The following is a 114495-nucleotide window of genomic DNA, read 5'->3' as shown; positions in this document are numbered from 1 at the left end:
TGGCCGTCAGCGCGCTGGCCACCCCGTGCCCCATCGCGTCGGTGACGCTGAAGTGCAGCACGTCGCGGGCCACGCTGTAGTCGAAGGTGTCCCCGCCGATGCTGGCGGCCGGTTCCAACCAACCGGAGAGGGTGAACGAGCTCCCCTCGCAGGTGAACGCGCTGGGCAGCAGGCGACGCTGGATCTCCCCGGAGAGGGTGAACGGGGTGGTGCGCTGCCCCCACTCGAACAGGTCGGTGTGCCGCCGGTTGGCGATCACCACGAACGCCAACAGGTGCGCCGTGCGGGCGATCTCCTCCAGCGCCCGCTCGGCGGGCTCGGCCGGCAGGATCATCTCGAGCAGGCCGATCACCTCACCGCGGTCGGTCACCGGCGCCAACACCGTCCACCCGTCGGGCTGCGCGACGACCCGCACCGTCTGGGTGCGCAGCGCCTGCTCGACGGGGCCGCCGTCGAACGGCAGCACCCTGGCGACCTCGTCGCCGTCGCGGCGGCCCGCCCCGGGGTCGCCGGGTGGCGCGTGGGCCAACCGGACCAGCGCCCGGCCGCTGAGGTCCGCGATCAGGAACGCGACGCTACGGGCCCCCAGCGCCGCACCGAGTTCCCGGGTGACCGCCTCGACCGCATCGACCGGCGAGGCGTTCTCCGCCGCATCCAACATCTCGGCCATGAGCCACCCCCGACTGCTCTCCACCGCCGAAGCCTACGAGATCGACCGGACCGTCGCTGAGCGCGGCGACCGTCGCACGAAGCGCACCACCCGGTACGCCTACCAGCGCCGACCGACATGGCCGCACCCGCCCGCACAACTCCACCTCCGTCACCGACCTACCGGAGCTCCACCGGGGTCGACCGTCGTCGTCGGTAAGTCGTGCGTCGCCCGGCCCGGACGACCGCCCTGCCCGGGGCCACCTGAGCAGGCCGCCAACCCGCAGCACCCGCCCCGCAGCACCCGACCCGCAGGCCCTGTCCCCTTACGATCGCGGGATGTTCCGGCCGACGTACCCGATCCGCACCGCGCGACTCACCCTGCGCCCGGTCACCCTGGACGACCTCGACGACGTGCACGCCTACCAGCGCCGCCCCGACGTGGTGCGCTGGATGCTCGGCGCCGAGCCGCGTACCCGGGAGCAGTCGCGCTCCTCGGTGGTGGCCATGGCCGGCGAGGACGCGCTGCGGGCGGAGGGTGACTGCCTGACCCTGGCCGTGGCCACCGGCGCGAGCGTGATCGGGGCCGTGGAGTTGGTCTGGCGCAGCCAGGCGGACCGCACGGCCGAACTCGGGTACGTCCTGCACCCGGACCACGGCGGACGCGGGCTGGCCACGGAGGCTGCGGCGGCGCTACTGGACTGGGGTTTCGGCGAGTTCGGGCTGCACCGGGTCTACGCCCGGTGTCACGGCCGCAACGAGGCGTCCGCCCGGCTGATGACCCGGCTCGGCATGCGCCAGGAGGCACGCCACGTCGAGAGCTACCTGTTCCGGGGCCAATGGGCCGACCGGCTCGTCTTCGCCGTCCTGGCCCACGAGTGGCGGGCCCGCGCCGACTGAACCCCCGGGCCGGTCGACGCAGGACAGACCCGAACGATGAGGAGGACGCGTGCGATTGGCGCTGGACGCGCTCCTGGCCGAGGTGCCCACCGAGCAGGTGCAGGAGGCGCGGGCCTTCTACCGGTCGAGGATGGCCGGTCGCGGCCCCCGCACGCTGGAGGAGTTGAGGCAGGCGCGAACGAGCAGGTCGGCTCCTCGTCCCGCCGACCCGCCTGCCGTCGAGGAGACGATCGAGGCCGCGCGGGCGCGCGTACCGGTCCGGGTCTTCACGCCGGCTGACGGCGCGAGTACTTCATCCAGGCGTACGTCGGCCAGGTGCCCGACCGGACCGTCGCCGACATCTCCCCCGTCTACGGCGACCTGCGCGGGCTGCCCCCGACGCTGCTGGTCGTCGGCGCCGATGACGTGCTGCTGGAGGACAACCTGGCGATGGCGGGTCGGCTGTCGGCGGCCGGCAACGACGTGGAGCTGCGGGTCTACCCGGAGTCACCGCACGGCTTCACGGGCCACCCCACGGCCCTGGCCCGCACGGCACTCGCCGGCGTCGACGCATGGCTACGCGACCGGCTCAACGGCGGGTGACCGGCTCCGCAGCGGCTGACCTGTCGACGCACGGCGCTACGCCGCTTCGGGGAACCATCCCGTCCGGGTGAAGTAGTCCACGCAGGCGCCGAACCGCGCCTCGTCCACCTCGGGCCGGGACACCCCGGTGCCGGCCAGCGCGGCGTCGGTGGCAAGGGAGTCGAAGAGCAGGCCGCCCTCCGAGCCCGCCCCGGTCAGCTCCGCCCCCAGCGTCCCGAGCAGCGGGAACGCCGCGTTGGCCGGGTCCGCGCCGACCCGGTCCAGCCACTGCCCCGGCTCGACCTCGGGCAGCGGGTACCCCCGGGAGCGCAGCCAGCCCAGCGCGGTGTCCAGCCGCAGCAGCCGCCCGGCGGCCAGGTGGAAGGTGCGCCCGGCCGCCGAGGGCAGCCGGGACAGGGTGACGACGGCGGCGCTGACGTAGTCCACGGGCACCAGGTCGAACGCGGCGTCCACCCCGGCGGGGGCGGCCTGGGCCTGGACGCAGCCCTTGAGCAGCAGCCACAGGTAGTCGCCGCGCTGGCAGGCCCCGGTGCGGCTGTGCCCGGCGATGCGGGTGGGCCGGTAGACGGTGGCGGGCAGTGACCGGGCGCGGGCGGCGTCGATCAGCCCCTCGGCGACCCACTTGCTCCGGGTGTAGCCGTGCTGCAGGGCGTGCGCCGGGCCGGTGGGGTGCTCCGGGCCGATCGGGTGGTCGGCGGGCGCGGCGTACACGCCGACGGTGGAGACGTGGTGCACCGGCACGCTGCGGTGCCGGGCGGCCAGCCGCAGGATCTCCGTGGTGCCGCCCACCGTGGCGGCCCTGAGCTGCTCGTACGGGGCGATGAGGTGGACGGCCGCGCCCACGTGGTACACGGCGTCCACCCGGCGGGCCAGCTCGTCGAAGACCTCCTCGGGCAGCCCCAGGCGGGGCTGCGACAGGTCACCGAGGACGGTGACGATGCGCCGCTCGTCGCGGTCGTCCCAGTTGCCGTAGTCCACCATGACCCGGCGCAGTCGGGTCGCGGCCTGCTCGCGGTCCGCGCCGCGCACCAGGCAGTGCACCACGGCGTCGGTACGGTCCAGCAGGGCGCGCAGGATGAACGCGCCGAGGAACCCGGTGGCCCCGGTGAGCAGCACGTGCCCGGGGTTTCGCGCCACCCGGACGATTTCCCCGGCGGCGACGACGTCGGCCGGCAACCGCACCTCGGCGGCCAGGTCGACCCCGCGCTCGGGTACGCGGGCGTGGTCGGCCAGCGCGGCGAGGCCGGCGACGGTGGGCGTCGCCGCCAGGGCGCCGAGCGGGATCGCCACCCCCAGCTCCTGCCGCAGCCGCAGCACCAGGCGGGTGGCCAGCAGTGAGTGGCCGCCCAGCGCGAAGAAGTCGTCGTGCACGCCGACGCGGGCCGTACCCAGGATGTCCCGCCAGATGCCGGCGACGGTGCGCTCGGTGGGGGTGTGCGGTGGCACGAACGAGGCCGCCGGCTCCGCCTCGTCGGGGGCGTGCGGCGGTAGCGCGCCCAGGTCCAGCTTGCCGCTGGCGGTGCGGGGGAACGCCTGCACCGGCACGCAGGCCGCCGGCACCAGGTACTCGGGCAGCCGCCCGGCGAGCGTACGGCGCAGCGCCTCCGGCGGCAGGACGGTCCCGGCGGCCGGCTGGTAGTACGCGACCAGGCGGGTGCCCTGCGGGCCGGCGTGCCGGGCCAGCACGGCGGCGTGGGTGACCCCGGGCACGGCCTGGACGGCGGCGGCGACCTCCTCGGGCTCCACCCGGTGTCCACGGATCTTGACCTGGTTGTCCCGCCGGCCCAGCCACTGGATCCGCCCGTCGGGCAGGTGCCGGGCCAGGTCACCGGTGCGGTAGAGCAGCTCCCCCGATCGGTTGGGGTCGGCGACGAACCGTTGCGCGGTCAGCTCCGGCCGTCCCAGGTAGCCGGCGGCCAGCGGCGGGCCGCCGACGTGGATCTCCCCCACCGCGCCGATCGGGCAGAGCTGTCGCCGCCGGTCCAGCAGCAGCACGCGGGCGCCGGCCACCGGGCGACCGATGGGCGGCAGGTCGGGCCAGGTGTCGGGGTCGGCGTCGAGACGTTCCGCGGTGACCACGTGCGTCTCGGAGGGGCCGTACTGGTTCTCCAGCGTCGCCTCAGGTGCCCACCGGCGGAAGAACTCCCGCAGGGCGGGCGTGGCGTGCAACTGCTCCCCCGCCGTGACGACCTCCCGCAGGGTGTCCGCCGGGCGGCGGGTGGCGCAGGCGTACTCGGCGAGTTGTTGCAGCGCGACGAACGGCAGGAACAACCGCTGTACGCGTGCGGCGGCGAGCAGGTCGAGCAGGCGGCCCGGGTCGCGCCGGGTCTCGTCGTCGACCAGGACCAGGGTCCCCCCGGTGGCCCAGGTGGCGAAGAGTTCCTGGAACGCCACGTCGAAGCTGAGCGCGGCGAACTGCAGCGTCCGGGTGCCGGGCCCGGCCACCGACCGGGTGCCCTGCCAGGCCAGCAGGGTGGCCAGCGCCCGGTGCGGCACGGCCACGCACTTGGGGCGGCCGGTCGAACCGGACGTGAAGATCAGGTACGCGAGGTCGGCGGGCCCCACCACCGGCAGCTCCACCACCGGCGCGGCCGGCAGGTCGTCCAGGGCGACCGCCTCGACGCTGGCGGGGAGCAGCCCGGCCAGTTCCCCGGTGACCAGGGCGACCCGGATGCCGCTGTCGGCGGCCATGGCGGCGATCCGCTCGACCGGGTACCCCGGGTCCAGGGGCAGGCACGCCCCGCCGGCCTTGAGCACCCCCAGCACCGCCACGGCCAGCTCCGGTGAGCGCCGCAGGCAGACCCCCACCGGACGCCCGGCCGCGCCCCGCGCGACCAGGTGCGCGGCCACCACGCCCGCCGCCCGGTCCAGCTCCGCGTAGGTCAGCACCCGGTCGCCGTGCACGACCGCCGGCGCGTCCGGCGTACGCGACGCCTGGGCGGCGACGGCCTGGTGCGCCAGGGGCGGCCCGGCCGGGGCGGCGGGCCCCGACGCCCAGGTGTCGAGGAGCAGCCGACGCTCGGCGGCGGGCAGGACGTCCAGGTCGTGCAGGGGCCGGTCGGGGTGGGCGACGCCCTCGGTCAGCAGGGCCCGCAGCCGCTGCGCCAGCCGCTCGGCGGTGGCCCGGTCGAAGAGCTCGGTGGAGAACTCCAGGTAGCCGTCGAAGCCGCCGCGCGCGGGCACCAGGTGCAGGAAGACGTCGTACTTGGCGGTGCCGGAGTGCAGGTAGAGCCGCTCGGCGTGCACGCCCGGCAGGTCCAGGGCCGGTGCCGGGGCGTCGTCGACCCCGATGACCACCTGGAACAGCGGGAAGCGGCTCGGCGAGCGCGGCACCGCCAGCTCCCGCAGCAGGTGCGCGTACGGCACGTCCCGGTGCGCCACGGCACCCCACACCTGCGCCTTCGTCCCGGCGACCAGCTCGGCGAAGGTGCCGTCGGCCGGCACCCGCTGGCGCAGCGGCATGACGTCGGTCAGGCAGGCGATCATCGGTTCGAGGATCTCGTCGTCGCGGCGGGACACGGGGGTGCCGAGCACCACGTCGTCGGTGCCGCCCAGCCGGGCGATCAGCGCGGTCAGCGCCGCCGCCAGCACGGCGAACGGGGTGGTCCTGGCCCGGCGGGCGAGCGCGCGGACACCGTCGCCGAGCGCGGCGTCCAGGGCGAACTCGACCCGGTCGCCGGCCGCGCCGAGGATCGCCGGCCGGGGCCGGTCGGTGGGGAAGGACGACTCGGGCGGCGCGTCGCGCAGCGCCTCCCGCCAGTACTTCACCGACTCGGTGCGCTCGGCGGCATCCGCTTGGCGCTGCCGTCGCGCGTACGGGCCGAACTGCAGCGGCAGGGCGGGCAGCTCGGGTTCCGTGCCGGCCAGGGCGGCCCGGTAGTGGGCGCTGAACTCGGTGTCGAGCAGGCTGAAGCACCAGCCGTCGAGCACCGCGTGGTGGATCGCCACCACCAGCACCGCGTCGTCGTCGGCCACTTCGAGCAGCGTCGCCCGCAGCAGGGGCGGCCGGTCCAGGGCCACCGGCCGGGTCGCCGCCGCGACCTGCGCGGCGGGCAGCTCGTCCGGACCCACCCGGCGCACGTCCAGCGCGACCGGGGCGGGCGGCAGCACCGTCTGCCACGCCCGCCCGTCGACCAGGGACAGCCGGCTGCGCAGCGCCTCGTGCCGGGCCACGATGGCGGTCAGCGCCCGCCGGACGGCCACCGGGTCGATCCGCGCGCCGCGCAGCCGGTACGCCCACGACTCCACGTACCGGGAGGTGCCCTGCTGGAACTGGTCGTTGAGCCAGATCGACTCCTGCTCGAACGACATCGGGTGACCGTGCGCGGGCGGCGGGTCGGGCATCATCATGGGGACGCTCTCCGGTTCGGGGCGGGGCCGGGTCACAGTGGCGGGTCGGGACGGCCCGACGGTCCGGGGTGGGCCGGGTGGGTCACAGACCGGCGAGCAGCGCGGCGCGGTCGAGCTTGCCGGTGGTGGTGGTCGGCAGGTCGGCGCGGCGGTGCACGCGCTGCGGCACCAGGTGCGCGGGGAGCGTGGCGGCCAGCGCGCGGCGCACCTCGGCGGGGGTCCGCGCTGCGGCGCCGGTGTCGGCAGCGTCGCTGGCGGCGTCGGCGGCGTCGGCGGCGTCGGCGGCGTCGGCGGCGTCGGCGGTGAAGAAGAGGGCCAGCCGGTCGTACCCGCCGCCCGGGGCGGGGACGGGCACCACGGCGGCCTCCCGGACGCCGGGCAACCGGCGAGCGGCGCTCTCGATCTCGCCCGGCTCGATCCGGTGCCCGGCGATCTTGACCTGGCGGTCGGCGCGGCCCCGGAAGTGCAGCAGCCCGTCGGGGTCCAGGTAGCCCAGGTCACCCGTGCGGTACCCGCGCACCGGCTCCCCGTCGCCGAGCGGCAGCACGGTGAAGGCCGCCGCCGTGGCGGCGGCGTCGCCGACGTACCCCAGGGCCAGCCCCGCGCCGGCGAGGCAGATCTCCCCCACCGCCTGAGGTGCCGCCACCCGGTCGCCGTCCAGGACATACACGGTGGTCTCGGGCACCGCGACGCCGAGCGGGATGCCGTCCGGGCGGTCACAGTCGGCGGCGTTGACCCGGTGGGTGGTGGCGAAGACGCAGCTCTCCACCGGCCCGTACCCGTTGAGCAGCACGACCTCCGGGTACCGGGCCAGGAAGCGGGCGACGTGGGTGGGTGAGAGCCGCTCGCCGCCGGTGACGACCTGACGGACCCCGGCGAAGCAGGGACGACGCGGGTCGTCCTCGTCGACGAGGAGGTTGAACAGCGACGAGGTCAGCCAGGCGGTGTCCACCCCGGCCGAGGCGACCAGGTCGGCGAGATCGTCGGGGAGCAGGTAGTCGGCGTCCGCGATGGCGCAGGTGCCGCCGCTGGTCAGCGGGCCCCACAGCTCCAGGCCGGCGGCGTCCCAGGAGACCGGGGCGGCCTGCAACACCACCCGGCCGGGCCCGAAGTCGGCGAAGCCGCGCGCCGGGAAGAGCCGGGTCGTCGCGCGGTGCGGGGAGAGCACCCCCTTGGGTACGCCGCTGCTGCCCGAGGTGAAGAAGACCGCTGCGGCGGCGGCGCCGTCGACGTACACCGGCGGGGGTTCGTCGCCGCGCGACGCCGCGTGCGCCAGCGGCTCGTCCGGCACGACCCACCGGGGTACGTCCCCGCGCGTCCCGCCGTCGGCGACCAGGACCGGCGCCCCGACCAGGCCGGTGATCTGGTCGATGCGCTGCGCCGGCCAGCGGCGGTCCAGGGCCGCGTACGCCGCGCCGCACTTCAGGACGGCCAGCAGCACCGCCACCAGCCGGGGCGACCGGGGCAGCAGCACCGGCACGATCGTCCCCGGTCGCACGCCCGCCGCCCAGAGGCCGGCGGCGTAGGTGCTGGCGGCGGCGTCGAGGGTCGCGTAGTCGACGCGCTCGCCCCGGTGCACGAGCGCGACGGCTGCCGGGCGACGGCGGGCCTGGCGGGCCACCGCCTCGTGGATGAGCCGAGGGACGGCGGGGGCGGCGGGCTGGGGCACGGGGCGGGCTCCTGGACGTCCGGCGGGACTGGGATCGCCAGCAACCGTAGTCACCGCTGCGTCAGCCACGCCATTGAGCCGCCGAGGCATTCGGCGGCGAAGCAGTCCCCGGCATCGGCCCGGCGACGCAGCTCATCCACATCGCCCCGCTCCCGCAGCAAGTCCACCAACGTCCAGCCGAAGAAGTCGTTTCCTGCATCAGCGGCTGGACGCAGCACCGCCTCCGCCCCGTCAAGGTCGCCCTGTTCCCGCAACAACTCCGCCAATTCCCGGACAGCCGAGTAGTCCCCGGCGTCGGCGCGGCGACGCAGCTCGGCAACGTCGCCCTGGTCCCGCAGGAACACCGCGATCCCGTAGAGCGCTGCCTGGTCACCGGCGTCAGCGCGGCGGTGCAGTTCCTCCACCTCGCCCTGCTCCCGCAACAGCACCGCGAATTCCTTGGCGGCCGAGGCGTCTCCGGCGTCCGCGCGTCGACGCAGCTCATCGACATCGCCCCGCTCCCGCAACAACACCGCTAGGTCCTCGGCGGCTGAAAAGTTCCCGGAGTCAGCGGGTAGACGCAGCATGGCCACCGCTGCGTCCAGGTCACCGTGATCCCGCAGGAACTTCGCCAACTCCAAAACGGCCGAGTAATCTCCGATGTCGGCGCGTCGACGCAGCTCATCGACATCGCCCCGCTCGCGCAACAACATCGCCAGAAACGCGGCGGCCGAATAGTCTCCGGAGTCAGTACGGCCACGTAATTCATCCACGTCGCCCCGCTCATGCAACCACTCGGCCAGCTCTGCGGCGGCCCAGTCGTCACCGGCGTTTGCACGACGGCGCAGCTCGTCGGCGTCGTCCCGCCTGCGTAACAACCTCGCGAGAGCTCCGGCGGCAGGAAATCCCCCTCCGGAGTCGGTGGCCTGACGTAGTACCGTCACCGCCCCGTCAGAGTCACCCCGTTCCTGCAGCAGCTGCGCCAGATCCACAGCGGCCCCGTGGCCTCCGCTGTCCACAAGTCGGCGCAGCAGCGTTGCCGCCTCCTCAAGGTCACCGCGCGTTCGTAATAATTCCGCCAGCCGCCGCCAGGCGGAATGGTCGCCGGCGGCAGCAGGGCGACGTAACACCGTCACCGCCCCGTCGAGGTCGTCCCGAACCCACAGCCACTCCGCCAGCTCCCGGGCCGCCGCGTGATCTCCGCCGTCAGCGCGACGACGTAGTTCGGCGACGTCACCCCGCTCCCGCAACAATTTCGCGAGCGCTTCGGCGGCGAAGTCGTCTGAGGCGGCGGCGCGACGGCGCAGCTCATCGACATCGCCGCGCTCCCGCAGCCGCTCCGCCATCTCACTGGCGGCCCAGGGGTCTCCGGCCTCCGCACATCGGCGCAGCAGCGCCAGCTCCTCGTCACGGTCGCCCCGCTTTCTCAGCAGCCACATCAGATGATGAGTAGCCGAGTCCTCACCGAGTTGGACAAGGCGGCGCAGCTCATCGACGTCACCCCGTTCCCGAAGCCACCTGGCCAGCTCTTCGGCGGCTCGAAAGTCTCCGGCATCGGCGCGACGGCGCAGCTCGTCGACATCGCCCCATTCCCGCAGCAGCTTCACCAGTTCATCGGCGGCCCAACGGTCACCGGCCTCCGCGCATCGATGCAGCACTGCCACCAGGCCGTCCCGGTCGGAACGCATGCGCAACAATCTCGTCAGAGGACGTGCCACCGAGAGGTCTCCGGCATCCAGGCGTCGACGTAGGATCTGTGGTTGAGCGATCTCGAGTAGGTGATCCTGGATAGCGGCGTGACGAAACTGCCAGGCGGTGCCGCTGGCACGAAGGGTGACGCGTTCCGGGCGAGTGCCGTCCTCGAGGAAGGCGATCAGCCGTCGAGGCAGGATCGATCCGGGGCCGGATTTCGCGGAGAGCGCGACGTGGTTGATACGGAACCTCAGCCAGGAGCCTTCCGCGCCCACGAACGCGCCAGCGGCGAACAAGACAGCGCCAGCGGCGGCCCAGCGAATCGGGGATGCACCCACGAGGGCGCCGGCAGCAGCGAACACCACAGCGGCAATCAGCCCGTGCCGAGCGATGACAGCCAGCGCAAATAAATGGTTTGCGCGCAGAGTCGATGCCGGCCCCGAGGTTATGGGTCGCGTGTCTTTCACAGGCACCACGGATGCCATCCCGCCGCACACCACTCCGGCGAGCAAGGCGACCAGACTATCCACCACCATTGCTGACCCCGTACTGCACAACAGACCGAACAACAGGTGCCACAGGACCCGACGCCCCCGGTCGGAAGCCCTCCGACTCACCAGCCAGCGGAGAAACTTCCACCTGATCGGCCACCGGCGGGCCACTGCAAAGCGGGGAATCGCTCGTTGGAACCTGTGGGGGAAGACCTGATTGAACATCCCGATATAGCCGGCGGCCAGCAGTTCCGCGAGGACCGTTGCCGTGCCGAGGGCACGTGCCCAGCCCAGCCAACCGACCAAGGCCGTCGACACAACGAGCACGACCGCCGCAGCAAGTCCGCTCAACTGCCGCCGAAGCGTCCGGTGCGGCCGGGGAGTCAATTCATCCCAGGGCAGCTGCCACCATCGAAGATCACGGCTTCCGTTCAGGTAACCCAGATAGGCGAGGTTACTCAGCCAGCGGGCCGCATCCGCGGATGAGATGGACCGATCCAGGTGCGAGGATTCGCCGGCCGTGTGGTAAACGGCGCTGACGTAGCCGTCGATCAGCCGGGCGGCGATCTGGCCCCCTGCGCTGAGCCGGGTCAGCTCAGCAGGATCATTATCTCCACCAGCGTTCTCCTCGCCAGGACGCAGACCGTAGGTGTCCTTCGCCAGCCCCGCCATCAGTGGCGTCGACAACGCCTTGGCCAGATTCCCGGAAGGCTGCTTTCGCAGCACGTCGAACACCGGATCCCATCGTGACTGACGTGACGCCGGCTCGGAGAGGAAGGCGATGACGTTCTCCGACGACAGCGGCTCCAGTCGCACGATCGCCGCACGCGTCAGCAACCCGCCTGCGGCAACCACCCGCTTGAACTCCTGAACACGGCACGTCACCACCACACCACGATCGGCCGATGCGAACCGCTCGATCTCCCGCACGGCCGCCGGCTGCAAGGTCTCTTCGATCTCGTCCAACCCGTCCAGGACGGGCAACACCCACCACCCGGCGCGGTCGCCGTCGACAATCCTTGGCTGCGATGCCAGACGCCGGGTCGCGTCCAACGGCAATCCGAAGTCCTCTTCCAACCGCCGCGCAACAAATTCAGCCACCGAGTCCTGGGCCGGATTCCATGACGACAGTGCCAGCAAGACCGGCACCGGCTCTCCCGGCAGTGACTGCGACAGCAACTGGTCCACCAACATCGACGCCAGGACGGTTTTTCCCGCACCCGGCTCGCCGATCACCACCAACTGCCGCCACGGCAACTCCCGCAACCGCTCCGCGACCACCATCACATCGCCGTCGAAGGGCGCGACCTCCCAGCCCGGGCAGTCCGGACCGGCCACGTCGAACACCGCTGACCGGCTGGCGCTGACCTCCGCAGACATACGAAAAGACACCCGCAACGGAGCAGGACGATACAACCGGTGCCGCAAAGGACTGCAGCGCAGGCGCCCCAGCACCGCCACGGCCAGCTTGGACGCGACGTCCGGCAGGTTGACGTCGTCGCCAGAGACGTGGCGGCGCAGCATCGGGCCCACTGACGGCACAAACGCCGTGAGTAGGGCAGCCATCACCGCCAACACCACCACCGTCGGCGGCTTCCCATCGGCTGCCTGGGACCAACCCACGACGACGGCCGTTACCGCAAGAGCCACGGCAACCGATACGACAACACCCCAGCTCTTTCGCCAGAACATGCGGAAACCGTACGACCCGCACTCAACGACCGGCAGCGGCGGACTGTTGAAGTCGATAGCCGCTATATTTGCGCGCGTGACCACGTCTGTCTTCTATGCGCCACCCGAGGCCGTAGGCAGCATGCTCGACACCCCGGCAGCCCTTGCCAGCTGGGACCGAGCCGGCTCACCGAGCCAGAATCGGTCCGCGGCGTTCATCGCCGAGGTTCACTCGATCGTCGCCGAGCAACTGCGCTGCGCACTCCATCCGCTCGCGCTGCGGCTGGACGTGGCGTTGCCGGGCACCGTACCCCTGCTCGCACGCAACGACCTCGACAACTACCTGTACCCCCTTGTCCCGAAGCTTGCCGCGGCCTCTGGTCGGCAGTTCGCCTCGGTCTGGGCCAGGAAGCGGCATGCCCCGACATCCTCGGTCGCGGTCGGCGCGGCTGAACGAATCCCCGACCCCGGTGGAACGTACTCCTTTCAGGTACGCACGACGGCGTCGTCGGCCTCCACTGCCTACAAGCAACAAATTCGCAGTCAGATCAGCATGGAACGGCCATTGCCCGAAGGCGGTGTCGCCCTCCAGCTTGCGTTCGTGGTGGGGCCCCGCCGCGCTTGGTCGAATCTGTGGAAAGCCACAATCGACGCGCTCGGTCCGATACTCGGCCGCGATCCGGGTGCCCACGAGTGGAACATCCGCGACGGCCGCATCACCGACCTCGGGTTGCACTGCAGCGTCGACCCGGCCATGGGCGACCACGTCGACATTGCGATCCGCGCCAACGCGGCCGGCCAGTAGGGCTGGAATCGCGGTCGGCGCTCAGGGCTCGGTCGCCGCGATCACGCCGGCGAGGGTGTCGCTGTCGAAGAGGACCTCCGGGCTGACGCGCACACCCAGCTCCTTGCCGATGCGGGCGCAGATCCGCATGGCCTGCAGGGAGGTGCCGCCGAAGTCGTAGAAGCTGTCGGTCGCCGCGACGTGCGGCACCTTCAGCACGTCGGCGACGATCCGCAGGACGGCGTCGTGGTGGCCGGTCGCTGGTACGGCGATGTGCTGCTCGGTCAACGCGTTGTTCCCACTCTCGCCTCGGACGGGGTGGTGCTCGGGCGACGCCCGGCAGCAACCGTAGTCACCCGGCGGGAATACGCCAACGAGTCCTCCCACGTCGGAGGCCGGATCGGAGGCGACGTCACGCTCAGCGCAGGGCGGCGTGGGCGTCGGCGAGAAAGCGGTCGCGATCGCCGCCGTGCGCGTTGGCCGCGTGGTAGACGGCGTCGATCGCCGCGACCAGCGGATCGTCGGCCGCCAGGGCCCGCACCGCGAGGTACCCGGCCAGCTCGACGTCACCCGCACCCCGCGACACGTCGTCCGGCTGAAGCGAGACGGTGGCGTGCGGCGGCGCGGGGTCGGCGACGAGCCAGACGTACTGGGTGTGGCCGAGGTGCTCGATGGGCAGTGGGGCCAGTGGGCGCCCGGCCTCGGCGTCGGCGAGCGCCCCGGCGACCCATTCGACCTGCTCCAGCCCGGCCGCCCGCGCCGCGCGGCGGGCCGCCCAGCAGGCCGTCTCGCGTTGGCGGTCGGCGGGCAGCGCCTCGATGCGGTCGAGCAGCGGGCGATCGATCCGGGCGAGGAAACCCGCCTGGCTGAGGAGGTCACGGACCCGATCCGACGGCGCGGCGCCGCCCCACTGTTCGGCCTCGCGCTCGGCCCGCCGCCGGCGCTCCTGCTCCGCCCACGCGGCGGACCGTGCCGCCTTTTCGGTCGCCTTGGCGGCCTGCGCCCGCAACGCCGGCAGCCACGGGTACGCCCCGGCGGTGTCGAGCAGGTGGTCCCAGATCAGGCCGAGGGCGAAGGCGTGCCGGCCCAGCACCCCCTCGTGCCGCAGCGTGACGCCGTCGGGGCCGGACGTCAGCCGCACGGTGCTCGGCTCGTCGTCGGGCAGCGTGGTCAGCGGGTCGGGGAAGATCGGCTCGGCGGCGGTGGCCCACGACCAGGTGAACGTCTCGTCGTCGACCCGATCCAGCCGGACCTCCAGGTCACCGACGGGGAGCACCCCCACCGGCACCTCGACCGGCGCGCGCCGGTGGCGAACCACCGTCACCCGGTCCAGGCCGGAGTCGTTCGTGTACGGGTCGACCGGCCGCGACCGCAGGGCTGGGTGCGGGCGGTAGGCCGGGCGCGGCACCAGCGACAGCATCGCCCACTCGGCGGCCCGCTGCGGTTTCTGCTCCCAGCCGCGCCCGTTCGGGTCGGCCAGCACGGTTCGCCAGGGGGTCTCCTCGGCCACCGCCCAGACGTGCAGCTCGTGCTGCTCGGGCGGGTCGTCGTCGGTGCGACGGGTCTCGTGCAGGCGGTCGCGGGCGTGCACCCGCACCCGGATCAGCCCGCGCGGGACGGCGACGTCCAGGAGGGAATTATCCGCGCCGCCGCCCATGATGCTGACGACCGACAACAGGCCGGTGGGGCTCCAGATGGTCGCCTCACTGATCGCGTCCCAGCCGCCGGTCTGCCCGCCGTCCCGCGTCGGCTCACCGTCTGGTGGCGGCGGGGCCGGCAGGACCCGGACCCGGGCCTCGACCTGACCGGTATGGGTGCCGCTGAAGCCGGTGAACCCGTTCGGCCCGCCGACGTGCAGCAGGTCGTCGCCGAGACAGTAGATCTCCAGGTCGGACACGCCCGGCACGGTGTACACCCGGTACTGGCAGTAGTCGACACCCAGCGGTCCCCAGTCGTTCACGAAGCGATCCTAGCCACAGTGGACCTTCGTGCGAGGGCCCGCGTCAGGGGCGCTGCGCGGCCTCGACGAACCGCGCCAGGTTCGCCAGGGCCATCCGGGTGCCGGCGGCGTTGTCGGCGGCACTGACTCCGGCGGGCAGCCCCTCGTGCACGACGACGACCTCCGTGCCGCCGTCGGCGTCGGCGAGCGTCGTGGTCATCGTCATCACGCCGCCGTACGCGGGGTCGGCGGTCTCGAACTCGATCACCTCGACCACCCGGGTGTCCGGCACCAGCGTGCCGAAAATGCCGTGGTACGTGTCGGTGTGCGTCCCCGACTTCCCGACGCGCTCCGGCGCGGCGTACGTCAGCGAGACCCGGAACGCGCCGCCCTCGCGGGCATCGAACTCGTGCACGTGGCCGGTCATGCCGGCCGGCACCCGCCACGTGGCGATCGCGTCGGCGTCCAGCAGGGCACGGTAGACGGCCGAACGGGGCGCGCGGACGTGCTGGGTGACCCGGGTCGACTTCATGAGGCGATCATCCTGCTCCACCCCCTATCCCTGACCGACGGCCTGGGCGATGGCGAGGGTGTGTTGGTATTCACGCCAGTGGGCCAACTTGCCGTCCCGGGTTCGCAGCACTGCGATGAACGGCGCCGAGGCGGTCGCCCCGGTCGTGGTGTGGGTGCCGACCAGTGCGTATTCCACCACGATGGTGTCGGCGTCGGCGGTGACATGGAGGGCCACGGTGCGGCAGTCGTCGAACCGGACCGGGAACGCCGACCGACCTTCCCGCGTGTATTGCAGCACCCGTTGCTTGCCCTCGACACGCGTGGGGTGCCCGGCGGCGGCGAACGGCATTTCGAGCACCACGTCGTCGGCGAGCAGGTCGGCCTGGTAGGTCGGCTGGTTCGCCAGCCACCGGGCCCGCATGTTGTCGAAGATTTCGGTTGGCGTCATCTCGCCCTCCCCGGATAATGAGCCCTGACTCAACTTAGCCCAGGATAATGAGTGGAGACTCATTTTGATAGAGGGATCGCCACTGCGCGCAGACGCGCGCCGGAACCGGGCGCGCATCCTGGACGCCGCCGAGGCAGTCTTCGCCGAGCACGGCCCCCGCTCCTCCACCGAGGAGGTGGCCCGCCGGGCGGGCGTTGCCATCGGCACGGTCTTCCGCCACTTCCCCACCAAGGACGACCTGCTCGCCGCGATCATGAAGCGACTGCTGACGCAGCTCATGGCGGCGGCCGAGAATCTTGATCTCTTCGCCTTCCTCACCCACCTGGTGGCGCAGGCGGCGGCGAAGAAAACCGTCGTCGACCTGCTCACCCGATCCGGGGTGGAGATCCGGTTACCCGACGCGGTGAGCCCCCTGGAGCAGGCGGTCGGCAGGCTACTGCACCAGGCCCAGGCATCCGGGGTCGTCGCCGCCACGGTGGCGCTGCCCGAAGTGATGGCGCTCCTCACCAGCCTCTGCCAAGGAGCCGTGCAGGGCGGCTGGGACGAGCAGTTGCAGGCCCATACCCTCGCGGTCGTCTTCGCCGGCCTGAAGCACGCCTGAGGCACATCCGAGGCACCGATTGCCCTGCTCATAGGACAGCCGGCCGCCCCGTCGGTACGGTTTCGGCGTGCCCATGATCCCCACGTCAGCGTCCACCCTGTCGCCCGCGCGCCGCTGGGCGGCGCTCGGCGTGCTCTCCGGCGCCGTACTCCTGCTCGCCATCGACGGCACGGTGCTGGCCCTGGCGGTGCCGTCGCTGACCGCGAGCCTGGCGCCGACCGCCGAGCAGATCCTCTGGATCGGCGACGTCTACTCCCTGGCCCTGGCCGGCCTGCTCGCCCTGATGGGGTACCTCGCCGACCGGATCGGCCGCAAACGCATCCTGCTGGCCGGCTCCACCCTTTTCGGGCTGGTGTCGCTCTACGCCGCGTTCGCCACCAGCGCGGAGTCGCTGATCGTGGCCCGGCTGCTGCTCGGCGTCGCCGGCGCGACGCTGATGCCGTCGACGCTCTCGCTGATCCGCAACATCTTCCCCGACGACGCGGAGCGCACCCGCGCCGTCGCCATCTGGTCAGCCGCCTTCGGCGCGGGCTCCGCCGCCGGGCCGATGATCGGCGGCTTCCTGCTCGAACACTTCTGGTGGGGCTCGGTCTTCCTGATCAACCTGCCGGTGATGCTCGTCCTGGTGATCTCCGGCCTGTTCCTGCTGCCCGAGTCCAAGGACCCGAACCCGGGCCGCTTCGACATGCTCTCCGCCGGGCTGTCGATGCTCACCGTCGCGCCGATCATCTACGCCATCACCCACCTGGCGTCCGCCGGCCTCAGCCCGATCATCGTCGCGACCGTCGTGGTCGGCCTGACCGCCGGCATCCTCTTCGTACGCCGGCAGCGCCGCCTGCCCAACCCGATGCTCGACGTGGAGCTGTTCCGCAACCCCGCCTTCTCCGGCGCGGTCGCCGCCAACCTCGTCTCCGTGCTGGGGCTGGTCGGCCTGCTCTTCTTCTTCTCCCAGTACCTCCAGTTCGCCCGCGGCTTCTCCCCGATACAGGCCGGCCTCGCCGAACTCCCCGCCACCCTCGCGTCCATCGCCGTGATCGCCCTGGTCAGCGTCGCCGTCACCCGCCTCGGCCACGGCCGCGCGATCGCCATCTCCCTCGCCGTCGCCGCCGCCGGCCTGGCGCTCGTCGCGCCTGCGGCGGGGCAGGCATCGTACGTCTGGCTCGCGCTCTGCCTCGTCCCCGTCGGCCTCGGCGTCGGCCTGTCGATGACCCTGGCCGGCGACGCGGTCCTGTCGGCCGCACCGCCGCACAAGGCGGGCTCGGTGTCGGCGGTGACCGAGACCGCCTACGAACTCGGCGTCGTGCTCGGCATCGCCGTGCTCGGCTCGCTGCTCACGGTCGTCTACCGCGCGCAACTCGTCCTGCCCGGGACGCTGCCGCAGGAGGTGCGGGACCGCGCCGAGGACTCCCTCGGCTCCGCCCTCGCCGTGCTCGAACCGGGCAGCGCGCCCGCCCAGGCGGCCCGGGACGCGTTCCTCGTCGCCATGCAGACCACGTCGCTGGTCGCCGCCGCCCTGATCCTCGCCGCCGGCGCCCTGGCCTGGTGGCTGATCCCCTCCCCCCGCGATAATCGATAACCTGCCCCGCCATCTGCGAAAGGCATCGCACGGGACGGAGCGCCGGGCGGGCGCAGCGACGATCCTAGAAGCCCAGTTGGCCGGGCTGGCGAGGTTGCGGCCCTTGCCCAGCACCAAGATTGAGCACGGTGTCACCTCGCCCGGGTGCGAGCGCAACGGGTGTGGTTGCAATCCTCGTCCGGCACGATGTCCGGACGCAGCATGTCAACGGCTGGCGGTCCAGCGCCCAGGAGGGCATGTTGCGATCCTCGCCCGGCGTAACGGCCGTGCGCAGCGTCGGTGCCGTCCTGGTCCAGGCGGATCGCCCGGATGTTGCGATCCTCGCCCGATCCGAAGGCAGGCGCAGCCAGCGCCGGCAGCGCGTTGTCCGTCGGCCGCGACTCGTTGCGATCCTCACCCGACCCGAAGGCCGGGCGCAGCGAGGACCGGGCCGCCCGCATCCAGGGCATGACGGTCCGTTGCGATCCTCGCCCGACCCGAAGGCCGGACGCAGCTGCGGGGTGGCGTCGAGGCCGGCGCAGAGCACCACCGGGCTGCGATCCTCGCCCGACCCGAAGGCCGGGCGCAGCGTGCCGGCGATCGACGTCACCTGCACCACCTCACCGCCGTTGCGATCCTCGCCCGACCCGAAGGCCGGGCGCAGCCACCGCCGCCGAAGAAGGCTGCGCCCGCACCGCCGAAGTTGCGATCCTCGCCCGACCCGAAGGCCGGGCGCAGCCAGAGCAGCCCAGCGAGGGAAACACGGGGAAGCCTGCCGGGTTGCGATCCTCGCCCGACCCGAAGGCCGGGCGCAGCGCGGCGGAGGTGTTGGCGGCCGAGGTCGGGTTGACGTTGCGATCCTCGCCCGACCCGAAGGCCGGGCGCAGCTTCCAGGTGCGGGCGAGCGCGACCGCCTCGCCGGTGTTGCGATCCTCGCCCGACCCGAAGGCCGGGCGCAGCCGGGTGGGTCACCGAGGACGGCCTGCGGCGGGCGGTGGTTGCGATCCTCGCCCGACCCGAAGGCCGGGCGCAGCACGATGCAGTCCAGCAGCGGATGCCACCGCGCCGGGTTGCGATCCTCGCCCGACCCGAAGGCCGGGCGCAGCGTTGACCGGGGTCACGGTCACCACCAACGACACCACGTTGCGATCCTCGCCCGACCCGAAGGCCGGGCGCAGCCGGCGGCGACCAGCGAGGCGGCCTGCATGGCGGTGAGGTTGCGATCCTCGCCCGACCCGAAGGCCGGGCGCAGCATGACGACTATGGCCCTCCGGCCAACCCAAACATCGGTTGCGATCCTCGCCCGACCCGAAGGCCGGGCGCAGCCTGCCAGTCGACGACCAGGACGGGGCGCCCGCGACGTTGCGATCCTCGCCCGACCCGAAGGCCGGGCGCAGCGCGGATGGGCCGGTGCACTGATCTCGACCGGCAACGTTGCGATCCTCGCCCGACCCGAAGGCCGGGCGCAGCCCGACCAGCTCCAGCGGGATGCGGAGCAGGAAGGAGTTGCGATCCTCGCCCGACCCGAAGGCCGGGCGCAGCAAGCGGCGCACGTTCGGCCTCGCCCCGGACGCCGACGTTGCGATCCTCGCCCGACCCGAAGGCCGGGCGCAGCCTCGTGTATGTCGAGCGCGTCGAGGCGCTGACCGTGGTTGCGATCCTCGCCCGACCCGAAGGCCGGGCGCAGCGTCGTGTCTCCCTTCACGACGAGGTACGCGCCCGACAGGTTGCGATCCTCGCCCGACCCGAAGGCCGGGCGCAGCACCGTCAAGGCGTAGCCGGCCTGAATAGGCCACCGATGTTGCGATCCTCGCCCGACCCGAAGGCCGGGCGCAGCCAGGCGGTGATGGTGCGCGACGGCTCAGGATCATCGGGGTTGCGATCCTCGCCCGACCCGAAGGCCGGGCGCAGCGCCGTGATCCCGGCCGTCGGCCGTGCCACCGTCGCGGGTTGCGATCCTCGCCCGACCCGAAGGCCGGGCGCAGCCCCCCCGCAGTACCTCGCGCTCGCCATTGTGGGCGACCGTTGCGATCCTCGCCCGACCCGAAGGCCGGGCGCAGCCCGACAAGCCGCTGAACATCACCGTGCCCGCAGAGCTGTTGCGATCCTCGCCCGACCCGAAGGCCGGGCGCAGCCTTCCTTGATGGAGCAGCCCGTGAGCATGATGGGCATGTTGCGATCCTCGCCCGACCCGAAGGCCGGGCGCAGCCCGATGCACTCCGTCAAGGCGTTACGGCCGTTCAGGTTGCGATCCTCGCCCGACCCGAAGGCCGGGCGCAGCCATCCTCCACACGATCGCTCTTGCCATCGAGGATCACGTTGCGATCCTCGCCCGACCCGAAGGCCGGGCGCAGCCGTCGCGCGCGTCTGGCAGTCGACGCCCTGGCGCTGGTTGCGATCCTCGCCCGACCCGAAGGCCGGGCGCAGCAACCCGACGATGGGGCCGGCGACCTTCAGGGTGTCGAAGTTGCGATCCTCGCCCGACCCGAAGGCCGGGCGCAGCGGCTTTCCCTTGTCGGTCAGGGCGTTCTTGCGCAGGTAGTTGCGATCCTCGCCCGACCCGAAGGCCGGGCGCAGCTGCTGATCTGCTGCGGTACGCCATGCGACCTGAACACGTTGCGATCCTCGCCCGACCCGAAGGCCGGGCGCAGCTTGCTCGATCTTGGACAACCGGATCGAGTGGTCAGCGTTGCGATCCTCGCCCGACCCGAAGGCCGGGCGCAGCATCGGGGTCGACGGCGAGATCGGCCGTCAGACCTGGTCGTTGCGATCCTCGCCCGACCCGAAGGCCGGGCGCAGCTCTTCCCGAACAGCAGATATAGCCATTTGCTGATGGCAGCCGACCGTATCCGCAGCCCGTTTTGTCCATCTAAGCCAAGTTTCTCACTTCGGAACCTCCGACTTTATCCGCGTTCACTTGGGGTTCCTAGATCACCAACGCTCCCCGTGGGTCGACCGGGCGCGGCTTGCCGAGATGCTCGACGTCGTCAAGCGCGTAGGCCGGCAGGCGGTAGATCCGGATGCTGTCCTGATTCGGATCGATCACCTCCCGGAGCGCAGCAACAAAGCGCACCTTGTCCGTCTCGCGGCACACCACCTCGAATACTGACTTTTGCACGCGGTGCCCGTACGCCTCACAGATCTTGGCGACCTTGCGCAGCCGGCGCTGCCCCTGGGTCGTAACCGTCTCGACGTCGTACGTCACGAGTAGGTCCATGGCTCAGTTCACCTGCCACGGCTGGTAGACGGCCAGGTCGCCGCGTAGGTGACGGGCGAGCAGCCGGGCCTGCACCAGCGGCAGCAGCGCGGCGGGCACCTCGCGGCCGAGTTGCGCGTGCGGCCAGTCTCGCTGTCTGCTCTGCTGCCACGCCGCCAGCACGGTCTTCCGTCCGCCGTCGGTGAGCCGGTACGCCCCGTTGGGCAGCCCTTCGAAGTCGGTCGGTGTCAGCTCGCGCCGGTTGAGCATGGTGAGCGCGAGCCGGTCGGCCAGCAGCGGCCGGAACTCTTCCATCAGGTCCAGGGCGAGAGCGGGCTTGCCCGGCCGGACGGCATGCAGGAAGCCGATGTACGGGTCGAGTCCGACCTGTTCCAGCGCGCCTTGGACAGCGACGCGCAGCATGCCGTACAGGAAGGAGAGCAGGCAGTTCAGCGGGTCGGTGGGCGGTCGCTTGTTGCGCCCGGACGCCTTCCAATCCTTGCTCTCCCCGAGCAGGTACGGCATGGCGGCGAAGTAGTCGCGGGCGGCGATGCCTTCGGCACCGAGCACTTCGTTGGTGCTGGCTGCGGTGGCGAGTAGTTCAAGTCGCCCGGCGAGCAGTTCGGCGCTCGCCCGCAGCGCGGTCTGCCGGTGTCCCTTGGCGTCCCGGGCGGTGCGCAGCAGCACTTGCCGCGCGTTGTGGATCTTCCCGGCGACGATGGCGACCGCGATCGGCAACTGCCGGCCCGGCGCGTCGGCAGCCCGGTGCTGGGCTTGGCGGAGCAGCGGATTGCCCCGAGTGGGGCCGACCAGGCCGGCTCGAAAACGCCCGCTGCCGGTCAGCCAGCTGACCGAGCGGCCGTCGTCGGCGCAGCGCAGCAGCAGCTCGTCGGTGGGTGTCACCCCGCTGAACAGGACCAGGTGGTCGAGCCGTACGAGCGGTAGCAGCCGGCGTCCGGGCTGGTCGGGGTGGTAGATCCGGACGGTGTCGCCGTCGAGGCGCAGGCTGGTGCCGGGGGTCTGCACGTAGAGGGTGTTGAGCAGTTCAGTCACGCCACTGTCCCAATGGTCGTGGGGTCAACAGGTCGGGTCGGGCCTGCTGTCGGCCGTCGGTCAGCTCGGGCAGGCAGTCCTCGCGCAGGGAGCATCGCCGGCAGCGGGCGTCGTTGCGCGCCGCCGGCAACGCCGGGGTTTCCAGCAGCCGGCGTACGGCGACGGTCGCGGCCACGACCCGGTCGAGCAGTTCGACGTCGATGGGTACGGGGTGCCGTCGCCGTTCGGCAACGGAATAGATGTAGCCGGTGGGCACGTCGAAGCCGGCTTCGAGCAGGCAGAGCGCCTGCCCACCGAGTTGCAGCTCGGCGGGCCCGCCGGCCTTGTACCGCCCGACCTTGTACTCGACCGGTGTCGCCGTGCCCTTCTCGAACTCGACGACGTCACAGATCCCGCGTAGCCCGTGGGTGTGGCTCCACACCGGCAGTGACCGGATCACGGTGAGGCCCCGCCGTCGTTGAAGGCCGGGCAGGTCGACGTTGGCATGGCTGAGGTCGCCACGTACGGTCTCGACGCTTTCCGACCAGACGCCCTCGACGTGGATCAGCGCGGTCTGCCGGTGGCAGTAGGCGAAGTGTTCCAGCGCGGACAGCGGCACCTCCCGAAGGTCGGTGCCGCTGGACGTGGGGCCGTCGGTCACAGCCAGAGGTCGACCAGCTTGGTCAGCTCCACGCCGTCCGGAAGCCCGGACTCGTTGATGGTGCGGGTGTAGTCGGTGTGAGCGCGCGCGGGCTTGTCGTCGTTGCGCTTCACCGTGATGCGTTGGGTCAGGGCGGCGGACGGGGCGACGCCGAGGGCGTCGGGGTGGCTGAAGACGTAGAGACCGCAGAGCTTCATCTCGCCCCGGGTAGCGGCCCGATCGTGATCGAGCATGACCGTGACCGCCTGCCACAGTGCGGCCAGGTCATCGCTGGTCACGCCGGTCTTCGCGGCACGGGGCGCAGAGTAGAACAGGTGCGCCCGGTAGAGGCCGTACGGGACGGTCCACTTGGAGCCGATTTCCGTACGCTCTCCCTTGTCGATGTCATCCTGGCGGGTCTGGGTGACCCGGGTGATGGTGTGGTCGGCGGGCAGGATCGGGTCGATGCTGCGGGCGAAGGTGAGCTGCAACGGGCCGCGGACCTGCCCGGCACCGCCGCTCTTGCCGGTGCTGAGCACCGCGCCGAACATCCGGATGTCGAAGTAGCGCTGGCAGAGCCATTGCTGGGCCGCGGCGATCTCGGCCGGGGTCGGCTTGTTGCTGACCTTGGGCGGCGTGGCGACGTAGGCACCGTCGATGCGCGTGTTCAGGGCGTGGCCGGCCTCGACGAAGATGCCGTACCGGGGGTCGTCGCCCCGCAGCAGCGACACGGTGTCGCGGATCTTGCGCTTGACCGCCACGTCGGTGACCAGGCCCTGCCCGGTCTCGTCGTCGGTGCGCGGCTGGTTGCCGGCGTCCGGGTCGCCGTTGGGGTTGCCGTCGCTGACGTCGAACAGCAGGACCGCGTCGTGGCGGCGGGTCGGGTCGAGGTGGGCGGCGGTCATGCGTCGTCTCCTTGGTCGGCGGTGCTCGGCGCCGCGTCGGCGGGCTCTGGGGGTAGGTCGGTCTTCTTCTTGTTCGCGGCCGCCGCAAGTCGTTCGACCCGCATCTCGGCCCGCTGCTGGTGGTAGCCGAGGATGAACTGCGCCTTGTCGGTCAGCACCGCACCGGCGGGGATCGCGTCGATCTGGACGAACAGGTCGTCGAGTCGGCGTTCGTAGGCGTCGGACCACTGCGGCCGACGCAGGGGCCCGCGCAGTCGCTTGAGCCATGCCACCACGTTGCGGCGACCGGCGACGATGACGACCTGCGGGTTGTCGATGGCCCGGGCAAAGTAGCGCTCGGCAAAAGTAGTATTCAGGTTCTGGTCGGCAACCCGGAACACGGTCCGTTGCAGGTCGTCCATGACGGCGACGATGCGGCCGGACACGTAGGCCGGTGTCTTGTTCTCTACGTTCAAGTCGGGTGTCAGCCTCTCTCGTTCAGGCAGTGGCAGGTTCGGGTGGCGGCGAAGTGCGAGTCGAATCAGCGCGGCGCGGGCCGCGTCGAGCCGGCCGTCGATCCGGATCCGGTTGATGACGTGGTTCAGCAGCTTCGGCGGCAGCGGCCGCCTGAGCAGCGCGGAGCTGAGCAGCCGGTGGAACATGTCGGGCGGACGCTGCTCCCCGGTGGCGCCGAACTTGGCCCAGGTTCCGGGGCCCCCGTTCCGTCCGGCCTCGAACCGACCCGCCGCCCGCGCCAACTGCGAGGCCTTGACCCTCACCACCTCGCCGGTCCAGGCATCGACGATCTCGTGGTCGCCGAACCAGACCCGGATGTTCTCCTTGACCTGGCTGACCGGCAGCTCCACCCAGTCGCGGACGACCACGCGGGCGACGTTGCCGCCCACGGTCACCGAGCAGTACCGCGACTGGCCGTCAACCATCGCTTCCGTGCCGCGAGCGGGGCTGGCGACCAGGTCCCGGATGTGGGCAGGGTCCGGCTGTTCGACGGTCGCCCACGGGTCGAAGGTCGAGCCGCCCAGCACCCACCAGGCGAGCCGGGCGTTCTGCCCGGACAGGGCGGTGCTATGCAGCGGGTTGGAGAGCAGATCGGTCAGCGCGGTCATGAACTTGAGGCCGCAGCCGGCGCAGATCGGCGTGTTGGTCAGGAACTTTTGCAGCTCGTAGCCGTGCGTGGCCTCGTTCATGCTGACCAGCGACGCGTTGTTGGTAGCGCCGGGCACCCACCGCCGAGGAATCTGCTGCGGCACGGTCTGGAGCAGCGGCTGCATCTGCCCGCAGACCAGGCACAGGCCGGACCGCCCCGAGCCTTTCCGGTCACCGGCCACCCCGGCCCAGAACCGCCGCGCCGCTGGGGAGTCCGCTGCGTAGGCCCCGTCGACCCAGAAGCTGATCAGGTCTCCCCTGCCCCAGTCGGCCGGCGGTTCCAGCTTGGCGGCGTGCCCGTCGCGGTAATAGGCGGCGATGGCCGGGCCTGGGCCATCGGGCTCGGCGGCGGCCCACTCATTGATCAGGGCGCGGAAGGCGTCGTGCTGCTTCACGACCCGCTCCGGCTTGGCACCCTCGGAGAGCCAACCGAAGACATATTCCCCGTTGTCGACCGCGAGCACAGGCGAGATCCCGACGGTCCGGGTCACCGCTGGCACCAGCGAGGTCGCGCCGAACTTACGGCTCGGGTCGGTCCTGTCCGCCGTGTCGACAAGGTCACCCCGAGGTACGCCGTTGCCGTCGATTTCCACGTTCCAGCGGACGGGCTTGCGGGCGTAGAACGGCGGGACGACGTCCTTGCTGGTGTCGGCATACTCCACCAGCCTTTGCAGCAGCACTAGGCCACCTGGCCTTCCACCGGGAGGGCCAGCTCGATCCCGCGTTCGGGCACATAGAGCACGCCGGCGACGACCCGGGCGGCGAACCATTCCATCCGGGGTTGGGCGGAGGTGCCGTCGCGGTGGATGGAGTGCAGCATGATGCCGATTTCCTCGTTGACGTCCGCGCGGGGGGTGTCATCCGGCCAGCCGAAGTCGGCGCTGAACTCCCGGGTGCCGAGGTACGGCTGCTGAAAGCAAGCTCCCTTGCGGACCCGGCGGCGAAGCTGATCCCGATACGCCGCGACCGGCTTGGTCGCGTGCGCGGCCACCTCGATGTGGGCGTGAATTCGGTACGCCACGTCGCGCAGGCAGACGGCGTTGCGCTGGTCGCGGTGCGCGGCCGTGTCGACCCGGCGGGTGCCCTTGATCGCCTCGGCGAACGGCGCGACGTCCGAGGTCTCGTTGCGCCGGACCGAGAACTGCTTAACCGGCTTGAGCACCTCGATCGCGACGATCTGGTACCGCATCTCCGGCTTCCAGAAGATCGATTCGAGGACGCCCACCGCAGCGGACGGGGTCATCACCGGATAGCTGACCCGTTCCACCTTCAACTCGGGCCGGGAGAACAACGCCGCATCGCCACTGACCTGCACCACAACCGGGAGTTCACCCTCCGCGCTCCGTCGCAGAGTCACCCCGTTGACCACATCGGTCGTCACAACAGAAATCCTCCACCTAAGAACCAGCGCAGTCGAACATACGATCGAGAAGGAACCAAACCACAAAATCAGCGGGCCCGTCGCACAGCAGGTGCGATCATGCACGACCCGTACGACAAGTTCGGTCATCGGTCCGCTAGACGACAGTTGCCACTCACCGAGACGCCGGTGAGCCTCACCCTGCGGCTTTACGATCTTCTATCTATTCACGACTCCGCAGTCCGCCGTCAGAAGACGAACTGCTCCAGGTTCGGGTCGAGGTTGATGCCGGTGGCATCGTCATACTCGCCGATCCATTCGACCAGTGCGCCCCGCCGCACCTCGCTGCCGAGAATCGGCCGCAGCAGTGCGACCACGCCGGGTCGGCGCAGCACGCTGGGGTGAAGGCTCGTGGTGTACGCCTGTAAACGGCGCAGCTTCGTCAGCTCCGGAACCGGCGCCCGACGCAGTTCCACCACCAACTGTTCCAGTTCACGCCGCAGTTCCGGCGTCTCGGCCCCCTGCGGGGTCACCACGCTGATTCCGTCATCTTCGATCATCCGGAACGCCAGCTTCCGATCCCGCCGCCTGGTGCTGGCATCCATCGGCCCCTCCGCGACGGTCTCGAACTCCCACCGCTGCCGAGCCTGCTGGATGCGCTGCCCAACGTGATGGTTGTCGGCGAGATTGAGCATGTCGTACACGTTGCGGTAGTAGCGCCCGAGCGCTTCCAGGTCGTCCGGGTCGACCTTGTCCGGTCCGAACTGACGCCCGGTGCAGCCGACCAGCATCTTGTACGGCGGTGGCTGTCCGCCGTCGGCCGGCGCGAACACGACCACCCGGCCGCCGTCCGGCGTCCGCCCCTCGCGGTTGGCTCGCCCGGCCGCCTGCAAGAGCGAGTCGGCCGGTGCCATCGCACGGAACACCACCGGAAAGTCGACGTCCACCCCGGCCTCGATGAGTTGGGTGGCCACGAGCAGGACGCGCTCGCCCCGGCCGAGGCGTGCCCGTACCCGCTCGAGGACCCTGCGCCGGTGGTCGGGGCACATCCGGGTGGACAGGTGCCAGGCCACCCCGTCAGCCTCGGCGTCGTGCCAGCGGTCGTACACGGTCTGCGCGTCCGCTGTCGTGTTGACCACGACCAGCGCCGAGCTTTCCGAGACGGCCTGGTCGGCGATGTCGTCCAGCGTGGGCCTCGGGTCGAGCTGCCATTCGTAGCGGACCCTGCGCAGGTCGCTGACCAGCTTTGGAGTGTCGTGGATCAGGTCGACGCAGGGCACGTCCCTGAACTCGTCCAGCGCCCAGAAGCTCGGCTGCGTCGCCGAGGAGAGCAGCACGGTTGCGCCGAAGTGCCGCACGAGCAGCCGGAGTCCGTCGAGGATCGGCGCGAGCATGGCGTGCGGCAGGGCCTGCACCTCGTCCAACACGATCACCGAGTTGGCGAGCCGGTGCAACCGGCGCATCGCCGACGGCTTGCGGGCGTACAACGACTCGAAGAGCCGCACGAAGGTGGTGACGACGAAGGGCGCGTCCCAATTCTCGGCCGCCAACCGCGCCCACCGGCCGGCTTGCGGGTCGTCGAAGTCGACCTGGCTGTGGTGTTCCAGGACGACCGGCTCGCCGCACTTCTCGTCGAGCAACCGGCGGTAGACGTCCGCGTTCTGCTCGGTGATGGTCAAAAACGGGACCGCGACGATTACCCGGCGTAGGCCGTGCTTCTCCGCGTGCCGCAGCGCAAACCCGCCGCTCGCGAGGGTCTTCCCGGCCCCGGTCGGCGCACCCAGGCGGAACACGCCCTGATCCCGCTCGGCCGCCGTGAGACAGTCGGCGTAGACCTGCTCTCGCAATGTGCCTATCGAAGTGTTGCCGCGACCGACGAGTTCATCGTGCCGCCGCTGCTCGAACAGCTTGTAAAGATGACCAAAGTCGGCCTCCGGGCGGACCCGAGGGCCATCCAGCCTCTGAAAGTGCGCGCTAGTGTCCAGGCTGTCGGCGTCGACCAGAGCGCTGTAGCACAGCCGCAGCGCCATCTCCCCCACCAAGGGATCAGCCCGCCATTCCGCTGGTATGAGATGGCCGAGCCGCTGCGGCAGCTCCGGCAACAATCCGGCCAGTTCCCGTTCGGCGGACGCCATGTTGTCCGGCTCGGCTGTCAACCGTCCCTGGAACGCCCTCCGAAGGTTTGGCGTGTCGATCAGTCCACCATGATGGCCGAAGACCGCACCGGCAAAACCGCCGAGGCCGCGCTCATACGCAATCCGGGTGCCGAGTGACTTGTGGTCGATGCCGACAGGACGATCGGTTGATGCGACGGCAGCAAGCTTGTCCTGCCAGGCGCAGGCCGCCTTTCCCACATCGTGCAGCGCACCGAGCCAGTAGGCCACATCACCCCCACCGAACGGGGCGGCAAACCGATGCGCCAACTTGGCAGTGCTACGAAGATGATCGGCCAGCGAATGCCACTGGTTGCTGCCAGCAGCAGGACTATGCGCCCACAGACGACCAGGCACGGAAACTCCTAGCAACTGAGTGGGATTTTCGGGTTTAGAGACCGATGCTTGGATGCTATCGGCGGCTGCCGAAGTCAGGCGGCAGAACACACCGGGCGAGTTGGAAGGTTCTTTACCTTCTGAGGTAGGAGTTGCGCCCGAAGCGTAGAAGTGCTCTGGTGAGCTGCGGGACTGGACCGTGAGCTGCGCGTATAAGGGCACCATGTGCAGAAGCTCGACCCGAAGGCCGGCGCAGCGGTGCTGGGGCTGCGACGCGAGGCGGGGACGTCTGGCGTTGCGATCCTCGCCCGACCCAAAGGCCGGGCGCAGCCGGTAGCCGGTGACCTATAACGCCTGCGGCGGGTAGTTGCGATCCTCGCCTGACCCGAAGGCCCGGCGCAGCACCTTGACCGCTTCCGCTTTGTACTTGTTGTCGTGCAAGTTGCGATCCTCGCCCGACCCGAAGGCCGGGCGCAGCTGGCAAGCTCCGCGTGGACTGGGTGCCCGCCATCGCGTTGCGATCCTCGCCCGACCCGAAGGCCGGGCGCAGCCTCCAGTCCGTGGGCATCGCAGTCGACCGGGCCATGTTGCGATCCTCGCTCGACCCGAAGGCCGGGCGCAGCCCCCGCCCGAGATCGAAAACATGGAACGGGCGTTGTTGCGATCCTCGCCCGACCCCAAGGCCGGGCGCAGCTGGACCACCGCCTACGACCGGGTGGCCGCCCTGATGTTGCGATCCTCGCCCGACCCGAAGGCCGGGCGCAGCGCGGGAGATCGTCAGCGGCGTCATCCTCGGGTCACTGTTGCGATCCTCGCCCGACCCGAAGGCCGGGCGCAGCCGGAAAAGCGGCGACACCGCCGCCGCAGACGTCATCGTTGCGATCCTCGCCCGACCCGAAGGCCGGGCGCAGCACGGGGCCTGGGATCCCCGCATGAAGCAGCTGGAGACGTTGCGATCCTCGCCCGACCCGAAGGCCGGGCGCAGCCTCGACCTCGCCGGTCTTGACCGCACCGGACGTGGTGTTGCGAGCCTCGCCCGACCCGAAGGCCGGGCGCAGCATGGACGAACTTCGAGGAAATCCAAGAGATCAACGAGGTTGCGATCCTCGCCCGACCCGAAGGCCGGGCGCAGCGACGAACCCGGTGTTCGGGTTGCTCGATGCTCAGTCGTTGCGATCCTCGCCCGACCCGAAGGCCGGGCGCAGCCGGAACGCGCTCGCCGCTCAGTGCGCGCTCATGGTCGTTGCGATCCTCGCCCGACCCGAAGGCCGGGCGCAGCTTGCCCCATCCATCCTGGATCGTGTTCCACAACGGGGGTTGCGATCCTCGCCCGACCCGAAGGCCGGGCGCAGCGCGGGTGTCGGTAGCCGGGTTGAGTAGGCGGGTCAGGTTGCGATCCTCGCCCGACCCGAAGGCCGGGCGCAGCGCCCCGTCGCCCGCTGTGCAGTTCGTGATCCTGGACGGGTTGCGATCCTCGCCCGACCCGAAGGCCGGGCGCAGCGTGCCCCCACCATGCCCCCAGACGCAGCTCAGGGCCGGTGTTGCGATCCTCGCCCGACCCGAAGGCCGGGCGCAGCTAGCCGACCTTCACGAGTAGGGCGCCGACGTTCAGGCCGTTGCGATCCTCGCCCGACCCGAAGGCCGGGCGCAGCTTGCTACGGCTGGTCGAAGACATCGACATTCAGATCGAGTTGCGATCCTCGCCCGACCCGAAGGCCGGGCGCAGCCACCTCAACGGCCAGGCCGCCGAGGACTACGTCGAGGTTGCGATCCTCGCCCGACCCGAAGGCCGGGCGCAGCCGGTTGATCGGCGTCGACGTCTCGTAGAGCAGGGTGTTGCGATCCTCGCCCGACCCGAAGGCCGGGCGCAGCACCGCCGGGCGTGGGATGAGCCACCGGTCGCCCTCTGGTTGCGATCCTCGCCCGACCCGAAGGCCGGGCGCAGCAAGTCAAACGGCCCGCACTGCTCCCACGCCTTCCGCAGGTTGCGATCCTCGCCCGACCCGAAGGCCGGGCGCAGCACCACGCCCGGGGCCCCGGACGCCGCCCGCCGGTCAACGTTGCGATCCTCGCCCGACCCGAAGGCCGGGCGCAGCCTTCCCGCCTTCGACCAGTCCACCCGGTCACCAGACGTTGCGATCCTCGCCCGACCCGAAGGCCGGGCGCAGCAGGCTATTCATTACTCAATCCATTGACCGGCACCCTTGTTGCGATCCTCGCCCGACCCGAAGGCCGGGCGCAGCGAGTCGGTCAAGCCCGACCCGGACCCGGCCCCGGAGTTGCGATCCTCGCCCGACCCGAAGGCCGGGCGCAGCTCGGCGGGGGTCAGGTCGACCATGGCCGCGATCGCCGCGTTGCGATCCTCGCCCGACCCGAAGGCCGGGCGCAGTTCCCACCCCGGGCGGTGCAGCCGGTTGGCCTTGGTGTTGCGATCCTCGCCCGACCCGAAGGCCGGGCGCAGCATTCCTGATCAGCCAAGATAGCAACCAGTCGACGCCTTCTCGACTCAACCGAAGCCCAATTTGCCCGCATCATCCGCATTCGGCAGTTCGGAACCCCCTCAGACATCCGCGTTCACTAAGGGTTCCTAGATCAACATCCCAAGGAGGCGGCTTCTACGCTGGCGGCTCGTCCACCACATACACCCCGCTACCGGCACGACCGACCGTGAGCCCTCGCTCGCGGGTCAGTTCCAACGCACGCTGGATCGTCGAGACGCTGACCGAGTACAGGTCAGACAGCTCCCGCAGCGACGGCAGCTTGGTGCCGGGCTGGTACTCCCGAGCATTGATACGGGCGGTCAGGTCGTCTGCGATCTGCCGCGACGACATTGGTATGGGCATGCGGTCTCTCCCTGGCTGGCCCGGCGATTAGATCACGACTCGCGGGCAGACTCCGCGCAGTGATTGACCTAGGTCATACAGTGACCTAGATTGAGCCAAGCGGTCCCGCCCTGGCTGGCGTCTGACGCGGGATCGTCACAGCACATCCGCAAGCAACCGGCATGAACGCCAAGGCGTCGACAGCGCAGGACGGAGGCACATGGAACAAGGGGCAGAACTGCCCAACCGGGTCCTGAACGAGCGACGTTTCGCCGGCATCCACCAGGACCGCAGCGCAACCACCAAGGGCGGCGCGGTCCACCAGTCCAGGCAGACCTTGCTGACGCCGGCCGAGATCCGCTGGCAGGACTTTCCCCTGACCCGCTTCGGGCGGCGTGGCCTTGACCCGGCGGCGGTCCGCACCTTCCTGCGACGGGTCGAGGCCGCCATGGACGCCCTCTACCGGGAGGTCGTCGCCGCCCGCGACGAGGCCCGCCACCACCGGAACGCGCTGACGGAACTACGCGCGCAACACCGCCAACCACCCGACCCATGGGCGCAACGCCCCCGCGCCGAACACCGACGCCCGCCCATGTGGCCCCTCTACGCCGGCCAACGACAAGGCAACCACCACCGCCAGCCCGGAGACGGGCCGGGCGATGACTGACTACCCGGCGCTGCACGGCCCCTCACGGCCGGGTTGGCGCTGCATTGCCTGCGACGCCCCCTGGCCCTGCCCGACCCGAAAGCACCAGCTCAGGGAGCTGTGCCAGGGCAACCTCCCGGCACTCGTCCGCTACCTGAGCGCGTACCTAAGTGACGCCCAGCAGGAGATCAGCGATGCGACCACCGCCGACCTGACCGATCGCTTCCTCGGCTGGTGCGCCCGCCCGCCGGACCCGACAGCGGTCCAGGAGCACCCGCCGACCCAACAGCTCAAGACCGTCGCCCCAGCGGCGACGCAGACCCCACCAGAAGGCAGGACCACATGAAGGACACCGACAAGCCCTCAGCCCGAAGTCGGCAAGCCGAGGATGCCGAGCGGGCGCAGGAGGCCGAGCGGGAAGCGGCCCGCCGACGTCTGCTCGCCCAGGCCGAGGCCGACCGGCTGCCGCTGGACGACACCACCCGAGCCCTACCCGACCGGAGGTGGCGGCGTGACCAACCCTGACCTGCCCATTGGCCGCCGTGTCGCCCGACTGCGCGCCCGACGCGGCATGACCCAACAGATGCTCGCCGACCAGCTCGGCAAGTCCAAGAGCTGGGTCGACAAGGTCGAACGCGGCATCCGTACCCTCGACAGGTTCTCCGTCATCGCCGAAGTCGCCGCCGTGCTGCGCGTCGACCCCCCGCTACTGCTCGGCCGCCCCACCCCACCGGCCACCACCACCGCCACGACCGTCGCGGCCGGGGTAGACGGGGTACGGGCCGCCCTCGCCCGCTACCACCCCACCCCCGCCGAGCCCGGCAGTCAGGTGCCCTCCGCGCGCGAGCTGGACGGCCGGATCGGGCACGCCTGGTCGGCCTACGAACACGCCGACTACCCCCGGCTGCTGCGGTCGCTGCCGGACCTGCTCGGCGACGCCCAGCGCATCCACGCCGCCGACGCCGACGACCGGGCGGCGCGGCTGCCGCTGGTGCAGGCGTACCGGATCACCGCATCCGTGCTGGTGAAGCTCGGCGAGGCCGACCTCGGTTGGCTGGTGGCTGACCGGGCGATGACCGTCGCGGCCGGCGACGCGCCGTTGGCCGCGCTCGCCGCGCTGCCGCTCGGGCAGGCGTTGCGCGCCCTCGGCCGCCCACCGCTCGCCCTGGCCGTCACCGTCCCGGCCGCGCACCGGCTTGCCGACCACCGTCCGGCCGACCAGGCAACACAGGCGCTGCGCGGGGCGCTGCTGGTCGAGGCCGCCCATGCCGCCGCCGGTTGCGCCGACCTCGGCGGGGTACGCGAGCTGCTGGATCAGGCCGCCGGGGCCGCCGATCGGGTGAGCGCCGACGACGCGTACCGGACGGGGTTCGGGGCCACCGCCGTGGCGCTGGCCCGGGTCGCCACCGCAGTCGAGTTGGGCGAGGGGCAGGAGGCGGTCACCCGGCACGCCGCGGTGCTCGCCTCGGCGCAGTGGCGGCGGCTGCCCGCCGAGCACCGCGCCGCATACCTGCTCGACGCCGCACGCGCGTACCTGCTGGTGGGTGACCCGCTGCGGGCGGGACGGGCGCTGGTGCAGGCGGACCGGATCGCGCCGGCCGAGGTCCGGTTGCGGCCGGCGGCGCGTACGGTGATCGTCGCCCTGGCGCGGAGCGGGCCGGTGCCGGCCGACGTGGCGGCGCTGGCCACGGCCGTCGGGATCGGGTGCTGAGCGCGCCGCCAGGGTGAGGGATCGGGTGCCGAGAACGGCGGGCGTCCGGCGGGCGTGGGCCGGCCGGACGCCCGGTCGGTCACTTCGGCAGGCTCACGCTGGACTTGGCGAGCTGGTACGCCGGGAGCATCTCCTCGAACTCCTCGTCGTCCAGGCCGCCGAGGGTGAGCATCATCGTGCCGCCCTCGGCGGGGATGACGATCGCCCGCTTGCGGGCCTCCTCCTCGACCCAGGTCGCCTCGGTCGAGTCCACCTGGCCGGCCTTGGTCGGGCGGTACTGCTGGTCGGTGGCCTTCTTGCTGTACTCGGCGAGGAAGGCGTCCACCGTGGCCTGGGGGTTCGCCGGGGCGGCGCCCTCGATGCGCCAGACCCGCAGGAAGCCGATGTTCCCGGCGGGCTTGGCGTCGATCTCGCAGAGCAGCAGGGCGGGGCCGGCCTTGAAGCCGGTGGCCTTGGCCGACTTGACCTTCCAGTCGGCCGGCATCGAGAAGGTCATCGGCAGCGGGCAGGCGCTGCCCTTCGGGCCGACGGTGATGTCGGCCGCCGCCGGGGCGACGTCGTCGTGCCAGGGTGCGCCGGCCGCGACCGGCGACCCGCCCGTGCCGGCCGAAGGCGCGGCTGCGGGCGTGGTGGCCTGCTCGGCGCAGCCGGTGATCGTGGTGAGGGTGAGTGCTGCGGCCAGCACGGCCGCCCGTCGGAACATCTGTCGTGGCCCCCGTCGTGGTACGCGCGGCCGGTGCCGCGGCCGACGGATGCTAACGCACCGGAGGGAGGGCCGGGGGCCGTGGTCGTCAGGCGGCCTGGCGAGTGGCGCGGCGCTCGGTGCCGGTGTCCTGTCCGGGCTGGGCCGGCGCGGCGGTCGACCGCTGCATGGGCTGCTGCTGGCTGTGCGGCTGCCGCGCGGCGGCGTCGGTGCCACCGGAGGCCAGTGCCATGGCGCGCTCGGCGTTGGTCAGTGCCTCGCAGGGGGCCGGCTGGTGATTGCAGAGCAGGTTGGGGCAGCGGCCGGACTCGTCGGGCTGGTGGGCGGCGGCGACGTCGTACGCCAGTCGCCAGAGCAGCAGGTCGGTCACGTCGCTCGGAACCGCCGCGTCATGACTGGACCGGTGCTGCGGTGTGCTGGACACGCGGGTCCCCTCTCGTCGTCTGCTTCCCCTGGGACTTGACCGCAGACGGGCGGGCTAAAACCTCTTCCCAGGTTTCGGGTTGATCACACCGGCCGCCAGGCATCAGATGATGAAATGGGTCCAGTAGGTCAACCAGACCACGAACAAAGTGCCCTGGAGCAGGGCCAGGGCGGCGGTGAGCCAGGTGTCGACCGTAGCGCGCCCGGCCCATCGGGCCAGCACCAGTGCGACCGGGAACACGGCGAGCAGGTAGCGCAGCAGGCTCTTGTAGACCGGCGGTCCCATCGACAGCGGCACCAGCACCATGATCAGGGTGTAGACCAGGTAGGGCAGCTCGGCGCGGCGGAACCCGGCGACGGTCACCGCCACGACCGCCACCGCCAGCCAGACCCGCGCGGCGTCGGCGTCGGTGCCGCCGGTCAGACCGTGGTACGCCACGGCGAAGGGGTTCTGCACGCTGATCGCCCAGCCCTGCTCCTGGGCGTGCTTGTAGGCGAACCAGCCCCCGCCCTTCCACCGGCAGAACGCCATGAACGTCAGCCACCCGGCCGGCAGCAGCGCCAGCGGCCAGCCGAGGCGCGCGTACCGCAGCAGTGCCCGGGGCGCGAGCCGGTACCCGTGCTGGCGCAGCAGCACCAGGGCCAGCGGCACGGCCACCAGGAAGCCGACGGAGCGGCTGAGCCCGAGGAAGTAGCCGATCACGCCGACGAGCAGCCACTGCCGCCGTTCGGCGTAGTAGAAGGCGGCCAGGGTGAGGCAGAGGAAGAGCGACTCGGTCAGCGCCGCCTGGAACAGGAACGCGGCGGGCAGCAGCAGCAGGTACCGCACGAACCGCCGGGCCGCCGCGTCGTCGCCGCCCAACCGCTCCCCCAGCCGGTACGCGAAGTAGAGCTGGAGCAGGAACGCCACGTTGGCGACCAGCAGCAGCGCCAGGGCGGTGTTCCCGCCCAGGATGGCCCCGACGGGCCGGGCGAGGAACGGGTAGAGCAGCGGGAACCCGAAGTCGTGCCACTCCCCGGTGAGCGGCCTCCGGGCCAGGTGGTCGTAGAGGAAGGAGTCCCAGGCGAACCAGAGGGAGAGCCAGCGCTGCCCCGAGATCTCGTCCTGCTGGGTGCGCATCCCCGTCTCGTCGGCCGGCGGCGCACCGGGGACGCCCTCCCAGGCGGTCAGGGCGATCACCCCGACCAGCGACAGCACGATCTTGGAGCCGACGAAGACGGCGAGCACGTACCGCCAGTGCGCCGGCACCCGCCCCACCGCCCGCCCGACGGGCCCCGCCCGCCCTATGGGCCCCGCCCGCACTGCCGCCACCGCCCGCCCGAAGCGCCCAGCCCCGCCCTCGCCCTCGCCCGCCTCGCCCTGGTCCGCCCGCCTCTCCCCCGCCTCGCCCCGGCCCGCCCGGCCCGGTTCCGCCTCGCCCTCGCCCCGGTCCGCCCGGCCCGGTCCCGCGGCGCCCCGTAGTGCGGGCAGCGGCTCGTCGCCCACCCTCCGCCCCTCACCCATCCGCCGATCCCCCGACTCGTCTCCCCGCCCCCGCGCCCCGGCAAGATCCGAACATCTTCACCGAAGATGCTGTCTCGCGGCGCGCCCAGGCAGCATGTTCCCTGAAGATGCGCGGATCTTGGGGCAAGACGGGGTGAAATGGGGGGTGTGGGGCGGGACGGGCGCAATGGCGCGACGGGCGACCAGCGGGGGGCGGGGCGGGAATGGGTGCAGCACCGGGGGCAGGATCAGGGGCAGAAACGGGCGCGGGGACGGTGGTCGTCGGGGCGGGGCCGGCCGGCTTGACGGCGGCGTACGAGCTGCTGCGGCACGGCGAGGCGGTGCGGGTCTACGAGGCCGACCAGGTCGTCGGCGGGATCAGCCGCACCGTGGAGCGCGACGGGTGGCGCTTCGACATCGGCGGGCACCGGTTCTTCACGAAGGTCTCCCGGGTGGAGGCGTTCTGGCACGAGATCCTGCCCGACGAGGACTTCCTGCTCCGGCCGAGGATGAGCCGGATCTTCTACCGGGGTGCGCTCTACGACTACCCGTTGAGCGCGATGAACGCGCTGCGCAACCTGGGCATCCGGGAGGCGGTGCGCTGCGTCGGGTCGTACGGGCGGGCCCGGTTGCGCCCGCCGAAGGACCAGTCGCACTTCGAGGGCTGGGTGTCGGCGCGCTTCGGCTGGCGGCTGTATTCGATCTTCTTCAAGACGTACACGGAGAAGGTCTGGGGGATGCCGGCCGACCAGTTGCAGGCGGACTGGGCGGCGCAGCGGATCAAGAACCTGTCGCTGTCGCGGGCGATCGTCGACGCGCTGCTGCCCCGGCGCAACCGCAAGGACGTGACCAGCCTGATCGAGGAGTTCCAGTACCCGAAGTTCGGGCCGGGCATGATGTGGGAGCGCTGCGCCGAACGGGTGGTCGACCGGGGCGGCGAGGTGCACCTGCGCACGGGGGTGACCGCCGTGCACCGCGACCCGCGTACCCGCAAGGTCGTCGGGGTGACCGTCGACGGGCCCGGCGGCCGGCGGCGGGAGGCGGCGGCGCACGTGGTCTCCTCGATGCCGATCTCGGAGCTGGTGGCGGTGCTGGACCCGCCGCCCCCGCCGGATGTGCTGGCCTGCGCGGCGGACCTGCGCTACCGGGACTTCCTCACCGTGGCGCTGGTGGTGCCGGCGGAGTTCTCCTTCCCGGACAACTGGATCTACGTGCACGACCCGGCGGTGCGGGTGGGGCGGATCCAGAACTTCGGCTCCTGGTCGCCGTACCTGGTCAAGGACGGTCGCACCTGCCTGGGGCTGGAATACTTCGTCTTCGAGGACGACGAGATGTGGTGCCGCTCCGATGATGAGCTGGTCCGGTTGGCCACCGCCGAGTTGGAGCAGCTCGGTCTGGTCGCGGCGGGCGTGGTCGAGGCCGGGCACGTGGTGCGGATGCCGAAGGCGTACCCGGTCTACGACGAGCGCTACCAGCACAACGTCGACGTGATCCGGGGCTGGTTGGCGCGGGAGACGCCCAACCTGCACCCCGTCGGGCGCAACGGGATGCACCGCTACAACAACCAGGACCATTCCATGCTGACGGCGATGCTCACCGCGGAGAACATCGCCCACGGCAGCGGCCACGACGTCTGGTCGGTCAACGTCGAGCAGGACTACCACGAGCAGCGCGCCACCCCGGGCGACGGCCGGCGCGGCACGGGCCGCGACGCCCCCGTCGTCCCGGCCCGCCCGCTGGCCGCCGCCCGCCCGACCAGGGCCACGGCAGGGGTACGCCCCGGCGGGTCGGCGGCGGATTCGGCGACTGGTCCAACCAGTTGACGGGTTGATGTGGCCGGGACCACACTGCACCGCATGGTGTTCGTGCCGGTCCCCCGCAACTCCGTCGCCGACCACGTCTTCGGGCAGCTGCGCGACGCGGTCGTCAGCGGCGCGTACCGGCCCGGGGCCACCCTGCCCGGCGAGCGGGAGCTGGCCACCGCCTGCTCGGTGAACCGGCATGCCGTCCGGGAGGCGCTGCGCCGGTTGCAGCAGCTCGGCCTGGTGCAGGTGAGTCAGGGCGGCGCGACCCGGGTGTTGGACTGGCGGGTGCACGCCGGGCTCGACCTGGCGCTGTCGCTGGTCCGCTCCGGTGACGTGCTGCCGGTCGACACGCTCGTGCGGGACATGCTGGAGATGCGGGCCTGCGTCGGCGTCGACGCGGCGCGGCTCTGCGCCGAGCGGGCCGACGCGGCGACCCGGGAGACCGTCCTGCGGGCCACCGAGGAGTACGCCGCTCTCGCGCCCGACCTGCCCCGGATGGCCGAGGCGAGCATCGTGCTGTGGCGGCACGTGGTGCGCGGCTCGGCCAACACGGCGTACCTGCTGGGTTTCAACAGCCTGGTGGCGGGCGCGTTCGCCGTCGGCGAGGTGCCCCCCGAGCGGTACGCCGCCGAGCTGCTCGACGTGGCCGGGCACCGCCGGCTCGCCGAGGCGGTGGCCGCCGGGCGGGGCGACGCCGCAGCCGAGCAGGCCCGCGCCCTGCTCACCGCCACCCTCACCCCTGCCCCTTCCATATCCACCGTCCCCGCCCTGTCCTCCACGGCCGCCCCGGCCGGAAGGGAATGTCGAGCATGATCCCCGCCGTGCTCTACGCCGTACCCGCGTTTCTGCTGCTCATCGTCGTGGAGGCGCTGTCGTACCGGTTCGCCCCCGACGACGACGAACGCGGCTACGAGCTGCGCGACGCCACCACCAGCCTCACCATGGGCGCCGGCAGCCAGGTGATCGGCGTGCCCTGGAAGCTGCTCACCATCGGCCTCTACGCGGCGGCGTGGACGGTCGCCCCGGTCCAGCTCTCCCCCAGCAGCGTCTGGACGTGGGTGCTGCTCTTCTTCGCCGACGACCTGGTCTACTACTGGTTCCACCGCACCCACCACGAGGTACGGGTGCTCTGGGCCGGGCACGTGGTGCACCACTCCAGCACGTTCTACAACCTCTCGACCGCGCTGCGGCAGAGCTGGACGCCGATGACCACGCTGCCGTACTGGCTGGTCCTGGCCCTGCTCGGCATCCCCCCGTGGATGATCTTCCTCCAGCAGTCGGTGAGCCTGTTCTACCAGTTCTTCCTGCACACCGAGCGGATCCGGACGCTGCCCCGGCCGATCGAGTGGATCTTCAACACCCCGTCCCATCACCGGGTCCACCACGGCGTGAACGCCGAGTACCTGGACCGCAACTACGGAGGCATCTTGATCGTCTGGGACCGGCTCTTCGGCACCTTCGCGCCGGAGCGCGCCCCCGCCCGGTACGGGCTGACCACGAACATCGCCACCTACCACCCGCTGCGGGTGGCGACCCACGAGTACGGGGCGATCTGGGCCGACGTGCGTTCGGCGGCGTCCTGGCGGCATCGGCTCGGCCACGTCTTCGGCCGCCCCGGCTGGCAGCCCGCCCGATGAGACGCCTGCTCCCCGCCCGCCTGACCCCCGCCGGCCTGGTCCCCGCCGGCCTGACCCCGCTCGGCCTGGTGCCCTTCGGCGTGGCCGCCGTCGTCGAGCTCGTCGGCGTCGCCACGGACAACATCGTCCTGCAGTGGCTGGCCAAGCCGCTGCTCGCCCCGCTGCTGCTGCTCTGGCTGCTGCGCTCGGGCCGCCCGCGCCCCGACCGACTGGGCTCCGGCCGACCGTCCTCGAGCCGATCGCGTTCCGGCCGGCGCTTCGACGGGTTCGCGTTGGGGCTGGTCTTCGCCACCGGCGGCGACGTGGCGCTGCTGCTCTCCGGCGAGCCGGCGTTCCTGGTCGGGATGGGGCTCTTCCTCGGTGCCCAGATCAGCTTCATCGTGGCGTTCACCCGGCATCGTCGACCGCCGCTGCCGGTGCTGGGCGGCTACCTCGTGCTCTGGGCGTTGGCCAACGTCGTGCTCTGGGGCCCGCTCGGCGACCTGCGGCTGCCCGTGCTCGGCTACAGCCTCGCCCTCTGCCTGATGGCCGCCGCCGCAGCCGGCGTCTCGGCCCGCGCGGCGGTCGGCGGGGCGCTCTTCCTCGTCTCCGACCTGCTGATCGGCGTGGACGCGGCCGGCACCCGGTTGCCCGGCCACGGCCTGCTGGTGATGAGCACCTACATCGCGGCGCTGCTGCTGCTCACCACCGCCTGGGCGACGGCCGACGCCCCGGGCCGGGACGAAGACCGGGGCCGCAGCAGGGGTGCGGGCGCGGGCAAGGTGCGGGTCGCATCGGCGGGCGATCGCGCCGAGTCGTGAACAGCGCGATGGCCCGCCCCGTGAATCGGAGGCGGGCCATCGGGTTGGGCGAGGTCAGTGCCGGCGGCGGCCGTACATCCCCGCGACGATCGACACGCCGATCGCGGCGAAGACGACCTGGATAAGCAGCTCAATCCAGTCGATACCGCTGGTGTCGTCCACCCCGAAGAGGCTGGCCACCAGGGTGCCGAGGAGTGCGGCCACCACACCGATCACGAGTGTCAGCCAGATCGGGATGGTCTGCTTGCCCGGCACCACCAGCCGGCCCAGCGCGCCGATGATCAGACCGATGACGATGGCGGTGATAATTCCGGTAACTTCCACGTTGGGCCGTTCCTTCCAAGAGTTCGTCGTCTGCGACTCCGGTCTACCCGGACTGCCTGGTCGATCAAACCTGCAACGGCCTCCACCAGGAGTTTCGTCACCGAACCGTCATGTCGTCCAGCAACGCGGCGGCCAGTTCGCACGCGGCTGGCCCGGCGCTGGCACGGCGAGGCCCGACGACCGGGCGCGGCGAGAACCTTCCGCCCACCTCAGCCGCCCTCGCCGTCCAGCCACCCTCGGCCCTGCGAGGCACTTGGGTGACGGCTGGGCACCGTCCCGGACCGCCGAGGTTCATGGGCAGGACCTCGTTGTCGCGGACCCTTTGGAGCTGATGTCGGCAACGAATCACGCGCGGCGATGTCGCAAACGACTCAGCTCCAAAGGGCCCGCGACAGGACATGCCGCGCCAGAAGAACACGCCGTCTCTGCTGGTCACGCGCCCTCCCGAAGGACAGGCCGCCCCGCAGGCACGCCACCCCGGCGGAGGCGCCGCCCCAGCCAGGAGCGCGCCCCGGCGGAGCGCCACCCCAACCGGGGAGGCCCGGGAGCGTCACCCCAGCCCCAGGAATGCGGTCGAGCTGTCAGGCGGTGGTTGCGTAGGCGTGGCGGGCGGAGCGTTCGGCCAGCCAGAGCCAGCGGCGCTGCACCTCGCCGCTGCTGGCCGCGACCATGGCCAGGGCGTCGCCGCGCACGGCGGTCAGGGCCGCGCCGTCGGCCGTCGGGTCGTCGAGCAGGGCCGCGCCGTCGCGGAACGCCTCGGCCTCGGCCGAGCCGCCGAAGCGGGGGGCCACCTCGTCGCGCCAGAAGTCCGCCCAGGGCAGCTGCGGGTCCCAGGAGAACCGGGCGTACGCCAGGTAGCTGATCTCGTTGGTCGGGTGGTACGCGGAGGGCTCGGCGAAGATGGTGAGCCCGTTCATGCCGGCGGCCCCGGAGCGGGTGGCCATGTCGGCGTACATCTCGGGGACCCAGGAGTGGCGCTGCCGGTTCCATTGTGACCCGGCGTGGGTGCGCAGCACGTTGGTGCTGTGCGGCAGCCGGGCGACGTGTTCGGCGGTCAGGCCGTCGCGCTGGTCGTACCAGAAGCCGCGGTTGACGCAGTACTGGTAGGCGACGTCGTCGGGCAGGTCGGCGAGGGGCTTCTGGGCGTCCAGGTCGAAGATGTTGTCCCAGTAGACCTCGACGAGGTGGCGCAGCGGCACCCCGGCCGGGCCGGTGCGGCGGGCGGTGTCCAGCAGCGTCGGGTAGACCGAGCGCATCGCCTCGTACGACCAGGAGGTGCGTTCGCCCCCGGTGCGGTTGGTGCAGCGGGCGCAGGCGCAGCTGCCGTAGTCGCCGGTCTCGAAGTTGATCCCCCCGACGGGGAGGGTGTCGAGCAGCCAGTCGATGGCGTCGCGGTGCCAGGCCAGGTTGTCGGGCTGGGAGGGGCAGGCGGCCATCATGTACTCGCTGGCCGGGAAGTGCAGGTCGCCGAACTCGTCGATGTCGAAGCCGACCTTCTTCGGCAGCTCGGCGGCGAGGTCGGGGCGTTGGCGCAGCCAGGTGGCCAGGTTGTAGCGGTGCCGGCCGTCGAAGTAGATGCCGCCGTAGGCGTTGATGCCGACCCCGGCGATGATCCGCACGCCCCGGGCGTTGGCGTACTCGCACAGGTCGCGGGCGGCGTCGACGCCGCCGTGGGCGTCGCGGAGCAGCCCGTAGACGACGATGCCGCCGATGCGTTCGCGGCTGCAGAAGTCGACCAGCCGCCGGTAGTCCGCGCCGAACGCGTCGGCGGACTTCGCGTACGGGTTGAGCGCGCCGATCTCCTGCTGGCCGAGCTGGCGGGTGTCCCAGTTGGTCGAGTGGTCCCAGGTCCAGAGGGTGCGCAGGGTCAGGCCGGGGGCGGTGGCGTACGCGCCGACGGGCAGGCCGGCGGGGGTGGCGGAGGCGATCAGCCGGCGGGCGGCGTGGATCAGGCCGGCGAAGGGGTCGCCGGTGAGCCGCAGCTCTCCCCGTTCGGGCACGTCGACGCGGTGGCCGCCCTCGGGTAGCGCCGGGTCGACGGCGAGGCGGATCGGCAGGGCGTCTGCCCCGCCGTCGCCCCACGCCGCGCGGAGCAGGTCGGCGGCGAACGGGGCGTGTTCGGCCCCGAGCACCCGCACGCCGGGAACCTGGCGGTACGACGACATCATGTCCTCCCGATGGTCTGGTCGGTGGCGGCGAGGTAGGCGACCACGTCGAGCGTGGTCCACACCCCGTGCCGCCAGTAGGGGTCTCGTTGGGCGTGGGCGCGGGCGGCGTCGGCGTCGGCGGCCCGCAGCACCAGCACGGAGGCGCTGAGGTCGGCGTGCGCCCCGGCGATCAGGGCGGTGCCGTCGGCCAGCAGGGCGCGCACGTGCGCCAGGTGCGCGGCCCGGTGGGGTTCGCGGCGGGCGGCGGCGTCGGCGGCGAAGGCGGCGGTGACCAGGTACGTGGGCTCGAACGTCAGCGACCCGGTCACGCCTCGGCTCCGATGGCGCCGAGGAGGCGCTGCATGGCCACCCGGTAGACGGCCTGCGGGCGGCCGGCGCCGGTGCTGACGTGCACGCCGACCTCCTCGGCGAAGCCGGCGGCACGCAGCGCCTTGAGCAGGCGGCGGGCGCTTCGCGCCTCCACCCCGTACGCGTCGGCCAGGCCCCGGGCGGTGACCTGGTCGGGGTCCAGCTGGTGCAGGGCCTCCAGCAGCCGCCGGGTCGACAGCGGCCCGATGCCCAGCTGCTCGGAGACCCGCAGCACGCCGGGGCCGGTCTCGCGCAGGCGGGGCCGCACGGCGGTCTCCCGGCTGGAGTAGACCTCCCCGTCGGGGAAGACCACGTGGGTGTCGCCGCTGTGCCGGCCGAGGGCGAGGGCCTTGCGGGCGTTGTCCTCGGCGGCGGCGATGGTGGGGCCGGCGCCGAAGCCGACGGCGTGCTCCCCGTCGACGCCGCGCAGGGTGAGCAGGGAGGCGTGCCCGTCGCGGTGGCGGGCGATGGCGTTCTCCACGGTGCCCCGGGTGGTGGTGATCAGCAGGGTGCGGTCGTCCACGGTGGCGAGTCGGCCGCGCATTCGTTCGGCGTGTTCGAGCAGGGCCTCGCGGACCCGCAGCCGTTGCCGTTCGGCCTGGTAGGGGTCCTGGGTGCGGGGGGCCGACGTGCTCAGGTCGATCATCATGACGGCGATCTGGGTGCCCCGGGACTGGCGTACCTCGGCGGCGAGCCAGGCCCGGCGCAGCGCGTCGCGCACGGAGGCGCGGGTGTGCTCGACGCGCCACACCGGCACCCCTGCCTCGGCGAGGTCGCGGTGCACCGCGCCGAGGCAGGTCAGGCACGCCTCGACCGCGCCGGAGGCGTACCGTTCGCGGTGGTAGGCGGTGATCTCGTCGAGGCCGGAGAAGAGCAGCCCGTCGGCGTCGGCGATGGGGAGGATCTCGGTGGGCGGGGGCACCTCGATGTCGTGGTACGTCTCCCGGACGGTGTCGCCGTCGATGGTGTCCACGCTGACCCGGGGCAGCTTCCCGCCGGTGGCCAGCAGCATCCGCGACAGCGTCCGGTACAGGTCGAGGCCGGCGTGCGGCACGTAGTCGATCTCGGCGCGCAGCTCGTCGGCGGCGGTGGCGAAGGCGTACGGGATGCGGCCGGTGAAGAGCAGCACCTGGCAGACCTCGTCGAGCTCGCGGGCGAGCGCGGGGGCCTGCTCGGGCCGGGTGTACGCGCGGGTGGTGACCGACTCCGCGCGGCCGTCGGCGGCGGCCACCTCCCGGACGAGTTGGATCGAGTCCTCCGGGCCGATGATCCCGATCACGATGCTGCCTCCACGTTGTGCGCCGCTGGCCTGGTGGGTGGGGTGCTCAGCCGGTGCAGACGGTGCCGGCGATGCCGGCGCTGACCGGGGACGCCAGCAGCACCAGCGCCGAGGCCACGTCCTCGGGGCGGCCGAGCGCGGCCTCGATGGCGGCGACCCGCCCGCCGTCGGTGCCGTTGGCCCGCGCCTCGTCCAGCGACCGTCGCATCAGCGGCGTGTCGATGTCGCCGGGGCAGAGCGCGTGCACACGGATCCCCTGTGGACCGAGCTGTCGGGCCAGTGTGAGCGCCAGACCGTGCAACCCTCCCTTACTAGCGCCGTAGGGTACCGAGCCGGAGCCGCTCTGCACGCCCGCCTTGGAGCCGACCAGCAGCAGCACCCCGTCGCCGCCGGTGAGGTGCCGGGCGGCGTGCTTGGCGACCAGGAACGGGCCGGTGAGGTTGACGGCGATGACCCGCGTCCAGAGTTCCAGCGGCACGTCGCGTACGTCGAGGCCCTGGCCGCGCATGATCCCCGCGACGTGCAGGACCGCGTCGACGCCGCCGAGTTCGGCGGCGGCGGCGTCGAGGGCGTCGGCGACCTCGGCCTCGACGGTGACGTCCACGCCTCGGGCGCAGGCCCGCGCCCCGGTGGCGCGCAGCTCGGCGGCGGCGGCGTGCGCGCCGGGGGCGTCGGCGTCGAGGACGGCGACGGCCGCGCCGGCCTGGGCGGCGGCCCGCGCGGTGGCCCGGCCGATGCCGGACGCGCCGCCGACGACGACCACCCGCCGGCCGGCCAGCAGGCCGGCCGGCGGGGTGCCACCGACCGGCGGCCCGGCGAGCGGGGTGCCACCGCTCGGTGCCGGGCCGGCGGCCGGGGATTCGGGGGGCGGCGGGTTGGTGTCGCTCACGCGCGGACCGTTCGGCGGACCGCGTCGGCGACGGTCGCCGCCTCGGGGACCACGACGGCCTGCAGGGCGGGCGCGGCGGGCATCGGTACGTCCGGGGCGGCGACCCGGGCGACCGGGGCGCGCAGGTCGGCGAAGCATTCGCCGGCGGCGCGGGCGGCGATCTCCGCGCCGAAGCCGCCGGTGAGGTTGGCCTCGTGGGCGACGACGAGGCGGCCGGTGCGGGCCACCGAGGCGGCGACGGTGTCGAAGTCGAGGGGGTTGAGCCAGCGCAGGTCGATGACCTCGACGTCGATGCCCTCCTCGGCGAGGGTGGCGGCGGCGTCCAGTGACGCGGAGACCATCCGGGACCAGGCCACGACGGTGACGTCGCCGCCGGGGCGCAGCACCCGGGCACCGCCGATGTCCTCCACCGGGGCGTCGGTGCGCACCGGGCCCCGGTTGGGGTAGAGCATCCGGGCCTCGGCGACGACCACCGGGTCGTCGCTGACGACGGCGGTGCGCAGCATCTGGTACGCGTCGTCGGGGGTGGCCGGCAGCGCCACCCGCAGCCCGGCGGTGTGGGCGAAGTACGCCTCCGGGGAGTGGGAGTGCTGGGCGCAGGCGCCGGGCGAGTAGCCCTGCTGCATCCGGATCACCAGCGGGGCCTTCCAGCGGCCGGCGCTGGAGTAGTGGATGGTGGCGATCTGGTTGACGATCTGGTCCATCGCCACGAACGAGAAGTCGGCGTACATGATCTCGGCGATGGGGCGCAGGCCGGTCATGGCCGCGCCGAGGGCCATGCCGAGGAAGCCGGTCTCGGAGATCGGGGTGTCGAAGATGCGGTCGGAGCCGAACCGCTTGTGCAGCCCCTTGGTGGCGCCGAACGGCCCGCCGGGCAGGGCGACGTCCTCGCCGAAGTAGACGGTGTCGGGGCGGGTGTCCAGGGCCCAGGTCAGCGCCGCGTTGACGGCCTGGATGTAGCGCAGCGACTCAGACATAGACGTGCTCCTTGGCGGTCGCCGGGTCCGGGGTGGGCACGGCGCGGGCGGCGGTGACGGCGGCCTCGATCTCGGCGGTCACCTCGGCGTCGATGGCGTCGAGCCGGGCGGTCAGCTCGGCGTCGGCGGCGGCGGCGGCGCGGACGCGGGCCAGCGGCTCGCGCAGCCGGGCGGCGGCGATCTCGCCGGCCGGGCGGTAGTGCTGGGCGTCGCCGCTGTAGTGGCCGACGAGGCGCTCGGTCATGGCCTCCACGATGGACGGGCCGGAGCCCTCGCGGGCCCGGTCGACGGCCTCGGCGACGGCCTCGTAGACGGCGTCGGGGTCGTTGCCGTCGACGGTGTGGCCGGGCACCCCGTAGGCGGGGGCACGCTCGGCGAGCTGCCGCACCCGGACCATGTCGGAGATGCGGGACATCTCGGAGTAGACGTTGTTCTCCACCACCAGCACCAGCGGCAGGTCGAGCACGGCGGCCATGTTGAGCGCCTCGTGCACGTTGCCCTGGTTCATCGCGCCGTCGCCGATGCTGACGACCGAGACGGCCCCGCTGCCGGTGCGCTGGGCGCTGAGCGCCGCGCCGCAGGCGATGGGCACCCCGGCACCCACGATGGAGTTCTCGCCGACGAACCAGCGCGCCGGGTCCGACAGGTACGGCGAGGCGGCCCGGCCGCCGCAGAGCGCCGAGTCGCGTCCCATCATCTCGGCGTAGAGGGCGGCGAGGTCGACGCCGCGGGCGATGGCCCAGCCGTGGCCCCGGTAGGTCGCGGTGACGTGGTCGCCGTCGCGCAGCGCGCGGCTCGCGCCGACCGGGATGGCCTCCTGGCCGTTGCACAGGTGGATCGAGCCCGGGATCTCGCCGGCGTCCTTGAGGGCGGCCAGCCGCTCCTCGAACCGGCGGATCCGGGCCATGGCGCGGTAGTCGTCCGGCAGACCCATCACACCCCCTAGAGATAATTGAGCCCTATTCAGACTCGTTGGTTGAGGAGCCTAGACCAGCAGTACAGGGCTATGGAAGAGTGCGGAAGCAAGTTTGTGGCCGTTATTGGTCTCTAATTTTGGGGGCAGGTATGGAGATCGCCGAGGTGCAGTCGGTGGTGCGCGGCGACGCCCACTTCGTCGCGCTGCGCGCGTCCGACGGGCTGACCGGGGTCGGCCAGTCCGCCTGCTGGGGCTACCCCGGCGCGGTGCACGCGGTGGTGGAGACGTTCCGGCCCTACCTGCTCGGCGCGGACCCGGGCCGCATCGAGCACCACTGGCACCACCTCTACCGGATGGGCCCGTTCCGGGGCTCCGTGCTCACCGCCGCCGTCTCCGCCGTCGACCTGGCCCTGTGGGACCTGCTGGGCAAACGGCTCGGCGTGCCCGTGTGGCAGCTGCTCGGCGGGCGGGTGCGCGACCGCATCCGGCTGCACCTGCTGCTCGGCGGCACCGGCGCGGAGGCCCTCGCCGCAGAGGCCGCCGCCGCCGTCGCCGACGGCTTCACCGCCGTGAAGTTCGACCCGCTGCCGGGCAACCACGGCGACCTCTCCCAGGCCCGCCTGGTCGCCGAGACCGAGGCCACCACGGCGGCCGTACGCGACACCGTCGGCCCGGACGTCGACCTGCTCATCGAGCTGCACCGCAAGCTCACTCCGTTGCAGGCCGCGGCGGTGGTGCCCGCGCTGGCCCGGCACCTTCCGCTGCTGGTGGAGGATCCGATCCAGATCGACAGCGTCAGCAGCCAGGCCGAGGTGGCCCGCCGCGCGCCCGAGGTGCCGATGGCCAACGGGGAGCGGCTGCACACCATCTGGGAGTTCAAGGAGCTGCTGGCCCAGGGCGGCGCGCAGTACGTGCGCCCCGACATCGGCCTGGCCGGCGGGCTCAGCCACGCCCGCAAGATCGCCGCGCTGGCCGAGGCGCACCACGCGGCCGTGGTCACCCACAACTGCCTCGGCCCGCTGCTGACCATGGCCTCGGTGCAGCTCGACACGGTCATCCCGAACTTCGTCACCCAGGAGTACTCCCCCGTGGACGACCGGCTCGCCGACGGGCCGGTGCGCGCCTGCGTGCGCCGCGAGGGCGGGTTCCTGCCGGTGCCGCAGGACCCCGGGCTGGGCGTCACCCTCGACCTGACCGACCCCACCCCGCTGGACCTGACCGGCCGCCCGCTGACCCGCATCCCGCTGCGCGCCGACGGCTCCGTGGCGTACGCGGTCTGACGACACCGACCGCGACGCACCCGGCAGGGAGGTTCCCGCCGGGTGCGTCGCGGTTAGCGCGACCTTGGATGCCTGCCGTCGCCGGGGGACAGGAGGAGTCCAAGGTCTGGCGGGCAACTCCGTCATGGTTCGTCGGAGGCGCCGGGGTGGTGGAAGACGCGGTGCGCCCAGAGCGGCTCGCCGTCGGCGTCGGCGATCTCGGCGAAGAGGTGCGCCAGCGACGCCGTCCAGCGGGCCTGCACGTCCGCGCCGCTGGTGACCGCGCCCGCGCGGGCGAAACCCCAGCGGGTACGCAGCACGCAGATCAGCAGCGTGTCGCGCCGGTAGATGGCGTAGTCGTAGATCCCCGCCTCGTCGAGCATTTTGGTCAGCTCCGGCCAGACCTCGGCGTGGCGGCGCTCGTACTCGGCCTGCGCGCCGGGGCGCAGCCGGTACAGGTGGCAGACCTGCTCCCCCGGCCCGGCGGACGCACTCACCGCGCGCCCGCCGGGGACGGTCCGGGCGGCCCGCCGACCGCCGACCCCGTCGGACGGCCGGCGGTGCTCACTTGCCGGAGCCGGCGAGCGCGCCGGAGACGAGTTGCCGCTGGAAGACCAGGTAGATGATCAGCACCGGCAGCAGCGCCACGATCAGGCCGGCGCTGACCAGCGGCACCGACACGTCGTACTGGCCACTGAGCAGGGAGACGCCGACCATCAGCGTCTTGCTGTCCGAGCCGCCCATGATGACCAGGGGCAGCAGCAGGTCGTTCCACATCCAGACGAAGTTGAAGATGGCCAGCGCCGCCAGGGCGGGGGTGGCGATCGGGGCGAGCAGCCGGAACAGGATGGTCAGGTGCCCCGCCCCGTCGACCCGGGCCGCCTCGATCAGCTCGTCGGGGATCTGCTGGAAGTACCCGGCGAGCTGGTAGGTGCCCAGCGGCAGCCCGAACGCGGCGTACGCCAGGATCAGGCCCTGGTATTCCCCGGACATGCCCAGGTCGAGCACGGTCTGGTAGAGCGGGTAGATGATCGCCTGGCTGGGGATGGTCAGCGTGATGATGATCAGCAGGAAGACCATCTTGCCGCCCCGGAACCGCAGCTTGGTCACCGCGTACGCGACCAGCAGCGCGGCCAGCACCGACAGGATCAGCCCGCCGAGGGTGGTGATCAGCGAGTTGAGCAGCAGCCGGGGCATGTTCATCCGGCGGAACGCCTCGAGGTAGTTGTCCAGGGTGATCCCGCCGGGCAGGCCCAGCGGGTCGGCGGCGAAGCCGGACTGCGTCTTCAGCGAGCTGACGATGGTGAACAGCAGCGGGTAGAGCGCCGCGACGGCGACCACGACCAGCGCGAAGGTCAGCAGGTAGCGCCCGGGGCGGGCGGAGTGGCGCGACTTCATCGTGGCTTACGCGTCCCCTCGGTGAACATGTGCCGCACGCTGAAGATCGACAGCACGGCGACGAAGCAGAACAGGGCGATGCCGATGGCCGAGCCGTAGCCGCGGTCCAGGAACTGGAAGGTGGTGAGGAAGACCAGGTACTCGGGGAGCATGGTGGCGTCGCCCGGCCCACCCTGGGTCAGCGCGTAGATCAGCGGGAAGAGCCAGATCAGCACGCCGGAGGCGCAGAGCACGCTCCAGTACGCCACGGTCGGGCGCAGGCTCGGCACGACCACCGACCAGAGCTGCCGGAAGAACCCGGCGCCGTCGAGGCGGGCCGCCTCCAGCGTCTCCTCGGGGATGGTGGAGAGCCCCGCCAGGTAGGTCATCACGCCGAGGCCGAACATGCTCCACAGGGCGACCGCCACCAGCGAGAAGAGCGCGGTGTAGCGGCCGTTGAGCCACTCCAGCGCCAGCGGCTCCAGGCCGACGCCGCGCAGCATGGCGTTCAGCGGTCCGTCGGGGGCGAGGATCTGCCGGAACATGATGCCGACGACGATCGGCGCGATGGTGTACGGGACGAAGTAGACGGCCCGGAAAAACTTCCACCCCGGCGAGCGCTGGTGGATCAGCAGCGCCAGGATCAGCGGGACCACGATCCACACGGGCAGGGTGGCCACCACCAGCAGGGCGTTGCGGAAGCTGGTGAGCACCATCGGGTCGTCGAGCATCCGGGTGTAGTTGTCGGCCCCGGCGAACTCGCCGCCGCCGAACCCGCTGGACGACTCGAGGCTGGTGATCACCCCGCGTACCAGGGGCACCAGCTTGAACAGCACGGCCAGCACCAGGGCGGGCAGCACCAGCGCGGCGCCGAGCCACCACTCCCGGACCCGCCCGGGTCGCCTCGGGCGGCGGGCCGGCGCGGGGCGCGCGGGCGGGGTGTCGCCGGCCACCGGCTCCGACACCGGCGCGGTGGAGATCGTCATCAGGGTTCCTCTCCCCGGGGCTGGCCGGGCGGGGCGACACAGGGCGTCGCCCCGCCCGGGAAGTGCTACTTGGTCTGCTTCTTCGTGGGGCTGCGCTCCAGCGCCTGCTGCATCTGCTCGGCCCACTTGTCGACGGTGAGCTGGCCGAGGGTGACCTGCTGCCAGCCACGGGCCAGGGCGTCGGCCTCGGGGCCGGAGAGCATCACCCCGGCGTGCAGGGTCGGCTGGGCGACCATTTCCTGGATCTTCTGGAAGGCCGGGGAGGTCGGCAGCAGCGCCTTGTCGACGTTCTTGTTCAGCGGCTGGCCCTTGCCGTGGCGCACCCAGAGCTCGCCGTTCTCCTTGCCGGCCAGCCAGCTGATGAACTCGAGGCCGGCCTGCTTCTTCTCGCTCCACTGGGTGACGCCGTAGACGGCACCCTCGATGCCGGAGAACTTCTGCGCCAGCGGCGCGGCCGGGTCGATGGCCGGCCACCGGGTGACGCCGAGCTTGTCGTCGCCGAGGGCCTTGCCGAACGCCTCCCAGTTCACCGCGTCGGAGATGATGGTGCCGGCGAACGCGGCGTCGCCGCGCTGGAAGATGTCGGCGCCGTCGGGGAGCATGGTGATCGACGGGGCGTTCTTGTTCGTCCAGCCCTTGGTGGTGATCTCGGCGAGCTTGCCCAGGACCGCGACGAGCTTCGGGTCCTTCCAGGACAGCTTGCCGGCCAGCAGGGCCCGGATGTCGTCCTCGGTGAGATAGTTTCGGGCGATCTCGGGGAAGTCCCAGTACGCCGGGAAGGTGCCGGACAGCCCCAGCGCCAGGCAGGTCTTGCCGGACTTCTTCACCGCCGCGCAGGCGGCGTCGAAGTCGGCCCAGGTCGCCGGGGGCTGCTCCGGGTCCAGCCCGGCGGCCTTCAGGACGTCCTTGTTGTAGTACATGACGTTGCCCTGGTAGGAGAAGGGCACGCCGTAGCAGTCCTTGGCGGTGTCGAAGCCCTCGCACGCGCCGCTGTAGGTGACCAGGTCTTTGTTGATCTCGGCGGCCTTGGCCCCCAACGGCACGTACGCCCCGCGCCGGTCGAACAGCTCCAGCCCGGCGTTGTTGGCCATCACGTCCGGCCCCGACTGCGAGGTGATGTAGGGGCCCTGCACCTCGGGGTACTTGTCGAACGGGACCGACTGCATCTCGAGCTTGATGTTCGGGTGCCCGGCCTCGAAGGTGCTCTTGACCTGCTTCCAGTACTCGGTGCCGCCCGGTTCCCAGGTCAGCACCTTCAGGGTGACCGGGCCGTCGGCGGCGTCGTCGCCGCCACCGCAGCCGGTCAGCAGCGCGGCGGCGGCCATGCCGGCGGCGAGGACGCCGGCCAATCTCCGTCTGAACATCAGGGGGTGACTCCTGTCAGAAGTGGGGGTTCGGGGGGATGCGGCGGGGGGTGCCGCCGGCGGTGGCGCTGTCGACGACGGCCTCGGCGACCCGCACCACGTGCAGGCCGTCGGCGAGCGGGACGACCGGCGTCGGTTCGGTGCCGTCGAGCTGGCCGAGGAAGTGCCGCAGTTCGGCGGCGAGCGCGCCGCCGCCGTCGACCGGGGAGAGCAACCAGTCGGGGGCCTCGGTCTGCTCGCCCTGCACCAGCAGGGTGGGGTGGCCGAGGTCGACGTGGGCGACCCCGTCGGTGCCGTAGACCTCGACCAGGTCGCAGGCGTGGTTGGGGGTGTGCTCGGGCAGCAGGTAGCTGTTGCGGATCGACGACACGACGTCGTTGGCGTGCCGCAGCTCCGCCCAGACCAGGACCGGGGTCGCCGATCCGGGCCGGGTCCGGGCCGTCGCGCGGACCTCGACGACGGGCGCTGCGGCGTACCAGAGGGCCAGGTCGATGTCGTGCACGGCGGTGAGCAGCGCGGGGTGCTCGCGGGGGAAGAGCCGGCTCAGCGTGCGGGGCCGGTCGCGGCGGGAGGAGACGGCGAGCACGTCGCCGAGGCGGCCGGCGCGGACCGCGGTGTGCAGGGCCCGGTGCGGGGCGCTGTGGCGCAGGATGTGCCCCGGCTGGCAGAGCACGCCGGTGCGCTGCGCGGCGGCGACGATGGCGGCGGCGTCGGCGACGGTGGCGGCCAGCGGCTTCTCCACCAGCACCGGCACCCCGGCGGTGAGCAGGTCCACGGCGACCGGGCGGTGCACCGGGCCGGGCACGCAGACGCTCGCGGCGTCCGGCGCTCCGGCGGCCAGCAGTTCGGCCACGTCGGCGTACGTCTCGGGCACGTCGTGCGCGGCGGCGACGCGCCGCCGGGTCGCGGCGTCCGGCTCGACCAGGGCCCGCACCGGCACCCCGAGCGACCGGTACGCGGCCAGGTGCCGCACGCCGAACGCCCCGGCGCCGATCACCGCGACCGACGGGCGGCTCATGCCCCGACCGCCCGTACGTCGGCGACGGACCCGGCGGTGGGGGCGGACCCTGCGGTGTCGGCGGTCCCGGCGATGGTGGCGGCGGCCTCAGCCGGGGCGGTGAGGTGGCCGGCGAGGACCGCCCGGGTGAGGCGTTCCAGGGCGGCCACGCCCACGCCGACGCAGCGTTCGTCGACGTCGAAGGCGCCGGAGTGCAGCGGTGCGCCGCCCCGCTCGCCGGTGACGCCGAGCTTCACGTACAGGCTGGGGCCGAGCGCGCCGAGCAGGGCGAAATCGTCGGTGGTCAGCGGCGGCTCGGTCAGGTCGGCGACCTGCACCACGGCGGGCAGCTCGGCGTGCGCCAGGGCCACCAGCGGCGCGGCGTTGCGCACCGGTGGCATCTCGTTGGCCCAGGTGAAGCGCACGCTCAGCTCGAGCGCGTCGGCCTGGGCGTGGGCGATGCGCTCGATGACCGCCTTGAGCCGGGCACGGGTGGTCTCGTCGTGGGTACGCAGGGTGCCGGTGGCCTCCGCCCGCTCGGCGACCTGGCTCTGGCTGGCCCCACCGGCGATCGTGCCGATGTTGAAGGCGACCAGCTCGTGCGGGTTGCGGGCGCGGGCCACCCCGGCGTGCAGCAGGTTGACGATGCCGGCCAGGCCGAGGATGGCGTCGCGGCCCAGGGCGGGGGTCGCGGCGTGCGCGGCCCGGCCGAGCACCTCGATGCGGAAGGCGTCCTTCGCCGCCATCGCGGTGGCCCGGTCCACCCCGACGGTGCCCACCGGCAGGTCTGGCCAGCAGTGCAGGCCGAGGACGGCGTCGAAGCGCCGGTCGCGCAGCGCCGCGTCGGCCAGCATCGCGGCGGCCCCGGACGTCTCGCCGAACGGGATCTCCTCGGCGGGCTGGTACAGCAGGGTCACCGAGCCGTGGGCGGGTGGGTCGGCCGCGAGCCGGGCGGCGACGCCGTACACGACGGTCATGTGCACGTCGTGGCCGCAGGCGTGGCAGACGCCCGGGTTGCCCGACGCCCAGGGCACCTCCTTGGCGTCCTGGACCGGATAGGCGTCCATATCGGCCCGAAGCAAAACTGAGCGGCCGGGGGCACGCCCTTCGATCTCGACCATGAGGCCGGTGCCGGCGATTCCGGAGTGGACGCGGGCGATCGGAGCGAGCCTCCCGGCGAGCGTCGCCGCCGTCCGGCTCTCGCCGAAGCGCAGCTCCGGGTGTTGATGGAGCTGCCGGCGCAGTCGCACCAGATCGCCGTCGACATCCTCGTGCGCCTGCGCCACCCGTCCACCCCTCGCCTGCGACCGCTAATCCGGACCTAATTGAGACAAGAACCTAGGCGAGGGCTCCTCCGGCGTCAATGGGCCGGCCGGAATCGGTTATCGTCCGCCCATGCCACGCGCCGACGCCCACCTGCACCTCTTCGCCGACGGCTACCCCGGTCGCTACGGCCGGTCACCGGCCGGGGGCGACGAACTCGCCATCTACCAGACGTTGCGCCGCGAACACGACATCGACCTGGCGCTGGTGGTCGGCTACGAGGGCGGGCCGGAATTCGCCGGGAACAACCGCCACCTGGCCCGGCTCGCGGCCGACCACGACTGGATCGCCCCGCTGGCGTACCTGCCGGCCACCGGCGCGGCGCGGGCCTGGCTGGACCGGCTCCGGCCGGCCGGCTTCGTCGGCGTCGCCGCGTACCTGCCCGACGCGGCCTCGGCCGACGCCTTCGCCGCCTGGGTCGACACCGCCGCCGGGGCGCTGACCGAGGCGGCGGGGGTGCTCAGCCTCAACGCCACCCCGGAGGCGGCCGGCCGGCTCGGCCGGGCGCTGGCCGCGCTCGACGGGTGCCCGGTGCTGCTGAGCCACCTCGGGCTGCCCGGCCCGCACCCGAGCGCCCCCACCGCGCGGGCCGCCGCCGACCGGCTCGCCCCGCTGACCGACCTGGCCCGGTTGCCGCACGTCGGGGTCAAGCTCTCCGCCCTGTACGCCGTCAGCGACCCCGCCGAGGCGTACCCGCACGACGCCGCCCGGCCCTTCGTCGAGCTGCTGCTGGAGCGCTTCGGCCCCCGGCGGCTCTACTGGGGCTCGGACTACTCCCCCAGCCTGGACCACGTCTCGTTCGCCCAGACCCTGCACCCGGTCGGGCTCGACCGGCTGCGCCCCGACGAGGCGGCCGACGTCTTCGGCGGCAACCTGCGCCGCGCCCTGGACCGGCGCTGACGGGCCCCCCGACGGCGGCGCAGACCGGGCCGCCCCCGACGGCGGCGCAGACCGGGCCGCCCCCGACGGCGGCGCAGACCGGGCCGCCCTCGACGGCGGCGATAGGGTCGACAGCCATGCGGACGAAGCAGGAGCTGGGCGCGGCCATCCGGCGGCGACGACGGGCCGCGCTGGTGGTCAACGCCCGCTCCCGCCGGGGCCGGCGGCACTACGAGCAGGCCCGCGCGCTGCTGGCGCAGGCCGGCTTCGACCTGCTGGCGGCGCTGCCGGTGGACCGCCCCGGCGAGCTGGAACGCAGCCTGGAGGCCGCCCTGGCGCTGCGCCCGGACCTGCTGGTCGCCGGCGGCGGCGACGGCACGCAGAGCACCGCCGCGCGGCTGCTCGCCCACCGGGACGTCGCGCTGGGGCTGCTGCCGCTGGGCACCACCAACAACTTCGCCCGCACCCTGGGCCTCCCGCTCGACCTCGCCGCCGCCGTGGCGGTCCTCGCCGACGGCAAGGTCATCGACGTCGACCTGGGGCTGGCCGGCGACGTGCCGTTCGCCAACCACGTCGGGATCGGGCTCTCCGCCGACATCATGCGCCACACGCCACCGGCGCTGAAGCGGGTCACCGGCCGGCTGGCGTACCCGGCCACCGCGTTGGCGCTGCTGGCCCGGCATCGGGCGCTGCGGGCCACCGTCCGGGCCGGGGCGGCCACCCACGAGTTCCACACCCACCAGCTCTACGTGGCCAACGGCGGCTTCCACGCCGGCCGGCCGATCACCGCCGACGCCGACGCCGACGATCGGCTGCTGGTCGCGTACCCGGTCGGCGGGCCGACCCGACGCGGGCTGCTGCGGGACACCGCCCGCAACGCGGCGACCGGCCACCGCCGCACGCTGACCGAGGCCCCGTTCCTGGCCGTCGGGGAGCTGTGGCTGGAGACCGACCGGCCGGCGCGGGTGGAGGTCGACGGGGAGCTCTGCGGCCGTACCCCGATCCGGATCGGCCTGGCCGCCAACGCGCTGCGGGTGATGGCCCCGGTCGACAGCCCGGACCGCTGACCGGCCACCCACCCGACGGCGCGGCGCGGCCGGACGCTCCGGGGCCGGAGCCGGACGCGCCCCGGCCGGGACCGGCGGGTTCGCCGGCCCCGGCCGGGGCACTGCGGTGGCTCGCTCAGCGCTGGGCGCCGGCGGTCGCCGGGGCCGGCCAGCTGCCGGTGAAGACCCCGGCGCCGGTCGTGGCGAACGGCGCGAAGCCGAAGAGCGAGTCGACCCGGGCGGCCTCGGCGCTGCTCGGGTTCGAGTTGGTGCAGGAGGTGCCGGCGCTGCCGCCGGACATCAGGATGGCGCAGTTGCCGTTGTAGTTGTCCGGCAGGCCGAGGATGTGCCCGATCTCGTGGGTCATGATCCGCAGCGGGCTGTACTGCTGGGCCTGCTGGGTGTCGATGACGACCCGGCCGTTGCCGAGGCTCGTGCGCTGGGCGTACGAGCCGCCGCCGGTGGTGTACAAGATCCTCAGGTTGGAGCCGCACTTGGCCATGTTGATGTTGGCGGTGCGGGCGTTCCAGATCGCGGCGGCCTGGTCGGCGTAGGTGGCGTAGGGGCCCGCCTGGGCGGTGGTGTAGCAGACGTTGCGCACGGCGGCGGAGGCCGGCGCGGCCTGCACGGCGGTGAGGCCGAGGGCCGCCGTGGTCACGGCGGCCAGGGTGGCGAGGGTCCGGAGCAGCTTGGACGGTCGCATCAGGGTCACGCTCCACTGGGGGAAGGGTCGAGCGGGGACCAGCCCAGAGTATTCATCGATGCATCTCGATAGCAACAGTCGCGGGCCACCAAGTTGCCGGCCCCCGTCGGCGGGGCCGCCTTCCGCCGGTGGTCGCCGCGCCCCCGATCCCCCTCAGCGCCGGTTGATGCACGAACAGCACCAGCGCCAGCGGCAGCACCGTCGCAACGGCGATCATGAAGGGCAGCCGCGCCCAGTCCTCGACCGTGCGCAGTGGAGCGCGGTCGACGACGATCGCGACCACGATCACGGCGGATGCCGCCCGGAGCGTCCACCCAATCGGCCCACCGAACCGGCTGAGAATCGACGTGCGCGGTGCGGCGGCTGGCGGCATAAAGGCAGGCTGGAAGCCGACTGTCCAGCAGAAATCCGATAAGCCAAACACCCGACAGAAAGGTTGCCCCACCGACGGCGGAAACTCTCTCCGCGCCCATGATTCATTCGTCGTCGGAGCCGGCCCCACGTGCGGCCGCGCGACGGCACCATCGGAGGACCGGCCTGACTGGACGGTCCTCATGTTCGGCCGATCACACCCACATCATTTTCGGAAACAGTTGTTAGTCTGGCGGCCTCGCGTGGGGTGAGAGCGAGCGAAGTCCGAGCCGTCCCCGCTGGCCTGACCTTCTTCGCCACGACCGCTCACCACGGCGAGCACAGCCTGAATTGCTCAATGAACGCTGGGATGACCTCATGGCAATCGTGACCAGCAACGCCGCCGATACCCACGGATCAGATTCCGGCCAGGCCGAGCCCAGCTCGCCCGATTCGACAATTGGTGAATCCGAATCCGGCAGCGATCTCGACCAGCTCGCCGCGCGGGTGAGCCAGCTCCGCTCCGAGGGCGGCGACGTGGCGCGGGCGCTGCGGGCGGCGGCCGACACCATCGATTCGACGCCACCGACGGCGCACTCGCTCTCCACCGCGACGGATTGGTTCCGGCGCGCGGACGCGGTGAGCCGGGCCGTCGGCGCGCTGCTCGGGGCGGCACCGGCGGCGTTGGCGGACGCGGCAGCGGCGCTGGAGCAGCGGCGCGAGGCGGTCCGGGCAGCGCAGGAGCGCGCCCGGCGCGCGGAGCAGGAGCGGCGCAACCGGGACACGGGCCGGCGGCTGCTGGCGGAGACCGCTGCCAAGCTGCGCGAGCTCGGCCTCCACGACAAGGCCGACGAGATCCTTACGGGGCTGGGCGACGCGGAGGCCCCGCAGGCCGACCCGACCGGCCCGGCCGGCCCGACCGACGCGGAGGCCCCGCAGGCCGACCCGGCCGCGCCGGTCGGCCGGGCCACGGTCCCTGGGCAGGTGACGGCCGGCCCAGCGGCCGAGCGGATCGACGAGGCCACCACTGAACGGCCGCCGCCTCCGGCGCATGCCGAGGACCGGGGCCGTCCGGCGCTGCCCGCGCAGCCCACCGACGAAAACCCGGAGCAGCCGGCCGGCGACCGCCCCGCGCAGCCGGTCGGCCTCGACGCCGCGCCGGTCGGGGCTGAGGACCGGGCCGAGAGCGGGGGCGAGGAGGCGTCCGGATGGGGCGGGGCCCACGCCGCAGCGCCGCCGCAGGCCGCCGTCGTGGTCGAGGCGAGCCAGGCCGGCGAGGCCAGCCAGGCCGGCGAGGCCAGCCAGGCCGGCGAGTCCGTGGCGGCGGCGTCCCCGTGGGACGAGGGCGCGCCGCCGCGCATCGTCTCGCTGCTGCTGGCCGGGGAGTACGGCCTGGCCTGGCTGCTCGCCCGGGCGGCCGGCGAGTCGCCGGTACGGCGGCAGGCCCTGCACTTCTTCGCCGCCGCGATGAGCTGCGACCCGGCGGACCTCGCAGCGCGGCAGGCGGGTTTCGCGCCGGACGAGGACGACCTCGGCACCGCGAGCGCCGACGAGGCGAGGGTCCTGCTGGCGGCGTCCCTGCGCTTCGGGCTGACCACCGGCTACTCCCCGCTGGGGCTACAGCAACTGGTGGATCGGGCCAGCATCGAGGCCGCCCCGTCGCACGACCTGATCAGCACGGCGGTGCAGACGGTGCAGCGCGGCCAGATCCGGGCCACCGGCGAGAACGCCAGTTATCCGCAGCTGCTCAAGCAGTGGGACGGGCTCGCCGCCGCCGCGGCGGAGCTGCGGCAGACGCTGCTGCTGCGCAACATCAAGCTGCCCCGGGCCTCGCGCATCCTGCACGACCTGGTCAAGGACGGCCGGGAGCTGGGTTCGGCCCTCATCCAGATCGGGCAGCTCTCCAGCGCCGGCCCGCCGGCGAACGGCAGTCCCGACGAACGGGTCAGGCAGTTGCAGCGGCTGGCCGCGCAGCTCCAGGACCGCTCGAAGCTGCGCACGCTGATCGACACGGCGGACTCCCGGGTCAGCACCAACTCGCAGCTGCGCAGCGAGATCGTGGCGAACGCCCGGACCCGGCTGGAGGAGTCCATCGACGAGGTCCGCGAGTTCATCCACCACGCCCTCGGGCTGCACGCGGCGATCCGGCAGGCCGGGCAGACGAAGGAACTGACCCACATCGACGCGCTGCGGCGCGTGGCCGGCCTGTACCAGCAGCCGGCTAAGATCCGCACCGTCGGTGCCGCCGCGCTGCACCAGTTGGCGCTCTGGCTCGCCGAGGAGCCGGCGCCGGTCGGCGCGTACTCGGTGGCGGCCTTCGAGCAGCACGCCGCGCGGCTGGTCTTCGAGGTGGACCGCGACGAGCAGGGTCGCCCGGACGAGCGGTTGACGCTGCGCCAGTTGCAGGGCGTGCTCGACGGCCGGACGCTCGTCGAGGCGGTGCGCGGGCACCTCGACCGGGGAAACGTCGCGATGGCGCTGCGGCTGCTCGACGACGCCCCGGACGACGAGCAGGCCCGCCTGCTGCGCGACGAGTGCCAGCAGGCCAGGCGCGATCTGCGCCAGCAGCACGACAGGAAGCTCGCCACGGCGGAGACGGCGATCGCCAAGCTCCGCGCGGTGGGCCGGGACGAGCCGGCGCACGAGATCGAGGAGAAGCTGGAGCGCCTGCGCGACACGTACGTCGACCGGTTCGACCTGACCAGGGCGCAGCTCGATCGGGTGCTCGACGAGGCCGAGTCGCAGCTGCGCCAGCACCGGGAGCAGTTGCGCCAACGCATCGACCGGCACTCCCCCTCGGGGGTCAACAAGGCGCGGATCAGCGCGCTGCTGGACAGCGGCGACGAGGTCACCGCGGAGGAGTTCCTCACCCTGCTGGACTCCGACCAACCGCTGCCCGTCGACGATGCCGAACGCACCGACGACGACTTCACGGCGTTCTTCCCCCGGGTCGTCGAGTTGGCCGCCGCCGCGGCCGCCGGGGCCGGCGATCCGAAGGACGACGTGATCGCGCACCTGCGGCGCAATCTCGGCACCGGTGACTCGATGTCGGCGATCATCACCGACGGCATCGCCTCGTGGCGCACCCTGCGCCAGCACCGCAACACCCAGACTCCGCTGCTGCGCCGCTCGATCGCCGACGTGCTGCGCATGTTGGGCCTCGTCCCGGCCGAGGGCAACTACCTCAACACCCTCTCCGACGCGCCGCGTACCCGGTCGGCGATCTTCCAGGTGCGGGCGAAGCCGGCGGGGCGCTCCTACGTCCCGCAGTTCGGCACCCAGGCCAACGGCCGCTACAACGTGGCGGTCATGTGGGAGCGGGCGACGCCCGGTCGCCTGCTGGGCCTGCTGCCGGACCGGCTGCGCACCGGCCCCAACATCATCCTGTACTTCGGCACCCTGCCGGTGCAGCAGCGCCTGCAACTGCGCAGCCTGAGCAGCCCTGGCCGGGACACCAACGGCATGGTGCTGCTGGTCGACGAGGCGGTCATCGGCTGGCTGGCCTGCCGGGAGGAGCCGGACTTCCGCCTCACCCAGCGCATCACGCTGCCGTTCAGCTCGATCAACCCCTACACGCCGTTCGCCGGTGGCGACGTGCCGGACGAGGTCTTCGTCGGCCGGGACCGGGAGCGGGCCGAGCTGGAGTCCCCCACCGGCTCGATGTTCGTCTACGGCGGTCGGCAGTTGGGCAAGTCGGCGCTGCTGCGCCGCGTCGAGAAGCTCTTCACCGAGAGCACGCGCCAGGCGCCCACCGGCCGCCGGGTGGCGCTCTACCTGGACCTCAAGTCCGAGGGCATCGGCGAGTCGCACGAGCCCAAGGAGCTCTGGGCCCTGCTCAACCGCCACCTCAGGGCGCTGCACGTGCTCCCGTCGACGACGTCGGCCAACGCCGGTCCGCAGCTCGTCGCCGACGGCATCAAGCGGTGGCTGGGCGAGGACGAGGCCAACCGGCTGCTGTTGCTGTTGGACGAGGCGGACCTCTTCCTCACCGCCGACTTCGCCCCCGCGGAGTCCGGGGCCCGCTTCCAGACCCTGCAGGGGCTGAAGAACCTGATGGAGTCCTCGGGCCGCCGGTTCAAGCCGGTCTTCGCCGGCCTGCACCAGGTGCAGCGCTTCCACGACTCGGCGAACACCCCGGTGGCGCACGGCGGCACCGACATCCTCATCGGGCCACTGCGGGCCGCGGAGGTGCGCAAGCTGGTCGCGGAGCCGCTGCGGGCCATCGGGTACGAGTTCGAGCGCAGCGAGCTGGTCTGGCGGGTGGCGGCGTTCACCAACTACCAGGCCAGCCTGGTGCAGATCTTCTGCGAGGCGCTGGTCAACCACCTGCGCGAGCGCTCGCTGCCGCCCGCCGGCGGGCGCATCGTCATCACCAGCGACAACATCAACCAGGTGTACGCCAACCGCGACGTGCGCAACCTCATCGGGCAGCGGTTCCGCTGGACCATCAACCTGGACAACCGCTACCGGGTCATCGCCATCGTGGTCGCCCTGCTCAGCAACGACTCCACGGCGGGCTCGCAGTTCAATCCGGAGGACCTGCGCGAGTACTGCGAGGCGTACTGGCCCGAGGCGTTCGCCAGCGAGGTGCTCACCCGCAAGGAGTTCATCCGCTACCTCGACGAGATGGTCGGGCTGGGGGTCCTGCGCCGCACCGGCGAGTCCTACGGTATGCGCTCGCCGAACGTGGTGGCCATGCTCGGCACGTCCAGCGCGCTCGACCACGAGCTGCGCGAGGCGTCCGTGCACTTCGAGCTCCCCTACGAGTACAACCCGACGATGAGCCGCGCGGCGATGCCCGCCGCCAGCCGCCGCTCGGCGCCACGCCGCTCTCCGCTGACCGACGCGGACATCGCCGAGCTGATCGGCGAGCGCGGCCACGACGGCGGGAACGGCTCACGCGTCCTCCGTGCCGGCAGCCGGTACTCCACCGCCCTCGTGACCGGCTCGCCCGCGCTCGGTGTCGACCGGGTGGTGCAGGCCCTCACCACCAGCGCCGACTCCCGGGAACGGCTCCGGTTCGAGGGCACGACGCTGCCGGAGGTGCCCCGGCTCCTGGCCGGCACCGGCGCGGGTCATCGGCACCGGTTCCTGCTGGTGGAGTGCCCACCGGGGCGGCAGCAGCAGTTCGAGGCCGAGTACACGCGGGCGCTGAGCACGGTCGCCGCGTTGCGCACCGTCCGCGCCATCGTCGTGGTCGACTCGGCCGAGTACGCGGTGCCGAAGCTGGCCGCCGAGGACTCGGGCGAGTTGCTGACGCTGAGCCTGGGCCGCTGGTCGGTCGACGGCCTGCGGGCCTGGCACGACTTCCCGTTCGACAACCCGCAGGAACGCCGCCGGCTGCACGAGTTGACCTCCGGCTGGCCGGCCCTGGTCGAGAACGCCGTCCTGCTGGTGGCGGAGGGGCGGTCGACCGAGGACGTGCTGGACAGCCTGGCGGTCCCCTTCCCCGAGCCGCATTCGGCCGAGGCATTCCTGGCCGATGCCGGCCTCGGCCGGCACCGCGCCGAGGCGGCCCTGTGGGCGCAGTACTGCGCCACCATCGACCCGGTCACCCATCGGATCGTCGTCGAGGCGGTGACCCGCGAGGACCTGGACGCCATCTGGAACCGCGACGCGTCGCAGCCGCTGGACCGCATGATCGGCCTGGACCTCGTCGAGAAGGACCCGGCGGGCCGGGGCTGGGTCCTGGACCGCATCGTGGCGGCCGCGCTGCTGCGCGTCGTCGGGTGAGCCATGGACGACGACATCTGGCGGCTCCCCGGGCCGGCGCGCCTGATCGCCGAGACCGTTCGGGAGGTCAATCGCGGCCGCCACGCCGCCGTGGTCCTCCCCGTGGTCCTCGGCGGCGACCAGGACTTCGTGGCCGGCCTGGTCGGTGCCCTGAGCTCCGCGCTCTGGGAGGCCAACGAGCATCCCCAGCAGGTCGCCACGGAGTGCGACGACGGCGGGCCGCTGGTCTGGCTCGCCCAGGCGCTCAACGTCGCCGACGGGCCGCTGAGCACGGCCCGCATCCTCGACGAGCCGGAGGCGGCGGGACGGACGGCCGTCTTCGACTGCACCGGGCTGCACCCGGGGCACCGCCGGGAGGTTTCCGCCACCGTCACCCGCCTGGTCACCGAGTCCCGGCCCCGCCGGGCGCAGGACCGGCCCCGGGTGCTGCTGGTCTGCACCCGGGACGCCCTGCCGCAGCTCGGCGACGACCACACCGATGTGACGTTCGAGCCGCTCTGGTGGTGGGGCCGGTTGAGCAGGTGGGACGTGGCGGCGCGGATCCATCCGGCGGTCGAGGCGCGGTGCGCGCCCGGGGTGCTGCGTGAGGTGCGCCTGGAGACCCTGATCGAGGTGTGCCGGTGGGACCTCGGCCTGGCCGTGCACCTGGCCGAGTGCTGGGACGGGGACCCCGGCTCGCTGTCGGCGCTGATCGCCGAGGCCACGCCCTCGTCCGCCGTGCGGCCGCCGCCGGCGCCGCTGCCGCGCAACTCCGGCCGCCGGCCCACCGGCGAGGTGGTGCGGCACTGGGACGCCGGCACGGTCGACCTGTGGCACGACGAGTGCGTCGCGGCGGTCCGCGCGCTCGCCAGCGGGGCCGAGGCGGTCTCGCATGCCGTCTGGGCGGCCCAGGCCCGGGTGCTGCTGCCCTGGATCGAGACGCGCCGCCAGTCGGTCGCGGCCCACCTGCTGCAGTCCCGTGGCAGGGCGGCGGTGCAGGCCGTCCTCGGCGACCTCTCGGAGGTGCTCGAGGTGGGGCCGCTGCACGTGGCGGTGACCCAGTTGGTCGGCCGGAGCCGGCCGCCGCTGCGCGACGCGGTGCACCTGCTGCGCCAGGCCCGCAACAAGCTCGCCCACCTGCAGGCCCTCACCACCGGCGAGCAGCGCGAGCTCGTTGCGGCGTTCGCCAGGCTCACCCTGTGATCGGGCCGGGGTCAGCGCCGCCGGCCAGCAGCGCCGCAGCCCCGGCCGCCGCCGCCCGCCGACGGGTGCGCCGGCCGGCGGGCGCGGCGGTCAGGCCAGCAGCGGAGCGACCTGCCGGGCGACGAAGCGTACGAAGCCCTCCGGGTCGGGGTCGTCCGGGGTCGGTTGCAGCACGACCGTGTCCGCCCCCGCCTCGGCCCACCGCCGCACCCCGGCCGCCACCGCTTCGGCGTCGCCGGAAACCGCCCGCTGCGCCATCGTCTCGTAGCCCCAGCGTTGCCGCTCCCGCTCCAACCGGGCGTCGGCGTCCGCGCCGGTGGCCGCGTGCAGGTAGACCACGACCGGGTACGGGCCGCTGCGCTCGGACTCCGCCCGGCCCGCGTCGACGAGGGCGAGCGCGTCGCGTACGCCCTGCGGGGTGGTGCCGCCGGTGAGCACCACGCCGTCGGCGGCGGCCCCGCAGAGCCGCAGGGACTTCGGCCCGATCGCCCCGGCCAGCACGGGGACCGGGGCCGGCGGGGGCCAGTCCAGCGCCACCTCGGCCAGCCGCACGTACCGGCCCTCGGCGGTTACCCGCTCGCCCGCCAGCAGCCCGCGCAGCGCCGTGAGGTATTCGCGCAGCAGGGTCAGCGGCGACTCGGCCCGCGCGCCGACCTGCCCCATCCAGTCCTGCACGCCGTGGCCGACGCCGAGCCGGAACCGGCCCGGGAAGAGCCGGTCGAGGGTGGCGACCTCCATGGCGGTCAGCGCCACGTTGCGCAGCGCGACCGGCAGCAGGCCCACGCCGACGCGCAGGCGTTGGGTCCAGGCCAGGGCGGCGGCGGCCGTGGCGATGCCACTCTCCAGGAAGCAGTCCTCCCAGAGCCACAGCTCCGCCAGCCCCGCCTCGTCGGCGGCCACGATGATGTCGCGCAGCCGCTCCGGCGGCAACTGCGGCAGGAGCACCACACCGAGATTCGTCATGCCCGTCATGCTCCCCCAACGCGGCGGCGCGGTCCACGCATCAGCCGTCGACCCCGGCCTCCAGCGACGCCGCGTGCTGCCGGAACGTGCGGTCCAGCAGCGCGAAGAGCGCGGCCCAGTGCCGCTCGGCGGCCCGCTCGTCGTAGGCGGCGGTGTCGGCCATGGTGAACCCGTGGGGGGCGCCGACATAGAGCTCGGAGCGGTACCGGACCCCGGCCGCGTCGAGGGCCGCCTCCAGCGTGGCGATCTGCTCGACCGTCATGGACTTGTCCTGGTCGGCGTGGGCGAAGTAGAGCTCGCCGGTCACCGAGCCGACGCCCAGGTGCGGGCTGTCCGCCGCGTCGGTGACGAGCCGGCCGGCGTGGAAGCTGGCCACCGCGGCGATCCGGTCGGGAAGCGCCTCGATGGCGCGCAGGGCGGTCGTGCCGCCCATGCAGTAGCCGGTGGCGGCCACCGGGCCGGGGGCGACGTCGTCCCGGCCGGCCAGGAAGTCCAGGAAGGCCGCGGTGTCGGCGGCCACCACCTGCGTGGTCAGCCCGGCGACGAGCCGCATGACCTTCTCGTAGGAGCGGGCGCGTTCCTCCGGGGTGTCCAGCAGGGCGGCGTCGACCATGATGGCCGGGCCGGCCCGGTGGAACAGGTTGGGCACCAGGACCACGTGCCCCCGGTCGGCGATCCGCTCGGCCATCTCGGCCAGCCGGGGCCGCAGCCCGAAGGCGTCCATGAACAGCAGCACGGCCGGGAACGGGCCGTCGCCGTCCGGCCGGGCGAGGTACGCCTCGGCGCTCCCGTCGCCCACCGGCACCTGCACCGTCGTCGTACGCGCCACAGCAATCTCCGTCCGGTCGTCGTCCGACCCGCACCCTATCCGCCCGCCGGCGGTCCCGTTCGCCCCGACAGACCCGGCGGCCGGATCAGCCCGGATCTGCCCGGATCCCGGCGGGGTCGGGGCGCCCGGTCGTCCCGGTCGATACGTAGCTCTCGCTCCAGTTCGGCGATGACGGCCCGCAGGTCGTCCAGTCGCTGGGTGAGCGCGATCCGGTCCACCTCGTCGGGCACCCCGTCGCCGTCCTCGTCATGGTCGGGGGCGAGCCGCTCGGTCATCTCCAGCCGGCGGGCCTCCTCCATCGAGTTGACGATGACCGCGATCAGGATGTTGAGCAGCAGGTTGACGGCGATGATGACGTAGCTGACGTAGTAGACCAGGGTCCAGGGGGACAGGGCCAGGCCCTGCGTGACGAGGTCCGGCAGCGTCTCCAGGGACAGCAGCACGAACAGGGTCAGCAGTGACCGTCCGATGTCGCCGTACTCCTGCGGCTGGGCCCGGCCGAAGATGAGCCAGCCGGCCATCCCGTACACGTAGAGGGTCACCCCGGCCAGCGCGAGGAAGCCCGCGACGCCCGGCAGGCTGCGCCACAGCGCCGCGACGATGGTGCGCAGCCCCGGCGAGAACCGCACCAGCCGCAGCATCCGGGCGACCCGGACGACACGCAACAGCGCGGAGTCGCCGTGCAGGCCTGGAACGAAGATCGCCGCGATCACCAGGAAGTCGAAGACGTTCCAGCCGTGTCGGAAGAAGTCCAGCGGGCGGCGGCCGTACGCCATCATCCGGACGGCGATCTCGGCCACGAAGGCGGCCCGGAAGGCCCCCTCCAGCCAGCCCAGCAGCCCACGCGCCGGCCCCAGGTCCGGGTACGTCTCGACGCCGAGCACCACCCCGTTGGCCAGGATGACCATGACGATGGCGATCTCGAACGGGCGCGACCCGGCGATCTGGGCGCACCGCGCGGCCAGAACCGACTGCCGGCGCGGGCCCGCCGGCCGGTTGCCGCCCGACGCCGGCCGGAGTGCGTCGAGCATGCCCGTCACCCTACCGAACCACACCGGGCCGTCACCTCGTCGATCACGCGCCCCGCTTCGGTCGCCGGGCCTTCCCCGACCGGGTCGACGGGCGCGGAGCCGGTCCGGCGGGGCCGGGCTGCGGATGGCGAACCCCACAGCGTCCGCTCGTCGACCCGCCCCCGCACTCGCCGAAAGTTTCGGGATATGCTGCGCCCGGGCCGGCGACCTATAGGGAGATGCCATGCAGCGGCAGCGGGCGACGCTGGCGGAGATCGCGCACGCCGCCGGGGTGTCGATCCCCACCGTCTCGAAGGTCCTCAACGGCCGGCCGGACGTCGCCCCGGGCACCCGACAGCGGGTGCAGACGCTGCTCGACGAGCGCGGATACACGGCCCGTGGCACCGCCCGCGCGGCGAACCGCGCCGGCCTGATCGACCTCGTCCTGCGCGACCTGGGCAGCCCGTGGGCCATGCAGATCATCGACGGCGTCGAGGAGTTCGCCTACCAGGCCGGTTTCGGGGTGGTCGTCTCCGCCGTGCACAGTCGACAACGCAGCCGTCCGGACCACCGCTGGACCGAGCAGCTCGGCGCGCGGCGCTGCGACGGCGTGCTCCTCGTGCTCTCCGACATGTCGGTCGACCAGCGGGGCCAGCTCGACGAGCTGGGCATCCCGGTGGTGATCATCGATCCGGCCGGGCAGCCACCCCCGGACATCCCGTCGGTCGGCGCGACCAACTGGGCCGGCGGGATCGCCGCCACCGAGCACCTGCTCGCCCTGGGGCACCGGGACATCGCGGTGATCGGTGGGCCGCCGGCCGTGCCGTGCAGCCGCGCCCGGGTCGACGGCTACCGGGCCGCCATGGACGCCGCCGGGCAGCGGATTCCCCCCGGTTACGTACGGGCCGGCGACTTCCTCGCCCCGTCGGGGTACCGGGCGACGCACGCCCTGCTCGACCTGAGCCGACCGCCCACCGCGATCTTCGCCTGCTCCGACGAGATGGCCCTGGGCGCCTACGAGGCGCTCTACGAGCGAGGGCTGCGCGCCCCCGACGACATGAGCGTGGTCGGCTTCGACGACCTGGACGCCGCCCGGTGGGCGGTGCCGCCGCTGACCACCATCCGGCAGCCGTTGTCCGAGATGGCCGCGATGGCCACCCGGATGCTACTCAGCCTGGTCGACGGCGAGGAGTTGGCCAGCCACCGCATCGAGCTGGCCACCCCGCTGGTGGTGCGGCAGAGCACCCGCGCCCACTGACCACTCAGGACGCCGATACATCGAAATGTTGCGAGATCATTGCGGTCCCCTTACGCTGCGGTGGGAGCGCTCCCGAGGTGTGTCACACCCCGGTCGGGCGAGCGCCGGCCCGCCACACCCCCACCCCACCCCTGGGCGCTCCCGTCGCCGGAGCAGCCCCGCCATTGCCACGGAGGAGACGGTCCGATGAAGACAGTCCCACACGCGCTGCGACGACACCTGGTCGTGGCCGGCGCGGTCGGCGCGCTGGCCCTGGGCGCGACGGCGGCCCTGCCGGCCGTCGACGCCGCGGCCGCCACCGGCTGCGCCGTCACCTACACCACCAACGACTGGGCCGGCGGCTTCACCGCCTCGGTCACCATCACAAATCTCGGGGACCCGGTCAACGGCTGGACGCTCGGCTTCAGCTTCCCCCACTCCGGGCAGCGGGTGGCGCAGGGCTGGTCGGCCACCTTCACCCAGACCGGCAGCGCCGTCACCGCGCAGAGCCTGAGCTACAACGGCTCGCTGGCCACCGGGGCGAGCACCAGCCTCGGCTTCAACGGCTCCTGGACGGGCAGCAACCCGGCCCCGACGGCGTTCACGCTCAACGGCACGGTCTGCACGGGCGGGACCACCACGCCCCCGCCGCCCACCACGCCGCCGCCGACCACGCCGCCGCCGACCACTCCCCCGCCGGGCGGCAGCACGCCGGTGGCGATCAACGGCCAGCTGCGGGTGTGCGGGGTGAACCTCTGCAACCAGTACGGCCGGCCGATCCAGCTGCGCGGCATGAGCACCCACGGCCTGCAGTGGTTCGCCGGGTGTCACAACGAGGCGTCGCTCGACGCGCTGTCGAAGGACTGGCTGGCCGACCTGCTGCGCGTGTCGATGTACGTGCAGGAGGACGGCTACGAGACCGACCCGACCGGCTTCACCAACCGGGTCAACACCCTGGTCGAGGAGGCGACCGAGCGCGGCATGTACGCGCTGATCGACTTCCACACGCTCACGCCCGGTGACCCGATGTTCAACCTGGCGCGCGCCAAGACCTTCTTCGCCGCCGTGTCGGCCCGGCACGCCGCGAAGAAGAACGTGATCTACGAGATCACCAACGAACCCAACGGGGTGAGCTGGTCGACCATCAAGAGCTACGCCGAGCAGGTCATCCCGGTCATCCGCGCCAACGACCCGGACGCGGTCGTCATCGTCGGCACCCGGGGCTGGTCCTCGCTCGGGGTCTCCGAGGGCGGCAACGCCACCGAGGTTATCGACAACCCGGTCAACGCCAGCAACATCATGTACGCGTTCCACTTCTACGCCGCGTCGCACAAGGACAACTACCGCGCCGAGCTGGAGCGGGCCGCCGCCCGGCTGCCCATGTTCGTCACCGAGTTCGGCACCGTCACCTACACCGGCGGCGGTGGGGTGGACGTGGGCAGCAGCACCGCCTGGCTGGACCTGCTGGACCGGCTGAAGATCAGCTACGCCAACTGGACGTTCTCCGACGCCGACGAGGGCAGCGCCGCGTACCGGCCCGGCACCTGCGCCGCCGGGACGTACACCGGCACCGGCTCGCTCACCGAGTCCGGCGCCTTCATCCGCAACCGGATCCGCACCCCGGACAACTTCCCCACCATCTGACCCGGTGTCCGGCGGGGCCGCCACGCCCGGCGGCCCCACCGGACGCTCGGTCACAGCGGCGCGACGAAGTAGGGGGAGACGTCGAACCAGCCGTTGCCGGCCGCCCCGTGCAGCCGGCCGGCGCTGCCGGTCGACAGGGTGTACCACGAGTCCACGTAGTCCGGGTCGTCGGTGTACCAGGAGGTCGGGATGGCCTCCAGGATCGCGTTGACCAGCGGCTGGTAGACCCCGCCGTCGACGATCACCAGCAGCGCGCCCACGATCGCCTGCACCAGCGCCTGGTAGTTGGTGTCGCCGTCGTCCTCCATCATCACCACGTCGGCCAGGTTGTACTTGTACTCGGAGAAGTGCACCAGGAGCTGGTTCGGGTAGTAGGTCCGGCCGTCGGAGTCGAGGTACGGCATCTGCACCAGGTCGACCTTGGGCTTGCCGTCGAGCCCGAACCCGGCCACCAGGTTGTAGATCTCCGCGTCGCCCTTGAGCCAGGGCTCGTTGTCGTCGTCGAGGCGTACCGCGTCCACCTTGGTGGCCCAGTAGCCGGCGGTCGCCGACGGCCCGGCCGCCGACCGCGTGGCGGTGCCGGCGATGCCCCGGCGGGCCAACTCCCCGCGCATCAGCGTCAGGCCGGCGGCCAGCGCCCGCCCGGCGTCGACCTCGACCAGCAGCACCGGGCGCTCGGGGGCGCGGGCCGCGTCGAGGGTGACCAGGGCCCCGCCCGGGCCGTAGGCGGTCACGCCGCCCGGGGTGTCGTCGGTGGGGGTGGCCGCGACCAGCGGGGCCGCGCCCCGCGCCGCCGCCTGCGCCGGGCCGACCCGGCGCAGCCGCAGCAGCGAACCCGCCGTGGCCGGCAGGCCCTTGGCGGCCAGCACCCGCTGGTTGGCGTCGGCGACGGCGTGGGACAGCCCCGCGTCGGCGAAGGGCACGGCGAGCAGGTCGGCCGGCCCGCGGGCGGTGGCCGCGACGACCCTGCGGGCGCTGGCGGGCTCGGTCAGGGCCCCGGCGAGCCGGCGGGCCAGCCCGTCGGTGACCGGGAAGACCGCACCGACCGGCGCGGCGTTGGCCACCGGGTCAGAGGGCTCGGGGCGGGCGTACGCGGGGGTGGCCACCGGGGCGGCGAGGACCGCCGCCGCCAGGCCGGCCGCCAGCGCGGCGCGATACGGGGTACGAGTGTGCACGCGGGCTCCTCTGCGTGGTCCGGCCGCCGGCTCGTGGCGACGGCGCAGAGAAGATATACAACGATGCAAGCACACTCATCAATGTCTGTCTCGCGTCAGTGCGGATTCGTGCCGAAGATGCTGCCGAAGGCGAGCGCGGCGCTGCAGCTCAGCTCGCCCGGGGCCAGTTGGGTGCGCGAGGGCCGCCAGAGCTTCACCGCCTTCGCGGTGACGCGGGCGATCAGACAGTCGTACTGCGAGGCCCGCAGGGCGACACCGACCGTGCCCTCGCGCGCGGCCACGTCCTGGCGAATCGCCGGGTCGAGCCGCAGGCCGGCGACCGCCGCGCGGACGGCGGCCTCGTCCCGAGCGGCGGAGCGCAGAGCGCTGCGCAGCCGGTCGTCGACGCCGGCGAGCGACGGGTCCTTGGTGACCGGCACCGGAGCACCCTTCGGGCAGGCGATGTCGTCGTCGCGGCTGTCCTTCTCCGGGCCGAGCTGGAGCCGAAAGCAGACCTGCTCGTCGCGTTCCTTGATCACGGAGCCGTCCGCGCCGATCTCGAACCCGTGACCGGTCACCTGGAGCACCAAGGTCACCCCGGTCTGCCAGTGTGTCTTGCCGGTGACCTCGAGGACCGACACGTCGGGGTGCTGGCCCGCGGAGTGCGCGTACTTGTCGGCCTGGTGCAGGTGCTCGAAGTCGAAGCGGGCCGAGACCGCGTCGACCTTCTCCGCGGCGTCGGCCACCGCGCTGTCGTGGACCGGGTTCTCCCGGTGACCGAGGGCACCGCCGATCATCGCCCTGAGCTGGCCGTTCGCCGCACCGACGCCGAGCAACGCCACCCCGCCCACCAGCACCACGACCACGAGCGTCACCACACTGGACGGTACCCGCCCTCTTCTTCGCTCCACGGGTGGAAGTATGCCCGCGTGCGGGCCGGCTCCGCTGCCCGCGTACGCCGGTCAGTGGCCGTCGGCCCGCATGGCGCGCACGGCCTCCCCCGCGTACAGGCAGGCGGCGGCGTGCCCGGCGGCGCTCTCGGGCCCGGCGGCGGCCTGCTCCCCGGTGACGTTGCGGTGCCCGGCGGCGACCTCGATCAGGGCCGGGTCGGTCTCGGCGCAGTCGGGGCGGGCCTGCGGGCACCGGGTGCGGAACCGGCAGCCGCTCGGCGGGTCGATCGGGCTGGGGATGTCGCCGCGCAGGGTGATCCGCCGGCGGTGCCGCTCCACCTTCGGGTCCGCCACCGGCACGGCCGACAGCAGCGCGGCCGTGTACGGGTGGGCGGGCTGCCGGTAGAGCTGCGCCGGGGTGCCGGTCTCCACGATCCGGCCCAGGTACATCACGGCGATCCGGTCGCTCATGTGCTCGACGGCGGCCAGGTCGTGCGCGATGAAGAGGTAGGTCAGCCCGAGGTCGCGTTGCAGGCCGCGCAGCAGGTTCATGATCTGCGCCTGCACGCTCAGGTCCAGCGAGGCGATCGGCTCGTCGAGCACGATCAGGTCGGGCTCCCCGGCCAGCGCGCGGGCGATGCCGACCCGTTGGCGCTGGCCGCCGGAGAGCTCGTGGGGATGCCGGCCGGCGAGGTCGGCGCGCAGGCCCACCATCTCCAGCAGCTCCGCGACCCGCCGGCGGCGGGCCTCGCCGGAGTCGACCAGCCCGTGCACCACCAGCGGCTCGGCGACGCTCGCGCCGATCGTGCGGCGGGGGTCCAGCGACGCCTGCGGGTCCTGGAACACCATCGCCACCCGACGGCGCAGGGCGCGCAGCCGGCGGCGCGACCAGCGGGTCACGTCCTCGCCGCCGACCCGGACCGTCCCGCCGGTCGGGTCGACCAGGCGCAGCAATGCCAGGCCGGTGGTCGACTTGCCGCTGCCGGACTCGCCGACCAGCCCCAGCGTCTCGCCGCGCCGGATGCGCAGCGACACCCCGTCCACGGCCCGCACGGCCGCGCCGCCGGGCCCGGGGAACCACACCCGCAGGTCGTCGAGCTCGGCGACGGGCTCGTCGGCCGCGGCGACGGACGGGGGTACGCCCCGGGCGGTGTCGGTGCTCATTCGTCCTCCGCGGGCGGGTAGAAGGTGCGTACCAGGTGCCCGGGGGCGACCGGGACCAGGGGCGGCAGAACGTGTTCGCAGCGGGCGTCGCCGCGCACCGGGCAGCGGGGCCAGAACGCGCACCCGGCGGGAAGGTCGAGCGGGCTCGGCGGGGCGCCCGGGATCGCCGGCAGGTCCCCGCCGGCGTGGGCCGGGTCGGGGCGGGCCGCCAGCAGCGCCCGGGTGTACGGGTGCGACGGCGCGTCGAAGACCGCGTCGACGGAGCCCTGCTCGACGATGCGCCCCCCGTACATGACGGCGACGCTGTCGGCGACCCCGGCGACCACGCCGAGGTCGTGGGTGATCCAGACGACGGCGGTGCCGAGCCGGTCGCGCAGGTCGGCGACCAGCTCGACGATCTGCGCCTGGGTGGTGACGTCCAGCGCGGTGGTCGGCTCGTCGGCGATGAGCAGCGCCGGCTCGCAGGCCAGCGCCATCGCGATGACGACCCGCTGGCGCATCCCGCCGGAGAACTGGTGCGGGTACGCGTCCACCCGCTGCCCCGGCGACGGGATGCCGACCAGGTCGAGCAGGTCCAGGGCCCGCGCCCGCGCCTGGCGGCGGGTCATGCCCAGGTGTTCCTCGCAGGCCTCGGTGACCTGCCGGCCCACGGTCAGCACCGGGTTGAGCGAGGTCATCGGGTCCTGGAAGACGAAGCCGACGTGCCGGCCGCGCAGCCGCCGGCGGCGGGACTCCGGCAGCGCGGTCAGCTCCTCGCCGAGCAGCCGGACCCGGCCGGTGACCTGGGCCGTGCGGGGGGCCAGGCCGGTGGCGGCCAGCACGGTCATGCTCTTGCCGCTGCCGGACTCGCCGACCAGGGCGAGGGTCTGCCCGGCCCGCACCGACCAGCTCACGCCGGCCACCGCCCGCGCCGGCCCCCGGCGGGTGCCGAGCGTGACGGTCAGGTCCTCGATGGCCAGCACGGGCTCCCCGCCGGGGTCGCCGTGGGCCGGGTCCGGTTGGGCCGGGATCGTGGTGCGCTCGCTCATGCCCTGCTCCTCCTCGCCTCGCCGACGGTCAGTTGGCGGGGATCCAGCACGTCCCGCAGCGCGTCGCCGACCAGGTTGAAGGCGAGCACGGTGAGGAAGATGGCGGCGCCGGGGAAGACGCCGAGCCACCACGCCTCGGTGACGAACCCGCGCCCGTCGTAGAGCATCCGCCCCCAGGCCGGGTCCGGCGGCTGGATGCCCAGGCCGAGGAAGGACAGGGCCGCCTCGGAGAGGATGGCGAAGGCCAGCGAGAGCGACGTCTGCACGATCAGCGGGGCCGCGATGTTGGGCAGCACGTGGCGGCGGATGATCCGCGCGTCGGACGTGCCGATCGACACCGCCGCCCGGACGAAGACCTGCTCCCGCACGGAGAGCACGCCCGCGCGGGTGACCCGGGCGAAGATCGGGGTGTAGACCACCCCGATGGCGACCATCGCGGTGAGCAGCCCCGGCCCCAGCACCGCGACGATCGCCACCGCCAGCAGCAGCACCGGGAACGCGAAGAGCACGTCCATGCCGCGCATGAGGACGTTGTCGACCCAGCCCCGGTACCAGCCGGCCAGCAGCCCGACGCTCACCCCGACCAGCAGCGCGATGCCGACGCTGACCAGCCCCACCTCCAGCGACACCCGGGCGGCCACGAGGACCCGGCTGAGCACGTCGCGGCCCAGCTCGTCGGTGCCGAAGGGGTGGTCGAGGCTCGGCGGGCGCAGCATCCCGTCCACGTCGACGTCGTTGATCCCGTCCGGCGCCAGCCACCGGCCGGCCACCCCGACCACGATCAGCACCGCCAGCACCACCGTGCCGACGACGGCCAACGGGTCGTGCCGCAGCGCGGCCAGCGCGCGGCGCAGCGTGCCGTCTCCGACATCGCCCTCGCGGCCCGGCCCGTGGTCGGCCGCGTCCGTGCGCGGGTCATGGGCGGGGGCGGGGGCGCTCATTTGACCCCGATCCGTGGGTCGAGGCGGGCGTAGAGCACGTCCACCAGCAGGTTCATCAGCAGGAAGAGGGCGGCCACGAAGAGCACCGCGCCCTGCAGCACCGGGTAGTCGCGGGCCTGGACCGCGTCGTAGGTGAGCTGGCCGACGCCTGGCCAGGCGAAGAGCACCTCGATCACGATCACCCCGCCGATCAGGCTGGCCAACTGCACCGCCACCACGGTGACCACGGGGATCAGCGCGTTGCGCAGCACGTGCCGCAGCACCACGACCCGGGGACGCAGCCCCTTGGCCTCGGCGGTGCGCACGTAGTCCTCGGAGAGCACCTCCAGCACCGACGAGCGGATGAACCGGGTGAGGATCGAGGCGGTGACCAGCCCCACCGCCGCCGCCGGCAGCAGCACGTGCGACGCCCACCGGCCCGGGTCCTCGGTCAGCGCCACGTACCCCGACGGCGGCAGCCAGCCGAGCACCCCGGCGAAGAGCAGAATGCCCATGATGCCCATCCAGAAGTCCGGCACCGAGACGCCGAACTGGCTGAACACCCGGGCCGCGTGGTCCAGGGCCGAGCCGCTGCGCACCGCCGAGAGCACGCCCAGCGGGAAGGCGACCAGCAGCGCCAGCAGCACGGCGGTGACCGCCAGCGAGAGGGTGGCCGGCAGCCGCTCCAACACGATCGTGGTGACCGGCTGGCCGCTGCGGAAGCTCACCCCGAGGTCGCCGGTCAGCGCGTGACCGACGTAGCTGACGTACTGGGTGAGCAGGGGCTGGTCCAGACCGGCCCGCGCCCGCAGCGCGTCGTAGGTCTGCTGGTCGAAGCGGGTCCCCAGGGCGACCCGCACCGGGTCGCCGGGGACGAGTTGCAGCAGGAGGAAGACGACCAGCGTCACCCCGAGCAGGACTACGACCGACTGCAGCAGCCGGCGGAGGACGAAGCGTGCCACGCGAGGCTCCCGTCAGCTCACCGGTCGAGGCCGACGTCGCGGAACCGCACGGCCCGGTCGGAGCGGACCTGGTATCCGGACACCTGCTTCGTCCAGCCCTGCACGACCTCCGGGTTGTAGAGGTAGAGGTAGCTGACGTCGTCGACGATCTGCTTCGCGGCCTGGTCGTACGTGCGCTTGCGGGCCGCCGGGTCGGTCTCGGTGCGGGCGGCGTCGAGGAGCTTGTCCACGGCCGGGTTGCTGTACTTGTGGAAGTTGAACGTCCCGCCGGTGCGGTGCTGGGCGTAGTAGAACTCGTCCGGGTCGATGTTGCCGAGCCAGCCGAGCATGAACGCGTCGAAGTTGCTCTTGCCCTGCTCGTCGAGCCACTGCGCGAAGTCGAGGGTACGGATCTTCACGGTGATTCCGACGTCCTTGAGCTGCGACGCGATGACCTGGGCGGCGCTGACCGTCTCCGGGTACTCGGTGGTCACCATCAGCTCCATGGTCAGCCCGGTGACGCCGGCCTGGCCGAGCAACTGCCGGGCCTGGTCGGGGTCGTGCCGGTACGGGGCGTACCCGTAGTGCCAGGAGCTGCCCTCGGGGATGGCGGTCTGGTTCGCCTTGGCCAGCCCGAACTTCGCCGCCTTGGTGATCGCCTCCCGGTCCAGGGCGAAGGCGATCGCCCGGCGCACGTTCACGTCGTCGTACGGCTTGCGGCTCTGGTTGAGCGCCAGGTACCAGTAGTCGGTCGACGGCTTCGACTCGACGGTGACCTCACCGCCGGTCTTCTTCAGGCCGGCGACCTGCTGGGGCGGGAGGTTGTCGGTCCACTGCACCTCGCCGCCGCGCAGGTTCTGCAGCGCCACGGTCGGGTCCTTGACGAAGCTGAAGGTGACCCCGTCCAGCTTGGGCCGGGCCCCCCAGTACGCGTCGTTGCGGACCAGCTTGACGTTGTCGCCGGAGGTGTAGCCGGCGACCGCGAACGGGCCGCTGCCGACGGGCTTGGTCTTGACCGCCCCGGACTCGACGTTCGCTTTCTCGACGATCGCCACGCCCTTGAAGCCGCCCAGGTTGGCCAGCAGGTTCGGGGTGGGCTTGGTGAGCGTGACGACCACGGTGGTCGGGTTGGGCCCGGTCACCGACTTGACGGTCTCGAACTTGTACGCCTGGTTGAGCTTCTCCGAGATGATCCGGTTGTACGAGTAGACGACGTCGGCGGAGGTCAGCGGCGAGCCATCGGAGAACTTGACCCCCTCGCGGAGGGTGAAGGTCCAGGTGAGCTGGTCGTCGCTGGTGGTCCACTTCGTCGCCAGCGACGGCCCCATCTGCAGGTCGGCGCCCGGCTCGACCAGGGTGTCGTAGACGTTCTCCAGCACCTGGAAGCTGTAGTACGCCGACGTCTTGTGCGGGTCGAGCTGGTCGGGCTCGCCGCCGATCGCCGCGGCGAGCGTCCCTCCGGCGCCCCCGCCGCCCGTGTTGGCGCCGGTGCCCACGTCGACGCTCTCCCCGGAGCCGCACCCGGCGGACGTGGCGAGCACGAGCGCGAGCGCGGCGCCGGCCATTCTGGATCTGGTCATCAAGCGGTCCCCTCCCCCGGCGGGCGGGGCGGGACCGCTGCGGCCACCAACGGCGTCGCGATCCCCCCGTCCGCTCTCGACGGCTTACCGCCTCCTTGCCCGCTTCGACCGGACGGCGAAACCTGTCAGTCGCCCGACGTTCCCGGCCGGGCCGGTCGGAAGCGGGCGACGGCGGGGCCCGGCGGTGGCAGGGCGGGGCTCACCGGCCGCCGGGCGCGTCGGGCGGCGCCTGGTAGACGTCCGGGATGCCGTCACGGTCGCGGTCGACGCTCTCGGCGGCGTGGACCCGCCGGTAGAACCGGCTGCGCGCGCGCAGGACCACGGCGGCCAGGGCGGCGGCGAGCAGGGAGCCGGTGAGCACGGCCACCTTGACGTGGTCGTCGCGCTCGCTGCCCAGGCCGAAGGCGAGCTCCCCGATCAGCAGCGAGACGGTGAAGCCGACCCCGCCCAGCAGCGCCAGGCCGAGCACGTCGAGCCAGTTCAGCCCCTCGTCGAGGTCCGCCCGGGTGAACCGGGACACCAGCCAGGTGGCCAGCATGATGCCGATGGGCTTGCCGACCACCAGGCCGACGACGACACCGAGGGCCACCCGGTCGGTCAGGGCGGTGGCCAGCCCGGCCAGGCCGCCGACCGTGACACCGGCGGAGAGGAACGCGAAGACCGGCACCGCGACGCCGGCGGAGATCGGGCGGAACCGGTGCTCGAAGTGCTCGGCCAGCCCCGGGCCGGCGTCCGGGCCGCCGGCGGCGCGGCTGCGCAGCACCGGGACGGTGAAGGCCAGCAGCACCCCGGCCACGGTGGCGTGCACCCCGGAGGCGTGCATCAGCGCCCAGGTCGCCGCCGCCAGCGGCAGCAGCAGCCACCAGGAGCGGACCCGGCGCTGCACGAGCAGGCCGAAGACCGCCAGCGGGACCAGCGCGCCCAGCAGCGCCCCGGCGTTGAGGTCGGAGGTGTAGAACACGGCGATGATGACGATGGCCAGCAGGTCGTCGACCACGGCGAGGGTGAGCAGGAAGGTGCGCAGCCCGGAGGGGAGGAACCGGCCGACGACCGCGAGCACGGCCAGGGCGAAGGCGATGTCCGTGGCGGTGGGGATGGCCCAGCCCTTCGGCGCGTCGCCCCCTGCGATGATCAGGTAGAGCACGGCCGGCACGGCCACCCCGCCCAGGGCGGCGGCCACCGGCACCGCCGCGCGGCGCGGGTCGCGCAGGTCCCCGGCGACGAACTCGCGCTTGAGTTCCAGCCCGGCGACGAAGAAGAAGATCGCCAGCAGGCCGTCGGCGGCCCAGGCCGCGAGGCTGAGGTCCAGGTGCGCCGCCGCCGGGCCGACCCGCAGGTCCCGCAGCGCCTGGTAGCCGTGCGACCAGGGGGAGTTGGACCAGGCCAGGGCCAGCAGCGCGCCGGCCAGCAGGAGCGCCCCGCCCACGGTCTCCTTGCGCAGGATGGCGCTGATGCGGCTGGTCTCGCCCCAGGAGCGTCGGGCGAACAGGCTGGTACGGCGCCGTGGGGCGTCGGTCACGGGAATCTCCTCGTCGGCGGGCGTGCGTCATCCATCGCCGACCAGGCTTCCCGGCACACCAGGGACCAACGGTAGCCGGTCCCGCCGGATACGCCTCGACGTGGGGCGGATCGCCCCGCCCCGCGCCGGGCACCGATAGTTCCGCGCGGTTGCCAGCCCCACCTCGGGCTATCCATACTTGTGGATGTTCCTGAGCCGGACATGATCGGGCACCGGGCAGCCTCGATCGGAACCCCTGCCCCATCCTCGCGCTCCGAAGGAACCCGTCCATGCGAACAAGGATCAAAGCGCTCTGCGCCGCCCTGGCGGCCGCGGCGGTGACCGCGCTGGCGGCGCTGGCCGTCCCCACGCCCGCCTCGGCGGCGGCGCTGACCGAGGTCACCGGCTTCGGCACCAACCCCAGCAACCTGCGGATGTACCTGTACGTGCCGGACAACGTCGCGCCCCGCCCGGCGGTGGTGGTCGCGGTGCACTACTGCACCGGCACCGGCCCGGCCATGTACTCCGGCACCCAGTTCGCCGCCCTGGCCGACCGGTACGGCTATATCGTGATCTACCCGTCGGTGACCCGCAGCAGCCAGTGCTTCGACGTCGCCTCCCCGCAGGCGCTGCGCCGCGACGGCGGCAGCGACCCGGTGGGCATCAAGTCGATGGTCGACTACGTCCGGGCGCGCTACCCCGTGGACGCCGACCGCATCTTCGCCACCGGCATCTCCTCGGGCGCGATGATGACCAACGTCCTGCTCGGCCTCTACCCCGACGTCTTCGCCGCCGGCAGCGCCTACGCCGGGGTCCCGTTCGGTTGCTTCGCCACCACCAACGGCTCGGAGTGGAACAGCGAGTGCGCCAACGGGCAGATCAGCAGGACCCCACAGGCGTGGGGGGACCTGGTCCGCAACGCGTACCCGGGTTACACCGGCAAGCGGCCCCGCATCCAGCTCTGGCACGGCACGAACGACGAGACGTTGCGCTACCCCAACTTCGGGGAGGCGATCAAGCAGTGGACCAACGTGCACGGGCTGAGCCAGACCCCGACGTACACCGACACCCCGCAGTCGGGCTACACCCGCACCCGGTACGGCGGCAGCGGCCCGACCGCGCCGGTCGAGGCGATCAGCATGCAGGGCGTGTCGCACAACCTGCCCGTGGACGCGGCCCAGGCCATCCGCTTCTTCGGTCTCGACGGCACCACGCCGCCGCCGACCACCCCGCCCCCGACGACTCCGCCGCCCACCACTCCCCCGCCGACGACGCCCCCGCCCACCACTCCCCCGCCGACGTCGCCGCCGCCGGCCCCCGGGGCCTGTCTGGTCGGGTACACGGTCAACGCCTGGAACAACGGCCTGACCGCCGCCGTGACCATCACCAACACCAGCAGCGCCGCCGTCAACGGCTGGACCCTGGGCTTCACCCTGCCCGGCGGGCAGACCATCACCAGCGGCTGGAACGCGTCCTACGCGCCGACCAGCGGGGCGGTGACCGCCCGTAACGTCGCCTACAACGGCACCATCGCGCCGAGCGGGTCGGTCAGCATCGGCTTCCAGGCCACCCACACGGGCAGCACCGCCCGACCGTCCTCGTTCACCCTCAACGGGGCCACCTGCTCCGTCGCCTGACCCCGGCCCGCCGGCGGTGGGTCGACCCGTCGTCGACCCACCGCCGGCGGCCGGCCAGCGGGTCGCGGAATCCGGCGGCCGCCCGGTCTCTCCACGGCCTTCATCCGACCCGGCCCCCATTCGACAGGAAGCGTCCCAGGTCTCGCGCGTGCCGCGCCGCCGCCTACCACCGAGGTCCGGTACGGCGGCTAGCGGTCGTAGCGCAGCCGGGCGCTGCGGGGGACGCGGCCGAACCGGCCGGCGTGGAAGTCCGCGAACGCCTGGGTGATCTCGGTACGCCGGTTCATCACGAACGGGCCGCCGAAGACCACCGGCTCGCGCAGCGGGGTGCCGCTGTAGACCATCAGCCGGGTCGGCGCGTCCCCGTCCGGGGCGGCGAGGGTCAACTCGCTGCGGCCGCCCGCCCTGGTCACCGGGTCGGACCAGGCGGTCTGCCCGGCGCGCAGGCGTCTGCCGGCCACCGTCGCCCGGCCCGCCAGCACGTACACGAACGCCCGGTGCGCCGACGGCAGCGGGTAGTGCAGCGTGGCCGCCGGCTCCAGCCGGACCAGCGCGCCCTGCACGTCGACGTGGTTGAGCGCGGGGCCGGTCATCCCGTCGACGGTGCCGGAGATCACGTCGACGACGACGCCGGGGCGGACGACGCGCGGTCGGCCGGCGGCGAGCAGGTCCTGGTAGCGGGTGTCGGTCAGCTTCCGGGCGGCGGGCAGGTTCAGCCAGAGTTGCAGCGTGTGCGCGTGCTCGTTGCGGTAGGCCAGCTCGCGGTGGATGATGCCCCGCCCGGCGGTCATCCACTGCACGTCGTCCGGCCGGAGCGCACCGGAGTTGCCGAGGCTGTCGCCGTGTTCGAGCACGCCGTCGACGACGGTGGTGACCGTCTCCACCCCCCGGTGCGGGTGCCACTCGAAGCCGGGCGAGGAGAACCAGTCCTCGGCGAGGAGCAGGAAGGGGTCGGTCAGCGCCGGGTTGTCCGGGGCGAAGACCAGCGCCTTGTCGTCGACCTGCGCGTCCGGGCCGAGCCGGCGGCTGGTCTCGACGCGGGCCACGGTGCGGGCCGGGGTGAGCGTGGGGGCGTCCATGGTGCGGTTCCTTCCCCGTCGAGCGGTTCGTCGCCGGTCGACACAGTTGTTGAATCGTCAACAACTGTAGCTCCGCCTCACGGCGTCGGGGGTCGGCGCGGACTCAGCCCTCCGCAGCGCCGCGAGCCGCCCAGCCGCGCAGCAACTCGACGCCCTCGTCGAGCCTGCCGTGCTCGGTCAGCAGCGTGACCAGCAGCGGCAGGGAGCGCCGGTTGCCCTGGTCGACGGAGCTGCGCAGCAGGTCGATCGCCTCGTCCGGCCGGCCCTCGGCGGCCAGCAGGGCGGCCAGTTCGTCGTACGCCCGCGCGTCGCCGTGCTCGACGGCGACCCGCCAGTACCGCTCGGCCTCGCCCGCCCGCCCCCGCTCGGCCAGCAGCCCGGCCAGCCGGGCGGCGGCGTGCCCGTCGCCGTGGTCGGCACGCAACCGCAGCTCGTCGGTGTGCCCCCGGTCGGCCAGCAGGTCGACCAGGACGCTGCCGGCGCCCAGCGCGCCGGCGGCGTCGGAGTCGGCGAGGTCACGCAGGTAACCGGTGGGATCGGGCACCGGGGTCAGCCCGGTGGCCTCCGACCCGAAGAACCGGCTCCCGCCGAACTCGTGGCGCAGCCGGTCGTCCAGGTCGTCGGCGAGCGCGATCATGGCGCGTACGGCCAGCAGCAGATGGGTGGGGACGAAGTCCTGCCCGAAGACGGGGATCGAGGCCCAGACCGTGCCGCCGGTGCAGTAGACCCGGCCGACGACCAACCCGTTGGTCAGGTCGGAGAGCCGCTGGTAGAGCGTCTCCGTGGGCTCCACGCCGGTCAGCAGCGGCGAGAAGACGTCCACCAGGGGCGGGTCGTCCTGGGCGCGTACGAAGATCATGGCGGAGCCGGCGCGGAAGCCCACATCGCCGTCGGCGTCGACCCGGAGCTGGTCGGCGGTGACGCCGAGGACGGCGGCGAGGATCTCCTTCACCTGCTCGGTGAGCTTGCCCTCGCCGGCGTGCCCCTCCCACGACGACGCCGCCCTCGCCGGGCGGGCGACGGCGACCGGCCGGGCCGCCAACGCGGCGGCGAACCGGGTGCGCCGGGGCAGCGGGGCGGGAGTGACGGTGACGGCCGGCCGGGCCGCCAACGCGGCGACCAGGCGGCCCCACCGGGTGTCACGCGCCGTCATCGTGCTCACCGTCCGGGCTGCCGACGGCGGGCGGATCGGCCCGTGGATCGACCGTCCGGATCTGATCGAACATCTTGGCGATCACCAGCGGCGCGGCCACCCCGAAGGTGAAGCTGGCGAACGCGGTCTCCGCCAGCCCACCCGCGGCGGCCGCGGCGGCCAGGCCGGTGCCGGCCACCGCCCGCAGCAGGACGGCGAAGACCACGATCGGCCGGTCCCGCCGGTCCCGCCACGGCCACTGCCACCGGCCCTGCGACTCGGTGGTCGGGCGCATCATGCCGTAGAGGTTCAATGCCTCCGCGACGGCGCTGCCGACCATTCCCCACATCGCGGCCATCCATAGAGACACGTCCCAACCCTAGCGATCGAGTTCTCCCGCACCCGCGCCGCCCTCCGCGCAGGTGTCGACGTCGTGTCCGACGGTAACCGGAGGGCACAACACGCCGCGGGCACCGTTCGGCGGCTGCGAAGGCCGGTCCAAGGCTGCGAAGGCCGGTCCAGGTTGGACCGTGTCGCCGCAGGAGGCGTCAGCCAACGGTCAGCGGGGCGGAGGCACGGCCCCGATCGCACGCACGAAGTCGGCCCAGGCGGCGCCGGCGAAGGCGAGGGCCGGGCCGCCGGGGTCCTTGGAGTCGCGGACGCCCACCCCGCCGGCGGCGAACCGCACCTCGACACAGTTGGCGTTGCTGGAGCTGCGGGAGGACTTGAACCATCCCCGCTCGGTGCCGGCTGGCTGCGCGCTCACGTCATCCCCTTGGCGATCCAGCGAATCAGGTCGATCGATTCGTCGGAGCTTAACGCGAGCTCCCGGGTCTCGGCGAAGGTGATCACGTAGTCGGTCACCCGCACCGACTGGTCGATGATGTCGATGAAGGTCAGGATCTCCTGCCAGACCAGGTCGGGCAGCCGGGGCGACGGGAACGACAGCACCTCGAAGGGTCCGCCGAAGGCGGGGTGCGCCCCGACGCTGAACGGCAGCACGCGGACCTCGACCTGCTCGGGCCGCTCGGTGGCCAGCCGGACCAGGTGGTCGAGCTGGCCGCGCATCACCTCCGGGCCGCCGACCTGCTGGCGCAGCGCACCTCGCTGAGCAGCGCGGAGACCCGCAGCGGATGCTCGCCGTCGAGCCGCCGCTGGCGGGCCATCCGCACGGCGACCCGCCGGTCCACCTCGGTCAACCGGATCGTGGTGCTGCCGCCCCGGATCACCGCGCGGGCGTACTCCTCGGTCTGCAACAGGCCGTGGATGGCCTCCGGGTGGAAGCTGCGCACGTGCTCGGCACCGGCCTCGTAGCCGAGGAAGCGCAGGAACTCGGCCGGGAAGAGCTGCGCGTACTCGTGCCACCAGCCGCGCCGGGTCGCCCCGGCGCGGAGCTGCTCCAGCTCGGCCGCGTCGTCGGGCTCGAACTCGTACGCCTCGACGATCTGCGCCAGCCGGCGGGCGGGCAGCTTCACCCGGCCCGACTCCACGCCGGAGACGTACGCCTGGATGATGCCGATGGCGCGCCCGGCGGCCGCCGCCGTGAAGCCGACCTCCTCGCGCCGCTGGCCAGCCGCATTCCCAGCTCCCACGCCTGCACCACGGGCGACGACTCCAGTTGCGACAGGGTCTGACGCGAGCCGGGCGACCCCGGGGACACAGCGGGCATGACTCCTCCTTCGCGAAACTCACCTGACACACAAGGAGTATTCAGCCCGGCACGCTGGTCCGGCACCGAGGTCATCGCCCCGCAGCAGCCGGGCCCCGACGGGTCGTGACGGGGCCCGGGCACGGTCAGCGGTTGCGGTTGCGCCGGTACCGGACGACGAGCGCCCACCCGCAGGCCAGCACCATCATCCCGAACGCCCCGCCCAGGAAGACGTTCACGTTCGACAGCACGGCGTTGAGCACAACGCTGACCACCAGCGCCACCCAGAGCAGCACGCTGGTCCGGTCGCTGGCGGTGCGGGCGAACCACCCGGCCTGCGTCGTCGACCGGCCCGTCGTCGACTGGGCCTCGGTGCCACGGTAGAGATCCGTCATGGTGTCCTCCTCGATGATTGGCGCCGGTCGGTCGCCTTCCCCGCCGGCACCCAGAACGCTACGGACGGCGGCGGCCGCGAACGATCCCGCCAGATGGAGAGTCGGGGTACAGCAGGCTGTACTTCGCACCGGAGCCCCTGCCACGACGGGCGGGTGGTGGCCTACTGTCGCTGGGGTTCTCGGCAGGACGAGCGCGGGAGGGGATCGCGATGCGCGCGCAGAACACGGGTGCGCCCGACCCGCAGGCCGCGCGGCGGGACCACTCCGCCCGCGCCCGCGCCGGCCTGGACGGGCTGGAGCGCCTCGTCAGCGGGCTCGGCACCGCCGTACTGGCCCTGGTGACACTGGTGGTGCTGCTCGCCACGGCGGCGACCTGCCTGATCGGGGTGGGCCTGTCGGCGGTGCCGTACGCGCTGCGGGCGCTGCGGATGGTCACCGACCGGGAGCGCGAGCGGCTCTCCCGCATCGGCCCGGAGATCCCCGGTGGCCAGCCGCCGCCGGCGGGCCTGCGGGCCGCCGCCGGCGATCCGGCCGTACGGCGGGAGCTGCGCTGGCTGTTCCGGCACGCGACGCTGGGGCTGGTGCTCGGCATGATCGGGCTGGTGCTGCCGATCAACGTGCTACGAGACGGCACGTTCCCGCTGTGGTGGCGGCTGCTGCCGGCGGGCGACGCGACGGCGTCGATCGGGTTCCCGGTGGTCCACGACACCGTCGGCGCCCTCGGGGTCAGCCTGCTCGGCGTCGGTTGGCTGCTCCTGGTGCTCTACGCCACGCCCTTCTTCGCCCGGTTGCAGGAACGGCCCGGCCGCCGGCTGCTCACCCCCGACCCGGGCAGCGACCTGGTGCTGCGGGTGGCGCAGTTGACCGCGACCCGGGCCGCCGCGCTGGACGCCCACGCCGCCGAACTGCGGCGCATCGAACGGGCGCTGCACGACGGCACGCAGAACCGGATCGTCGGGGTCACCGTGCTGCTCGGCGCGGCGCGGCGCGCGGTGACCCGCGACCCGGCCCACGCAGACGCCATCCTGGAGCGGGCGCAGAGCGCCGCCGAGGAGGCCCTGGCCGAGCTGCGCGCGGTGGTGCGCAGTATCCTGCCGCCGGTGCTCACCGACCGCAGCCTCCCCGACGCGCTGGCGTCGCTGGCCACGACCTGCCCGGTGCCCGTGCGCGTCGACGCGGAGCTGCCGGTCCGCTGCGCGGCCTCGGTGGAGGCGACGGCGTACTTCGTGGTGGCCGAGGCGCTGACCAACATCGCCCGGCACAGCGGCGCGCGGCAGGCCACGGTGCGGCTGCGCCGCGACGGCGACCGGCTGCACGTCGCCGTCACCGACGACGGTCGCGGCGGCGCGGGTGACCGCCCCGGCTCCGGGCTGCTGGGCATCCGCCGCCGGGCCGAGGCGCACGACGGCACGTTGACGTTGACCAGCCCGCCGGGCGGTCCGACCACTGTGGAGGTGAACCTGCCGTGCGGATCGTGATCGCCGAGGACGACGCGCTGCTGCGGGAAGGGCTGGCGCTGCTGCTGCGCGCCGAGTCGCTGGAGGTGGTGGCCACCGCCGAGGACGCGCCCACCTTCCTGGCCGCGATCGACGCCCACCAGCCGGACGTGGCGATCGTCGACGTGCGCATGCCGCCGACGCACACCGACGAGGGGATCGTCGCCGCCGTCGAGGCCCGCCGCCGCCAGCCGGGCCTCGCGGTGCTGGTGCTCTCCGCGTACGTCGAGCAGGCCTTCGCCACGGATCTGCTCGCCCAGGGCGGCGCGCGGCTCGGGTACCTGCTCAAGGAGCGGGTGGGGCGGGTCGAGGAGTTCCTGGCGGCGCTGCACCGGGTCGCCGACGGCGGCACGGCGATCGACCCGGACGTGGTGGCCCAGTTGCTGGCCCGCACCCGTCCGGACACCCGGCTGGAGCGCCTCAGCCCCCGCGAGCGGGACGTGTTGGCGCTCATGGCCGAGGGCCTGGGCAACGCGGCGATCGCGGAGCGGCTCTTCGTCACCGACGGGGCGGTGCACAAGCACATCCGCAGCATCTTCGCCAAGCTCGATCTCGCCCAGACCGACCGGACGGATCGCCGCGTCGCCGCCGTCCTGCACTACCTGGAGGACACCGCGCGCCGGGGCTGACCGTCGTCCGGCCCGACCGGCGCAGCGCCGGCCTGCTCGGTGTCGACCGGCGGGGTGTCGACCGGCCCGGTGCCTGGTGCGTCGGCCTGCGGAGCGTCGGTCTGCGCGGTGCGCAGGCCCAGCTTTCCCCGGGTCGCGACGATCAGCACCAGAGCCACCACGGTCGAGCCGATGAGCTGCACGTGCAGGGTGTCGGTGTTGCCGTTGAGGGTCGGGAACATCTGCGGCCAGACCAGCGAGTACGTGCTGTTGATGCCGGCGTGCAGCAGCATGATCAGCGGCAGGCTCTCCCGGGTCCGGTTGAACACCCAGGTCATCACCAGGCTCAGCGGCACGCAGCCGGCCACGAACTCGACCGGGTACACCCAGGACACGTTCGGGTAGCCGCCCCACTCGGTGAGGAAGAGCGGCAGGTGCCAGCCGCCCCAGAGCAGGCCGAGCAGCACGGTGCCGGGCACCGCGCCGTAGCGGCGCTGCAGGCGGGGCAGGGCGAAGTCGCGCCAGCCCGGCTCCTCGGCCGCCGCCGTGGTGACGAACTGCACGAGCATCATCGGCAGGTACACGGCCACCACCAGGATGCTGAACGTCCGGGCCTGGCCCCACGCCTGGGGCAGGGCGAAGGTGGAGAGCAGGATCACCGCGGGCACCCCGGCCAGCACCAGCAGGTACCAGCGCCACCCGACCCGCAGCCGGAACAGCCGGCCGCGCCACTGCCGCAGCCCCGCGCGCCCCTCGGCGGCGGCGGTGACCAGCAGCGCGGCCGTGACCGGCCCCAGGTAGGCGCCGGGCATCATGCCGACGAGCTGCCTGGTGCCCAGCAGCTCCGGAATCTGCAACGGGATCCAGCCGAGGCCGCTTTCGGAGAGGATGTACGGGATCCAGGCCAGCCAGCTCAGGCCGTAGGCCAGGGCGAAGAAGACGGTCAGTGGCCGGCGGCGCACGAGGCGGCGGAAGCCGCCGGGGGCAGGGGTCGTTTCGGTGCTCATCGGTTCTCCAAAGGGGACGACGGTTGGCTTCGTGGTAGGCGGCTGACCAGCGCTTTCTCCGCCGCGTACAGCAGACCAGCCGCGCGGGGGTCCGGTCACTCCCGCGCTCTGCCGACCCGGGGTACAGCAGGCGCTACCACCGCCCCGCGCTGATCGCGGTCGGCGTCGCCGTCGTACCGGGTCCCTATGATCTGGCCATGGCGCTGCTGCACCGGGCGGAGATCCGCCCCACCAAGCTCGAGCTCCTGGCGACCTGGCTGCCCCGGCGGCGGTGGTTCGCGGGCGAGGCCGACGCCGCCGTGACGCGGGTCGCGGCATACCGCTTCGACGACCCCGAGGGCCGGGTGGGGATCGAGACCCTGCTGGTGCGCGCCGGTTCCGGGCCAATCCTGCAGGTGCCGCTGACCTACCGGGGCGCGCCCCTGGACGGGGCGCAGTCGTGGCTCGTCGGCACCTTCGAGCACTCGGTGCTGGGCCGGCGCTGGGTCTACGACGCCTGCGGCGACCCGGTCTACGCCGCGGCCCTGGCCGGGGCGATCCTCGCCGACACCGGTCAGGCGGAGGAATACTTCGAGTCCGACGGCCGGCGGGAGCACCGGGCACCCAGCATGGGGATCGCCGCCGATGGCGGCCGGGCGCTCGCCGGCGGTGGGCTCGCCGCCGACGGCGGCCCGGGGCTCGACGTCGGTGGGATCGGCGCGGTCGAGCGGGTCGCCGACGGCGACCCCACCCGCATCCGCACCGGCGCCGTCGAGCTGGCCGTGCTCCGGCTGCTCGGCGGCGACACCGCGCCGGGCGGGGCCCGGCTGACCGGCACGTGGAAGGGGCAGCCGACGCCGCTGCCGCTGGCGTACGCGACCCCCCGCTGACGGCCGCCGCCCGGCATCAGACATTGACCGCTGGGAATAAGTGGTCCTACGCTCGGTGCCGCCGGCTCACGTCCCGCCACAGGGAAGCAGGGCGACACATGCGACGATCAGCGCACCGCTTCAGGCCAGTTCCGCCGAGACGACTGGTGGCCGCCGCCACGGTCGTCCTGTTGGGTGCGACGCTGCCGTTGTCGACCGGCCCCGCCGCCGACGCCGCGCCCCGCGTCCCGGCGTGCAGCGCCGACCCGGCCGCCCGGCTGACGTCGGTGCCAAGCCCGGAGGGCTTCCTCGGCTTCCCGCTCGGCACCGGCCAGCAGCGGGTGGTCACCAACGAGGAGCTGCGCGGCTACCTCGGGGCGGTGGACGCCGCCTCGGACCGGGTCGTCACCGGCAGCCTGGGGACCAGCGCGCTCGGCCGGCCCCTGCCGTACGCGGTGGTCTCCGCCGACCGCCACGTGCGGCGCGGCACCCTGGAGCGCATCGCCGACGACGTGCGCTCGCTGCGCGACCCGCGCCGCACCAGCCCGCGCCGGGCCGACGGAATCGCCGAGCGGGGCCCGGCGATCGTCTGGATCACCGCCAACGTCCACGGCGGGGAGACCAGCGGCGCCGACGCGGCCCTGAAGACGCTCTACGAGCTGGCCGCCGGGCTCTCCTGCGAGGTCGCGCGCCGCAACGACAACGTGGTCACGGTCATCGTGCCGACGCAGAACCCGGACGGCCGCGCCGCCGGACGGCGGCAGAACGAGTACGGCTTCGACCTGAACCGGGACTGGTTCGCCCGCACCCAGCGGGAGACCGACGGCAAGATCGAACTGATGCGGCGGCTCCCGCCGCAGGTCTTCGTCGACGCCCACGAGATGGGCGGCCGGCAATACTTCTTCCCGCCCAACGCCGACCCCATCCACCACGAGATCGCCGGGGAGGCGGTCGACTGGATCAACCGGATCGGCGAGGCCAACAAGGCCGGGTTCGGGTTCAACGGCGCCTGCGGCGGGGCCGTCACCACCGAGTGTTACTTCAACTACTCGACGTACGACCTGTTCTTCATGGGCTACGGCGACACGGTGCCGGCGGCCGGCTTCGGGGCCGCCGGGATGACCTTCGAGAAGGGCAGCGCGTCGACGGTGGCCGACCGGGTCCAGCAGCAGTTCCACACCCAGTGGGCGACCCTGGGCTGGGCGGCGGCGCACCGGCGCGAGGTGCTCGACGGCTACTTCCGCCTCTGGCAGGACGCCCTCACGCAGGGGCGGGCCGGCGCGCTGGAGCCCAACGAGGTGGTCCAGCCGGGCAACACCGTGCAGTTCCCGGTGCCGCAGCAGACCGTCCGGTCGTACTTCCTGCTGCCGGACCGGCAGCTCGCCGACGCCCGCGCGCTGGTGGCCCGGCTGCGCCGGATGGACGTCGAGGTCTACGAGGTGACCAGGCCGGTGCGGCTGCCCACCGCCCGCGCCTACGGCGGGCGGGGCGTGACCGGCCTTACCGTGCCCGAGGGGGCGTACTGGATCCCGATGGACCAGCCCCAGAAGCACTGGATCCAGGCGATCCTGGGCGAGGATGCGTACGCGCCGTTCCCGTACTTCTACGACGTGTCGTCGTGGAGCAATCCCCTGCTGATGGGGCTCAACGCCGTCTGGACCGGCACCGCCGTGCGGCCCCGCGCCCGCCTCGTCGAGCGGATCGAGACCACCGGCGGTGGGCGGGGCTCGGCCGCGCCGCCGTGGGGCTCCTACCGCTACGAGCTGGACTCCGCCGCCGCAGCCGAATTCACCTTCACCCTGCTGGGCCGGGGCGTCGCGCTGGTGCGCGACCCGGGCACCGGCGCGGTCGGCCTGCCGGCCCGCGCGCTGACCGGCGAGCTGGACCGGGCAGCCCGCAGGCTCGGCGTCACGCTCACCCCGCGCCGCACGCCCGCCACCGGCAGCCCGGTCGTCCGGCCGGACGTCGGGCTCTTCGCGGGCACCGGCGTCTCCACCACGTCCGGCTCGCACGGTGAGGCGCGGTACGTGCTCGGCAAGCGGTGGGGGCTGGGCCTGACGCCGGTGACCACCGCCGACATCAACGACAACACGCCGGCCTTCACCGACCGCACCGCGCTCGTCGTCCCCGACGGCAGCAGCCCGACCGGCGGGCTCACCGCCGCCGGGCAGGCCCACCTGCGCGCCTGGGTCGCCGCCGGCAACACCTACCTCGGCGTACGCAACGAGGGCACCCGGCTGGCCCGCGCCGCCGGGCTGACCTCCACCACGGAGCAGCCGAAACCGAGCGGGTACACGGTGATCGGCTCGCACCTGCGGGTCGACGTCGACGGCGACAGCCCGGTGGCGCTGGGCCGCCCGGTTGAGGACTTCCAGTTCAACAACGACGACCCGATCCTGAACCCGAGCAGCACCGGCACGAACGTGCTGCGCTACCCGACTGGCGCAACCTTCTGGGCCAACGGCTACACGGTGGGCCAGGACACGCTGCGAGGGACCGTGGCGCTGGTGGACGAGCCGACCGGCGCTGGTCGGGCGGTGCTCTTCGCGTTCAACCCGCTGTTCCGGGCGTACAACGAGAGCGGTCTGCACTTGGTCGCCAACGCGCTGTTGGCACCGGGCGGCGGGGCGAGGCCATCCGCCGCGCCGCCCCACACGACCGGCGTCGACCCGGCCCGCGCCGCAGCGGCCGCCGCCCCGGCCCCGGCGAACCTCGGCGGTCAGTGGCGGCCGCTGCGCATCGAGGTGGCCGCCGCCGACCTGTCCCGCACGGCGGCGGTCGTCGACCGGTTCACCGACACCGCCCGGGTCTCCGTCGCGGGCGGCTCCGCCCACCTGGTGATCCCCAACCCGGGCGGTCTGCAGGCCGACGAGCACCCGTTCTTCGGTGATTTGGTGCGCGCCCTGCACGACGAGCGGATCCCGCTGCGCTCGGTGGTGGGCTGATGGCGAAAGCGGGAACCCCGCCAGGAAGAGCTCAGGTCACCGTCGCCGGAGCAGCCCACGCTCGATCATGTAGGCGCGCAGCGTCTCGGCATCCTCGTCGGACATCAGGCGGCGGGGGATCACGGTCACCGGCTTCCGGCCGACGTTCACGACCCAGAACTCGGGGGTGTCCCGCACCTCGGTGACCCCGTCCCAGGCGATGCCGGCGGACTCCGAGCCGCTGCGCATCATGATGTTCTCGTCGGTGATGTCGTAGGCCCCCTCGACGGCGTAGCGACCGGAGCGGCGTCGAGCGCGCCACCGCACCCACGGCGGATACAACATCGACAGCGTGCCTACCACCAGCATCGACAGCCACAGCGGCGGAAGTCGCGGACCCAACCCGAAGCCCCACAGGAGGACGAAGCCGATCACCCCGTACGCGAAGAGCACCTGGCCGATGTCTCGGTACCTGCGCAGCCGCACGCTTCCGAGCGCAGCGGCCACCCGGCCCGGATAGGCGGGATCGGCGGGGACGTCAAAGCGGATGTGCACACCAGCACGATAGTGCCCCCACCGGCGCACCGGAGCGCCTGGCTTTCCCCGCCGGCCGCTTCGTCGGGCCGCCCGCTGTCGGCGGTAGACCCGGTTCTCCGGCGGGCGGCCCACCTGTCACGCTGCTCTCCTTCCCCAGAAGCAGGACGACGTCGACCGAGGCGGAGCACATGACGGACAGGGCGTGGCACCGCAGTGGTACTCCGCTCCCGGTCTGCTCGCGTGATTCTGTGGTGGAGTTGATTACGGTGCTGCCCACATCCGGCACGTTCGTGGTCGCCCGCCTCGACGGCACGAGGATGGCCGACGCCGCCCAAATCTTTTATGACTTCTCGGACGCCTTGCTCTTCCCCAGCTACTTCGGCTGGAACTGGAGCGCGCTGTCCGACTGTCTCAGGGATCTGCAATGGCTGCCGGCGGACGGCTACCTGGTGATCATCGAAGACGCGCCTCGGATACTGCCGGAGAGCGCCCCGGAGCGGCACACACTCTTCCGCGTCCTCGCCGGGGTGGTCGACCACTGGGCCAGTCCGCTGGGCCAACCGGCGGGGAAGGCGGTCCCGTTCACGGTGCTGCTGCTGTGTGACCGAGACGAGGACGCGGCGCGGCTGCGGCAGGACATCGCCCGAGCGCTTCACGACGCGCGCTAAAAGGCGAGCGAAGTACCCCGACGAGCTACGTCCGCGCTGTGCGCTTCTATCGCGAGTCGGACCGGAGCCCGTGATCCGGCGTCCGGTTGGAGTACCAACCCGACGCTCCGACGATATCCACAGGCCGATGACCTGCCACTTCCTGCATCCCGCCGATGCGTACCGAACGCTTCGTCGCCTTGGTGCGATCGTTTGTCGAAGATCAGTTGGAATGTTGTGGGTCCTGCGTATACGGCCTTACGCTGCCACGAGTCGGGAGTCGGGTCATCGCTTCTCGTCGTCGAGCAGTTCGCGGCGCCAACCGCGCCGAGGATCGCCTCGTCTGGCTGTTCACGCTGCTCTTGATCGGTGTTTCGGCCGGCTACGGGGCGGGCGCGGTGGCGAACACGCTGCTGCTGGCCGCCGCCGGCAGGGTGGCCGACCTGCGGCTGATCCGGCTGGCCGGAGCGACCCGGAGGCAGGTCATCTGGCTGGTTACGGCCGAGTCCGCCCTGGTGGTGCTGATCGGCGCTCTGCTCGGAGGGGCTGTCGCGTTCGTCGGTCTGCTGAGCGTCCGTGCCGGCCTGGCCGAGCAGGCCGGCGTACCGGTCGACCTGGTGGTGCCGTGGTCGGTGGTCGGCGGGGTGGTGGGTCTCTGCCTGCTACTGGCGGTGCTGGCGAGCGCGTTGCCGACCTGGCGGTCACTGGGTCACCGTCCCGGGCAATCGCCCATCGGCATCACGGGATGAACGCGGGCACCACGCGGGCTAACGGAACAGCGTGTCGAGCCAGCGCAGCTGCCGCCGGCTGTGCACGGCCTCGCCGCCCTCATGGCCGTTGAACGGGTACGTGTGCAGCTCGTTCGCGGCCGGGGTCGGCCGGCCGGTCGCGGCGCCGTACTGGTTGTAGGCGGCGAAGCCGGTGCTCGGCGGGCAGACGTTGTCCCGCAGACCGATGCCGAAGTGCGCCGGGGCGCTCGCCCGGCGGGCGAAGGTGACGCCGTCGACGTAGGACAGGGTGTGCCGTACCGCCGGCTCGGCCTCCCGGTGCACGGCCAGGTAGCGGACGATGTCGCCGTACGGGGAGGCGTCGGTGAGCTCGATGGCCCGCTGCACGTCGCAGAGGAACGGCGCGGAGGTCAGCAGCGCCGCGAGGTCGCCGACCAGGCCGGCGACGGCCAGGGCGAGGCCGCCGCCCTGGCTGTTGCCGGCCGCTGCGACCCGGGCCGGGTCCACCCCCGGCAGGGCCCGCAGCGCGTCGACCGCCCGGACCGCGTCGGTGATCAGCCGGCGGTAGTAGTAGTCCTGCGGGTCGAGGATGCCCCGGGTGGCGGGCGACGGGCCGCCGGGCGCGCCGTGCCGGTCGGGGGTGTCGCCGGTGGCGTGCAACCCGGCCTGTCCCCGGCTGTCCATCAGCAGGTGCGCGTACCCGGCGACCGGCCACAGCAGCCGCTCGTGGGGCAGGGCGCGCCCGCGCCCGTAGCCGACGAACTCCACCACGGCGGGCAGGGCCTCGCTCACCCCGGCGGGGCGGGTGTACCAGGCACGCACCGGGTCGCCGCCGAAGCCGGCGAAGGTGACGTCCCAGGAGTCGACCAGGCGCAGGTCGGTGCGCTCCGGCCGCACGTCGACCAGGACCGGCCGGCGGGCGGCGTCGGCGAGGGTGCGCCGCCAGAACTCGTCGAAGTCGGTGGGCTCGACGACGGTGGGCGCGTACCGCCGGAGCTGGTCGGGCGGAAGGTCGAACGGGGACATGGCTCCTCGCAGGGGTTGACGGCCGGGGTCGAAAGCGACCCCGAGAGCGTCCGGAACTTTCGGCGGCAGAAATCCCGGTCGACGGACGAAGACCATGACGTACGTCAATCACTCTACGGCCATCTCCCCACCGCTCACCATGGTCGGCACTGGCGGTCACCCTGCCCCGTCCCTTGACGTTACCCATTGATGCCCCTAAGTTTCCGAGAAGACATCGGCGAGTTTTCTGAAACTTCCGGATCGGGTCGCCGCCGTAACGCCATCGCCTGTCGCGGCGCGGGGACGTGCTCGCAGCTAAGGGGTCGGGTATGAGAGGTACGCGCCGCCGCGCGGTGGCGGAGAACCGCTCCGACCCGCCGAGACGTCGCCGCGGTCAGAGCTGGCGGCGGGCCCTGCGCCGGGACTGGCAGCTCTATTCGCTGGCCGTCGCGCCGCTGCTGTTCTTCCTGGTCTTCCGCTACCTGCCGATGGCCGGCAACGTGATCGCGTTCCGCCGGTTCCGGCCCGGCGGCAGCATCTTCGGCGACTACTGGGTGGGCCTGCGGTACGTGGAGATGTTCCTCAACGACCCGACATTCTGGAAGGTCTTCGGCAACACTCTGGTGCTGGGCGCGCTGACCCTGCTGTTCTGCTTCCCGCTGCCGATAGTGCTGGCGCTGCTGCTCAACGAGGTCCGCACCGGCCGGCTCAAGCGCTTCGTGCAGTCCGTGTCCTACCTGCCGCACTTCCTCTCCACCGTGATCGTGGCGGCCATGGTGATGCAGTTGCTCTCCGTGGACGGCACGGTCAACCAGCTCGTCCGCGGCGTGGGCGGCGACCCGGTGTCGTTCCTGCAGCAGCCGGAGTGGTTCCGCAGCGTCTACGTCTCCTCGGAGGTCTGGCAGACCGTCGGCTGGGGCACGATCCTCTACCTCGCCGCCCTCACCACCATCGACGACAACCTCTACGAGGCGGCCCGGACGGACGGGGCCAACCGGTGGCGGCAGACCTGGCACGTGACGCTGCCCGGCCTCCGGCCGACCATGGTGACGCTGCTCATCCTCAACATCGGCACCTTCATGGCGGTCGGCTTCGAGAAGATCCTGCTGCTGTACAACCCGTTGACGTACCCGACGGCCGACGTGGTCTCCACGTACCTGTTCCGGATGGGCTTCGAGTCCAGCAACTTCAGCTACGCCGCCGCCATCGGGCTCTTCGAGGCGGTCATCGGGCTGATCCTGGTCCTGTCGGCCAACACGATCTCCCGCCGCACGGTCGGGACGAGCCTGTGGTGAGCGCCGGTCGGCGGCGCGGCATCCGGCCGACCCGGGGCTACCGGGTCTTCCAGGCCGTCAACGCGCTGATCCTGACCGGCGTGGTGGTCGTGACCCTCTACCCGTTCGTCAACATCGTGGCCCGCTCGCTGAGCGAGGAGGCGTACATCATCGCCGGGAAGGTCAACCTGGTGCCCCGGGGGTTCGACCTGACCGCGTACCGGCTGGTGATGTCCGACCCGATGTTCTGGACCAACTACCGCAACACCGTGCTCTACACGGTGGTCGCCACCGCCATCTCGATCGTGCTGACCACCTGCTACGCGTACGTGCTCTCCAAGCCCCGGCTCAAGGGGCGCGGGATGCTCGTCGGCATCGCGGTCTTCACCATGTTCTTCTCCGGCGGGCTGATCCCCAACTACGTGCTGATCACCAGCCTGGGCATGAAGAACAGCATCTGGGCGGTGGTGCTGCCCAATGCCGTCAACGTGTTCAACCTGCTGGTGATGAAGGCGTTCTTCGAGAGCCTGCCGGCGGAGTTGGAGGAGGCGGCGGCCGTCGACGGGCTGAGCACGTACGGCACCCTGTGGCGGATCGTGCTGCCGCTGTCGAAGGCCGTCATCGCCACGATGGTGCTCTTCTACGCGGTGTCGTTCTGGAACTCGTGGTTCACCGCCTTCCTCTACCTCGACCAGCAGGACCTGCTCCCGGTCACCGTCTACCTGCGCAACCTGATCGCCGGGGCCACCGGCGCGCAGTCGGCCGGCGGGGTCGCCGACGCCGACGCCATTCAGGCGGCGGTCACCCTGCAGTCCGTGACCACCGTGCTCACCACCCTGCCGATCCTGGCGGTGTACCCATTCATCCAGCGGTACTTCGTCTCCGGCGTGATGCTCGGCGCGGTCAAGGGCTAGCCCACCTCCCCCACCACCAAACCGAAAGGACGGCCATGCTTCATCGCACGTGGCGCCGCGTGGCGATCGCCACCGCCGCCCTGCTCACCCTGGGTGTCGTCGCCTGCTCCGAGGAGGAGACCGACGCCAGCGACCTCTCCGCGAACCGCGCCGGCTCGATGGCCGAGTACGGCGTCGGGGACCAGTTCAAGGCCACCGACCCGCTCTCCTTCTCCATCCTCTACAACAACCACACGTTCTATCCGCTGAAGCAGGACTGGCTGTTCTGGTCGGAGCTCACCAAGCGGACCAACGTGACGTTCGAGCCGGTCGCCGTGCCGCTGAGCGACTACGAGCAGAAGCGCAGCCTGCTCATCGGCGCCGGTGACGCCCCGCTGATCATCCCGAAGACGTACCACCCGGCGGAGAACGCGTTCGTCTCCTCCGGGGCGATCCTGCCGGTGAGCGACTACCTGGACCTGATGCCCCACTTCAAGGACAAGCTCGCGAAGTGGAACCTGAAGCCGGAGATCGACGCGCTGCGCCAGTCCGACGGCAAGTTCTACCTGCTGCCCGGCATCGACGAACAGCCCACGCAGGAATACTCGCTGCTGGTCCGCACCGACATCCTCGCCGAGCTCGGCCTGCAGGTCCCGAAGACCTGGGACGACGTGTACGCGATGCTCAAGGCGATGAAGGCGAAGTACCCCGCCTCGTACCCGTTCTCCGACCGGTGGGGCAAGCCCACCCCGGGCGGGGCCCTGTTGAACTTCCTCGGCGGGTCCTTCGGCACCCAGGCGGGCTGGAACTACCAGCACGCGACGTGGGTGCCGAGCGAGAAGAAGTTCGTCTACACCGGCGCCAGTGAGCAGTACAGGCAGATGCTGCAGTACCTCAACAAGCTGGTGGCCGAGGGGCTGCTCGACCCGGAGAGCTTCACCCAGAGCGACGACGCCGCCCGGCAGAAGCTCGCCAACGGCAAGTCCTTCGTCATCAGCGGCAACGCGCAGACGCTGGTCAACGAGAACCGGCCGGATCTGGCGAAGGCGCTGCCGAAGGCGAAGCTCGCCAAGATCCCGCTCCCGGTCGGCCCGGCCGGGGAGGTCAACCCCGCCAGCCGTACGTCCAGCGGCGGCATCATGATCTCCTCGAAGGCCCGCAACAGCAAGAACTTCGTCGCGATGATGCAGCTCGTCGACTGGCTCTGGTACTCCGACGCCGGTCAGGAGTTCGCCCGGTGGGGCGTCGAGGGGACCACCTGGACCCGCGACGCCAGCGGCAAGCGGACCTTGTCCCCGGAGATCGACATGGTCGGGATCAACCCCAAGGCGAGCAAGCACCTGCAGAAGGACTTCGGCTTCCACAACGGGGTGTTCACCTACGGCGGCCCGACCGAGCTGTCGCGGTCGTTCTTCTCCCCGGAGGAGCAGGAGTTCCAGAAGGTGATGAGCGCCCGGACCCCGATCCCGGTCGCGCCGCCGGCCCCGCTCACCGATGAAGAACGCGAGCAGGCGTCGCTCTGGGAGACCCCGCTGCGGGACTTCGTCACCCAGAACACGCTGCGGTTCATCCTCGGCCAGCGCCCCCTGAGCGAGTGGGACGCCTACGTCGCCGAGCTGCGGGCCAAGAACTCCGACCAGCACGTGGCGCTGGTCAACAAGGCCTACGAGCGCTACCAGAAGGAGAACGGCTGACCCACCGCCTTGCGGCCGGGCCCGGTCTCGGGTCCGGCCGCAAGCGGCGGCTGCTCGCAGAGAGGACCGGAAGACGATGATGCGGATCACTGTTCCCGACCGGCCGACCGGTCGGCTGACCGACGCCTGGCGGGCCTGCGTCGGCACCGGCCGGTTCGACCTGGCCCTGCGCCGCGACTACCAGGACTCGCTGGCCCTCGTCCAGCGCGACATCGGCTTCCGGCACATCCGCGGGCACGGGCTGCTCAGCGACGGCGTCGGCGTGCACCGCCCGTACGAGCACCGGGGCGACCGCCGGACCCGGTACGCCTTCACCTACGTCGACCAGGTGATCGACTCCTACCTGGAGCTCGGCATCCGCCCCTTCCTGGAACTGGGCTTCATGCCCTCGGCGCTGGCCTCCGGCGACCAGACGGTCTTCTGGTGGCGGGGCAACGTCACCCCGCCGAGCTCCTGGTCGCGGTGGGCGGAGCTGGTCCGCGCCACGGTGGCGCACCTGGTCGACCGGTACGGGCTGGCCGAGGTGCGCGGCTGGCCGATCGAGGTGTGGAACGAGCCGAACCTGACCCACTTCTGGGCCGGCGCGGACCGCGCCGCCTACCACCGGCTCTACGAGGTCTCCGCGCACACGGTCAAGGACGTCGACGCCGAACTGCAGGTCGGCGGCCCGGCCATCTCCCCCGGCGCCGACGAGTGGCTGGCGCCGTTCGCCGAGTTCGTCACCGACCGGGCGGTGCCGGTGGACTTCGTCAGCCGGCACGCCTACACCTCCGGCCCCGCCCAGCACGTGCCGTTCGGCACCCACCAGGCCCTGGCCCCGGCGGCGGAGCTGCTGGAGCAGTTCGCCGCGCCCCGCCGGCACCTGCGGGGCACCGCCCTGGCCGACCTGCCGGTGCACATCACCGAATTCAACTCCTCCTACCGGCCCGACAACCCGATCCACGACACCGCGTTCCACGCCGCGTACCTCGCCCCGGTGCTGGCCGGCGGCGGCGACCTGGTCGACTCCTTCTCGTACTGGACGTTCAGCGACGTCTTCGAGGAGGAGGGGGTGCCGAGCGCGCTGTTCCACGGCGGGTTCGGCCTGCTCACCCACCGCCAGATCAAGAAACCCACCTACCACCTGTACGCGTTCATGGCCCGCCTCGGGGCCGAGGTCCTGGCGCGCGGGGCGGACCACCTGGTCACCCGCCACCCCGACGGGCGGGTCGCGGTGCTGGCCTGGGCCCCGGTGGACGTCACCGGCCGGGAGCCGGTGCCCGAGCGGCACACCCTGGCGCTGTCGATCCCGCTCGCTCCGCCCGGCCTGGCGTCGGCGTACGTGGCCCGCTCGTCGGTCGGCGAGGAGGCCGGCAACGCCTGGGCCGCCTGGGGCGAGCTGGGCCGCCCCCAGTCCCCCACGGCCCGCCAGCTCGACGCGCTGCGGGAGGCCGCCGAGCCGGCCCGTACCCACCGGGCCCTGCCGGTCGCGGCCGGGCGGGTCGCGCTCGACCTGACCCTGTCCCGGCACGAGGTGACCCTGGTCGAGCTGACCCCGGTGCGCGACGAGACCCCGCCGTGGTGGGACGAGCGCCGGCTGCTCGGCGGGCCGGACGAGGCGACGCCCGCCACGGCCGAGGCGACGCCCGAGACCGCGGCGACGCCCGAGACCGCGGCGACGCCGGAGGCCGGGCGGGAGCGGCGGCCGTGAGCGGCGCGCGGCAGCTCTCGCGGGAGTTCGGCACCGGGCCGCTGTCGCGGGCCGCCGCGCTCGTGCACACCCTGCTGGTGGTGGAGCTGCTGCTGCTGGCCACCACCCTGCCCGCCCTGCTCCCGCTGGCCCTGCTCGACCGGGACGCCAGCAACCTGCCGCTGGTGGCGGTCTGCCTGGTCCCGGTCGGTCCGGCGCTCTCCGCCGCCCTGTACGCCCTGCGCCACCAGCGGCTCGACCTGACCGACCTGCGGCCGTCCGCCGTCTTCTGGCGGGGGTACCGGGCGAACCTGGCGGGCGTGCTGCGGATCTGGGTGCCGGCGCTGCTCTGGCTGACCGTCATCGCGGTGAGCCTCGCCCACCGCGCCGCCGCCGGGGTGCCGCCCTGGTGGACGGCGCTGCTGGTGCTGGTCGCCGCGGGGGTGCTCCTCGGCACGGCGAACGCCCTGGTGATCGTCACCCTGTTCCACTTCCGGACCCGCGACGTGCTCCGGCTGGCCGCGCACTTCCTCGCCCGCGCCCCCGGCGTCGCGGTCGGCACCGCCGTGCTGCTGCTGGCCGCTGCCGGGGTCACCGCCGTCGGCTCCGACGCGGTGCTGGCGCTGCTCGGCTCGGTGCTGGCCCTGGCGCTGCTGCGGATCGCCGAACCCATGATCATCTCGATCCGGAAGGAGTTCACCGCATGAGCGACGGCAACGCCGCCTGGCTGCACCCGGAGGCGTTCCGCCCGCTCGGTTCGCGCCGCGTCCTGGTCCACGGTGCCGGCGTGCTGGTCGACACCGTCTTCGACGAGGTGGCGCGGGCCTGCGCCGCGTACGGCGGGCGGGCCCGGCGCTCCGGCGAGGCCGCAGCGGGGCCCACCGACCTGGCACCCGCCTCGGCGTCCGCCGGGGCGGTGAACGCCGACACCGGGCCGGTGGACGCCGCGCCGTCACCCGCCGGGCAGGTGGACGCCGGCACCGTCCCGACGGACGCGGACGCCGACGCCGGACCGGCGGACGCCGGCAGTGACACCGGCGTCGACCTGGTGCTCGCCCTGCGCGACGCCGCCTGGCCCGGGGCGGTCGACGGCGCGGCGCCGGGCGACGAGGGGTTCCTGCTGACCCGCCGCGACGACGTGCCGGTGGTGCTGGCCGACGCGCCGGCCGGCCTGCTGTACGGCCTGTTCCACCTGGTCCGCCTCGGCGAGTCGGCCTTCGACGCCACCCGGCCGCCGCAGCGCCACCGGCCGGCGACGGCGCTGCGCATGCTCGACCACTGGGACAACGTCGACGTGCACCCGGTGATGGGGCAGGTCGAGCGGGGCTACGCCGGTGGATCGATCTTCTGGCGCGACGGCGCGGCGCGCGGTGACCGGGCCCGGCTGCGCCACTACGCGCGGCTGCTGGCCGCCAGCGGCGTCAACGCGATCTCGGTGAACAACGTCAACGTGCACGCCACCGAGGCCCGGCTACTCACCGGCCGACTCGGCGAGGTGGCCGAGATCGCCGACGTGCTGCGGCCGTACGGCATCCGGGTGCACCTGTCGGTGACCTTCGCCGCCCCGATCGTCCTCGGTGGCCTGCCCACCGCCGACCCGTGCGACGAGGCGGTGCGCCGGTGGTGGGCGGCCACCACCCGGCGGGTGTACGCGCGCATCCCCGACTTCGGCGGCTACCTGGTCAAGGCCGACTCCGAGGGGCAGCCGGGCCCGTTCAGCTACGGGCGCAGCCACGCCGACGGGGCGAACGTGCTGGCCGACGCGCTCGCCCCGCACGGCGGGCTGGTGCACTGGCGGGCGTTCGTCTACAACCACCACCAGGACTGGCGCGACCGGTCGACCGACCGGGCGCGGGCCGCCCACGACCACTTCGCCCCGCTCGACGGGTTGTTCCGCGACAACGTGATCCTGCAGGTCAAGCACGGCCCGGTCGACTTCCAGCCGCGCGAGCCGGTCTCCCCGGTCCTCGCGGCGATGCCGGCGACCCGGATGGCCGTCGAGTTCCAGGTCACCCAGGAGTACACCGGCCAGCAGCGGCACGTCTGCTACCTCGGCCCGGCGTGGCGCGAGGTGCTGCGCTTCGCGCCCTGGGGCCCGGGTGGGCCGAGCATCGCCGACGTCGCCGCCGGCCGGCGGGGCCCGGCCGGGCCGGCCGAAGACGAGCCGGGCCGGGACGGGCCGGGCGCGGCCGGGCCTGGTGCTGCAGGGCCTGGTACGGACGGGGCTGGTGCGGTCGGGGGCGGGCTGGTGGCCGTCGCCAACGTGGGCGACGACCCGTTCTGGACCGGGCACCCCCTGGCCCAGGCCAACCTGTACGCCTTCGGCCGGCTGGCCTGGGACCCCGAGCGGGATCCGCTGGCCGTGCTGGACGAGTGGATCGGGCTGACCTTCCCGGCGTCGGCGACCGGGGATCCGGCGCTGGTGCGGGAGACCCTGCACGCCGTGATGGACGACTCGTGGCGGTGCTACGAGCGCTACACCGCCCCGCTGGGCGTGGGCTTCATGGTCCAGCCCGGCGACCACTACGGCCCCGACGTGGACGGCTACGAGTACAGCCGGTGGGGCACCTACCACTTCGCCGACCGCGACGGCGTGGGCGTGGACCGGAGCCGGGCCACCGGCACCGGCTTCACCAGCCAGTACCCGCCGCCCTGGTCGGCGGTGTACGAGTCGGCCGAGAGCTGCCCCGACGAGTTGCTGCTCTTCTTCCACCACGTGCCCTACGACCACGTCCTGCACAGCGGCTCGACCGTCATCCAGCACATCTACGACACCCACTTCGCCGGGGTAGAGCAGGTGTTGGCGATGCGGCAGCGGTGGCGGGCGCTCGACGGGGTGATCGACGCGGCCGTGTACGAGCGGGTGGCCGAGCGCCTCGACGAGCAGGTCCGCAGCGCCATCGAGTGGCGGGACCAGATCAACACGTACTTCTTCCGCAAGTCCGGGGTCCCGGACCGGCGGCACCGCCGCATCTACTGACCGGGCCGGGCCGGTCGGCACCGGCCGGGGTCGGGTCTCACCAGGGGTGCAGGGTGCCGTCGGTCAGCCGGTTCACCGGCAGGTACGCCGGGGCGTAGGGGTAGCGGGCCGCCGCCTCCTCGTCGATGTCGACGCCGAGCCCCGGGGTCTCCGCCGGGTGCAGGTAGCCGTCGGCGAAGTGGTATCCGTGCGGGAAGACCTCGTCGGTCTGCGCGGTGTGCCGCATGTACTCCTGCAGGCCGAAGTTGGGGATCGCGATGTCGAGGTGCAGCGCGGCGGCCATGCAGACCGGCGAGAGGTCGGTGGCGCCGTGCGAGCCGCTGCGGACGTGGTGCAGCGCGGCGAGGTCGAAGATCCGGCGCAGGTGGGTGATCCCGCCGGCGTGCACCACCGTGGCGCGGATGTAGTCGATGAGCTGTTCCCGGATGAGCTGGGCGGCGTCCCAGATGCTGTTGAAGACCTCGCCGACGGCGATCGGCGTGGTGGTGTGCTGCCGGATGAGGCGGAAGCCCTCCTGCAGCTCGGCGGGGACCGGGTCCTCCAGCCAGGTCAGCGCGTACGGCTCCAGGCCGCGCCCGAGCCGGGCCGCCTCGATCGGGGTGAGCCGGTGGTGCACGTCGTGCAGCAGCTTGAGGGTCGGGCCGAACTCGTCGCGGACCCGGGCGAAGACGCCCGGCAGGTGCGTCAGGTACCGCTCGGTCGACCAGGTCGCCTCGCTGGGCAGCGCCGCGTCGGCCGGCTCGTAGAACATCTTGTCGGCGGCGACGCCGTAGGTCTTGGCCAGGCCCGGCACCCCGCACTGCACGCGTACGGCGTGGTAGCCCAGGTCGACGAAGCGGCCGACCTCGGTGAGCACCTCGTCCACGTTCTCGCCGTTGGCGTGCCCGTAGACGGTGACGCCCTCGCGGGACCGGCCGCCGAGCAGCTGGTAGACCGGCAGGCCGGCAACCTTGCCCAAGATGTCCCAGAGCGCGGTGTCGACGGCGGCGATGGCGCTCATCGTGACCGGCCCGCGCCGCCAGTATGCGCCCTGGTAGAGGTACTGCCAGGTGTCCTCGATGCGCGCCGGGTCCCGCCCGATCAGCAGCGGCACGACGTGGTCGCTCAGGTACGACGCGACGGCCAACTCGCGGCCGTTGAGGGTGGCGTCACCGACGCCGGTGACCCCATCGTCGGTGACGACCTTCAGGGTGACGAAGTTGCGTCCGGGACAGGTGACGATGACTCGGGCGTCGACGATCCGCACACGATCTCCTCAGGCCGGGAAACCCTGCATCGACACTAGCGAATATTGCGGGATGCCGGGCCCCCGCCACGCTGCGGCCTGACTCCGAGGTGCGGGCCCGCCCGCGAAGTTCCACTGGCCATAGATTGATCGTCGATATATATTCTCGGGGTGAGTGAGATGCGGGAACCGACCTTCCTGATCCTGACCGCGCTGGCCGACCAGCCTCGGCACGGCTACGGGATCATTCAGGAGGTCGCGGCGCTGTCGGCGCACCGGGTCAGGCTGCTTCCCGGAACGCTCTACACCGCGTTGGACCGCCTGGCCGCGCAGGGCCTGGTCGTCCGGGACCGAGAAGAGATCGCCGACGGGCGACTCCGCCGGTACTACCGGCTGACCTCCGACGGGCTGGCGGTGCTCGACGCGGAGACCACGCGCCTGCGTTCACTCGCCACCGCAGCGGAGCGCAAGTTGCGCATCGTCCGCCCGCGCCCGGCCTGAACCGACCTCACCCAAGAGGGGATCCCATGTCACGCACGCGGGAAAAGCTCGCGCGCAGCTACCGGCGGCTGCTGCTGTGCTATCCGCGCCGGTACCGACGGGCCCGCGGCGAGGAGATCGTCGCCACGTTCCTCGACCTCGCCCCGCCGGACCGGACCCGACCCACCATCCGCGAGGCCGTCAACCTGGTCCGCAACGGCCTGCGATGCCGACTGGGGCGACCGAACAGCCGCACGGTGGTGCTGTGGGCCACCCTGACCACCGTCGTGTGGGGGCTCTTCACCGGGGCATTCGCCACCCGGCTCGCCTGGGAAACCGCTCGTCCGCTACCCACGCAGGCTGAGGCGACGGAACTGTTCAGCCGCGTCCTGGGTCAGGACACGACCGGGCAGGTCAGTGTCGATCCGGCGCTGTTCGTCATCTACGGGGAACCGCTCGGCCCGGACAACCTCCACTTCCTGTTCTCCCTGGACGCGGGCGAGTATCAGCAGGGTCTCGCAATGGTGGACCTGAAAGGCCCGTCGGACGTCAGCCACCAAGGCCTGGTGGACTCCACCCGCGCGTGGCTACGCGCGGACGGATGGCAGGTGACCGACATCATCACCCGCAACACGGTGCAGTGCACCACCAGCTGCGACGAGTCGATGCTGCCCAGGGACGCGCTCTTCGCCGCGCGTCGTGGGGACCGCGTCCTGCGCCTCGAAATCTCGCTCGGCAGCCCCCGACAGCAGCCGCCGAAACCGGGGACGCCCGACAACGACGGGACGTACGCCCACGTCGAACTGAGCCGGGCGACTCCGCCGGCAGTCATGCCCTTCGGCACCGCGGGCGTCGCGCTCGGCATGGTCTTCGGCTGGTTGACATTCGGGTGGGCCAGCCGCCGCGCTGAAAGCCACCGCCGACCGCTACGCGTGCTCACCACGGTGCTGTTCGGTTTCGCCACCTTCATGTGGTACACACCGTTGCTCCTCGGCGGCCGGTACATGGTGCTCCATCACCTGCACGAATCGCATCTGTCCTGGCATCCCATGTGGGAGTGGATCGGGCAACCCGCCCTGGCAACACTGTTCGTGATCGGCACGGTGGCGGCCTTGCTCGCACTCGCTGCGTGCGCGCTGCCCAGCCGGAACCGCGAGCCGGCTACCGACGTGCGATCGACGGCCTGACCAGCGCACCGCCACCCGGCTCGGCCGTCAGGTGACGGCGACGCATGCCCGGTTCCTCGGCTCGCTGGACCTGAAGCGACAGCTAATCTTCGATGAGCTGGTAATCGCTCCTAAAGGTGCCGTAATCCGCAGGCTCCACCCAGCAACTGAAACGGCACCCAGGAAGGCTCACCTCCTCAACTTTCAAATTGAACGCCAGCGTGGCGGCATCCGTCTTCCGGACCTTAGAATCGATGCCTAATTCGCGAAACTCCGCGATCCCACCGCGTTTGTCAACCACGACATACACGACCCTCCTACCAGCATCGCTCGCACCAAGATGATCGCCACGACCATGGCAATCATCGATCGGAAGGCCACAAATTCCACATGAATGAAGATTGGTGGGACCACTCGAAGGCACTACAGCATCCTCTCGCCAGCCTGACTTTTGCGGAATCCGACAGGGCCTTGTGCGTGAAGCCCCCGTGGCGGCAGTTCCCGTCCATCACGCTGGATGCCGTCCGCCCCGATTTGATTCGCACCCACATCTGGCCCCGGGTGCGATCAGTGCACAAGCCGGAAGCGAACTGTTCGCCCGGGAAAGTCCTTCGGGAACATCCTCATCCTGAGGCGTTTCGAGAGCACAGCCGCGAGCCACTCGACAGCACCACCATCGAACTCCTCCCACAGCGGGCCGCGAGGCTCACCCAGAGCAACCCTCCACCGGTCGGGGTCACCGGCCGGCTCGGTTATCCAATAGATGACGTCGCCGTTGTCGGAGCGGCCGAGGGAGAGCAGCTCGGCAGGCTTCCGTGGCAGCGCGTGACCTCGATCGAGCAGGTATCGCAATGCCCAGGTGGTGCGTTCGCGCTGGTGCTCCAGGTTGAGACCCGGCCGCGGGTCGTCGGGGTGGAACACGTACAGGAACCCACCGAACGAACCCGTCCCGTAGCGGCCGACCAGCCATTTGTAGTCCGCCGGAAGAGGGGTGCCCAGGCGAGCCTCGACCGCACCCCAGTCGACAGGCGGAGGAATTTCGGCCGGCGGCCTCACCAACTGCTCAAGAGACTCGGAGACGAACACCAGGCACCGCCCTTTCCGCAGGTCGCCATCCTCGCAGCGACGGATGTCACCGGGCCGGCCCGGGCAGCTCGTCGGTCAGCCGGCGGCGGGCCCGACGTGCAGGAACGGGCTGGGGGTGCCGCTCCAGGTCACGTGCAGCGCCTCGCGGGCCCGGGTGGCGGCGACGAAGAGCAGGCAGCGTTCCCGCAGCAGGTCGTTGTCGTGCTGCACCGGGTCCACCTCCGCCGGCGTGACCTCCTTCGCGAACGGCACCGCCTTCGCCGTCGCGCCCAGCACGGCGACGCAGCGAAACTCCAGCCCCTTCATGGCGTGCATGGTGGCCAGCCGCACGCCGTCGACGTCCGCGCCGGGCTGGTCGCGTACCCGCACGGCCGGCACGTCGGCCGCGACCAGCGCGTCCTGCATGCTGCTCAGCGACGTGTTGAACCGGGCGCAGACCGCGATCTCGGCCGGTCGCACGCCCTGGCCGAGCCACTCGCGTACCCGGTCGACGACCGCCGCGACCTCGGCCTGGCCGGTCGGGTGCCCCACCGCCTGGGGTCGCCTGCCGTGCAGCAGGGACCGGTACCCGGCCAGGCTGTCGTCGCCGTCGCCGCCGAGGTCGGCGACGCGCGCCCCGACGAGCACGCCGGTGGCCCAGGTCAGGATCTCCTCGGTGCTGCGGTAGTTGACCCGCAGCCGGCTGCTGCGCCCCGCGACGGAGATACCCAGCGCCTGCAACGACACCCGGGAGTCGTAGATGCGCTGGTGCGGGTCGCCGGTGACGAAGAGGTCGTCGGGGCCGGGCGGCACCGCCGCGCGCAGCACCCGCCACTGCGCGGGGTGCAGGTCCTGCGCCTCGTCCACCACCACGTGGTCGAAGCCGTGGACGGCGAGGTCCGCGCCGGCGAGCAACCGCGCCGCCTGCGCGCAGACCTGCAGGTGCGTGGCGGTGCCGGCCGCCGTCAGCTCGGCGCGGAACGACTCCACGGCCGCCCACACCCGGTCGCGCTGGCGGGGGCCCAGCGCCGAGCCCCGGCCGCGCCGGCTGGCCTGCCGGTACGCCTCCGCGCTGGGCACGTCCTGGGCGAGGATGACGTGGCGGTACTCCTGGGCGAGGAACTGCTCGCCCCAGGGCAGGTCCAGCCGGCGGCACACCCGCCGCCAGACCTGCCGTTCGTCGGCGTCCCCGATCGGGGTCGGCACCCGCCCGGCGAGGCCGCGCACGATCCGGTTCGCGTACGCGTTGACGGTGGTGACGTCCACCCGGGCCAACTGCTCGTCGTCGCCGAGCAGCAGCGCCAGGTTCTCCCGCAGGGTCGCGGCCAGGGCGTTGGTGTACGTGGTGAGCAGCACCCGGGCCTCGGGCGAGCGGGCGAGCAGGTGCTTGACCCGATGCAGGGCCACCACCGTCTTGCCCGTGCCGGGGCCGCCCGTGACCTGCGCCGACCCGTTGTAGGAGACCCGGTACGCCACCCGCCGCTGCGACGGGTGCAGGAACACCCGCCAGGCGGCGAACGGCTTGTCGAGGATCTCGGCCAACTCGTCGGGCCGGGTCACCAGCGTGATGCGGCTGGCGGTGTTCGCGATCGCGATGGCCAGGCTCTCGCTCGGCTCGGGCGTGGCATCGACCGGGCGGCGCTGGGCGACGAGGTCGCGGTAGACCTCCTCCGGGGTGAAGCCCTCGGCGAGGTACTGCAACACCTCGAACTGGTCCTCGGGCAGCAGCGTGCCGAACGCCTCCAGTTGCGGCTTGTCGATGATGGTCCGCACCGCGCGCAGCACCTGGTCGTCGATGCCCAGGTCACGCAGCGCCGTGTCGGAGTGGCGGGCGAAGAGCAGCGTCGGCGCCTGCGCCGCCGCCTTCTCCAGCGCGGGCGTGAGCTGTTCGATGGCCACGGCGTTGCGGACCTCCAGCGCCCGCGTCGCCGTGTTGACGGTGTAGAGGCGCTTCGCCGCCCAGGTGTACGCGTCGTCGTGCGGGACGACGCTGAGCAGCAGGAACGTGTCGCTGCCGTCGTCGGGGGCGAGCACGACCCCGCGCCAGAAGTCGTTGACCCGGATGGTCCGCATCCGGGGGTCGCGGGCGTTGTTGACCGACTCCAGGTGCAGGCCCTTGTCGGCGTGCAGCTCGGCGATGGTGAGCTGCTGGAACTTCGCCATCGCCTTGCGTACGCCGGCCTTGATCGGTTTTTCCAGGACGTCGTAGCTCTGCCAGAAGCTGTTGGCGAAGGCGAGCTGGGGCACGGGCGGGCCTCTCGGGGCGGCAGGTCGACGGGGAGGTGGGTCGACGGGGAGGTGGGTGCGCGACGCCTAGCTGTCGGTGACCAGCCCGCCGGAGGCGGGCAGTTGCGCCTGGTCGTAGAACCAGCGCAGGTGATCGAGCAGCGCCTCGCGGGCGTCGGCGTCGGCGAGGACCGTCAGCGGGAAGTTCGGCCGCAGGGCGAGCTTGGCGGCGTCAATGTGCACCCCCGGCAGCTGGTTGAGTCGCTGCCGCAGCTCCTCGCGCAGCGTCAGGTCGTGGAACGGCGTCCGGATGCTCAGGTGCTGGAAGACGACCTCGAACTTCCCGCTCGGGTAGATCGCCGCCGGCCAGATGTTGCCCCACTCATGGTCCCGGCCCCGGGCCATCAGGAAGCAGGACGTCTCCCCGCCGGTGCCGTAGGAGAGCGTGCCGCCCAGCGCCGTCCACTCCTGCAGCACCACGAACGTGGCGGTCGCGACCGCCGGGCCCTGCCGGGCGGTGAGCTGCTCGATGAACCGCTCGGCGTAGGTGGTGCCGTCGGCCGGCCGCTGCCGGGGCGACCGCTCGGGCACCTCGCCCGGCGTGATGCCGGCGAGCTGCGCCAGCTCCTCGGTGCCGATGCGCTGCGCCTGGTCGGCGCGGCCGTACTGGTCGAACGTCACGCCCTCCGCCCGGAGCACATCGCGCGGGTCGTCGGTGCGGCCCGGCTCGGACCAGCGGAAGCCGGGCGCGACGGTCCCCTCGACCTGCAACACCCGGTGCGCGTTCGGGGCCGGGTGGTTGGCCAGCCGCACCCCGACCGGCATCGGCGCGGTGCCGATGAGCGCGGCGAGGTCCCCGTACGTCGTCCAGGAGCCGGCGGGCAGCTCGGAGAGCGCCCGGACCATCAGGTCCCAGGGCACCTCGGACTGGTTGCCGGCCTGCTCGGTGGGGCCGGGCCAGCTGGCGATCACCCGCTCGGCGAGGGCGTCGGCGCGGGCGTGGATCTCCGGTCGTCCCCACCGGGCCTGGTCCGTGATCTGCTGGCTGAGCCGGACCCCGCTCTGCCTGAGCCGGTCGCGCTTGGCCGCGAAGGGCTTGTTGCCCAGCTCCGGGTTGTAGCCGGTCAGCGTCAGGTTTCCCAGGGTGTGCAGCAGCGCCTCGTGCACCTCGTCGAGGTTCTCCCCCGGCTCGAGGTCGGCGGCGAGCAGCTGCCGCCAGTCGTCGGTGAGCGTCTGCGGCAGCACGTGCTCGATGGTCGCCTTCTCCAGCGACACCGGCTCCTTGCTGCCGTACGACTCCTCCAGCCAGCGCAGCACCAGGTTGCGCTGGGGCGCGCGGCCGTGCAGGTAGAACGGGATGGAACGGACCGCGGCGCGCACGGCGGCGTCGGTGGCGTAGTGCTTGCGCCCGGTCGACAGGTACGCCCGGACCGCCTCGTCCACCGGCAGGTTCCTGCTCATCTCGGTGACGACGGAGAGCAGGATCCGGTTGATGTTCATGGTGCTGCGCCCGATGAGCAGGCGGCGCACGAAGAAGCTCTCCACGTAGAGCATCGCCGAGGCGACCTGTTCGGAGGTCGCCGTGCCGTCCTCCCGGCGGTCGAGCAGGTGCAGGGCCAGCGGGTAGACGGTGGTGGTGCCCCAGGCGGCGAGCCGCTCCAGGCGCTGCCGTACCGCCGGGTCCTTCTCCTCGGCGGGGTGCAGGATGACCCGCAGCAGCGCGCCGAGGCGGGCGAAGCGGCGCACCTCCGCCTCGATGTCGGGCTCCGCGCGGAGGCGTTCGAGCCGGGCCTGCTGGGCCGAGTAGATGTCGGTCTGCTTGACGCGCGGGTCACGGTGGACCAGGTCGAGCCAGAAGAGCAGTTCCAGTTCCTCGGGCTTGAGCTGGCGCTGCAACGGCAGCCAGAGCGCGTCGTAGACGATCTCGCCCCGGGTGGGCAGCCGCATGAAGAGGTAGTTGCGCAGCAGGTCGGCCTGGGTGAGCCGCAGCCCGGTGTTGTTGAGCGACTCGAAGATCCGGTAGACGTTGTCGCCGGGTTGGGCGGTGACGGCCACCAGCCCCAGGCCGGTGATGATCGCGCTTTCGATGCGCTCGATGTCCAGCGGGTTCTCCGGGTCGTCGGCGGCCAGCGCGTCGGCGAAGAACTGGTACGCGACGCTGACCGCGTGGTTCCGGTCGATCTGCGGGGTCGACTTCACGCAGGCCACGTAGGCGTCGCGGTCGGCCTGGGTGGGGACGAGCTTGAGCCAGCGCTCTTCCTCGAAGGGGTTGGTCAGGTACTGGTGGTCGAGGCGCATCCGGTGCTTGGCACCCTCGCGTGCGGCCCGGTGGTCGCGAATGGCGCAGAGCAGAATGGTCAGGGTGGTGAGCCGCTGCTGCCCGTCCACCACCAGGTATTCGGCCACTCCCGCCGGGCTGAGCTTCGGGCTGGGCGCGAGGACGAGGGACCCGATGAAGTGCGTGGCGTTCGGGCTGTCGACGCGGTCCTCGGCGAGCTTGCGCACGTCGTCCCAGAGCCGCGCGAGCTGGATCTTGCTCCACGAATAGGTGCGCTGGTAAAGCGGCACGTGATACTGCTTCGCGCCCTCCAGCAGACCTTGCAACGTGGTTTCCGCCGCCGCGACCATCCCCGGTTCCCGCCTTTCGCCGACCCGCCCCTGAGCCCGGCAAGACAAACAGATCACCGGCCCGCGAAGCAACTCATGTCGGGCAATGCCGCCGGTCGGCGCGGCAATCCTGTCCCGACGGCCGATGCGACCGTCGGCGGTTGCCAATTTGCCGGGACGCCACGCAGCGCCACCCATTGGTAACGTGTCGGCCGCAGAGTGAAGGGCCAGGACAACGCGCATTCGGGAGGGTCGCGCATGTGGTCGGACGAGGCCGCGCTCGACGAGGCGACGCGCCGACTCGACGACTGGGAGTCGTCCATCGCCGCCCGCGCGGCCCAGGCCAAGGCGCTAGCTGGGCAGGTGCAGGCGCTGACCGGAACGGCCTCCAGTCTCGACCGCACCGTCACGGTGACCGTCGACTCGTCGGGCTCCCTGCTGGACCTGCGAATGGACGAACGCACCCGGCAGAACCCAGCGGCACACACCGCCCGGCAGATCCTCGACGTCACCCGAGCCGCCCGCGCCGACCTCCTGGAAAAGGTCACCCGGACGACCACCCAGACCCTCGGTGTCGACGATCCGACAGCGGCGGCGCTCGTCGAGTCGTACCGGCACCGGCTGAATCCTGACCAGGGCACCCCGGATGCCCGGCGGTGACGGCATTCGGGTCGACCCCGACAACCTGACCCGCCACGCCGAGCGCGTCGAGCGCAGCGGTGCCAGCCTCGACACGGCGCGCCAGGCCGGGCAGCACGTCCGGCTGGGCGCGGACGCGTACGGTCAGCTCTGCGCCGTCATGCCGCTGCTGCTCGACGGCCTCCAGCAGACCCTCGTCCAGGGCATCGACGCTGCCGCGGCCTCGGTACGCGACACCGCCGGCAGACTGCGCGCCGGCGCCGACGGCTACCGGGCCTCCGACGCCAGAGCGGAGCAGTTGCTGCGTCGCGTACGGGACGGCCGTTGACCACCAACCCCCTCGTCGCTCCGGCGGTCGACACCCCGCCCAGCGCGTGGGCCGGCGTCTGGATCTGCGAGGACATCGAGCTCATCGCCCAAGGCGTACGCGAGGGCAGTTGGATCGACGGCACGCTGGGCGTGGTCAGCGCCGGCCTGGACGCCCTCGCCTTCGTCTCCGACCCGGTCGGCGCGCTGCTCCAGTACGGCATCGCCTGGCTCATCGAGCACGTCAAGCCGCTCAGCGAGGCGCTGGGCTGGCTCGCCGGCGACCCGGCGCAGATCACCGCCCACGCCCGGACCTGGCGCAACGTCGCCGCCGCCCTCCGCGAAGAGGTCGCCGAACTGGCCGGTGCGGTCCGCGTCGACGTCGGCGGCTGGGGCGGCAGCGCCGGGCCGGCCTACCGTGCCTGGGCGAGCGAGCAGCAGCAGGCGATCACCGGGCTCGCCCAGGGTGCGGACACCCTCGCCGCCATCACCGAAGGAGCGGCCGGGCTGGTGGCCGCCGTCCGGCTGCTGGTCCGCGACGCCGTTGCCACCTGCGTCTCCCGACTGATCGTGTACGCGGGCGAACTGGTCGTCACCGGCGGGTTCGCCGCTCCCCTGGTGGTGGAGCAGGTGACGACGTTGGTGGCGTCGTGGGCGGGGCGGATCGCCCGGCTGCTACGCGGGCTGCTGGCGAGCCTGCGGCGGCTGATGCCGCTGATCCGCAAGCTCGGCGATCTCATGGAGAAGCTGAAGCAGGCGCTGGGACGACTCCATTCAGGCCCGTCGCGACCGAGCCGGAACCCATCGGGTCCCGAGGTGCCACCTCACGAGTCGACGCCGCCGCCGAAAGCCGAGGAGGACCGCGTTCGCCAGCTCGGCATGGATCCTGCGACTGGCAGGTTCCGTCCCGGAGAGGCCGAAACGGCACTTACAACTCCTAACTTAATGATGTTGGGCGTAACCGGCTGGACGTGAGGATCGTTTTGTTTGGACGTGAGGAGGGG

General features: G+C 72.5%; 96 protein-coding genes, 1 pseudogene and 2 CRISPR repeat arrays (1 of these 99 only partly in view). Of the genes and pseudogenes, 38 read left to right on the top strand and 59 right to left on the bottom strand.

What is annotated here, in order from left to right; all coding sequences use genetic code 11:
• Window positions 1–694, bottom strand: partial view of a PP2C family protein-serine/threonine phosphatase gene (locus ACLQ2V_RS17530; protein WP_425719566.1) — the 5' portion only. Its footprint begins 563 nt before the window's first position; only the first 694 of its 1257 coding nucleotides appear in the window; it begins with the start codon at window positions 692–694; its stop codon lies off the left edge, out of view.
• Between the two features lie 293 nt (window positions 695–987).
• Between ACLQ2V_RS17530 and ACLQ2V_RS17525 the strand changes: the two genes are divergently transcribed.
• Both ACLQ2V_RS17525 and ACLQ2V_RS17520 read left to right on the top strand, forming a co-directional pair.
• Window positions 988–1548 carry a GNAT family N-acetyltransferase gene (locus ACLQ2V_RS17525; protein ID WP_425719565.1) on the top strand — a complete coding sequence of 187 codons (561 nt, stop codon included), beginning with the start codon at window positions 988–990 and terminating at the stop codon, window positions 1546–1548.
• 294 nt (window positions 1549–1842) lie between these two features.
• A complete protein-coding gene (locus tag ACLQ2V_RS17520; protein ID WP_425719726.1) occupies window positions 1843–2130 on the top strand; it encodes an alpha/beta hydrolase in 288 nt (95 codons plus the stop codon).
• Window positions 2131–2166: 36 nt separating this feature from the next.
• Here the strand turns inward: ACLQ2V_RS17520 and ACLQ2V_RS17515 are convergent, their stop codons facing one another.
• The 3 genes from ACLQ2V_RS17515 to ACLQ2V_RS17505 all read right to left on the bottom strand — a co-directional run bounded on the left by ACLQ2V_RS17515 (window position 2167) and on the right by ACLQ2V_RS17505 (window position 12003).
• Window positions 2167–6441 carry a non-ribosomal peptide synthetase gene (locus tag ACLQ2V_RS17515; RefSeq protein ID WP_425719564.1) on the bottom strand — a complete coding sequence of 1425 codons (4275 nt, stop codon included), beginning with the start codon at window positions 6439–6441 and terminating at the stop codon, window positions 2167–2169.
• A 121-nt stretch (window positions 6442–6562) separates the two neighbouring features.
• Window positions 6563–8149: an amino acid adenylation domain-containing protein gene (locus ACLQ2V_RS17510; RefSeq protein ID WP_425719563.1), complete on the bottom strand. Its 1587-nt coding sequence runs from the start codon at window positions 8147–8149 to the stop codon at window positions 6563–6565.
• A gap of 50 nt (window positions 8150–8199) precedes the next feature.
• Window positions 8200–12003, bottom strand: a complete 3804-nt coding sequence (locus ACLQ2V_RS17505) for an NACHT domain-containing protein (RefSeq protein WP_425719562.1) — start codon at window positions 12001–12003, stop codon at window positions 8200–8202.
• Window positions 12004–12079: 76 nt separating this feature from the next.
• On the opposite strand from ACLQ2V_RS17505, the gene ACLQ2V_RS17500 reads away from it, so the two are divergent.
• Window positions 12080–12787, top strand: coding sequence for a hypothetical protein (locus ACLQ2V_RS17500; protein ID WP_425719561.1), 708 nt, complete (start codon window positions 12080–12082; stop codon window positions 12785–12787).
• A gap of 21 nt (window positions 12788–12808) precedes the next feature.
• Here the strand turns inward: ACLQ2V_RS17500 and ACLQ2V_RS17495 are convergent, their stop codons facing one another.
• The 4 genes from ACLQ2V_RS17495 to ACLQ2V_RS17480 all read right to left on the bottom strand — a co-directional run bounded on the left by ACLQ2V_RS17495 (window position 12809) and on the right by ACLQ2V_RS17480 (window position 15666).
• Window positions 12809–13054 carry an acyl carrier protein gene (locus ACLQ2V_RS17495; protein WP_425719560.1) on the bottom strand — a complete coding sequence of 82 codons (246 nt, stop codon included), beginning with the start codon at window positions 13052–13054 and terminating at the stop codon, window positions 12809–12811.
• A 130-nt stretch (window positions 13055–13184) separates the two neighbouring features.
• The gene (locus tag ACLQ2V_RS17490; RefSeq protein ID WP_425719559.1) at window positions 13185–14726 is read right to left on the bottom strand and encodes a hypothetical protein; all 1542 of its coding nucleotides are present in this window, start codon (window positions 14724–14726) and stop codon (window positions 13185–13187) included.
• A gap of 43 nt (window positions 14727–14769) precedes the next feature.
• A complete protein-coding gene (locus ACLQ2V_RS17485) occupies window positions 14770–15258 on the bottom strand; it encodes an SRPBCC domain-containing protein (RefSeq protein WP_425719558.1) in 489 nt (162 codons plus the stop codon).
• 3 nt (window positions 15259–15261) lie between these two features.
• Window positions 15262–15666 (bottom strand): nuclear transport factor 2 family protein, encoded by a 405-nt coding sequence (locus ACLQ2V_RS17480; protein WP_425719557.1) that lies wholly within the window; start codon window positions 15664–15666, stop codon window positions 15262–15264.
• Window positions 15667–15730: 64 nt separating this feature from the next.
• Here ACLQ2V_RS17480 and ACLQ2V_RS17475 point away from each other — a divergent pair, with 64 nt between their 5' ends.
• The gene (locus tag ACLQ2V_RS17475) at window positions 15731–16267 is read left to right on the top strand and encodes a TetR/AcrR family transcriptional regulator (RefSeq protein WP_425719556.1); all 537 of its coding nucleotides are present in this window, start codon (window positions 15731–15733) and stop codon (window positions 16265–16267) included.
• 73 nt (window positions 16268–16340) lie between these two features.
• Window positions 16341–17843, top strand: coding sequence for an MFS transporter (locus ACLQ2V_RS17470; RefSeq protein ID WP_425719725.1), 1503 nt, complete (start codon window positions 16341–16343; stop codon window positions 17841–17843).
• Between the two features lie 382 nt (window positions 17844–18225).
• A CRISPR array of direct repeats spans window positions 18226–20622; the repeat unit is 37 nt; unit sequence GTTGCGATCCTCGCCCGACCCGAAGGCCGGGCGCAGC.
• 126 nt (window positions 20623–20748) lie between these two features.
• Here the strand turns inward: ACLQ2V_RS17470 and cas2 are convergent.
• From cas2 to ACLQ2V_RS17430, 8 genes are all read right to left on the bottom strand, one after another.
• Window positions 20749–21027: a CRISPR-associated endonuclease Cas2 gene (gene cas2, locus ACLQ2V_RS17465; RefSeq protein ID WP_425719555.1), complete on the bottom strand. Its 279-nt coding sequence runs from the start codon at window positions 21025–21027 to the stop codon at window positions 20749–20751.
• A gap of 15 nt (window positions 21028–21042) precedes the next feature.
• Entirely contained in the window at window positions 21043–22071 is a 1029-nt protein-coding gene (cas1c, locus tag ACLQ2V_RS17460) for a type I-C CRISPR-associated endonuclease Cas1c (protein WP_425719554.1), read from the bottom strand.
• Window positions 22064–22711 carry a CRISPR-associated protein Cas4 gene (cas4, locus tag ACLQ2V_RS17455; protein ID WP_425719553.1) on the bottom strand — a complete coding sequence of 216 codons (648 nt, stop codon included), beginning with the start codon at window positions 22709–22711 and terminating at the stop codon, window positions 22064–22066. Before cas4 ends, cas1c begins: the two co-directional genes overlap by 8 nt.
• Window positions 22708–23595: a type I-C CRISPR-associated protein Cas7/Csd2 gene (cas7c, locus tag ACLQ2V_RS17450; protein ID WP_425719552.1), complete on the bottom strand. Its 888-nt coding sequence runs from the start codon at window positions 23593–23595 to the stop codon at window positions 22708–22710. The genes cas4 and cas7c overlap by 4 nt, the downstream gene beginning before the upstream one ends.
• The gene (gene cas8c / locus ACLQ2V_RS17445; protein ID WP_425719724.1) at window positions 23592–25418 is read right to left on the bottom strand and encodes a type I-C CRISPR-associated protein Cas8c/Csd1; all 1827 of its coding nucleotides are present in this window, start codon (window positions 25416–25418) and stop codon (window positions 23592–23594) included. Before cas8c ends, cas7c begins: the two co-directional genes overlap by 4 nt.
• The gene (gene cas5c, locus ACLQ2V_RS17440) at window positions 25418–26107 is read right to left on the bottom strand and encodes a type I-C CRISPR-associated protein Cas5c (protein WP_425719723.1); all 690 of its coding nucleotides are present in this window, start codon (window positions 26105–26107) and stop codon (window positions 25418–25420) included. The genes cas8c and cas5c overlap by 1 nt, the downstream gene beginning before the upstream one ends.
• Window positions 26108–26346: 239 nt before the next feature.
• Complete coding sequence (gene cas3 / locus ACLQ2V_RS17435; RefSeq protein ID WP_425719551.1) at window positions 26347–28608, bottom strand: CRISPR-associated helicase Cas3'; 2262 nt, start codon at window positions 28606–28608, stop codon at window positions 26347–26349.
• A gap of 273 nt (window positions 28609–28881) precedes the next feature.
• Window positions 28882–31049: direct repeats of the CRISPR family, unit length 37 nt; unit sequence GTTGCGATCCTCGCCCGACCCGAAGGCCGGGCGCAGC.
• Between the two features lie 153 nt (window positions 31050–31202).
• Complete coding sequence (locus ACLQ2V_RS17430) at window positions 31203–31430, bottom strand: GntR family transcriptional regulator (protein WP_425719550.1); 228 nt, start codon at window positions 31428–31430, stop codon at window positions 31203–31205.
• Between the two features lie 199 nt (window positions 31431–31629).
• Between ACLQ2V_RS17430 and ACLQ2V_RS17425 the strand changes: the two genes are divergently transcribed.
• Genes ACLQ2V_RS17425 through ACLQ2V_RS17410 form a run of 4 tightly spaced genes read left to right on the top strand, consistent with a single transcriptional unit; the run spans window position 31630 to window position 33766 of the window.
• Window positions 31630–32076 (top strand): DivIVA domain-containing protein, encoded by a 447-nt coding sequence (locus tag ACLQ2V_RS17425; protein WP_425719549.1) that lies wholly within the window; start codon window positions 31630–31632, stop codon window positions 32074–32076.
• Window positions 32069–32401 (top strand): hypothetical protein, encoded by a 333-nt coding sequence (locus ACLQ2V_RS17420; protein ID WP_425719548.1) that lies wholly within the window; start codon window positions 32069–32071, stop codon window positions 32399–32401. Before ACLQ2V_RS17425 ends, ACLQ2V_RS17420 begins: the two co-directional genes overlap by 8 nt.
• On the top strand, window positions 32398–32580 hold the full coding sequence (locus tag ACLQ2V_RS17415) for a hypothetical protein (RefSeq protein ID WP_425719547.1): 183 nt from the start codon (window positions 32398–32400) through the stop codon (window positions 32578–32580). The genes ACLQ2V_RS17420 and ACLQ2V_RS17415 overlap by 4 nt, the downstream gene beginning before the upstream one ends.
• Window positions 32567–33766: a helix-turn-helix domain-containing protein gene (locus tag ACLQ2V_RS17410; protein ID WP_425719546.1), complete on the top strand. Its 1200-nt coding sequence runs from the start codon at window positions 32567–32569 to the stop codon at window positions 33764–33766. The genes ACLQ2V_RS17415 and ACLQ2V_RS17410 overlap by 14 nt, the downstream gene beginning before the upstream one ends.
• Window positions 33767–33845: 79 nt before the next feature.
• On the opposite strand, the gene ACLQ2V_RS17405 is transcribed toward ACLQ2V_RS17410, so the two are convergent.
• The 3 genes from ACLQ2V_RS17405 to ACLQ2V_RS17395 form a co-directional block, all read right to left on the bottom strand.
• Window positions 33846–34469 (bottom strand): lipoprotein, encoded by a 624-nt coding sequence (locus tag ACLQ2V_RS17405; RefSeq protein WP_425719545.1) that lies wholly within the window; start codon window positions 34467–34469, stop codon window positions 33846–33848.
• A gap of 88 nt (window positions 34470–34557) precedes the next feature.
• Entirely contained in the window at window positions 34558–34893 is a 336-nt protein-coding gene (locus tag ACLQ2V_RS17400; RefSeq protein WP_425719544.1) for a hypothetical protein, read from the bottom strand.
• Between the two features lie 102 nt (window positions 34894–34995).
• Entirely contained in the window at window positions 34996–36396 is a 1401-nt protein-coding gene (locus ACLQ2V_RS17395; protein ID WP_425719543.1) for a hypothetical protein, read from the bottom strand.
• A 203-nt stretch (window positions 36397–36599) separates the two neighbouring features.
• On the opposite strand from ACLQ2V_RS17395, the gene ACLQ2V_RS17390 reads away from it, so the two are divergent.
• Genes ACLQ2V_RS17390 through ACLQ2V_RS17375 form a run of 4 tightly spaced genes read left to right on the top strand, consistent with a single transcriptional unit; the run spans window position 36600 to window position 40617 of the window.
• The gene (locus ACLQ2V_RS17390; RefSeq protein WP_425719542.1) at window positions 36600–38198 is read left to right on the top strand and encodes an NAD(P)/FAD-dependent oxidoreductase; all 1599 of its coding nucleotides are present in this window, start codon (window positions 36600–36602) and stop codon (window positions 38196–38198) included.
• Between the two features lie 33 nt (window positions 38199–38231).
• On the top strand, window positions 38232–38993 hold the full coding sequence (locus tag ACLQ2V_RS17385) for a FadR/GntR family transcriptional regulator (protein ID WP_425719541.1): 762 nt from the start codon (window positions 38232–38234) through the stop codon (window positions 38991–38993).
• The gene (locus tag ACLQ2V_RS17380; protein ID WP_425719540.1) at window positions 38990–39817 is read left to right on the top strand and encodes a sterol desaturase family protein; all 828 of its coding nucleotides are present in this window, start codon (window positions 38990–38992) and stop codon (window positions 39815–39817) included. Before ACLQ2V_RS17385 ends, ACLQ2V_RS17380 begins: the two co-directional genes overlap by 4 nt.
• The gene (locus ACLQ2V_RS17375) at window positions 39814–40617 is read left to right on the top strand and encodes a lysoplasmalogenase (RefSeq protein WP_425719539.1); all 804 of its coding nucleotides are present in this window, start codon (window positions 39814–39816) and stop codon (window positions 40615–40617) included. Before ACLQ2V_RS17380 ends, ACLQ2V_RS17375 begins: the two co-directional genes overlap by 4 nt.
• 54 nt (window positions 40618–40671) lie before the next feature.
• Here ACLQ2V_RS17375 and ACLQ2V_RS17370 read toward each other — a convergent pair whose 3' ends face one another.
• The 7 genes from ACLQ2V_RS17370 to ACLQ2V_RS17340 form a co-directional block, all read right to left on the bottom strand.
• The gene (locus ACLQ2V_RS17370; protein WP_425719538.1) at window positions 40672–40941 is read right to left on the bottom strand and encodes a GlsB/YeaQ/YmgE family stress response membrane protein; all 270 of its coding nucleotides are present in this window, start codon (window positions 40939–40941) and stop codon (window positions 40672–40674) included.
• A gap of 581 nt (window positions 40942–41522) precedes the next feature.
• Window positions 41523–43106 carry a hypothetical protein gene (locus tag ACLQ2V_RS17365; protein WP_425719537.1) on the bottom strand — a complete coding sequence of 528 codons (1584 nt, stop codon included), beginning with the start codon at window positions 43104–43106 and terminating at the stop codon, window positions 41523–41525.
• A complete protein-coding gene (locus ACLQ2V_RS17360) occupies window positions 43106–43417 on the bottom strand; it encodes a YciI family protein (protein WP_425719536.1) in 312 nt (103 codons plus the stop codon). Before ACLQ2V_RS17360 ends, ACLQ2V_RS17365 begins: the two co-directional genes overlap by 1 nt.
• Entirely contained in the window at window positions 43414–44736 is a 1323-nt protein-coding gene (locus ACLQ2V_RS17355) for a hypothetical protein (RefSeq protein WP_425719535.1), read from the bottom strand. Before ACLQ2V_RS17355 ends, ACLQ2V_RS17360 begins: the two co-directional genes overlap by 4 nt.
• Before the next feature lie 46 nt (window positions 44737–44782).
• Window positions 44783–45625: an SDR family NAD(P)-dependent oxidoreductase gene (locus tag ACLQ2V_RS17350; protein WP_425719534.1), complete on the bottom strand. Its 843-nt coding sequence runs from the start codon at window positions 45623–45625 to the stop codon at window positions 44783–44785.
• Entirely contained in the window at window positions 45622–46602 is a 981-nt protein-coding gene (locus tag ACLQ2V_RS17345; RefSeq protein ID WP_425719533.1) for an alpha-ketoacid dehydrogenase subunit beta, read from the bottom strand. The genes ACLQ2V_RS17350 and ACLQ2V_RS17345 overlap by 4 nt, the downstream gene beginning before the upstream one ends.
• Window positions 46595–47536 carry a thiamine pyrophosphate-dependent dehydrogenase E1 component subunit alpha gene (locus ACLQ2V_RS17340; protein ID WP_425719532.1) on the bottom strand — a complete coding sequence of 314 codons (942 nt, stop codon included), beginning with the start codon at window positions 47534–47536 and terminating at the stop codon, window positions 46595–46597. Before ACLQ2V_RS17340 ends, ACLQ2V_RS17345 begins: the two co-directional genes overlap by 8 nt.
• A gap of 131 nt (window positions 47537–47667) precedes the next feature.
• On the opposite strand from ACLQ2V_RS17340, the gene ACLQ2V_RS17335 reads away from it, so the two are divergent.
• Window positions 47668–48798: a mandelate racemase/muconate lactonizing enzyme family protein gene (locus tag ACLQ2V_RS17335; protein WP_425719531.1), complete on the top strand. Its 1131-nt coding sequence runs from the start codon at window positions 47668–47670 to the stop codon at window positions 48796–48798.
• Window positions 48799–48920: 122 nt separating this feature from the next.
• On the opposite strand, the gene ACLQ2V_RS17330 is transcribed toward ACLQ2V_RS17335, so the two are convergent.
• From ACLQ2V_RS17330 to ACLQ2V_RS17305, 6 genes are all read right to left on the bottom strand, one after another.
• Window positions 48921–49274, bottom strand: a complete 354-nt coding sequence (locus tag ACLQ2V_RS17330) for an L-rhamnose mutarotase (RefSeq protein WP_425719530.1) — start codon at window positions 49272–49274, stop codon at window positions 48921–48923.
• Between the two features lie 67 nt (window positions 49275–49341).
• The gene (locus ACLQ2V_RS17325; RefSeq protein WP_425719529.1) at window positions 49342–50175 is read right to left on the bottom strand and encodes a carbohydrate ABC transporter permease; all 834 of its coding nucleotides are present in this window, start codon (window positions 50173–50175) and stop codon (window positions 49342–49344) included.
• Window positions 50172–51140: a carbohydrate ABC transporter permease gene (locus tag ACLQ2V_RS17320; RefSeq protein WP_425719528.1), complete on the bottom strand. Its 969-nt coding sequence runs from the start codon at window positions 51138–51140 to the stop codon at window positions 50172–50174. Before ACLQ2V_RS17320 ends, ACLQ2V_RS17325 begins: the two co-directional genes overlap by 4 nt.
• A 65-nt stretch (window positions 51141–51205) precedes the next feature.
• On the bottom strand, window positions 51206–52504 hold the full coding sequence (locus ACLQ2V_RS17315; protein WP_425719527.1) for an ABC transporter substrate-binding protein: 1299 nt from the start codon (window positions 52502–52504) through the stop codon (window positions 51206–51208).
• A gap of 16 nt (window positions 52505–52520) precedes the next feature.
• A complete protein-coding gene (locus ACLQ2V_RS17310; protein ID WP_425719526.1) occupies window positions 52521–53522 on the bottom strand; it encodes a Gfo/Idh/MocA family protein in 1002 nt (333 codons plus the stop codon).
• Window positions 53519–54787, bottom strand: coding sequence for a M20 metallopeptidase family protein (locus ACLQ2V_RS17305; protein ID WP_425719525.1), 1269 nt, complete (start codon window positions 54785–54787; stop codon window positions 53519–53521). The genes ACLQ2V_RS17310 and ACLQ2V_RS17305 overlap by 4 nt, the downstream gene beginning before the upstream one ends.
• A gap of 109 nt (window positions 54788–54896) precedes the next feature.
• Between ACLQ2V_RS17305 and ACLQ2V_RS17300 the strand changes: the two genes are divergently transcribed.
• Window positions 54897–55724 carry an amidohydrolase family protein gene (locus ACLQ2V_RS17300; protein ID WP_425719524.1) on the top strand — a complete coding sequence of 276 codons (828 nt, stop codon included), beginning with the start codon at window positions 54897–54899 and terminating at the stop codon, window positions 55722–55724.
• Window positions 55725–55840: 116 nt separating this feature from the next.
• The gene (locus ACLQ2V_RS17295) at window positions 55841–56770 is read left to right on the top strand and encodes a diacylglycerol/lipid kinase family protein (protein WP_425719523.1); all 930 of its coding nucleotides are present in this window, start codon (window positions 55841–55843) and stop codon (window positions 56768–56770) included.
• Window positions 56771–56885: 115 nt separating this feature from the next.
• Here ACLQ2V_RS17295 and ACLQ2V_RS17290 read toward each other — a convergent pair whose 3' ends face one another.
• The gene (locus ACLQ2V_RS17290) at window positions 56886–57452 is read right to left on the bottom strand and encodes a snapalysin family zinc-dependent metalloprotease (protein ID WP_425719522.1); all 567 of its coding nucleotides are present in this window, start codon (window positions 57450–57452) and stop codon (window positions 56886–56888) included.
• A gap of 52 nt (window positions 57453–57504) precedes the next feature.
• A complete protein-coding gene (locus ACLQ2V_RS17285; protein WP_425719521.1) occupies window positions 57505–57825 on the bottom strand; it encodes a hypothetical protein in 321 nt (106 codons plus the stop codon).
• A 356-nt stretch (window positions 57826–58181) separates the two neighbouring features.
• On the opposite strand from ACLQ2V_RS17285, the gene ACLQ2V_RS17280 reads away from it, so the two are divergent.
• Window positions 58182–63536 carry a hypothetical protein gene (locus ACLQ2V_RS17280; protein WP_425719520.1) on the top strand — a complete coding sequence of 1785 codons (5355 nt, stop codon included), beginning with the start codon at window positions 58182–58184 and terminating at the stop codon, window positions 63534–63536.
• A 3-nt stretch (window positions 63537–63539) separates the two neighbouring features.
• Window positions 63540–64718, top strand: a complete 1179-nt coding sequence (locus tag ACLQ2V_RS17275; RefSeq protein ID WP_425719519.1) for a hypothetical protein — start codon at window positions 63540–63542, stop codon at window positions 64716–64718.
• Between the two features lie 90 nt (window positions 64719–64808).
• Here the strand turns inward: ACLQ2V_RS17275 and ACLQ2V_RS17270 are convergent, their stop codons facing one another.
• The 3 genes from ACLQ2V_RS17270 to ACLQ2V_RS17260 are packed head-to-tail and all read right to left on the bottom strand — an operon-like array spanning window position 64809 to window position 67541.
• Window positions 64809–65681, bottom strand: coding sequence for an LLM class flavin-dependent oxidoreductase (locus tag ACLQ2V_RS17270; RefSeq protein WP_425719518.1), 873 nt, complete (start codon window positions 65679–65681; stop codon window positions 64809–64811).
• 40 nt (window positions 65682–65721) lie between these two features.
• Window positions 65722–66510 (bottom strand): dienelactone hydrolase family protein, encoded by a 789-nt coding sequence (locus ACLQ2V_RS17265; RefSeq protein ID WP_425719517.1) that lies wholly within the window; start codon window positions 66508–66510, stop codon window positions 65722–65724.
• 35 nt (window positions 66511–66545) lie between these two features.
• Complete coding sequence (locus ACLQ2V_RS17260) at window positions 66546–67541, bottom strand: ion transporter (RefSeq protein WP_425719516.1); 996 nt, start codon at window positions 67539–67541, stop codon at window positions 66546–66548.
• A 223-nt stretch (window positions 67542–67764) separates the two neighbouring features.
• Between ACLQ2V_RS17260 and ACLQ2V_RS17255 the strand changes: the two genes are divergently transcribed.
• A complete protein-coding gene (locus ACLQ2V_RS17255; RefSeq protein ID WP_425719515.1) occupies window positions 67765–68778 on the top strand; it encodes a LacI family DNA-binding transcriptional regulator in 1014 nt (337 codons plus the stop codon).
• A gap of 186 nt (window positions 68779–68964) precedes the next feature.
• Window positions 68965–70401, top strand: coding sequence for a cellulase family glycosylhydrolase (locus ACLQ2V_RS17250; protein ID WP_425719514.1), 1437 nt, complete (start codon window positions 68965–68967; stop codon window positions 70399–70401).
• Between the two features lie 50 nt (window positions 70402–70451).
• Here ACLQ2V_RS17250 and ACLQ2V_RS17245 read toward each other — a convergent pair whose 3' ends face one another.
• From ACLQ2V_RS17245 to nhaA, 8 genes are all read right to left on the bottom strand, one after another.
• Window positions 70452–71576, bottom strand: a complete 1125-nt coding sequence (locus ACLQ2V_RS17245; protein ID WP_425719513.1) for a DUF3103 family protein — start codon at window positions 71574–71576, stop codon at window positions 70452–70454.
• 95 nt (window positions 71577–71671) lie between these two features.
• Window positions 71672–72430: a hypothetical protein gene (locus ACLQ2V_RS17240; RefSeq protein WP_425719512.1), complete on the bottom strand. Its 759-nt coding sequence runs from the start codon at window positions 72428–72430 to the stop codon at window positions 71672–71674.
• A gap of 87 nt (window positions 72431–72517) precedes the next feature.
• Complete coding sequence (locus tag ACLQ2V_RS17235) at window positions 72518–73609, bottom strand: ABC transporter ATP-binding protein (protein WP_425719511.1); 1092 nt, start codon at window positions 73607–73609, stop codon at window positions 72518–72520.
• Complete coding sequence (locus ACLQ2V_RS17230; protein WP_425719510.1) at window positions 73606–74637, bottom strand: ABC transporter ATP-binding protein; 1032 nt, start codon at window positions 74635–74637, stop codon at window positions 73606–73608. The genes ACLQ2V_RS17235 and ACLQ2V_RS17230 overlap by 4 nt, the downstream gene beginning before the upstream one ends.
• Complete coding sequence (locus ACLQ2V_RS17225; RefSeq protein WP_425719509.1) at window positions 74634–75578, bottom strand: ABC transporter permease; 945 nt, start codon at window positions 75576–75578, stop codon at window positions 74634–74636. Before ACLQ2V_RS17225 ends, ACLQ2V_RS17230 begins: the two co-directional genes overlap by 4 nt.
• Window positions 75575–76519, bottom strand: a complete 945-nt coding sequence (locus ACLQ2V_RS17220; protein ID WP_425719508.1) for an ABC transporter permease — start codon at window positions 76517–76519, stop codon at window positions 75575–75577. Before ACLQ2V_RS17220 ends, ACLQ2V_RS17225 begins: the two co-directional genes overlap by 4 nt.
• A gap of 17 nt (window positions 76520–76536) precedes the next feature.
• On the bottom strand, window positions 76537–78078 hold the full coding sequence (locus ACLQ2V_RS17215; RefSeq protein ID WP_425719507.1) for an ABC transporter substrate-binding protein: 1542 nt from the start codon (window positions 78076–78078) through the stop codon (window positions 76537–76539).
• Window positions 78079–78277: 199 nt separating this feature from the next.
• Window positions 78278–79597, bottom strand: coding sequence for a Na+/H+ antiporter NhaA (nhaA, locus tag ACLQ2V_RS17210; protein WP_425719506.1), 1320 nt, complete (start codon window positions 79595–79597; stop codon window positions 78278–78280).
• Between the two features lie 269 nt (window positions 79598–79866).
• On the opposite strand from nhaA, the gene ACLQ2V_RS17205 reads away from it, so the two are divergent.
• Window positions 79867–81213 (top strand): extracellular catalytic domain type 1 short-chain-length polyhydroxyalkanoate depolymerase, encoded by a 1347-nt coding sequence (locus ACLQ2V_RS17205; protein ID WP_425719505.1) that lies wholly within the window; start codon window positions 79867–79869, stop codon window positions 81211–81213.
• A gap of 188 nt (window positions 81214–81401) precedes the next feature.
• On the opposite strand, the gene ACLQ2V_RS17200 is transcribed toward ACLQ2V_RS17205, so the two are convergent.
• The 6 genes and pseudogenes from ACLQ2V_RS17200 to ACLQ2V_RS17175 form a co-directional block, all read right to left on the bottom strand.
• On the bottom strand, window positions 81402–82292 hold the full coding sequence (locus ACLQ2V_RS17200) for a pirin family protein (protein WP_425719504.1): 891 nt from the start codon (window positions 82290–82292) through the stop codon (window positions 81402–81404).
• Window positions 82293–82395: 103 nt separating this feature from the next.
• Window positions 82396–83445, bottom strand: coding sequence for a T3SS (YopN, CesT) and YbjN peptide-binding chaperone 1 (locus ACLQ2V_RS17195; protein WP_425719503.1), 1050 nt, complete (start codon window positions 83443–83445; stop codon window positions 82396–82398).
• Entirely contained in the window at window positions 83432–83794 is a 363-nt protein-coding gene (locus ACLQ2V_RS17190) for a hypothetical protein (RefSeq protein WP_425719502.1), read from the bottom strand. Before ACLQ2V_RS17190 ends, ACLQ2V_RS17195 begins: the two co-directional genes overlap by 14 nt.
• A gap of 189 nt (window positions 83795–83983) precedes the next feature.
• Window positions 83984–84190, bottom strand: coding sequence for a DUF397 domain-containing protein (locus ACLQ2V_RS17185; RefSeq protein ID WP_425719501.1), 207 nt, complete (start codon window positions 84188–84190; stop codon window positions 83984–83986).
• Window positions 84187–85016 (bottom strand): annotated as a pseudogene (locus ACLQ2V_RS17180) (DUF5753 domain-containing protein). Before ACLQ2V_RS17180 ends, ACLQ2V_RS17185 begins: the two are co-directional and overlap by 4 nt.
• A 202-nt stretch (window positions 85017–85218) precedes the next feature.
• A complete protein-coding gene (locus tag ACLQ2V_RS17175; protein WP_425719500.1) occupies window positions 85219–85467 on the bottom strand; it encodes a hypothetical protein in 249 nt (82 codons plus the stop codon).
• A gap of 209 nt (window positions 85468–85676) precedes the next feature.
• Here ACLQ2V_RS17175 and ACLQ2V_RS17170 point away from each other — a divergent pair, with 209 nt between their 5' ends.
• Entirely contained in the window at window positions 85677–86945 is a 1269-nt protein-coding gene (locus ACLQ2V_RS17170; RefSeq protein WP_425719499.1) for a sensor histidine kinase, read from the top strand.
• Window positions 86933–87592 (top strand): response regulator, encoded by a 660-nt coding sequence (locus tag ACLQ2V_RS17165; protein ID WP_425719498.1) that lies wholly within the window; start codon window positions 86933–86935, stop codon window positions 87590–87592. The genes ACLQ2V_RS17170 and ACLQ2V_RS17165 overlap by 13 nt, the downstream gene beginning before the upstream one ends.
• Here the strand turns inward: ACLQ2V_RS17165 and ACLQ2V_RS17160 are convergent.
• Entirely contained in the window at window positions 87562–88578 is a 1017-nt protein-coding gene (locus tag ACLQ2V_RS17160; protein WP_425719497.1) for a CPBP family intramembrane glutamic endopeptidase, read from the bottom strand. The genes ACLQ2V_RS17165 and ACLQ2V_RS17160 overlap by 31 nt on opposite strands.
• A gap of 197 nt (window positions 88579–88775) precedes the next feature.
• Here ACLQ2V_RS17160 and ACLQ2V_RS17155 point away from each other — a divergent pair, with 197 nt between their 5' ends.
• On the top strand, window positions 88776–89447 hold the full coding sequence (locus tag ACLQ2V_RS17155; protein ID WP_425719496.1) for a CG0192-related protein: 672 nt from the start codon (window positions 88776–88778) through the stop codon (window positions 89445–89447).
• Window positions 89448–89545: 98 nt separating this feature from the next.
• Window positions 89546–92371, top strand: a complete 2826-nt coding sequence (locus ACLQ2V_RS17150; protein WP_425719495.1) for a M14 family zinc carboxypeptidase — start codon at window positions 89546–89548, stop codon at window positions 92369–92371.
• Window positions 92372–92407: 36 nt separating this feature from the next.
• Here the strand turns inward: ACLQ2V_RS17150 and ACLQ2V_RS17145 are convergent, their stop codons facing one another.
• Window positions 92408–92905, bottom strand: a complete 498-nt coding sequence (locus ACLQ2V_RS17145; protein WP_425719494.1) for a YcxB family protein — start codon at window positions 92903–92905, stop codon at window positions 92408–92410.
• 230 nt (window positions 92906–93135) lie between these two features.
• Between ACLQ2V_RS17145 and ACLQ2V_RS17140 the strand changes: the two genes are divergently transcribed.
• On the top strand, window positions 93136–93555 hold the full coding sequence (locus ACLQ2V_RS17140; protein WP_425719493.1) for a barstar family protein: 420 nt from the start codon (window positions 93136–93138) through the stop codon (window positions 93553–93555).
• 155 nt (window positions 93556–93710) lie between these two features.
• Window positions 93711–94283 (top strand): FtsX-like permease family protein, encoded by a 573-nt coding sequence (locus ACLQ2V_RS17135; protein WP_425719492.1) that lies wholly within the window; start codon window positions 93711–93713, stop codon window positions 94281–94283.
• An 18-nt stretch (window positions 94284–94301) separates the two neighbouring features.
• Here the strand turns inward: ACLQ2V_RS17135 and ACLQ2V_RS17130 are convergent, their stop codons facing one another.
• Entirely contained in the window at window positions 94302–95288 is a 987-nt protein-coding gene (locus ACLQ2V_RS17130) for an acetylxylan esterase (protein WP_425719491.1), read from the bottom strand.
• A gap of 308 nt (window positions 95289–95596) precedes the next feature.
• Between ACLQ2V_RS17130 and ACLQ2V_RS17125 the strand changes: the two genes are divergently transcribed.
• The 6 genes from ACLQ2V_RS17125 (at window position 95597) to ACLQ2V_RS17100 (ending at window position 103777) form a co-directional block, all read left to right on the top strand.
• Window positions 95597–96562, top strand: coding sequence for an ABC transporter permease (locus ACLQ2V_RS17125; RefSeq protein ID WP_425719490.1), 966 nt, complete (start codon window positions 95597–95599; stop codon window positions 96560–96562).
• Entirely contained in the window at window positions 96559–97455 is an 897-nt protein-coding gene (locus tag ACLQ2V_RS17120; protein ID WP_425719489.1) for a carbohydrate ABC transporter permease, read from the top strand. Before ACLQ2V_RS17125 ends, ACLQ2V_RS17120 begins: the two co-directional genes overlap by 4 nt.
• Before the next feature lie 59 nt (window positions 97456–97514).
• Complete coding sequence (locus ACLQ2V_RS17115) at window positions 97515–99128, top strand: extracellular solute-binding protein (RefSeq protein WP_425719488.1); 1614 nt, start codon at window positions 97515–97517, stop codon at window positions 99126–99128.
• Window positions 99129–99207: 79 nt separating this feature from the next.
• Window positions 99208–100818, top strand: coding sequence for a GH39 family glycosyl hydrolase (locus ACLQ2V_RS17110; RefSeq protein ID WP_425719487.1), 1611 nt, complete (start codon window positions 99208–99210; stop codon window positions 100816–100818).
• Window positions 100815–101504 carry a hypothetical protein gene (locus tag ACLQ2V_RS17105; RefSeq protein ID WP_425719486.1) on the top strand — a complete coding sequence of 230 codons (690 nt, stop codon included), beginning with the start codon at window positions 100815–100817 and terminating at the stop codon, window positions 101502–101504. The genes ACLQ2V_RS17110 and ACLQ2V_RS17105 overlap by 4 nt, the downstream gene beginning before the upstream one ends.
• Window positions 101501–103777 (top strand): alpha-glucuronidase, encoded by a 2277-nt coding sequence (locus tag ACLQ2V_RS17100; RefSeq protein WP_425719485.1) that lies wholly within the window; start codon window positions 101501–101503, stop codon window positions 103775–103777. The genes ACLQ2V_RS17105 and ACLQ2V_RS17100 overlap by 4 nt, the downstream gene beginning before the upstream one ends.
• A gap of 37 nt (window positions 103778–103814) precedes the next feature.
• Here ACLQ2V_RS17100 and manD read toward each other — a convergent pair whose 3' ends face one another.
• Window positions 103815–105023 (bottom strand): D-mannonate dehydratase ManD, encoded by a 1209-nt coding sequence (gene manD, locus ACLQ2V_RS17095; RefSeq protein ID WP_425719484.1) that lies wholly within the window; start codon window positions 105021–105023, stop codon window positions 103815–103817.
• A 159-nt stretch (window positions 105024–105182) separates the two neighbouring features.
• Between manD and ACLQ2V_RS17090 the strand changes: the two genes are divergently transcribed.
• Together ACLQ2V_RS17090 and ACLQ2V_RS17085 are read left to right on the top strand one after the other, a co-directional pair.
• Window positions 105183–105503: a PadR family transcriptional regulator gene (locus tag ACLQ2V_RS17090; protein ID WP_425719722.1), complete on the top strand. Its 321-nt coding sequence runs from the start codon at window positions 105183–105185 to the stop codon at window positions 105501–105503.
• 26 nt (window positions 105504–105529) lie between these two features.
• Entirely contained in the window at window positions 105530–106669 is a 1140-nt protein-coding gene (locus ACLQ2V_RS17085; protein ID WP_425719483.1) for a hypothetical protein, read from the top strand.
• An 82-nt stretch (window positions 106670–106751) separates the two neighbouring features.
• Here the strand turns inward: ACLQ2V_RS17085 and ACLQ2V_RS17080 are convergent, their stop codons facing one another.
• The 4 genes from ACLQ2V_RS17080 to ACLQ2V_RS17065 form a co-directional block, all read right to left on the bottom strand.
• Window positions 106752–106958, bottom strand: coding sequence for a hypothetical protein (locus ACLQ2V_RS17080; RefSeq protein WP_425719482.1), 207 nt, complete (start codon window positions 106956–106958; stop codon window positions 106752–106754).
• Between the two features lie 257 nt (window positions 106959–107215).
• Window positions 107216–107734: an SMI1/KNR4 family protein gene (locus ACLQ2V_RS17075; RefSeq protein WP_425719481.1), complete on the bottom strand. Its 519-nt coding sequence runs from the start codon at window positions 107732–107734 to the stop codon at window positions 107216–107218.
• A 75-nt stretch (window positions 107735–107809) separates the two neighbouring features.
• Window positions 107810–109960 (bottom strand): UvrD-helicase domain-containing protein, encoded by a 2151-nt coding sequence (locus tag ACLQ2V_RS17070; protein WP_425719480.1) that lies wholly within the window; start codon window positions 109958–109960, stop codon window positions 107810–107812.
• Between the two features lie 66 nt (window positions 109961–110026).
• Window positions 110027–112567: a GmrSD restriction endonuclease domain-containing protein gene (locus ACLQ2V_RS17065; RefSeq protein WP_425719479.1), complete on the bottom strand. Its 2541-nt coding sequence runs from the start codon at window positions 112565–112567 to the stop codon at window positions 110027–110029.
• A 237-nt stretch (window positions 112568–112804) separates the two neighbouring features.
• On the opposite strand from ACLQ2V_RS17065, the gene ACLQ2V_RS17060 reads away from it, so the two are divergent.
• Genes ACLQ2V_RS17060 through ACLQ2V_RS17050 form a run of 3 tightly spaced genes read left to right on the top strand, consistent with a single transcriptional unit; the run spans window position 112805 to window position 114466 of the window.
• Window positions 112805–113206 (top strand): YbaB/EbfC family nucleoid-associated protein, encoded by a 402-nt coding sequence (locus ACLQ2V_RS17060; protein ID WP_425719478.1) that lies wholly within the window; start codon window positions 112805–112807, stop codon window positions 113204–113206.
• Window positions 113193–113513 carry a type VII secretion target gene (locus ACLQ2V_RS17055; protein ID WP_425719477.1) on the top strand — a complete coding sequence of 107 codons (321 nt, stop codon included), beginning with the start codon at window positions 113193–113195 and terminating at the stop codon, window positions 113511–113513. The genes ACLQ2V_RS17060 and ACLQ2V_RS17055 overlap by 14 nt, the downstream gene beginning before the upstream one ends.
• Window positions 113510–114466: a WXG100 family type VII secretion target gene (locus ACLQ2V_RS17050; RefSeq protein WP_425719476.1), complete on the top strand. Its 957-nt coding sequence runs from the start codon at window positions 113510–113512 to the stop codon at window positions 114464–114466. The genes ACLQ2V_RS17055 and ACLQ2V_RS17050 overlap by 4 nt, the downstream gene beginning before the upstream one ends.
• The last annotated feature ends 29 nt before the right edge of the window (window positions 114467–114495 follow it).

It is taken from the genome of Micromonospora sp. DT233 (genome assembly GCF_049841815.1).
GTDB lineage: Bacteria > Actinomycetota > Actinomycetes > Mycobacteriales > Micromonosporaceae > Micromonospora.
This window is presented reverse-complemented; position numbering and strand designations above follow the sequence as displayed.

What these genes read in the sequence shown, in the direction of transcription:
- ACLQ2V_RS17405 (WP_425719545.1), bottom strand. Translation starts at nt 34,469, where the DNA reads ATGTTCCGACGGGCGGCCGTGCTGGCCGCAGCACTCACCCTCACCACG.
- ACLQ2V_RS17085 (WP_425719483.1), top strand. Translation starts at nt 105,530, where the DNA reads ATGTCACGCACGCGGGAAAAGCTCGCGCGCAGCTACCGGCGGCTGCTG.
- ACLQ2V_RS17365 (WP_425719537.1), bottom strand. Translation starts at nt 43,106, where the DNA reads ATGTCGTCGTACCGCCAGGTTCCCGGCGTGCGGGTGCTCGGGGCCGAA.
- ACLQ2V_RS17100 (WP_425719485.1), top strand. Translation starts at nt 101,501, where the DNA reads ATGAGCGACGGCAACGCCGCCTGGCTGCACCCGGAGGCGTTCCGCCCG.
- ACLQ2V_RS17215 (WP_425719507.1), bottom strand. Translation starts at nt 78,078, where the DNA reads ATGACCAGATCCAGAATGGCCGGCGCCGCGCTCGCGCTCGTGCTCGCC.
- ACLQ2V_RS17325 (WP_425719529.1), bottom strand. Translation starts at nt 50,175, where the DNA reads ATGAAGTCGCGCCACTCCGCCCGCCCCGGGCGCTACCTGCTGACCTTC.
- ACLQ2V_RS17130 (WP_425719491.1), bottom strand. Translation starts at nt 95,288, where the DNA reads ATGTCCCCGTTCGACCTTCCGCCCGACCAGCTCCGGCGGTACGCGCCC.
- ACLQ2V_RS17340 (WP_425719532.1), bottom strand. Translation starts at nt 47,536, where the DNA reads ATGGGTCTGCCGGACGACTACCGCGCCATGGCCCGGATCCGCCGGTTC.
- ACLQ2V_RS17195 (WP_425719503.1), bottom strand. Translation starts at nt 83,445, where the DNA reads ATGACGGCGCGTGACACCCGGTGGGGCCGCCTGGTCGCCGCGTTGGCG.
- ACLQ2V_RS17505 (WP_425719562.1), bottom strand. Translation starts at nt 12,003, where the DNA reads ATGTTCTGGCGAAAGAGCTGGGGTGTTGTCGTATCGGTTGCCGTGGCT.
- ACLQ2V_RS17110 (WP_425719487.1), top strand. Translation starts at nt 99,208, where the DNA reads ATGCGGATCACTGTTCCCGACCGGCCGACCGGTCGGCTGACCGACGCC.
- ACLQ2V_RS17290 (WP_425719522.1), bottom strand. Translation starts at nt 57,452, where the DNA reads ATGCGACCGTCCAAGCTGCTCCGGACCCTCGCCACCCTGGCCGCCGTG.
- ACLQ2V_RS17235 (WP_425719511.1), bottom strand. Translation starts at nt 73,609, where the DNA reads ATGAGCACCGACACCGCCCGGGGCGTACCCCCGTCCGTCGCCGCGGCC.
- ACLQ2V_RS17175 (WP_425719500.1), bottom strand. Translation starts at nt 85,467, where the DNA reads ATGACGGATCTCTACCGTGGCACCGAGGCCCAGTCGACGACGGGCCGG.
- ACLQ2V_RS17470 (WP_425719725.1), top strand. Translation starts at nt 16,341, where the DNA reads ATGATCCCCACGTCAGCGTCCACCCTGTCGCCCGCGCGCCGCTGGGCG.
- ACLQ2V_RS17310 (WP_425719526.1), bottom strand. Translation starts at nt 53,522, where the DNA reads ATGAGCCGCCCGTCGGTCGCGGTGATCGGCGCCGGGGCGTTCGGCGTG.
- ACLQ2V_RS17250 (WP_425719514.1), top strand. Translation starts at nt 68,965, where the DNA reads ATGAAGACAGTCCCACACGCGCTGCGACGACACCTGGTCGTGGCCGGC.
- ACLQ2V_RS17200 (WP_425719504.1), bottom strand. Translation starts at nt 82,292, where the DNA reads ATGGACGCCCCCACGCTCACCCCGGCCCGCACCGTGGCCCGCGTCGAG.
- ACLQ2V_RS17125 (WP_425719490.1), top strand. Translation starts at nt 95,597, where the DNA reads ATGAGAGGTACGCGCCGCCGCGCGGTGGCGGAGAACCGCTCCGACCCG.
- ACLQ2V_RS17295 (WP_425719523.1), top strand. Translation starts at nt 55,841, where the DNA reads ATGCGGACGAAGCAGGAGCTGGGCGCGGCCATCCGGCGGCGACGACGG.
- ACLQ2V_RS17160 (WP_425719497.1), bottom strand. Translation starts at nt 88,578, where the DNA reads ATGAGCACCGAAACGACCCCTGCCCCCGGCGGCTTCCGCCGCCTCGTG.
- ACLQ2V_RS17225 (WP_425719509.1), bottom strand. Translation starts at nt 75,578, where the DNA reads ATGAGCGCCCCCGCCCCCGCCCATGACCCGCGCACGGACGCGGCCGAC.
- ACLQ2V_RS17065 (WP_425719479.1), bottom strand. Translation starts at nt 112,567, where the DNA reads ATGGTCGCGGCGGCGGAAACCACGTTGCAAGGTCTGCTGGAGGGCGCG.
- ACLQ2V_RS17480 (WP_425719557.1), bottom strand. Translation starts at nt 15,666, where the DNA reads ATGACGCCAACCGAAATCTTCGACAACATGCGGGCCCGGTGGCTGGCG.
- ACLQ2V_RS17155 (WP_425719496.1), top strand. Translation starts at nt 88,776, where the DNA reads ATGGCGCTGCTGCACCGGGCGGAGATCCGCCCCACCAAGCTCGAGCTC.
- ACLQ2V_RS17390 (WP_425719542.1), top strand. Translation starts at nt 36,600, where the DNA reads ATGGGTGCAGCACCGGGGGCAGGATCAGGGGCAGAAACGGGCGCGGGG.
- ACLQ2V_RS17090 (WP_425719722.1), top strand. Translation starts at nt 105,183, where the DNA reads ATGCGGGAACCGACCTTCCTGATCCTGACCGCGCTGGCCGACCAGCCT.
- ACLQ2V_RS17280 (WP_425719520.1), top strand. Translation starts at nt 58,182, where the DNA reads ATGGCAATCGTGACCAGCAACGCCGCCGATACCCACGGATCAGATTCC.
- cas7c (WP_425719552.1), bottom strand. Translation starts at nt 23,595, where the DNA reads ATGACCGCCGCCCACCTCGACCCGACCCGCCGCCACGACGCGGTCCTG.
- ACLQ2V_RS17430 (WP_425719550.1), bottom strand. Translation starts at nt 31,430, where the DNA reads ATGCCCATACCAATGTCGTCGCGGCAGATCGCAGACGACCTGACCGCC.
- ACLQ2V_RS17170 (WP_425719499.1), top strand. Translation starts at nt 85,677, where the DNA reads ATGCGCGCGCAGAACACGGGTGCGCCCGACCCGCAGGCCGCGCGGCGG.
- ACLQ2V_RS17260 (WP_425719516.1), bottom strand. Translation starts at nt 67,541, where the DNA reads ATGCTCGACGCACTCCGGCCGGCGTCGGGCGGCAACCGGCCGGCGGGC.
- ACLQ2V_RS17525 (WP_425719565.1), top strand. Translation starts at nt 988, where the DNA reads ATGTTCCGGCCGACGTACCCGATCCGCACCGCGCGACTCACCCTGCGC.
- ACLQ2V_RS17320 (WP_425719528.1), bottom strand. Translation starts at nt 51,140, where the DNA reads ATGACGATCTCCACCGCGCCGGTGTCGGAGCCGGTGGCCGGCGACACC.
- ACLQ2V_RS17425 (WP_425719549.1), top strand. Translation starts at nt 31,630, where the DNA reads ATGGAACAAGGGGCAGAACTGCCCAACCGGGTCCTGAACGAGCGACGT.
- ACLQ2V_RS17285 (WP_425719521.1), bottom strand. Translation starts at nt 57,825, where the DNA reads ATGCCGCCAGCCGCCGCACCGCGCACGTCGATTCTCAGCCGGTTCGGT.
- ACLQ2V_RS17375 (WP_425719539.1), top strand. Translation starts at nt 39,814, where the DNA reads ATGAGACGCCTGCTCCCCGCCCGCCTGACCCCCGCCGGCCTGGTCCCC.
- ACLQ2V_RS17270 (WP_425719518.1), bottom strand. Translation starts at nt 65,681, where the DNA reads ATGACGAATCTCGGTGTGGTGCTCCTGCCGCAGTTGCCGCCGGAGCGG.
- ACLQ2V_RS17275 (WP_425719519.1), top strand. Translation starts at nt 63,540, where the DNA reads ATGGACGACGACATCTGGCGGCTCCCCGGGCCGGCGCGCCTGATCGCC.
- ACLQ2V_RS17380 (WP_425719540.1), top strand. Translation starts at nt 38,990, where the DNA reads ATGATCCCCGCCGTGCTCTACGCCGTACCCGCGTTTCTGCTGCTCATC.
- ACLQ2V_RS17385 (WP_425719541.1), top strand. Translation starts at nt 38,232, where the DNA reads ATGGTGTTCGTGCCGGTCCCCCGCAACTCCGTCGCCGACCACGTCTTC.
- ACLQ2V_RS17230 (WP_425719510.1), bottom strand. Translation starts at nt 74,637, where the DNA reads ATGAGCGAGCGCACCACGATCCCGGCCCAACCGGACCCGGCCCACGGC.
- ACLQ2V_RS17205 (WP_425719505.1), top strand. Translation starts at nt 79,867, where the DNA reads ATGCGAACAAGGATCAAAGCGCTCTGCGCCGCCCTGGCGGCCGCGGCG.
- ACLQ2V_RS17395 (WP_425719543.1), bottom strand. Translation starts at nt 36,396, where the DNA reads ATGGGTGAGGGGCGGAGGGTGGGCGACGAGCCGCTGCCCGCACTACGG.
- ACLQ2V_RS17300 (WP_425719524.1), top strand. Translation starts at nt 54,897, where the DNA reads ATGCCACGCGCCGACGCCCACCTGCACCTCTTCGCCGACGGCTACCCC.
- ACLQ2V_RS17060 (WP_425719478.1), top strand. Translation starts at nt 112,805, where the DNA reads ATGTGGTCGGACGAGGCCGCGCTCGACGAGGCGACGCGCCGACTCGAC.
- ACLQ2V_RS17150 (WP_425719495.1), top strand. Translation starts at nt 89,546, where the DNA reads ATGCGACGATCAGCGCACCGCTTCAGGCCAGTTCCGCCGAGACGACTG.
- ACLQ2V_RS17135 (WP_425719492.1), top strand. Translation starts at nt 93,711, where the DNA reads ATGCGTACCGAACGCTTCGTCGCCTTGGTGCGATCGTTTGTCGAAGAT.
- ACLQ2V_RS17335 (WP_425719531.1), top strand. Translation starts at nt 47,668, where the DNA reads ATGGAGATCGCCGAGGTGCAGTCGGTGGTGCGCGGCGACGCCCACTTC.
- ACLQ2V_RS17255 (WP_425719515.1), top strand. Translation starts at nt 67,765, where the DNA reads ATGCAGCGGCAGCGGGCGACGCTGGCGGAGATCGCGCACGCCGCCGGG.
- ACLQ2V_RS17055 (WP_425719477.1), top strand. Translation starts at nt 113,193, where the DNA reads ATGCCCGGCGGTGACGGCATTCGGGTCGACCCCGACAACCTGACCCGC.
- ACLQ2V_RS17415 (WP_425719547.1), top strand. Translation starts at nt 32,398, where the DNA reads ATGAAGGACACCGACAAGCCCTCAGCCCGAAGTCGGCAAGCCGAGGAT.
- ACLQ2V_RS17315 (WP_425719527.1), bottom strand. Translation starts at nt 52,504, where the DNA reads ATGTTCAGACGGAGATTGGCCGGCGTCCTCGCCGCCGGCATGGCCGCC.
- ACLQ2V_RS17345 (WP_425719533.1), bottom strand. Translation starts at nt 46,602, where the DNA reads ATGTCTGAGTCGCTGCGCTACATCCAGGCCGTCAACGCGGCGCTGACC.
- ACLQ2V_RS17420 (WP_425719548.1), top strand. Translation starts at nt 32,069, where the DNA reads ATGACTGACTACCCGGCGCTGCACGGCCCCTCACGGCCGGGTTGGCGC.
- ACLQ2V_RS17515 (WP_425719564.1), bottom strand. Translation starts at nt 6,441, where the DNA reads ATGTCGTTCGAGCAGGAGTCGATCTGGCTCAACGACCAGTTCCAGCAG.